Origin of the sequence: Parasphingopyxis marina (genome assembly GCF_014237875.1) — a bacterium.
GTDB lineage: Bacteria > Pseudomonadota > Alphaproteobacteria > Sphingomonadales > Sphingomonadaceae > Parasphingopyxis > Parasphingopyxis marina.
Window position 1 is genome coordinate 553,014 of sequence record NZ_JACJVJ010000001.1, and the last position, 111,379, is coordinate 664,392.

General features: G+C 63.4%; 109 protein-coding genes, 2 tRNA genes, 1 other RNA gene and 1 pseudogene (2 of these 113 only partly in view). 67 read left to right on the plus strand and 46 right to left on the minus strand.

The genetic code is table 11. The annotated features are described in order from the left end of the window. The 3 genes in view from H6P80_RS02795 to H6P80_RS02805 are tightly spaced (at most 17 nt apart) and all read left to right on the plus strand, a layout consistent with a single transcriptional unit that may run on beyond the window. Positions 1-929: the 3' portion of a mannose-1-phosphate guanylyltransferase/mannose-6-phosphate isomerase gene (locus H6P80_RS02795; protein WP_185799815.1), read on the plus strand. The gene continues 139 nt to the left of window position 1, outside the view; the window shows 929 of its 1,068 coding nt (coding positions 140-1,068); its start codon lies beyond the left edge, outside the window; its stop codon occupies positions 927-929. Further along, positions 926-1,894 carry an aldo/keto reductase gene (locus H6P80_RS02800; RefSeq protein ID WP_185799816.1) on the plus strand — a complete coding sequence of 323 codons (969 nt, stop codon included), beginning with the start codon at positions 926-928 and terminating at the stop codon, positions 1,892-1,894. Before H6P80_RS02795 ends, H6P80_RS02800 begins: the two co-directional genes overlap by 4 nt. Before the next feature lie 17 nt (positions 1,895-1,911). After that, positions 1,912-2,505, plus strand: a complete 594-nt coding sequence (locus H6P80_RS02805; protein ID WP_185799817.1) for an acyltransferase — start codon at positions 1,912-1,914, stop codon at positions 2,503-2,505. 12 nt (positions 2,506-2,517) lie between these two features. On the opposite strand, the gene H6P80_RS02810 is transcribed toward H6P80_RS02805, so the two are convergent. Both H6P80_RS02810 and H6P80_RS02815 read right to left on the minus strand, forming a co-directional pair. After that, entirely contained in the window at positions 2,518-3,651 is a 1,134-nt protein-coding gene (locus H6P80_RS02810; protein WP_185799818.1) for a GGDEF domain-containing protein, read from the minus strand. 93 nt (positions 3,652-3,744) lie between these two features. After that, entirely contained in the window at positions 3,745-5,136 is a 1,392-nt protein-coding gene (locus H6P80_RS02815; protein WP_185799819.1) for a helix-turn-helix domain-containing protein, read from the minus strand. Positions 5,137-5,345: 209 nt separating this feature from the next. On the opposite strand from H6P80_RS02815, the gene aceA reads away from it, so the two are divergent. The 4 genes from aceA to H6P80_RS02835 all read left to right on the plus strand — a co-directional run bounded on the left by aceA (position 5,346) and on the right by H6P80_RS02835 (position 9,623). Then, complete coding sequence (gene aceA / locus H6P80_RS02820) at positions 5,346-6,629, plus strand: isocitrate lyase (RefSeq protein ID WP_185799820.1); 1,284 nt, start codon at positions 5,346-5,348, stop codon at positions 6,627-6,629. Positions 6,630-6,884: 255 nt separating this feature from the next. Continuing rightward, positions 6,885-7,175 carry an excalibur calcium-binding domain-containing protein gene (locus H6P80_RS02825; protein WP_185799821.1) on the plus strand — a complete coding sequence of 97 codons (291 nt, stop codon included), beginning with the start codon at positions 6,885-6,887 and terminating at the stop codon, positions 7,173-7,175. A 133-nt stretch (positions 7,176-7,308) separates the two neighbouring features. Further along, the gene (locus H6P80_RS02830) at positions 7,309-9,276 is read left to right on the plus strand and encodes a PAS domain-containing sensor histidine kinase (RefSeq protein ID WP_185799822.1); all 1,968 of its coding nucleotides are present in this window, start codon (positions 7,309-7,311) and stop codon (positions 9,274-9,276) included. After that, a complete protein-coding gene (locus H6P80_RS02835; RefSeq protein WP_185799823.1) occupies positions 9,273-9,623 on the plus strand; it encodes a response regulator in 351 nt (116 codons plus the stop codon). Before H6P80_RS02830 ends, H6P80_RS02835 begins: the two co-directional genes overlap by 4 nt. 18 nt (positions 9,624-9,641) lie before the next feature. Here H6P80_RS02835 and H6P80_RS02840 read toward each other — a convergent pair whose 3' ends face one another. From H6P80_RS02840 to H6P80_RS02865, 6 genes are all read right to left on the minus strand, one after another. Beyond that, positions 9,642-10,232, minus strand: coding sequence for a DUF3501 family protein (locus H6P80_RS02840; RefSeq protein WP_185799824.1), 591 nt, complete (start codon positions 10,230-10,232; stop codon positions 9,642-9,644). Positions 10,233-10,241: 9 nt separating this feature from the next. Further along, positions 10,242-11,573 (minus strand): heterodisulfide reductase-related iron-sulfur binding cluster, encoded by a 1,332-nt coding sequence (locus tag H6P80_RS02845; RefSeq protein WP_185799825.1) that lies wholly within the window; start codon positions 11,571-11,573, stop codon positions 10,242-10,244. A 95-nt stretch (positions 11,574-11,668) separates the two neighbouring features. Further along, positions 11,669-12,094, minus strand: a complete 426-nt coding sequence (locus H6P80_RS02850) for a rubrerythrin family protein (RefSeq protein ID WP_185799826.1) — start codon at positions 12,092-12,094, stop codon at positions 11,669-11,671. A 187-nt stretch (positions 12,095-12,281) separates the two neighbouring features. After that, the gene (locus H6P80_RS02855) at positions 12,282-13,613 is read right to left on the minus strand and encodes an amidohydrolase (protein WP_185799827.1); all 1,332 of its coding nucleotides are present in this window, start codon (positions 13,611-13,613) and stop codon (positions 12,282-12,284) included. Positions 13,614-13,674: 61 nt separating this feature from the next. Next, positions 13,675-13,824: a hypothetical protein gene (locus H6P80_RS02860; protein ID WP_185799828.1), complete on the minus strand. Its 150-nt coding sequence runs from the start codon at positions 13,822-13,824 to the stop codon at positions 13,675-13,677. A gap of 81 nt (positions 13,825-13,905) precedes the next feature. Then, entirely contained in the window at positions 13,906-14,538 is a 633-nt protein-coding gene (locus H6P80_RS02865) for a DUF4893 domain-containing protein (RefSeq protein ID WP_221892863.1), read from the minus strand. Between the two features lie 88 nt (positions 14,539-14,626). Here H6P80_RS02865 and H6P80_RS02870 point away from each other — a divergent pair, with 88 nt between their 5' ends. Next, positions 14,627-16,216, plus strand: coding sequence for a tetratricopeptide repeat protein (locus tag H6P80_RS02870; RefSeq protein WP_185799830.1), 1,590 nt, complete (start codon positions 14,627-14,629; stop codon positions 16,214-16,216). A 16-nt stretch (positions 16,217-16,232) separates the two neighbouring features. Here H6P80_RS02870 and H6P80_RS02875 read toward each other — a convergent pair whose 3' ends face one another. Both H6P80_RS02875 and H6P80_RS02880 read right to left on the minus strand, forming a co-directional pair. Beyond that, positions 16,233-17,033, minus strand: a complete 801-nt coding sequence (locus tag H6P80_RS02875) for a 3-hydroxybutyrate dehydrogenase (RefSeq protein ID WP_185799831.1) — start codon at positions 17,031-17,033, stop codon at positions 16,233-16,235. A 37-nt stretch (positions 17,034-17,070) separates the two neighbouring features. Continuing rightward, on the minus strand, positions 17,071-18,207 hold the full coding sequence (locus tag H6P80_RS02880) for a DUF3734 domain-containing protein (RefSeq protein WP_185799832.1): 1,137 nt from the start codon (positions 18,205-18,207) through the stop codon (positions 17,071-17,073). 130 nt (positions 18,208-18,337) lie between these two features. On the opposite strand from H6P80_RS02880, the gene ypfJ reads away from it, so the two are divergent. Further along, complete coding sequence (gene ypfJ / locus H6P80_RS02885) at positions 18,338-19,252, plus strand: KPN_02809 family neutral zinc metallopeptidase (protein WP_185799833.1); 915 nt, start codon at positions 18,338-18,340, stop codon at positions 19,250-19,252. Here ypfJ and H6P80_RS02890 read toward each other — a convergent pair. Continuing rightward, a complete protein-coding gene (locus H6P80_RS02890) occupies positions 19,249-21,183 on the minus strand; it encodes a hypothetical protein (RefSeq protein ID WP_185799834.1) in 1,935 nt (644 codons plus the stop codon). The genes ypfJ and H6P80_RS02890 overlap by 4 nt on opposite strands. A gap of 128 nt (positions 21,184-21,311) precedes the next feature. Then, on the minus strand, positions 21,312-22,301 hold the full coding sequence (locus H6P80_RS02895) for an NADP-dependent oxidoreductase (RefSeq protein WP_185799835.1): 990 nt from the start codon (positions 22,299-22,301) through the stop codon (positions 21,312-21,314). A 180-nt stretch (positions 22,302-22,481) separates the two neighbouring features. On the opposite strand from H6P80_RS02895, the gene H6P80_RS02900 reads away from it, so the two are divergent. The 4 genes from H6P80_RS02900 (at position 22,482) to H6P80_RS02915 (ending at position 27,146) form a co-directional block, all read left to right on the plus strand. Beyond that, positions 22,482-22,557, plus strand: a tRNA-Ala gene (locus H6P80_RS02900). A 73-nt stretch (positions 22,558-22,630) separates the two neighbouring features. Further along, complete coding sequence (locus tag H6P80_RS02905; protein ID WP_185799836.1) at positions 22,631-23,683, plus strand: AraC family transcriptional regulator; 1,053 nt, start codon at positions 22,631-22,633, stop codon at positions 23,681-23,683. A gap of 124 nt (positions 23,684-23,807) precedes the next feature. Next, a complete protein-coding gene (locus tag H6P80_RS02910) occupies positions 23,808-24,740 on the plus strand; it encodes an alpha/beta fold hydrolase (RefSeq protein ID WP_185799837.1) in 933 nt (310 codons plus the stop codon). Positions 24,741-24,797: 57 nt separating this feature from the next. Continuing rightward, entirely contained in the window at positions 24,798-27,146 is a 2,349-nt protein-coding gene (locus H6P80_RS02915; protein ID WP_185799838.1) for a TonB-dependent receptor, read from the plus strand. Positions 27,147-27,213: 67 nt separating this feature from the next. On the opposite strand, the gene H6P80_RS02920 is transcribed toward H6P80_RS02915, so the two are convergent. Then, a complete protein-coding gene (locus H6P80_RS02920) occupies positions 27,214-28,569 on the minus strand; it encodes an amidohydrolase (protein WP_185799839.1) in 1,356 nt (451 codons plus the stop codon). Between the two features lie 83 nt (positions 28,570-28,652). Then, positions 28,653-28,775: an entericidin A/B family lipoprotein gene (locus H6P80_RS02925; protein WP_185799840.1), complete on the minus strand. Its 123-nt coding sequence runs from the start codon at positions 28,773-28,775 to the stop codon at positions 28,653-28,655. Positions 28,776-28,981: 206 nt separating this feature from the next. On the opposite strand from H6P80_RS02925, the gene H6P80_RS02930 reads away from it, so the two are divergent. The 3 genes from H6P80_RS02930 to H6P80_RS02940 all read left to right on the plus strand — a co-directional run bounded on the left by H6P80_RS02930 (position 28,982) and on the right by H6P80_RS02940 (position 32,667). Continuing rightward, positions 28,982-30,139 carry an NAD-dependent epimerase/dehydratase family protein gene (locus H6P80_RS02930; RefSeq protein WP_185799841.1) on the plus strand — a complete coding sequence of 386 codons (1,158 nt, stop codon included), beginning with the start codon at positions 28,982-28,984 and terminating at the stop codon, positions 30,137-30,139. An 85-nt stretch (positions 30,140-30,224) separates the two neighbouring features. Next, positions 30,225-31,559, plus strand: coding sequence for a cytochrome P450 (locus H6P80_RS02935; protein WP_185799842.1), 1,335 nt, complete (start codon positions 30,225-30,227; stop codon positions 31,557-31,559). Between the two features lie 91 nt (positions 31,560-31,650). Further along, positions 31,651-32,667, plus strand: a complete 1,017-nt coding sequence (locus H6P80_RS02940) for a polyprenyl synthetase family protein (RefSeq protein ID WP_185799843.1) — start codon at positions 31,651-31,653, stop codon at positions 32,665-32,667. An 18-nt stretch (positions 32,668-32,685) separates the two neighbouring features. Here the strand turns inward: H6P80_RS02940 and H6P80_RS02945 are convergent, their stop codons facing one another. Next, positions 32,686-33,459: an SDR family oxidoreductase gene (locus H6P80_RS02945; RefSeq protein WP_185799844.1), complete on the minus strand. Its 774-nt coding sequence runs from the start codon at positions 33,457-33,459 to the stop codon at positions 32,686-32,688. Beyond that, positions 33,459-33,791, minus strand: coding sequence for a nuclear transport factor 2 family protein (locus H6P80_RS02950; RefSeq protein ID WP_185799845.1), 333 nt, complete (start codon positions 33,789-33,791; stop codon positions 33,459-33,461). The genes H6P80_RS02945 and H6P80_RS02950 overlap by 1 nt, the downstream gene beginning before the upstream one ends. Positions 33,792-33,910: 119 nt before the next feature. Between H6P80_RS02950 and H6P80_RS02955 the strand changes: the two genes are divergently transcribed. Both H6P80_RS02955 and H6P80_RS02960 read left to right on the plus strand, forming a co-directional pair. Then, positions 33,911-34,231 (plus strand): winged helix-turn-helix transcriptional regulator, encoded by a 321-nt coding sequence (locus H6P80_RS02955; protein ID WP_221892864.1) that lies wholly within the window; start codon positions 33,911-33,913, stop codon positions 34,229-34,231. 138 nt (positions 34,232-34,369) lie between these two features. After that, positions 34,370-35,779 carry an MATE family efflux transporter gene (locus tag H6P80_RS02960; protein WP_185799847.1) on the plus strand — a complete coding sequence of 470 codons (1,410 nt, stop codon included), beginning with the start codon at positions 34,370-34,372 and terminating at the stop codon, positions 35,777-35,779. A gap of 22 nt (positions 35,780-35,801) precedes the next feature. Here H6P80_RS02960 and H6P80_RS02965 read toward each other — a convergent pair whose 3' ends face one another. Further along, entirely contained in the window at positions 35,802-36,263 is a 462-nt protein-coding gene (locus tag H6P80_RS02965; protein ID WP_185799848.1) for a DUF1330 domain-containing protein, read from the minus strand. Further along, complete coding sequence (locus H6P80_RS02970; protein WP_185799849.1) at positions 36,260-36,868, minus strand: DUF2239 family protein; 609 nt, start codon at positions 36,866-36,868, stop codon at positions 36,260-36,262. Before H6P80_RS02970 ends, H6P80_RS02965 begins: the two co-directional genes overlap by 4 nt. A 77-nt stretch (positions 36,869-36,945) precedes the next feature. On the opposite strand from H6P80_RS02970, the gene H6P80_RS02975 reads away from it, so the two are divergent. The 4 genes from H6P80_RS02975 (at position 36,946) to H6P80_RS02990 (ending at position 39,231) form a co-directional block, all read left to right on the plus strand. Next, the gene (locus H6P80_RS02975) at positions 36,946-37,287 is read left to right on the plus strand and encodes a GIY-YIG nuclease family protein (RefSeq protein WP_185799850.1); all 342 of its coding nucleotides are present in this window, start codon (positions 36,946-36,948) and stop codon (positions 37,285-37,287) included. 110 nt (positions 37,288-37,397) lie between these two features. Then, entirely contained in the window at positions 37,398-37,676 is a 279-nt protein-coding gene (locus tag H6P80_RS02980; protein WP_185799851.1) for an ETC complex I subunit, read from the plus strand. A gap of 61 nt (positions 37,677-37,737) precedes the next feature. Then, positions 37,738-38,466, plus strand: coding sequence for an SDR family oxidoreductase (locus H6P80_RS02985; RefSeq protein ID WP_185799852.1), 729 nt, complete (start codon positions 37,738-37,740; stop codon positions 38,464-38,466). A 78-nt stretch (positions 38,467-38,544) separates the two neighbouring features. Beyond that, the gene (locus tag H6P80_RS02990; RefSeq protein ID WP_185799853.1) at positions 38,545-39,231 is read left to right on the plus strand and encodes a hypothetical protein; all 687 of its coding nucleotides are present in this window, start codon (positions 38,545-38,547) and stop codon (positions 39,229-39,231) included. Here H6P80_RS02990 and H6P80_RS02995 read toward each other — a convergent pair. Next, the gene (locus H6P80_RS02995; RefSeq protein ID WP_185799854.1) at positions 39,228-39,890 is read right to left on the minus strand and encodes a 5-formyltetrahydrofolate cyclo-ligase; all 663 of its coding nucleotides are present in this window, start codon (positions 39,888-39,890) and stop codon (positions 39,228-39,230) included. The two genes, H6P80_RS02990 and H6P80_RS02995, sit on opposite strands and share 4 nt — an antisense overlap. 11 nt (positions 39,891-39,901) lie before the next feature. Further along, complete coding sequence (locus tag H6P80_RS03000) at positions 39,902-40,345, minus strand: Rrf2 family transcriptional regulator (RefSeq protein ID WP_185799855.1); 444 nt, start codon at positions 40,343-40,345, stop codon at positions 39,902-39,904. A 90-nt stretch (positions 40,346-40,435) separates the two neighbouring features. On the opposite strand from H6P80_RS03000, the gene H6P80_RS03005 reads away from it, so the two are divergent. The 3 genes from H6P80_RS03005 (at position 40,436) to H6P80_RS03015 (ending at position 42,089) form a co-directional block, all read left to right on the plus strand. After that, positions 40,436-40,936, plus strand: coding sequence for a group III truncated hemoglobin (locus H6P80_RS03005; protein ID WP_185799856.1), 501 nt, complete (start codon positions 40,436-40,438; stop codon positions 40,934-40,936). Then, positions 40,929-41,249 carry a DUF1971 domain-containing protein gene (locus H6P80_RS03010; protein WP_185799857.1) on the plus strand — a complete coding sequence of 107 codons (321 nt, stop codon included), beginning with the start codon at positions 40,929-40,931 and terminating at the stop codon, positions 41,247-41,249. Before H6P80_RS03005 ends, H6P80_RS03010 begins: the two co-directional genes overlap by 8 nt. Before the next feature lie 84 nt (positions 41,250-41,333). Then, complete coding sequence (locus tag H6P80_RS03015; protein WP_185799858.1) at positions 41,334-42,089, plus strand: DUF3592 domain-containing protein; 756 nt, start codon at positions 41,334-41,336, stop codon at positions 42,087-42,089. 97 nt (positions 42,090-42,186) lie between these two features. Here the strand turns inward: H6P80_RS03015 and H6P80_RS03020 are convergent, their stop codons facing one another. The 3 genes from H6P80_RS03020 to H6P80_RS03030 all read right to left on the minus strand — a co-directional run bounded on the left by H6P80_RS03020 (position 42,187) and on the right by H6P80_RS03030 (position 43,867). Next, a complete protein-coding gene (locus H6P80_RS03020; protein WP_185799859.1) occupies positions 42,187-42,729 on the minus strand; it encodes an NUDIX hydrolase in 543 nt (180 codons plus the stop codon). A gap of 89 nt (positions 42,730-42,818) precedes the next feature. After that, positions 42,819-43,328: a TPM domain-containing protein gene (locus tag H6P80_RS03025; protein ID WP_185799860.1), complete on the minus strand. Its 510-nt coding sequence runs from the start codon at positions 43,326-43,328 to the stop codon at positions 42,819-42,821. After that, positions 43,328-43,867, minus strand: a complete 540-nt coding sequence (locus H6P80_RS03030; protein WP_185799861.1) for a TPM domain-containing protein — start codon at positions 43,865-43,867, stop codon at positions 43,328-43,330. The genes H6P80_RS03025 and H6P80_RS03030 overlap by 1 nt, the downstream gene beginning before the upstream one ends. Before the next feature lie 163 nt (positions 43,868-44,030). On the opposite strand from H6P80_RS03030, the gene mscL reads away from it, so the two are divergent. Beyond that, positions 44,031-44,453 (plus strand): large conductance mechanosensitive channel protein MscL, encoded by a 423-nt coding sequence (gene mscL, locus H6P80_RS03035; protein ID WP_185799862.1) that lies wholly within the window; start codon positions 44,031-44,033, stop codon positions 44,451-44,453. A 144-nt stretch (positions 44,454-44,597) separates the two neighbouring features. After that, positions 44,598-44,879 (plus strand): hypothetical protein, encoded by a 282-nt coding sequence (locus H6P80_RS03040; protein ID WP_185799863.1) that lies wholly within the window; start codon positions 44,598-44,600, stop codon positions 44,877-44,879. A gap of 171 nt (positions 44,880-45,050) precedes the next feature. Here the strand turns inward: H6P80_RS03040 and ssrA are convergent. The 3 genes from ssrA to H6P80_RS03055 all read right to left on the minus strand — a co-directional run bounded on the left by ssrA (position 45,051) and on the right by H6P80_RS03055 (position 46,345). Then, positions 45,051-45,395, minus strand: a transfer-messenger RNA (tmRNA) gene (gene ssrA / locus H6P80_RS03045). A gap of 23 nt (positions 45,396-45,418) precedes the next feature. Further along, positions 45,419-45,859 carry a hypothetical protein gene (locus H6P80_RS03050; protein ID WP_185799864.1) on the minus strand — a complete coding sequence of 147 codons (441 nt, stop codon included), beginning with the start codon at positions 45,857-45,859 and terminating at the stop codon, positions 45,419-45,421. A 150-nt stretch (positions 45,860-46,009) separates the two neighbouring features. Continuing rightward, positions 46,010-46,345 carry a hypothetical protein gene (locus tag H6P80_RS03055; RefSeq protein ID WP_185799865.1) on the minus strand — a complete coding sequence of 112 codons (336 nt, stop codon included), beginning with the start codon at positions 46,343-46,345 and terminating at the stop codon, positions 46,010-46,012. A 104-nt stretch (positions 46,346-46,449) separates the two neighbouring features. Here H6P80_RS03055 and H6P80_RS03060 point away from each other — a divergent pair, with 104 nt between their 5' ends. From H6P80_RS03060 to H6P80_RS03070, 3 genes are all read left to right on the plus strand, one after another. Then, complete coding sequence (locus tag H6P80_RS03060) at positions 46,450-46,758, plus strand: type II toxin-antitoxin system RelE/ParE family toxin (protein ID WP_235973698.1); 309 nt, start codon at positions 46,450-46,452, stop codon at positions 46,756-46,758. Positions 46,759-46,769: 11 nt separating this feature from the next. Beyond that, entirely contained in the window at positions 46,770-47,057 is a 288-nt protein-coding gene (locus H6P80_RS03065) for an addiction module antidote protein (protein ID WP_185799866.1), read from the plus strand. A 251-nt stretch (positions 47,058-47,308) separates the two neighbouring features. Beyond that, positions 47,309-47,914, plus strand: coding sequence for a hypothetical protein (locus H6P80_RS03070; RefSeq protein ID WP_221892865.1), 606 nt, complete (start codon positions 47,309-47,311; stop codon positions 47,912-47,914). A gap of 57 nt (positions 47,915-47,971) precedes the next feature. On the opposite strand, the gene H6P80_RS03075 is transcribed toward H6P80_RS03070, so the two are convergent. Beyond that, a complete protein-coding gene (locus H6P80_RS03075; protein ID WP_185799868.1) occupies positions 47,972-49,147 on the minus strand; it encodes a hypothetical protein in 1,176 nt (391 codons plus the stop codon). Between the two features lie 209 nt (positions 49,148-49,356). On the opposite strand from H6P80_RS03075, the gene acnA reads away from it, so the two are divergent. Then, on the plus strand, positions 49,357-52,032 hold the full coding sequence (acnA, locus tag H6P80_RS03080; RefSeq protein ID WP_185799869.1) for an aconitate hydratase AcnA: 2,676 nt from the start codon (positions 49,357-49,359) through the stop codon (positions 52,030-52,032). Positions 52,033-52,102: 70 nt separating this feature from the next. On the opposite strand, the gene H6P80_RS03085 is transcribed toward acnA, so the two are convergent. The 3 genes from H6P80_RS03085 to H6P80_RS03095 all read right to left on the minus strand — a co-directional run bounded on the left by H6P80_RS03085 (position 52,103) and on the right by H6P80_RS03095 (position 56,603). Next, a complete protein-coding gene (locus H6P80_RS03085; RefSeq protein WP_185799870.1) occupies positions 52,103-54,046 on the minus strand; it encodes a beta-propeller domain-containing protein in 1,944 nt (647 codons plus the stop codon). 153 nt (positions 54,047-54,199) lie between these two features. Beyond that, positions 54,200-55,876, minus strand: a complete 1,677-nt coding sequence (locus tag H6P80_RS03090) for a M28 family metallopeptidase (protein ID WP_185799871.1) — start codon at positions 55,874-55,876, stop codon at positions 54,200-54,202. An 88-nt stretch (positions 55,877-55,964) separates the two neighbouring features. Beyond that, entirely contained in the window at positions 55,965-56,603 is a 639-nt protein-coding gene (locus H6P80_RS03095; protein WP_185799872.1) for a TetR/AcrR family transcriptional regulator, read from the minus strand. 172 nt (positions 56,604-56,775) lie between these two features. Here H6P80_RS03095 and H6P80_RS03100 point away from each other — a divergent pair, with 172 nt between their 5' ends. Beyond that, the gene (locus H6P80_RS03100; protein WP_185799873.1) at positions 56,776-58,302 is read left to right on the plus strand and encodes a DUF389 domain-containing protein; all 1,527 of its coding nucleotides are present in this window, start codon (positions 56,776-56,778) and stop codon (positions 58,300-58,302) included. 3 nt (positions 58,303-58,305) lie between these two features. Here the strand turns inward: H6P80_RS03100 and ygfZ are convergent, their stop codons facing one another. Next, positions 58,306-59,031: a CAF17-like 4Fe-4S cluster assembly/insertion protein YgfZ gene (gene ygfZ / locus H6P80_RS03105; RefSeq protein ID WP_185799874.1), complete on the minus strand. Its 726-nt coding sequence runs from the start codon at positions 59,029-59,031 to the stop codon at positions 58,306-58,308. A gap of 40 nt (positions 59,032-59,071) precedes the next feature. On the opposite strand from ygfZ, the gene pyrC reads away from it, so the two are divergent. Continuing rightward, on the plus strand, positions 59,072-60,103 hold the full coding sequence (pyrC, locus tag H6P80_RS03110; RefSeq protein ID WP_185799875.1) for a dihydroorotase: 1,032 nt from the start codon (positions 59,072-59,074) through the stop codon (positions 60,101-60,103). Between the two features lie 9 nt (positions 60,104-60,112). On the opposite strand, the gene rarD is transcribed toward pyrC, so the two are convergent. Then, positions 60,113-61,018 (minus strand): EamA family transporter RarD, encoded by a 906-nt coding sequence (rarD, locus tag H6P80_RS03115; protein ID WP_185799876.1) that lies wholly within the window; start codon positions 61,016-61,018, stop codon positions 60,113-60,115. Between the two features lie 86 nt (positions 61,019-61,104). Beyond that, positions 61,105-61,968 (minus strand): DUF1134 domain-containing protein, encoded by an 864-nt coding sequence (locus H6P80_RS03120; RefSeq protein ID WP_185799877.1) that lies wholly within the window; start codon positions 61,966-61,968, stop codon positions 61,105-61,107. Between the two features lie 210 nt (positions 61,969-62,178). Between H6P80_RS03120 and H6P80_RS03125 the strand changes: the two genes are divergently transcribed. Further along, positions 62,179-62,271: transfer RNA gene (locus tag H6P80_RS03125), tRNA-Ser, on the plus strand. Positions 62,272-62,673: 402 nt separating this feature from the next. Here H6P80_RS03125 and H6P80_RS03130 read toward each other — a convergent pair. Together H6P80_RS03130 and H6P80_RS03135 are read right to left on the minus strand one after the other, a co-directional pair. After that, positions 62,674-64,248, minus strand: a complete 1,575-nt coding sequence (locus tag H6P80_RS03130; protein ID WP_185799878.1) for a recombinase family protein — start codon at positions 64,246-64,248, stop codon at positions 62,674-62,676. Further along, positions 64,245-64,664, minus strand: a complete 420-nt coding sequence (locus tag H6P80_RS03135; RefSeq protein ID WP_185799879.1) for a DUF2924 domain-containing protein — start codon at positions 64,662-64,664, stop codon at positions 64,245-64,247. Before H6P80_RS03135 ends, H6P80_RS03130 begins: the two co-directional genes overlap by 4 nt. A 214-nt stretch (positions 64,665-64,878) precedes the next feature. Between H6P80_RS03135 and H6P80_RS03140 the strand changes: the two genes are divergently transcribed. From H6P80_RS03140 to H6P80_RS03155, 4 genes are all read left to right on the plus strand, one after another. Continuing rightward, complete coding sequence (locus H6P80_RS03140) at positions 64,879-66,102, plus strand: site-specific DNA-methyltransferase (protein WP_328804920.1); 1,224 nt, start codon at positions 64,879-64,881, stop codon at positions 66,100-66,102. Further along, the gene (locus H6P80_RS03145) at positions 66,099-66,644 is read left to right on the plus strand and encodes a DUF5681 domain-containing protein (protein WP_185799881.1); all 546 of its coding nucleotides are present in this window, start codon (positions 66,099-66,101) and stop codon (positions 66,642-66,644) included. Before H6P80_RS03140 ends, H6P80_RS03145 begins: the two co-directional genes overlap by 4 nt. Further along, on the plus strand, positions 66,641-67,207 hold the full coding sequence (locus H6P80_RS03150; protein WP_185799882.1) for a DUF5681 domain-containing protein: 567 nt from the start codon (positions 66,641-66,643) through the stop codon (positions 67,205-67,207). Before H6P80_RS03145 ends, H6P80_RS03150 begins: the two co-directional genes overlap by 4 nt. Before the next feature lie 568 nt (positions 67,208-67,775). Continuing rightward, entirely contained in the window at positions 67,776-68,387 is a 612-nt protein-coding gene (locus H6P80_RS03155) for a flavodoxin family protein (RefSeq protein ID WP_185800954.1), read from the plus strand. A gap of 92 nt (positions 68,388-68,479) precedes the next feature. Here the strand turns inward: H6P80_RS03155 and H6P80_RS03160 are convergent, their stop codons facing one another. The 3 genes from H6P80_RS03160 to H6P80_RS03170 are packed head-to-tail and all read right to left on the minus strand — an operon-like array spanning position 68,480 to position 70,074. Then, positions 68,480-68,977: a DUF305 domain-containing protein gene (locus tag H6P80_RS03160; RefSeq protein ID WP_185799883.1), complete on the minus strand. Its 498-nt coding sequence runs from the start codon at positions 68,975-68,977 to the stop codon at positions 68,480-68,482. Positions 68,978-69,019: 42 nt separating this feature from the next. After that, a complete protein-coding gene (locus tag H6P80_RS03165; RefSeq protein ID WP_185799884.1) occupies positions 69,020-69,877 on the minus strand; it encodes an SDR family oxidoreductase in 858 nt (285 codons plus the stop codon). 14 nt (positions 69,878-69,891) lie between these two features. Continuing rightward, positions 69,892-70,074 carry a DUF3008 family protein gene (locus H6P80_RS03170; protein WP_185799885.1) on the minus strand — a complete coding sequence of 61 codons (183 nt, stop codon included), beginning with the start codon at positions 70,072-70,074 and terminating at the stop codon, positions 69,892-69,894. 170 nt (positions 70,075-70,244) lie between these two features. On the opposite strand from H6P80_RS03170, the gene ku reads away from it, so the two are divergent. From ku to H6P80_RS03205, 7 genes and pseudogenes are all read left to right on the plus strand, one after another. Then, positions 70,245-71,075, plus strand: coding sequence for a non-homologous end joining protein Ku (ku, locus tag H6P80_RS03175; RefSeq protein WP_185799886.1), 831 nt, complete (start codon positions 70,245-70,247; stop codon positions 71,073-71,075). A 5-nt stretch (positions 71,076-71,080) separates the two neighbouring features. After that, complete coding sequence (ligD, locus tag H6P80_RS03180) at positions 71,081-73,582, plus strand: DNA ligase D (RefSeq protein WP_185799887.1); 2,502 nt, start codon at positions 71,081-71,083, stop codon at positions 73,580-73,582. Between the two features lie 135 nt (positions 73,583-73,717). Next, positions 73,718-73,873: a hypothetical protein gene (locus H6P80_RS03185; RefSeq protein WP_185799888.1), complete on the plus strand. Its 156-nt coding sequence runs from the start codon at positions 73,718-73,720 to the stop codon at positions 73,871-73,873. A gap of 133 nt (positions 73,874-74,006) precedes the next feature. Continuing rightward, entirely contained in the window at positions 74,007-74,603 is a 597-nt protein-coding gene (locus H6P80_RS03190) for a CinA family protein (RefSeq protein WP_185799889.1), read from the plus strand. Between the two features lie 12 nt (positions 74,604-74,615). Then, positions 74,616-75,140, plus strand: coding sequence for a hypothetical protein (locus H6P80_RS03195; protein WP_185799890.1), 525 nt, complete (start codon positions 74,616-74,618; stop codon positions 75,138-75,140). Then, positions 75,140-75,622 carry a DUF421 domain-containing protein gene (locus H6P80_RS03200; protein WP_185799891.1) on the plus strand — a complete coding sequence of 161 codons (483 nt, stop codon included), beginning with the start codon at positions 75,140-75,142 and terminating at the stop codon, positions 75,620-75,622. The genes H6P80_RS03195 and H6P80_RS03200 overlap by 1 nt, the downstream gene beginning before the upstream one ends. 94 nt (positions 75,623-75,716) lie before the next feature. Next, positions 75,717-76,046, plus strand: a pseudogene (locus H6P80_RS03205) (integrase); the annotation flags it as partial. A 453-nt stretch (positions 76,047-76,499) separates the two neighbouring features. Here H6P80_RS03205 and H6P80_RS03210 read toward each other — a convergent pair. Next, positions 76,500-76,823 carry a hypothetical protein gene (locus H6P80_RS03210; RefSeq protein ID WP_185799892.1) on the minus strand — a complete coding sequence of 108 codons (324 nt, stop codon included), beginning with the start codon at positions 76,821-76,823 and terminating at the stop codon, positions 76,500-76,502. Positions 76,824-77,110: 287 nt separating this feature from the next. Next, the gene (locus H6P80_RS03215) at positions 77,111-77,641 is read right to left on the minus strand and encodes a hypothetical protein (RefSeq protein ID WP_185799893.1); all 531 of its coding nucleotides are present in this window, start codon (positions 77,639-77,641) and stop codon (positions 77,111-77,113) included. A 795-nt stretch (positions 77,642-78,436) separates the two neighbouring features. Here H6P80_RS03215 and H6P80_RS03220 point away from each other — a divergent pair. The 9 genes from H6P80_RS03220 (at position 78,437) to H6P80_RS03260 (ending at position 85,903) form a co-directional block, all read left to right on the plus strand. Beyond that, positions 78,437-79,144, plus strand: coding sequence for an IS6 family transposase (locus H6P80_RS03220; RefSeq protein ID WP_185799894.1), 708 nt, complete (start codon positions 78,437-78,439; stop codon positions 79,142-79,144). Positions 79,145-79,166: 22 nt separating this feature from the next. Continuing rightward, entirely contained in the window at positions 79,167-79,349 is a 183-nt protein-coding gene (locus tag H6P80_RS03225) for a hypothetical protein (RefSeq protein ID WP_185799895.1), read from the plus strand. Next, entirely contained in the window at positions 79,339-79,584 is a 246-nt protein-coding gene (locus tag H6P80_RS03230) for a lipoyl domain-containing protein (RefSeq protein ID WP_185799896.1), read from the plus strand. The genes H6P80_RS03225 and H6P80_RS03230 overlap by 11 nt, the downstream gene beginning before the upstream one ends. A 1-nt stretch (position 79,585) precedes the next feature. Beyond that, positions 79,586-80,266: a 2-oxo acid dehydrogenase subunit E2 gene (locus H6P80_RS03235; RefSeq protein ID WP_185799897.1), complete on the plus strand. Its 681-nt coding sequence runs from the start codon at positions 79,586-79,588 to the stop codon at positions 80,264-80,266. Next, positions 80,263-81,321, plus strand: coding sequence for an MDR family NADP-dependent oxidoreductase (locus H6P80_RS03240; protein WP_185799898.1), 1,059 nt, complete (start codon positions 80,263-80,265; stop codon positions 81,319-81,321). Before H6P80_RS03235 ends, H6P80_RS03240 begins: the two co-directional genes overlap by 4 nt. After that, complete coding sequence (locus H6P80_RS03245) at positions 81,236-83,305, plus strand: oxidoreductase (protein ID WP_235973699.1); 2,070 nt, start codon at positions 81,236-81,238, stop codon at positions 83,303-83,305. The genes H6P80_RS03240 and H6P80_RS03245 overlap by 86 nt, the downstream gene beginning before the upstream one ends. 116 nt (positions 83,306-83,421) lie before the next feature. Next, positions 83,422-83,637: a transposase gene (locus H6P80_RS03250; RefSeq protein WP_185799899.1), complete on the plus strand. Its 216-nt coding sequence runs from the start codon at positions 83,422-83,424 to the stop codon at positions 83,635-83,637. Between the two features lie 27 nt (positions 83,638-83,664). After that, on the plus strand, positions 83,665-85,059 hold the full coding sequence (locus tag H6P80_RS03255) for an aromatic ring-hydroxylating oxygenase subunit alpha (protein ID WP_185799900.1): 1,395 nt from the start codon (positions 83,665-83,667) through the stop codon (positions 85,057-85,059). A 61-nt stretch (positions 85,060-85,120) separates the two neighbouring features. Further along, the gene (locus H6P80_RS03260; protein ID WP_185799901.1) at positions 85,121-85,903 is read left to right on the plus strand and encodes an SDR family NAD(P)-dependent oxidoreductase; all 783 of its coding nucleotides are present in this window, start codon (positions 85,121-85,123) and stop codon (positions 85,901-85,903) included. A 4-nt stretch (positions 85,904-85,907) separates the two neighbouring features. Here H6P80_RS03260 and H6P80_RS03265 read toward each other — a convergent pair whose 3' ends face one another. Further along, positions 85,908-86,663 carry a FadR/GntR family transcriptional regulator gene (locus H6P80_RS03265; protein WP_185799902.1) on the minus strand — a complete coding sequence of 252 codons (756 nt, stop codon included), beginning with the start codon at positions 86,661-86,663 and terminating at the stop codon, positions 85,908-85,910. Positions 86,664-86,793: 130 nt separating this feature from the next. On the opposite strand from H6P80_RS03265, the gene H6P80_RS03270 reads away from it, so the two are divergent. From H6P80_RS03270 to H6P80_RS03310, 9 genes are all read left to right on the plus strand, one after another. Beyond that, complete coding sequence (locus tag H6P80_RS03270; protein ID WP_185799903.1) at positions 86,794-87,894, plus strand: NADH:flavin oxidoreductase; 1,101 nt, start codon at positions 86,794-86,796, stop codon at positions 87,892-87,894. Positions 87,895-87,951: 57 nt separating this feature from the next. Then, positions 87,952-88,464 (plus strand): nuclear transport factor 2 family protein, encoded by a 513-nt coding sequence (locus H6P80_RS03275; protein WP_185799904.1) that lies wholly within the window; start codon positions 87,952-87,954, stop codon positions 88,462-88,464. Between the two features lie 126 nt (positions 88,465-88,590). After that, a complete protein-coding gene (locus H6P80_RS03280) occupies positions 88,591-89,133 on the plus strand; it encodes a nuclear transport factor 2 family protein (RefSeq protein WP_185799905.1) in 543 nt (180 codons plus the stop codon). Between the two features lie 11 nt (positions 89,134-89,144). Then, positions 89,145-90,884, plus strand: a complete 1,740-nt coding sequence (locus tag H6P80_RS03285; protein ID WP_328804924.1) for a class I adenylate-forming enzyme family protein — start codon at positions 89,145-89,147, stop codon at positions 90,882-90,884. Between the two features lie 396 nt (positions 90,885-91,280). Next, a complete protein-coding gene (locus H6P80_RS03290) occupies positions 91,281-91,676 on the plus strand; it encodes a hypothetical protein (protein WP_185799906.1) in 396 nt (131 codons plus the stop codon). A gap of 88 nt (positions 91,677-91,764) precedes the next feature. Then, the gene (locus tag H6P80_RS03295; protein WP_185799907.1) at positions 91,765-93,747 is read left to right on the plus strand and encodes a TonB-dependent receptor family protein; all 1,983 of its coding nucleotides are present in this window, start codon (positions 91,765-91,767) and stop codon (positions 93,745-93,747) included. Next, entirely contained in the window at positions 93,747-94,205 is a 459-nt protein-coding gene (locus H6P80_RS03300) for a copper chaperone PCu(A)C (protein WP_185799908.1), read from the plus strand. The genes H6P80_RS03295 and H6P80_RS03300 overlap by 1 nt, the downstream gene beginning before the upstream one ends. Continuing rightward, entirely contained in the window at positions 94,202-94,813 is a 612-nt protein-coding gene (locus H6P80_RS03305) for an SCO family protein (protein ID WP_185799909.1), read from the plus strand. Before H6P80_RS03300 ends, H6P80_RS03305 begins: the two co-directional genes overlap by 4 nt. Next, complete coding sequence (locus H6P80_RS03310; protein ID WP_185799910.1) at positions 94,806-96,152, plus strand: PepSY-associated TM helix domain-containing protein; 1,347 nt, start codon at positions 94,806-94,808, stop codon at positions 96,150-96,152. Before H6P80_RS03305 ends, H6P80_RS03310 begins: the two co-directional genes overlap by 8 nt. Here the strand turns inward: H6P80_RS03310 and H6P80_RS03315 are convergent. Continuing rightward, complete coding sequence (locus tag H6P80_RS03315) at positions 96,149-97,549, minus strand: aldehyde dehydrogenase (RefSeq protein ID WP_185799911.1); 1,401 nt, start codon at positions 97,547-97,549, stop codon at positions 96,149-96,151. The two genes, H6P80_RS03310 and H6P80_RS03315, sit on opposite strands and share 4 nt — an antisense overlap. A 338-nt stretch (positions 97,550-97,887) precedes the next feature. Here H6P80_RS03315 and H6P80_RS03320 point away from each other — a divergent pair, with 338 nt between their 5' ends. The 4 genes from H6P80_RS03320 to H6P80_RS03335 all read left to right on the plus strand — a co-directional run bounded on the left by H6P80_RS03320 (position 97,888) and on the right by H6P80_RS03335 (position 105,044). Then, entirely contained in the window at positions 97,888-98,406 is a 519-nt protein-coding gene (locus H6P80_RS03320) for an RNA polymerase sigma factor (protein WP_185799912.1), read from the plus strand. 29 nt (positions 98,407-98,435) lie between these two features. Next, on the plus strand, positions 98,436-99,371 hold the full coding sequence (locus H6P80_RS03325; RefSeq protein ID WP_185799913.1) for a FecR family protein: 936 nt from the start codon (positions 98,436-98,438) through the stop codon (positions 99,369-99,371). Between the two features lies 1 nt (position 99,372). Continuing rightward, the gene (locus H6P80_RS03330; RefSeq protein ID WP_328804926.1) at positions 99,373-101,715 is read left to right on the plus strand and encodes a TonB-dependent receptor; all 2,343 of its coding nucleotides are present in this window, start codon (positions 99,373-99,375) and stop codon (positions 101,713-101,715) included. A gap of 110 nt (positions 101,716-101,825) precedes the next feature. Continuing rightward, positions 101,826-105,044: an autotransporter outer membrane beta-barrel domain-containing protein gene (locus H6P80_RS03335; protein WP_185799914.1), complete on the plus strand. Its 3,219-nt coding sequence runs from the start codon at positions 101,826-101,828 to the stop codon at positions 105,042-105,044. A gap of 129 nt (positions 105,045-105,173) precedes the next feature. On the opposite strand, the gene H6P80_RS03340 is transcribed toward H6P80_RS03335, so the two are convergent. From H6P80_RS03340 to H6P80_RS03355, 4 genes are all read right to left on the minus strand, one after another. Further along, the gene (locus H6P80_RS03340; RefSeq protein ID WP_185799915.1) at positions 105,174-106,235 is read right to left on the minus strand and encodes an alpha/beta hydrolase; all 1,062 of its coding nucleotides are present in this window, start codon (positions 106,233-106,235) and stop codon (positions 105,174-105,176) included. Between the two features lie 72 nt (positions 106,236-106,307). Beyond that, complete coding sequence (locus H6P80_RS03345) at positions 106,308-107,354, minus strand: ABC transporter substrate-binding protein (RefSeq protein WP_185799916.1); 1,047 nt, start codon at positions 107,352-107,354, stop codon at positions 106,308-106,310. Between the two features lie 65 nt (positions 107,355-107,419). Then, a complete protein-coding gene (locus H6P80_RS03350; RefSeq protein WP_185799917.1) occupies positions 107,420-110,434 on the minus strand; it encodes a TonB-dependent receptor domain-containing protein in 3,015 nt (1,004 codons plus the stop codon). Positions 110,435-110,994: 560 nt separating this feature from the next. After that, positions 110,995-111,379, minus strand: partial view of an MFS transporter gene (locus tag H6P80_RS03355; RefSeq protein WP_185799918.1) — the end only. The gene runs 980 nt beyond the window's last position; only the last 385 of its 1,365 coding nucleotides appear in the window; its start codon lies beyond the right edge, outside the window; its stop codon occupies positions 110,995-110,997.

The following is a 111,379-nucleotide window of genomic DNA, read 5'->3' on the forward strand; positions in this document are numbered from 1 at the left end:
TCGGCGGCGCGCCGTTCGGTCCGGCGCTGCTTGTCGGCGGCGCCGCGCAGGCGGAAATGCTGCAGGGGCCGGCCGGCGACGACGCAAGGATCATCCTCGAACCCGAGGGCCGCAACACCGCGCCCGCCATTGCGCTCGCAGCGCTTGCGCTGCCCGCCGATATGCCGATGCTCGTCATGCCGTCCGATCACGCGATCGCCGATATTGCGGCGTTCGAGGCAGCGGTCGAACGGGCCGCCGCGCTGGCGGTGGACGGCTGGCTCGTGACCTTCGGCATCGCGCCGACAGGGCCGGAAACCGGCTATGGCTATATCCGCGAAGGCGAGTCGATCGGCGGCGCGACCGCGGATGGCGGCTTTCGCGTCGAACGCTTCGTCGAAAAGCCGGACCGCGCGACGGCGGAAAATTTTCTCGCCGAGGGCGGCTATTGCTGGAACGGCGGCATCTTCCTGTTCACGGCCGGGGCGTTTCTCGAGGCGCTGGATGTCCATGCGCCGGCCATCGCCGCCGCCGCCCGCGCCGCGATGGACGGCGCGCAAACCGATGGCGCGACGATCCGTCCCGCCGCCCAGGCCTTCGCCGACGCCCCGGCGATCTCGATCGACTATGCGGTGATGGAGAAGGCCGAGCGCGTCGCCGTCGTCCCCGTCGCGATGGGCTGGTCGGATATCGGCAGCTGGGACGCGCTCTATGATTTCGCCGCCAAGGATGATGCCGGCAACAGCCTGTCGGCCAACGTCCTCGCCATCGATACCGCTGGCAGTCTCGTCCGCAGCGATGGGCCGCTGGTCGCCGCGATCGGCGTGTCCGATCTCGTCGTCATCGCGACCGGCGATGCCATACTCGTCATGCCGCGCGGCGAAAGCCAGCGCGTGAAAGAAGCGATAGAAACACTGAAAAGCGATCCCGAGAGGAAGGACCTGTTATGAGCGAAGCACGCACGCCGGAACTCCGGAATTTGGGCGCCACCGGCATGAAGACGCCCAAGCTCGTGCTGGGTGGCAATGTCTTCGGCTGGGTGGCCAAGGGCGATATCGCCTTTTCTATCCTCGACGCCTTTGTGGGTGGCGGTGGGACGATGATCGACACCGCGGACGTCTACTCGGCCTGGATTCCGGGCCATAAGGGGGGCGAATCCGAAACCGTGATCGGCGAATGGCTGGCCCGGCGCGGCAAGCGCGACGATGTGCTGATCGCCACCAAGGTCGGAATGCTGCCGGGCGAAGGCGGCGAGGGGCTGAAGGCGAGCCGGATCGAGGCTGCGGTCGAAGCGTCGCTGAAGCGGCTGCAAACCGATTATATCGACCTTTATTTCGCGCATCGCGACGACGCCGAAACGCCGCTCGACGAAACGCTGCAGGCCTTCTCGAAGCTCGTCGCCGCCGGCAAGGTCCGCCATCTCGGCGCATCCAACTATGATGCCGCGCGGCTGGCCGAAGCGCTGGATATCAGCGCCGCCAACGATATTCCGGCTTATGGCGTGCTCCAGCCCGAATTCCACATGATGTGCCGCGACAGGTTCGAAGGCCCGTTGCAACAGCTCTGCATCGACAAGAATATCGGCGTCATTCCCTATTTCGGCCTCGCCTCGGGTTTTCTCACCGGCAAATATCGCAAGGACGGCGATGTAGAGGGATCGAACCGGGCGCACGCCGTGCCGCAATATATGAACGAGCGCGGCTATGGAGTGCTCGCCGCGATGGACGAGGTGGCCGCGGAGACCGGCGCGAGTCTCGCCCAGATCGCGCTCGCCTGGAACGCCGCCCAGCCCGGCATCACGGCACCGATCGCCAGCGCGACCAAGCGGGAGCAGCTCGAAGAGCTGATGGGCGTGATGGCGCTGGAGCTGAGCGCCGAACAGCTGGCGCGGCTCGACGCGGTTTCGGCGACCTGAAACGACCGGGGGCTGCCATGAAAATCGAGGACAAGGGCCGCGGAAACCGCGTCGTCGGCGCCGAGCTGGTGAAGGACAGCGCCAACATTACCGTCGTCTTCGAGCCGCAAGCCGAAAACTGCCGACTGGTCTTCAAGGACGATGTCGTGAGCAAGTCGCTCTTCGTCCGCTTCGCCGGCAAGGACCAGCGCGTAAAGTTCGAGGGGAACAGCCGCCTTCAGGGGCGGATCGGATTGAGCGGCGAACGGGCGTCGGTCGTCTTTCGCCGGGGCGCGCGATCCAACGGATCGTTTTTCTGTGCGCTGAAGGAGGCCGGCGACTCGATCGACATCGGCCGGCGATGCCTGATCGCCTCCTTTCGCGCCCGCACCTCGGACGAGCACAAGATCTTCGACATTGAAACCGGCGACCGGATCAACCCTTCCGGCAACATCAAGATCGGCGACGATGTCTGGATCGGCGAGGATGTGCTGCTGCTCAAGGGAACCGATATCGGCAACGGCTCGATCATCGGCGCGCGGTCGATCGTCAATTCGGCCTGTCCGGCAAATTCGCTGATCGTGGGGACGCCGGCGCGCGTCGTGCGATCGGGCGTGCGCTGGGAAGTGTGATCGGCGCGCCTGTCACGCGGCAAGCTTGACGCTCCGCCCGCCCTGTGCCTTGGCGCCGTAGAGCGCCTTGTCGGCCAGGCGCATGCCGCATTCCAGACCGTCGGTCCCGGCAATCGTCGATGCGCCGACGCTGACGCCGATGCGGGCACGGGTTCCCGCTGCGTCATAAGGAATTTCGGCGAGCATGCGGACGATCTCCTCGCCGCGCTGCTGTGCGGTCGGGGCATCGAGCGCCGGCGACAGCAGCACGAATTCGTCGCCGCCGATGCGCGCGACTTCGCAATCGTCGCCGGCAATGTGGAGCAGCCGGTCCGCCACCTGCTGCAACACATGATCGCCCGCGGCATGGCCGTGGCGGTCGTTGATCGGCTTGAACCGGTCGAGATCGAGAAAGAAAATCGTCATTTTCGCATTGGCCGGTTCCGCCCGCCGGCGGGCCTCGACGACGCCGATCAGGCCCGAACGGTTCCACAGGCCGGTCAGCTCGTCGTGCAGCGCGCGATATTCATTGGCCTCTTCGGCCTCCATCGTCGCGATCATCATCCGGTTGAGGCGCATCGAGGCGCGCGCCATGCTGAACAGGAAAAGCGGCGTCTGCACGGCGATGACGAGCAGGATCGGTTCGCCGGTCAGGCAGGCGGCACCGGCCATGGGCAACAGCACCGAGGATGTCGTGGCGATCACGAAGCGCGGCGCGACGAAATAGCGGATGCACATGCCGCCGGCGATCGAGGCGGTTACCGAGTTGACGGCGAAGGCCACCAGCCAGTCGCCGCTAAGCGTCGTGATCGCCGCGCCATAGCCGAGCGTCATCGCCCAGATGAAGGTGGTCAGGATGTAAAGATCGGTGCGTGTCGGTTTGCCGATGCGGGTGGCGCGGCGATCGAGGTTCAGCAAAATGACGCGCAGCACGATGGTGCCGGTTTCGATCGCGACCCAGATCGCGAAAGCGGTCCCGCCGTGCCGCCACCAGGCCGCGAAAGCCATCGACAGGGTGCAGAGCGCGGCGGCATAGAATATCGAGAGCGACCCGTAGAGCGACTGGATTTGCGCGGCCTGGATCGTCGGGCTGACCGGCTCGCCCGTACGCGTGAGCCAGCGCGTCAGCTTCCAGCGCGGCAGGCTGTATTCCATGGCGTCACGCAAATCGTTGCTCCCCCCGAGACCGTCTTTGGGGCCCGAGAGCGTAACTAGTTGCGATTGGTTAAAACATTCTTCGGCGGCGAGGTTAGCGGCGGGCTAATCGCCGGCAAAGGCGAAGGGCGTAATCGCGCGTTCGCGTTCGTTGACGAGCAAGGCGCGGCCGAGCGGCGGGGCGCTGCGCTGCGGGCAATCGGCGCGGGTGCACTGGCGGCAGCCGAGCCCGATCGGCGTCGCCCCGCTCCCGGACAGATCGATGCCGCGGGCGAGCGCCAGAGACCCGGCATGTTCGGCGGCCACGCCCAGCCCGATGGCGAATTCGGCGCGAATGCCGCCCGGCGTGCGCGAATGCGGCGTCACCGAGCGTGCGAAGGTCAGCCAGCGGCTGTCATCCTCCAGCTCGACCAGTTGGCGGTAGATATCGCCGGGCCGGTCGAAGGCGTGGTGGATCTGCCAGAGCGGGCAGCGCAGATTGGATTCGACGAGCGAGGCGTTGCTCGCGCCCGCATAGCGTTTCGAGCTGCGCCCAGCCCGGTCGATGCGGATCATGAAGAAGGGCAGGCCGCGCGCGCCGACCCGCTGCAAGGTCGTCAGCCGGTGGGCGATCTGCTCGAAGCCCGCGCCGAAACGCCGTTGCAGCAGTTCGAAATCATAGCCCGAATTCTCGCAGGCGCGCAGGAAGCGGGAATAGGGCATCATCACCGCGGCCGCGAAATAGCCGGCGAGATGGCGGTGGTAGAAGCGCGCCGACACCGTATCGGTAAAGCCCGCGCCGGCGACCAGCGCCTCGATTTCCGCCTTGGCCTCGATCTGGGCGAGCTGGAAGCCGGCCTGGAAGCTGCGCGAGGCGGGGTCCAGCATTTCGGAAAGCTGCAATTGCCGGGCATGGAGGTCCAGCCGGCGCAGCCGGTCCGGCATCACCTCGGCGGGCAGGATGCGGATGGTGAGCTGGTGCTTGGTCCTGAGCCGTTCGGCCATCGCGCCGTAGAGATCGCCCGCGCCCAGGCGCAGTTCGTCGGCCAGCGCCTCCGCCGCGGCATCGAGATCGGCATAATGATTTTTCCAGCGTTCGATCTCGCGGCGCACCGGCGCCACCGGATCGCGCCCCGTCGTCTCGGCGCCTGCTCCGCCCTGGGCCATCCGGTCGAAGGCGCGGGCAAAGGCTTCTGCGCCGCCAGGGGCGGCGGCCAGCCATTCCTGCAATTCGGCCCGGTCGATCTCGAGATCGGCGAACATCGGATCGGCGAGCCGGCGGCGCAGCCCGTCCTCGCCGCCGCCGGGCTCGTCGTCGGAAAGGGTGCGCGGATCGAAATCGAACCGGTCCGCCAGGCGCAGCAAAAGGGTTGCCGAGAGCGGGCGCTGATTGCGCTCGACAAGGTTGAGATAGCTCGGGCTGATATCCAGCATCTCGGCCATCGCCGCCTGGGTCAGCCCCGCCTGCCTGCGGAGCCGCTTGATCCGGTGTCCGGCGAAGAGCTTGCTGTCGGCCATGGCGCCTTTTCGGTTTCGCGGCATCGATTGTCAATAAATTTACAGAACGACAAAAAAATACACGGTTTGTAAGACCCGAACACTCTAATTCTTCACAGGAATCATGGGCGGGGCACCCCGAATCGGTTAGGAAGGCCCCAAGAACAGAGAGGGTGCCGTGGGACGCACAATCACTTCCCCGCAAATCATACTGTAAAGGATTAACTGCGATGACGACCTTCGAAGAGCTGATTCCCGCTGCTTCGGGCCGTTTCGACGGCATCGAACGCCCCTATTCCCCGGAAGACGTCCAGAAGCTGCGCGGATCGGTGAAAATCGATTATACGCTCGCGACCAAGGGCGCGAACCTGCTCTGGGACCTTCTCCGCAGCGAGGACTATATCAACGCGCTCGGCGCGATGTCCGGCAACCAGGCGATGCAGATGGTGCGCGCGGGGCTGAAAGCCATTTATCTTTCGGGCTGGCAGGTCGCCGCCGACGCCAACACCGCCGGCGCCATGTATCCCGATCAGTCGCTCTATCCGGCCAATGCCGGGCCCGAGCTCGCCAAGAAGATCAACAACGCGCTGCAGCGTGCCGACCAGATCGAGCATAGCGAAGGCGGCGCGCAGCGCGACTGGTTCGCGCCGATCGTCGCCGATGCGGAAGCCGGTTTCGGCGGGCCGCTCAACTGTTTCGAGATCATGAAGGCCTATATCGCCGCCGGCGTTGCGGGCGTGCATTATGAAGACCAGCTCGCGTCGGAAAAGAAGTGCGGCCATCTCGGCGGCAAGGTGCTGATCCCGACCCAGGCGCATATCCGCAATCTCGATAGCGCGCGTCTCGCCGCCGATGTTTGCGGCGTGCCGATGGTGATCTGCGCCCGTACGGATGCGGAAAGCGCGATGCTGATGACCTCGGACATCGACGAGCGCGATCATGAGTTCATGACCGGCGAACGTACGCCCGAGGGCTTTTTCCGCCTGAAACCGGGCACCGGCGTCGATCACTGCATCAAGCGCGGCCTCGCCTTTGCCGAGCATGCCGACCTGCTGTGGTGGGAAACCTCCAAGCCGAACCTCGACGATGCGCGCCGCTTTGCCGAAGCGATCAAGAAGGAATTCCCCAACAAGATGCTGGCCTATAACTGCTCGCCCAGCTTCAACTGGGAAGCCAATTTGGACAAGGACACGATCGCCCAATATCAGCGCGAGCTTGGCGCGATGGGCTACAAGTTCCAGTTCGTGACCCTGGCCGGTTTCCACCAGCTCAACCACGGCATGTTCGAGCTCGCCCGCGGCTACAAGGATCGCGGCATGGCGGCCTATTCGGAGCTCCAGCAGGCGGAATTTGCCTCGGAAGAGAATGGCTACACTGCGACGCGCCACCAGCGCGAAGTCGGCACTGGCTATTTTGACATGGTGTCGAACGCGATCACCGGCGGCACCAGCTCGACCACTGCGCTGGCGGAATCGACCGAGGCCGACCAGTTCGTCGCCGAAGCCGCCGAATGACAAGTTGACTAGGCGGGGGCAGGTGCCCCCGTCCTTTGTATAGAACCCTTGGGAGAGGGTGCCTTGCCAAGCTCAAAAAGGGCTTTTCCTGGGGAGGAGAAGAGACGCCGGTCCGGAGTAATCCGGGCCGGCGCTTTCCATTGGGGCGGGTCGTTTCGATCCGGAACGGCGCAAGCTCCCGTCAACCGACCTAAGCTTTGGGTAAGCAATCGCGGCTACACTCGCGCCTCGACGTTACGGTCGGAGGAAAATGGCATGTCCATTTCGATTTTCGTCGCGGCGCTGATGCTGCATCCGGGCGGGCTGGCGGCCGATGGCTGCCATAACGACCGGCGCAATGGCGGCCGACACTGCCACAATGGCGGATCGAGCGTCGCCCAGCCTTTCACGGGCACGCCCGGGCGCACCCAGGGCGGCGCCTTCGTCAATTGCGATGCCGCGCGGGCGGCGGGCGCAGCGCCGGTTCGGCGCGGCCAGCCCGGTTATGGCGCGCATCTCGATCGCGATGGCGACGGGATCGGCTGCGAGCCCTATCGCCGCCGCTAACCGTTTCGGCGCGGTGGGCGGGCAATTGCAAAGGGAGATAAGTTGCGCGCGGAAGATGCGATAAACGATTGTCCGGAAACCGAAAAGCGGTCACAATGTGGATTCGCTAGGGGGCGCAGGATGCACGGTCGCCATGGGTAAATATCTCCGGTTCCTTTCCGCCGGGGGCGAAATGGGCAGCAGGATAAGGGAGGCCGACTGGAGCGACAGCCCCTTCGGACCGCCCCAAGGCTGGCCCCAGTCTTTGCGCTCGACGCTGGGCATTTGCCTGCGATCGAGCATCCCCACCTGCATTTACTGGGGCGAGGAGTTGCGCCTGCTCTACAACGATGCCTGGTCTTTCATACCCGGGCCCCGCCACCCCGCCGCGCTGGGCAAGCCCGCGCGCGAGGTCTGGCCCGATATCTGGCATATTATCGAACCCCAGTTCCAATCGGTCTATGACAGCCGCGAGGGCTTCTCCACGACCGAACAGCTTCTCGAGATGCAGCGGTTCGGTCATGTCGAGGAAACCTATTGGGATTACAGCTTTACACCGATCATCGGCGAAGACGGCGATATCGTCGGCATTCTCAACCAGGGGCAGGAAGTCACGCAGGACGTGCTCCAGCGCCGCCGTGCCGAAATGCTTCTCGCCCTGGACAGGGCCGTGCGGCCCCTGACCGCGGCGGACGAGATACTCGATAGCGCGCTCGGGCTGCTGGCGACCGGAATCCCGGCGGAACGGATCGGCTATGGCGAAATCGACACCGAGGCCGATACGATCTCGGTGGCGCGCTGCTGGACCGACGGGTCGATGGCTCATGTTTCAGGCACGCATCCGCTTGCATTTTTCGGATCGGAGCTCGGCGGCCAGGCCCGGACCGGCGAAGTCGTGCGGATCGACGATATGGAAAGCGACCCGGCGACCGCCGAGCCGGGCGTCAGGGAGCGCTTCCGCGCGATCGGTCTGCGGTCCGGACTTGTCGTGCCGGCGGCGGGGCGGGCGGGTACCAAGGCCGCGATCTTCGCCCATGCCAGCCAGCCCCGCTCATGGCACGATCACCATGTCGAACTTCTCCAGGCGTTCGGCAAGCGGGTCAGGGAGGCGCTCTTCCGCGCCCGTATGGAGACCGAGCTTCAGGATTCCGAGCGGCGCTTTCGGCTGATTTTCGAACAGGCTCACGATATCATTTTCACCGCCACGATCGACCAGCGTATAACCGCCTGCAACCCGGCCGCCTGCGCGGCGCTGGAGCTGGAGGCGGAAGAGATTATCGGCCGCTCGATCGCCGATTTCATGCCCGAAAAGGATTTCCGGCGCACGCGGCAGATGCTGCGCCACAAGCTCGATAAGGGCGGGACGACCAATTATGACGTCACCGTTATCGGCGCTTCCGGCCGCGAGATGCACTGGGAGATCAATTCGACCCTGGCGACCGACAGCGAGGGCCATCTCATCGGGCTCCATGCCATTGCCCGTGATATCACCGAGCGGCGGGCTTTCGAAGAGCGTCAAAAACTGCTGATCAACGAGCTCAACCACCGAGTGAAGAATACCCTGGCGCTGGTTCAGGGCCTAGCGCTTCAGACCTTTCGCGAGGGCCGCGAGCCCGCCGACGCCCGCGCAGCGTTCGAGGAAAGGCTGGTCGCGCTCGCGGCGGCGCACGATCTCCTGACGCGGGAAAAATGGGAAGGCGCGACACTCGCGACGCTGATCGACGACAGCATGCGGGCGGTGAATCGCGGCAACGAACGGCGGGTCACGGCGTCGGGGGGCCATGTCCAGCTACCCCCTAAGGCGGCAGTGTCCCTCGCGATGGCGGTACACGAGCTTGCCACCAACGCCGCCAAATATGGCGCCCTTTCGAATCCGGACGGAACGGTGACGATCGGCTGGCATGTCGAGGGAGACCGGTTGCGTATCGACTGGCGCGAAAGCGGCGGACCGAAGGTCGAGAAGCCGACCCGCAAGGGCTTCGGCACGCGCATGATCGAACGGGCGCTGGCGGCCGATCTCGGCGGCGAAATCCGGCTCGATTTTGCCCCGGAGGGGCTGTGCTGTTCGATCGACGTGCCGTTGCCCGGCATGGACATGGATACCGCCGAGGCGGCTGAATGAGCGGCGCCAAATTCCTCGTCGTCGAAGATGAGGCGATCATCGCGATGAGCACCGAGGACATGTTGATCGCGCTCGGCCACGATCCCGCCTTCACCGCCGAAAATCTGGAACGCGCGCTGGAGATCGTGGCGGCGGGAGGCTTCGATGCGGCGTTGCTGGATATCAATCTCAACGGCGTCGAAAGCGGTCCGGTCGCCGATGCCCTGGCGGAGCGCGGAATCCCGCTGATCTTCACGACCGGCTATGGCGAAATCCGCGTGCCGGAAGGTCATCAAGCGGCCACCGTTCTGGAAAAACCCTATACCGCGCGGGATCTGGAAAACGCGATAGCCGGGCTCGGGCTCTAGCCCGCCGGGCGCTTCCGCTCAGCTGAAATCGCGGGAAAGCTCGGCTCGCATTTCCTCGCCGATGATCGCCGCATGGCCATAGTCGGGATGGTCGATCTGGAAGAAGATCTGGGTCCCCGTATCGCAAAAGGCATCCTTCTCGGCGTGCGTAAACGGGAAGTGGAGGAACAGGACCGAGCTCGTCTTGCCCCGGCTGTCGCGATCGACATCCTGTTCGGCCACGGCGGCGATCTTGCGGCCGTCGATGACGATCGCGATATGGTCGATCACGCCCGTCAGCTTGGCGAGCAGGGTATCGCGCCGCGCGGCATCCTCGATCTCGAACATCAGCGTGCAGGTCAGCTCGTCGCCGTTCGGGATCATCGGGTTATAGGCGGCCAGCTCGTCCTTCAGCTGTTCGGCGCCGCCCTTTTCGATGCGCAGCATTTCCTGCACCTGCAGCCACATCGTGTCCCAGCTTTCGAAATAGACGGTCGCGTGCGGGCCGACCGAAAGCCGCCGGTAGCGTTTGCGCAGGATATTCTCCTCGCGCTTCTCCTTGCGGATCTGCTCATAGTCTTCGAGGCTCAGAATATCCTCGGGCGTAATTTCCTGCGTGTCGCGGGGCATTTCTGTTCCTTAAAATCCGTAGGCTTTGGCCAGTATCTCGATGGGATGGCCGACCCGGTCGGGCGCGGCATCGCCATCGGCCATTTCCATCACCTGTTTCAGATGCGGCCCGGCGAGCGGGCATTCGGTGACGATATAGTCGGGATCGGCCTTTTTGAGGTTGCGGATCACCGGGCGGGCCATCTTCACGGCGATATCGAAATTGTCCTTCATGATTCCCCATTTGCCGCCATGGCCCGAGCAGCGCTCGACGATGCTCGGCTCTGCGCCGGGGATGTGCTTCAGCATCTCCATCGCCTGCGGGCCGATATTCTGCGCGCGGCTGTGGCAGGCGAAATGGATGCCGACCTTGCTCGCCATTTCGGGCACCGGGGCGAGCCCTTTGTCCTTGGCCAGCATCACGACATATTGGGAAAGGTCGTAGCTATGTTCGGCGAGCCGTTGCACCGCCGGATTGTCGGGCAGGATCAGCGGCCATTCGAATTTCAGCATAAGCGCGCAGGACGGGGTCAGCGCCACGATGTCATAGCCGCGGTCGATCAGTTCGCCGAATTCTTCCGCGACCTTCTCCGCGCTCTTTGCGACGCCTTCGAGATCGCCATTTTCCAGCAGCGGCATGCCGCAGCAATGGGGATGTTCGATGCGGCAGGACACGCCGTTATGGGCGAGCACCTTGAGCGCCGCCTCGCCCGGCGTCTGGTCGTTGAAATTGCCGTAGCAGGTCGCGTAGATCGCCGCCTTGCGGCCGAAATTCGGGGCTTCGCGGTTGGGCGCAGGAATCGCGGCGCCCGCCTTGTTGACGAGCGGCGTCTCTTCATATTCGGGCAGGAAGGCCTTGCGGTCGATGCCGCCCACCTTTTCCATCAGCGGGCGCGTGATCCCGTTGCCTTCCTTGGTCGCCCAATTGACGACCTCGGACATCATCGTGCCCAGCTTGCCGTTGCGATCGGTTTTGGCGAGCTGCTTGTCGGCAAGGCCGGTATTGCCCTTTTTATGGTCGATCGCGCGGGCGCGCAGCATCAGGTGCGGGAAATCGAGATCGAATTCGTGCGGCGGGACGTACGGGCATTTCACCATGAAGCACATGTCGCACAGAGTGCAGGCCTCGATAACGGGCGCGAACTCTTCGCTGGCGAGATCCTCGACCATTTCGGTCTCGCTCTCGTCGATCAGGTCGAACAGGCGCGGGAAGCTGTCGCACAGGTTGAAGCAGCGGCGGCAGCCATGGCAGATATCGAAGACGCGGCGCAGCTCGGCATCGAGCTTCTCCTCGTCGTAGAAATCCTCGTCCTGCCAGGCTATCGGATGGCGCGTCGGCGCCTCAAGGCTGCCCTCCTGCATCGCATGCTCCCCGTTTGTGGTCCGGGCCGTCAGGCCCCGGGATAAAGGAAAGGGGACCGGCGTGCCAGCCGATCCCCCTTGTCCGTCAGATTGCCTTAGGCTTCGGCTTTGAGTGTATCGAGCGTGCGCTGGAACTTGCCGGCATGGCTCTTCTCGGCCTTGGCGAGCGTCTCGAACCAGTCGGCGATCTCGTCGAAGCCTTCTTCGCGGGCGGTCTTCACCATGCCCGGATACATGTCGGTATATTCATGCGTCTCGCCGGCGATGGCGGCGCCGAGATTGAGCTCGGTATTGCCGATCGGTTCGCCGGTGGCCGGATCGCCGCATTCTTCGAGAAATTCGAGATGGCCGTGCGCATGGCCGGTCTCGCCCTCTGCGGTCGAGCGGAAGACGGCGGCGACATCGTTATGCCCTTCGACATCGGCCTTCTGGGCGAAATAGAGATAGCGGCGATTGGCCTGGCTTTCGCCGGCGAAGGCGTCTTTCAGATTCTGTTCGGTCTGGCTGCCCTTGAGTTCCATGTCCTGCTCTCCTTCGTGATCGGATCTGTGATCGAAACTGCCGCGCCCGGCGGACGGCCGGGCACTCGACGATATTCCTACGCATGTCGGACGAGTCGGGGAAACCGAAATTGCTGATCGGGGTGAGCGAGGAAAGCGATTAATCTTTTGAATTTAATTGAGAATTATTCTCAATAATTGCGCGCAATCACTCTTCGCCTGTCATTTCGTTACCCAATATCTCGAGCGCCGCCGTCACCAGCGCCTCGGTCGCGGTTGAGATCACCGCCTCGGCATCGGGCGCCCAGCGCGCGCTGTGGAGCGAGGGCAGCGAGATTTCGCCGCGCTGCGCCGCGTCCCACCGGCCCTGCGGAACGCCGCCGACCCAGAACAGGACGCTCTGGATATTGTCGCGGTCGGCGCGCCAGTAGCGGCTGAAATCTTCGCCGCCCATCACCGGTTCGCCCTCCAGCACGCGCTCCTCGCCGAACCGCGCGGTAAAGGCGGTGACGAGCTGGGTGGTAAGCGCGGGCGTGTTGAAGACCGCCGGCGTATATTCGTCGCGGCGGGTAACGGTCGGCCACTGGTCTTCGGGCAGACCCGCGACCATGCCCTCGGCGCGCGAAATCCGCTCGATGCCGGACAGCAGCTGCTCGCGCACCTCGTCGGTATAGCTGCGCACGGTGAGCAGCAGCCGGGCCTCGTCCGAAATGATATTGTGCTTCGTGCCCGCGTTGAACGCGCCGACCGTGACGACCGCGGCGTGTTGGGGATCGACCTCGCGGCTGACCAGGGTCTGCAGCGCGCCGACGATCCGCGCACCCAGCACGATAGGATCGCGCGTGGTGTGCGGATAGGCGCCGTGCCCGCCGACGCCGTGAACGGTCACATCGACGCTGTCGACATTGGCCATCGCCCAGCCGTTGACGACGCCGATCGTGCCCGCCGGGGCCGAGGCGCTGTCATGGAAGGCGATCGCGTAATCGGGTTTCGGAAAACGCTCATAGAGCCCGTCTTCGAGCATCATCCGCGCGCCGGCGCCGCGTTCCTCGGCGGGCTGGAGGATGGCGACCAGGGTGCCCGACCATTCACCGCGCCGTGCGGCGAGCTGCCGGATCGTGCCGACCCAGGCGGTCATATGCGTATCGTGGCCGCAGGCGTGCATGACGTGCGATTCGATGCCTTCGTCGGTGGTCGCGGTCACCTGCGAGGCGAAGGGCAGCCCGGTCGCCTCCTCTACCGGCAGCCCGTCCATATCGGCGCGCATCAGCAACACCGGGCCCGGGCCGTTCTCCAGCACCGCGACGACGCCGGTCCCGCCGACTTCGGTGGTGACGTCGAAACCGAGCGCGCGGGCTTCGGCGGCGAGCCGCGCCGCGGTCTCGACCTCCTGGAAGGACAGTTCGGGATGCTCGTGAAGATAGCGGTAAAGCTCCATCAACTCGGGCATCTCGGCGGCGACCGCGTCGCTCAGTTCGTCGGCATGGGCCGGCGTGGGCAGGGCGAAGAGCAAAGGCAGGGCGTAGATCAGGCGGCGCATCGGGGCATCTCCCATGGGGTTTTCCAGCTTTCCCCAATGGAAGGGCTTTTCGCCGCTGCCGTCAAGCGGGGGGCTGCTCCCGGTCGATCCGGTCCATTTCGAACTGGAGCCTGGTCCGGCGGCGCAGCTTGCCGGTCTTGCCCGGTTCGGTTTCGGCGACGCTGCCGTCGATGATGGACAGCTGCTTTACGGGCCGGGCGGACCGTCGCATTCCGCCGCATCGAGCGGGCCCTCGACTCCCGGAACCGCCATCTTCTCGCCCGTTCCCGCGTTCGCGACCCGGCGTTCGCGGCTATTCTACCGGCTGTATCTCCATCACATCGACCAGCGATTCGAAGCGCGGATAGGGAAATATGATCCGCCAGCGATCCTCGCCGATGCGTTCGAATATCCCGGCCATGTCGCGGCCGTCGTCGCGGCCATAGACATGGGCGCGGGTCTCGTCGCCGAGTTGCAGCACGCCGAGGAATATCATCCGCAGCCGGCTGTCGGGATAGAGCGTGCCGATCGGCCGCTGTGAGCCGTCGAGCTTCCGGAAGCGCAGCACATCGACATCCGCATCGGCCCGGCAGCGAAACCAGGGATAGGCGACATAGTTGAGCGACAGGGTCGCCTGCGATCCCAGCTTGATGAAGCGGCAGCGATATTCGCCGACCGGCGGGCGCGGATCGGCGAGCGCGGCATCCGGTTGCAGCAGCGCGCCTTCGGCCGCGACGTCGGCCGCGTGGCCGCTCGCCGACGCATCGGCAATGCCTTCGGTAAAGGATCGCCGCCCATGGGCGATGCGCCACCGGTCATGTTCGGTCGCGATCGCCCGCCAATAGGTCGGCAGTTCCTGTTCGGGATTGGCGCCGGCCGGGGTTCCGGTCACGCCTTCGGTATAGGCGCAGCCCGGCAGGGCGAGCGCCGCCACCAGGGCCGTCAACAGTGCCGTTTTCCCCACCATGGCATCACTTTAACCGACGCGATGGAGTTGGGATAGCCTTGGCGAACGCGCCGCGATAGGAAGGGGAATGTTGCCGCTGATCCTTCCGCTTCTTGTGCTGGTGCCGACCGCGGTTCCCGCCGAAAGCGCCTTGTCGGCGCCTGCCGTCGAAGCCTTGCCGCAGACCGGGACCGACGACCTGTCCGGCGAGCTTTCGCGGATCACCGACGCCGTGCTCGAAGCGAGCGAAAGCGAGGACGTCGCCGCCGCCCAGGCGGCCGCCACCGAGCTTCTTGCGCTTATCGACGGACAGATGGCGCCGGCGCTCGCGGTGGACGATCCGGAAGTCGTCGCGGCCTATCACGCGCTGCGCGGATGGGCGATGTGGGTGCTCGACCGAATCGAGGAAGCCGACCGCGAATTCGCGCTGATCGAGCCCAGCCAGGCGCGCGATGCCGGCTATCTCGATTTTCGGCACGATCTCGCGCTCGATCAGGAAGATTGGCCGAAGCTTCTCGAAATCCTCGAGACCGATGTCGCGGCGGGCGGCGATCCCGAAACGATGATCGTCAATCACTATACGATCGACGATCTCGAAGGCCTGCGCTATTTTCTCGGCTATTCCGCCGAGACCAACGGGCGGGTCGCGGAACTGCTGCTGACCTCCAATTGGGGCACGGACCGGCCGCCCGGCGATCGCGACTGGATCTATTCCTTCGCCTTTGTGCGCCGGGTAACGGCCGGCGACGAAGCGGGCGCGCGCGACGTGCTGAACCGGATGCGGGCGCCGGACTATATCGCGGAACTGCTGATCAATCCGGCTTATGCCGCATATCATGCCGAGATCGAGGCGCGGCACGGCACGGATCTCGGCGAGAGCGCCGAGCGGCTGCGCGCCGCGCTCGAATCGATGTGGGACGCGCGGAGCGGCGAGGCCCGCTACCTGCTGGACTATATGATCGCCTTGCGCGCGCTCGGGCGGCACCAGGAAATCGCGGACCGTTTCACACCGCTCGTCGATGCGGCACAGGCGGCGATGGCCGCGGGCGACAGCGAGCATTTCCTGCTCAACGCCGACGGCTTTTTCGTGGTCGATTATCTCGCCGAGGCGGAAATGTCTCTCGGGCGTAACGAAGCGGCGGAAGCGCGGATGGACCGGCTGCTGGAGCTCGGCATCGAGGAACATCCGGCGCTCATCAACCAGGGGATCAACGCGCTCGACCTCTATTTCCAGGAAGGCCGCTACGGCGAGGCGCTGGCCCGGGCGCGCTCGCTCGATGCGCTCGATGAAGGCATCGCTTCGCCCTATGGCCGCGCGTTCATCTGGGGCGCGGCCGCCTGCGCCGCGCATTTGCAGGGCGATGCGGACGAAGCGGCCCAGTGGCGGGCGCGGCTGACGGAGGATCCTGCGATCAACGCGCCGGTCGTGTTCGATACGCTCCTGTGCCTCGACGATCCCGATGCTGCGGCCGCCTTCGCCATCGAAATGCTGGCGGGAGACGATCCGGTCACCCTCTTGATGACCTTTCAGGAGTTGCGGCTGTGGCGGCCGATCGGCGCCTATGACGCGCTGCTCCAGGAGCGGCGGGACGCGGCGTTCGCGCGCCCCGATCTGCGCCGGGCGATCGCCGCCGCCGGTGGCATCCGCAGCTTCGCGCTCGCCGAATTCGGCGGCTAGGCGGCGCTTTCACCCGCTATTGCGCGGTCCAGCCGCCATCCATCGACAGGTTCGCGCCGGTGATCCCGGCCGCCGCGTCGCCGCACAGATAGACGGCGAGGCCCGCCACTTCTTCGGGCTGGACGAACTGCTTGGTCGGCTGGGCGGCGAGCAGCACGTCGTTCATCACCTGTTCGCGGGTCAGCCCGCGCGCCTTCATCGTGTCGGGGATCTGGTTCTCGACAAGCGGCGTCCAGACATAGCCGGGGCTGATCGCGTTCACCGTTACGCCCTGTTCGGCGGTTTCCAGCGCAACCGTCTTCACTAGGCCCGCGATGCCGTGCTTGGCGGCGACATAGGCGCTTTTGCCCGGGCTCGCGACGAGCGAATGGGCGGACGCTGTGCAGATGATCCGGCCCCAGCCCTTCTCCTTCATGCCGGGCACGACGGCGCGCATCAGGTGCCAGGCGGAGCTGAGATTGATGGCGATGATCGCGTCCCATTTCTCGATCGGGAAATCCTCGATCTTTGCGACATGCTGGATGCCGGCATTGGCGATGGCGATATCGGGCGATCCCATTTCCTCGGTGCAGCGCGCGACCATCGCCGCGATCTCGTCGGGCTTGGTCATGTCGGCGTCCGAATAGGCGGCTTTCGCGCCCGAGGCCTCGGCCAGCGCCCTGCGCTCGGCCTCGATCTCGTCGGGCTTGCCGAAGCCGTTGATCATGACGCTGGCACCCTCGGCGGCGAGCGCCTTGGCATAGGCGAGGCCGATGCCGGACGTGGAGCCGGTGACGATCGCGGTCTTGCCTGCAAGAGATTGGGAAACGGAGGTCATGGGGGAATTCGCTTTCTCTCGGTGCGGGGTGAGGGCGCTATCGGGGGGTAAGGTCGAAGGCGGCGGTCTTGCCGTCGACGATGTTGCGGGCAAGCACCTCGCCATGGCGGATGGTTTCGGCGACCGCCTTGCCGCCGGCCTGCCAATGTTCGTCCATCGTCCGGCGCGAAAATTCATAGTCGCGCGAACCGCCCTCCCAGGCGTTGCTGCGATAGATGAGATGGACGATGTTGACCGCCTTTTCCTGCGCCAGCGCGGCGAGCGCCGCGACGTCGGGATCCTCGCGCATCGCGGCGGGGAGCTTGGCCAGCACCGTGCGGATCGCCTCGTCCTGCGCGCGGCGTTCGAGGAAGCTCGTCGTCACCTGGCGGGTGCGGCTCGAATAGCGGATTTCCTTCTCGCGCGCCCAGACATCGGCGATCGTGCTCGGCCGCGCATCGGCGGCGGAAAAGAGGTCTACCTGGAAGACCAGCATGTCCTCCTCCTGCTCCTCCAGCACATATTGAAGCGGGGTGTTGGAGACCAGACCGCCGTCCCACCACAGGCAGCCGTCGATCTCGACCGGCGGCAGGCCCGGCGGCAGCGCGCCCGAAGCCATGATGTGGCGCGCGTCGATCCGCTCCTTGGCGGTATCGAAATAGCGGAAATTGCCGCTTTCGACATTCACCGCGCCGACCGAGAGGCGGATATGGCCGTTGTTGAGCAGGTCCCAGTCGACATGATCGTCGAGCGTGCTTTCCAGCGGCGAGGAATCGTAGAAGCTCAGCGCTTCGGGGCTGCCCGGCGGCGCGAAGGCGGGCGGCACGGGGCGCGGCGCGAAAAAGCCGGGCACGCCGTTCAGCGCCACGAAACCCGCCGACCATTCATGCACGGCCTCGCGGATCAGGTCGTCGGGCCAGACCGGGAAGCTGGGCAGCGCGCCGGTGAGCTTTTCCCAGAAATTGCGGAGCATGCGCGCGCGGCTGCCGACGGGATTGCCGGCGATGATCGCGGCGTTGATCGCGCCGATCGAAATGCCCGCCAGCCAGTTGGGTTCGATCCTGCTGTCGGCCAGCGCCTCGAACACCCCGGCCTGGAAAGATCCGAGCGCGCCGCCGCCCTGCAACACCAGCGCGGTTTGCGGCGGCAGGGGCAGGGGCGCCTGCGCGCGGAAAGGGGGATCTGCGTCGGCCATGATTGTGCAACGCACCATAGCGCATCGGGTTCATTCCGGCCAACCATGGTTTCGTGCAATCTTGTGCGCGCCAATTGCAACCTGCAGGGCCCCGGCGCATTATCTTGCTGGCATCAGGGAGAGAATCGCCATGCGCCTCGGCGGACGACGGACCAGCAGCAATATCGAACGGCAGACCGGCGGTGGCCGCGGCGGCGGCTTTCGCCTGCCCGGCGGGATGGGCGGCGGTGGCGGCCTGCCCTTGCCCTCCAGCGGGCGCGGCCAGCTCGGTTGCGGTTCGATCGCGTTCATCGTGATCATCTTCCTCGTCATGTCCTATATGGGCGGCGGCGTTGGCGGGCTCGGGCTGACGGACGGCAGCGGCGGCCCGGCGGGCGGCGGCGAAGTGACCCGCGGCGAACAGGCGATCCAGGACGAAACCGACCGGTTCGTCGCGCAGGTGCTCGCTTCGACCGAGGATCGCTGGGGCGAAATCTTCGCCGAACGCGGCGAGCGCTACCAGCCGGCGACCCTGGTCTTCTACGATAATCGCGGCAGCTCCGGCTGCGGCGCGGCGGATTCGGCGATGGGGCCTTTCTATTGCCCGGCCGACCAGAAAATCTATCTCGACACCGCCTTTTTCAACCAGATGCGCACCGATCTCGGCGCCGGCGGCGATTTCGCCCAGGCCTATGTCGTCGCGCATGAAGTCGGCCATCATATCCAGACGATCACCGGCATCTCGAGCCGCGTCCGCCAGCAGCAGCAGCGCGCGAGCCGCGAGGAGGGCAATGCGCTGCAGGTGCGGATGGAATTGCAGGCCGATTGCTATGCCGGCGTCTGGGCCAATCGCGAACGCGACGCGATGGAGCCCGGCGATTTCGAGGAAGGCATGCGCGCCGCCCAGGCGATCGGCGACGATACGCTCCAACAGGCCGCGCAGGGCTATACGGTGCCCGAAAGCTTTACCCATGGCACATCGGCGCAGCGCCAGCGCTGGCTGCGGCGCGGCATCGAAAGCGGCGATCCGGCGCAGTGCGATACCTTCAGGACGAACCGGCTCTAGCGGCCCGGTTTCGGCCTGGCGGCGGGGCGCGTGTAGAGGCGATTGATCGCGGCCTGCAGCAGGAAGCTCGCGGCGATGGCGGCGGCGCTCGCGGCGAGCGTCGCATAGCCGGCGATCGCGGCAAGGCAGGCAAGGCCGATCGGCGCCGGATCGAACGCGCAAAAATCGATCGCCACCCCCAGCAGGATCGCCGCGGCCGTGCCCAGGAAGCAAAGCGCGGCGGCAATCGCCTGGCTGCGCAGAAAGGCGCGGGTCACGGGCCCCTTGCCGTCCGCCCGCGCCAATATCGCGTTGAGCCTCGCTTCGCGCAGCCAACGGCTGACGCCGGCGAGCGCAAGCAGGGCAAAGGCGATGCCGGTGGCCGGCGGCCAGACCTGCCCGAACCGCTCCCAAAACTCCGAAAGGCTCGAAAAGGCCGCCGCCTCGACGATCCCGAACCAGGCCATCGCGCCGCCGGCGAACACCGCGACCGCCCCGGTGAGCAGGCTCAGGGCGACGATGATCAGGACGAACTGCGCGGCGGCCCGGGCATTGGCGGCGCGCGGCCGGTCGTCGCCGATGATCGCGTCCGGGCCGTCGATCAGCCAGTGCATGATCTCGCGCCGCTGGCGAATGCGCCGCGTATCGGCCGAACGCTCGCGCGATCGGAAATAGCGGATATGCGAAAGGCCGGGCAGGGCATCGTGCGTGGTGCCGTAATTTTCGAGCGCCGGCAGCACGCGTTCCAGCACCGGATCGCTGAACGAATCGATCTTGCCGCTGACCGGATCGTTGGCGCTGTTGAGGTTGATCCAGCGGCAATATCCGCGGAAGGGCGGCTTGCCGTCGATACAGTCGGTTGCCGAAGCAACGATGCGCGGCCAGATCGCCGCGAACTTGTCGAGCGGCGAACCATAGGTCAGCAGCCCGTGCAGCCCCTTGAACAGGCGCCGGCGGTTGACGACCTCGTCCGGCCCGAGCCAGGCCGGGCGGGCGGGCATCATCAGGTGAAGATCGCTTTCGTCCCGGCGCCCGACGCCCTCGCCTGACTTGAAGGGCGCGGGCAACGCGTTCCACTGCGCCTGGCTCAGATAGTTGGGCAGCGCATGGCCGATCTCGGTGATCCCGTTATAGGCGAGTACCGTGCCGAGGCTGTGCGCGGAGATATACCAGCGCGCATAGCCGCGCGTCGCCATGCCCACCATTTCGGCGACCATCCGGCGGCGGATCGGCACGCGGAGCGGCTGGCCGGGATCGCTCGCCAGGCTGTTGTTGGGCGCGGCGCGCCGCTCATAGGTGCGGACATCGCCGATATATTGGAAGATCAGGGTCGTCGACGGTGCATCGGCAAGAAAGCCGAGCAGCCGTTTGAGCAGCGCCCAGGAGAAGAGCGTGAACAGCGCGCACAGCCCGGCCAGCGAGAGTCGTGCCCGCACGCCGACCTCTACGAGAAAATTGCCGGCCGAGGAGCGCGGCATCGCTGTCAGCGGCCCCTTGCCGGGCTTCGCCTTGGCGTCCTCGTCGATTTCGCCCCGGCGCAGGTCCCCGGTCTCGACATGGCTGGTGCCGGTGGGGTCGAGCTCGCGAAAAATCGGCGCCGACCATTGGCCGAGCCCCCACCACCAGAAGGCGATCTTCTCGGACAGCGTCTCGCGGCCGCCCAGATCGGCCCACCAGACTTCATGGCATTCGATCTCGATATGGAAGGGCTCGCCGCCGGCCCGCTCCTTGGTCCGGGCGATCACCGACACGGTCATCGGCGCCAGCGCGTTCTCGCCATATTCGGTATCGCCGGGCGCGCGTTTCCATCCCGCCGTGCGATCGGTGACGGCGACTTCATAGGCGCCCGCGTCCTTGATCAGCTCGGCATATTCCCGAACCGAGGTGCGCAGATGCTCGAAACGCTCTTGTTGTCCTATGCCATGGACAAACAGCAGGCCGACCTTTTCCATCGCCTGTCTCCCGGCGCGGACAATGCCCCAGCCGGCAATTGCCGATCAAGCAAGGATTGGACCGCGATGAACCTGTTTTCCGGCCGGCGCCTGCGGCGCCCGAGCCGCGTTCGACGGTCTGGCTATCCCTAAAGCTTCACCAGCATCTTGCCCATATTGGCACCGGAAAACAGGCCGAGGAACGCGTCGACCTGGCTGTCGAGACCCTCGAATACCGTCTCTTCGCTCTTCAGCTTTCCGGCCATGAACATCGCGCCCATATCGGCCTGGAATTCGTCCATCCGGGCCATGAACTGGGTGACGATGAAGCCGCGCATCGTGATGCCCTTGCCGATCAGGTTCATGATATATTTGAAGCACATGGGGTCGGTGGAATTATAGCCGCCGATCATCCCGCATTCGGTGAAATGCGCGCCGGGATTGGCTGCCGCGAAGGCCGCGTCGAGATGGTCGCCCCCGACATTGTCGAAATAGACGTCGATGCCTTGGGGCGCAGCCTTCATCAGCGCCGCAGCGAGATCGCTTTCGGCCTTATAGTCGACAACGGCATCGGCGCCGAGCGACGTCACCCAGGCGCATTTTTCCGCGCCGCCGGCGGAGCCGACCACGGTCATGCCCTTGGCCTTGGCGATCTGCACGACGGTGGAACCGACCGCGCCGGCCGCAGCGGACACGAACACGGTGTCGCCCGCTTTGGCCTGGCCGATATCGAGCAATCCGAAATAGGCGGTCATCCCCGGCATGCCGAGCATGCCCAGCGCCAGCTGCGGCGGAATTTCGAGCGGCGGCAGCTTGATCGCCTCGGCGGCGGGCAGCACGGCCTCGTCGCGCCAGCCCAGCATATGCTGGACGAGCTGGCCCTCTTCGAAACCCTCGGCTTTGCTCTCCACGATTTCGCCGACCGCGCCGCCCTGCATCGGTTCGCCGATCGCGAAGGGCGGGACATAGCTTTTCACGTCGCGCATCCGCCCGCGCATATAGGGATCGACCGAAAGCCAGTCGTTGCGGACGCGGACCATGCCGTCGCCGAGCGGGGTCTGCTCGAAATCCTTGAGTTCGAAATTGTCCGGGGTCGGCATTGCTTCGGGGCGCGATTTCAGGTGCCAGGCGCGGGCCATGTCTTTCTCCTCGTCGGTGCGATCCGTTCGGCGAATCGGGTTTTGTTCTGCAACCGGTGATATCAGCAATGCGCGGAAAGCGCGCCCCCCGAAACGGGCCCGCACTCGGCCATTGCGCCTAGGGATATGCGCCGCTAAAGGGGGCGCCTTCGCCCGTCGGGGCGGAGCGAACGATGGTGCGGGGCTGTAGCTCAGTTGGGAGAGCGCTGCAATCGCACTGCAGAGGTCGGGGGTTCGAATCCCCCTAGCTCCACCATCGAATTCTTCCGGCAGCGTGCGATGGCGGCACCGGCAAGACAAGACGCCGCCTGCGTCCTATACAGCCCCGCATGACCGAGCCCGCCCAGAGCCTTGGCAGCGTGACCGTCGCCGCGGCGACGCTCCTGCCGTTGCGGGCGATCATCGAGGAAGCGGGGCTGCAACCGGGCGCGGTGCTGGCCGCCGCGCAGCTTCCGCCGACCCTGCTCGACCGGGGAAGCGGAGAGGCCGCCAGCCTGGCCGGCTATTTCCGCCTGTCCGAACAGATCGCGCTCGCCATCGGCGACGAGACGATCCATGTCTCGGTGCGGCCGCTGATGCTCGGCACCTCGGATTTCATCCGGGACCGGCTGCGCGGCGCGCAGACCGCGCGTGGCATGCTCGATATTCTCGCCGCCAGCTACAATGTCATCCATGGCGGCGCCTATAACCGGGTCGCTACGGCGCGCGACGAGCTCGTCTTCGCGATGGACGACGCCGACTTTCCCTATGCGCTGCCCAAGGACGATCCCTTCATCCTTTTCTCGCTCGAGGCGCTGCTCGTCTATGTCCATGTCCTGCTGCAATCGAGCAGTACGGGCGGCAAGCTGCTGCCGCTTAAGGCCGTGCGGACCCGGCGGGCAGCGGGCGGCGAAAGCCCGCTGGCGGCCTGGGGCGTGCCGGTGATCCATGGCGCGAAGCATTTCGCGCTCCATTATGACGGCGCGGCGGCGGACCGGCCGGTCGATCCCGCCGCCTGCCCGGTGCTCGGGTCCCGCACCATCTATGGCGGGATCGCGCGCACCCTCGATCGGATCGGCGCGCCGCTCGCCGAAGGCGATATCGTCGCCCGCACCGCGCAGGCGCTGCGCGATGGCCTGCACGACCAGCGCGACATCGCCCGGCATCTCGGCCTGAGCGTCGCTTCGCTGCGGCGCCGGCTCGGCGAACGCGGGAGGAATTTTCGCGACGTCCGCGCCGAAACCCTTCAGCGGGAAGCCGAGTTGCGGCTCGCGCGCGGGGACAGCGTCGCGGCGATCGCCGAGGATCTGGGATTCAGCGACGGGCGCAGTTTCGCGCGCGCCTTTCGCGGCTGGACGGGCCGTCCGCCGCACCGCAGCCGGAGTGATGCCGCCCGCCCCTGATCGATGGCGATGAGCGAAATTGTCCCATAGAAATTGATCGAACCCGTCATCGACCCGCGCGCTTGGCGGCGGCTAGGAAGAGGACGAGCCTGGCAGCGATAGCCGGGCCAACAGGGTTGAGAGAATGTCGAAAGCGATCCTTCCTTTTCTGGCGATAGCCGGCGCGATCGCGCTTCCCGCCTGCGCGCCGACGCCACAGTCGGCCGATGCGCCTGCGCCTGAGGTTCCCGCGGCCTTTTCCGCTTCCGAACACTATGTCGATATCGACGGCGCGCGCATCCGCGTGCGCGAGCAAGGGCCGGAAGGCGCGCCGGTGCTCGTCCTGCTCCACGGATTCACGATGAGCCTGGAAAGCTGGGACGGCTGGGCCGAGCGCCTCGACGATCGCTACCGCATCGTCCGCTACGACCTGCTCGGCCATGGAATGACCGGGCCGGACCCGCTCCATCGCTATGCTCCGGAAGAGCGCGTCCAAGTGCTGCGCGAATTGCTGAACGCGCTCGGCATCGAGCGGGCGAGCTTCGGGGGCAACAGTTTCGGCGGCCTCATCGCCTGGCGCTTCGCCGCCGAATATCCGGGGCGCGTCGACCGGCTGATCCTCGTCGATAGCGGTGCCTATTCGATCTACGGCGTCACCGACGAGCCGGTGCCGGTGCCCGATGCGATGCGCGCCTATCTGAGGAGCGTGCCGCAAGCCGCGTTCGACATGTCCCTGGCCCAGATCTTCGCCGATCCCTCGCGGCTTGCCCCGGGCCGCGCGCAGCAGATGCGCGCGATGATGACGCGGCCCGGAAACGGTGAGGCCTTTATCGGCCATCTCGAAGAATTCGTGCTGCCCGAACCGACGCAGGCGCTGGGCCGCGTCGCCGCGCCGACGCTGATCCTGTGGGGCGAGGCCGACGCCGTCATCCCGCTCGATCATGCCGCCCGGATCGCCGCCGCGATCCCCGATGCGCGGGTCATCACCTGGCCGGGGGTCGGCCATGCGCCGCAGGAAGAAATCCCGGCTGAAACCGCCGCCGCCGCCCGCGCCTTTCTCGACAACCGCCAGCCATAGCGATCCGTCATGACATTCAACGAAACCAAAAACGATACTGCCAACAGGGAGCCTATCATGAACCATAGCAGCCACAGCCGCGCCGTCCGCTATCTCGCCGGCATCGCGCTGGCGCCGCTCGCCCTTGCCCTGCCGGGCGCCGCCCAGGCCCAGACGGGCGCGCAAACCGCCGGGGAAAATGCGCCGATCATCGTCAGCGCCCGCCGCCGCGACGAATCGCTGATAGACGTGCCGCTCTCGGTCACCGCGATTTCGGGCGAGTCGCTGTCCCAGTCGGGCGCGCTCGACATCACCGAGATCGCCGAAAGCGTGCCCAACGTCACCTTCGAGGTTTCGCGTGGCACCAACACGACGCTCACCACCTTCATCCGCGGCGTCGGCCAGCAGGATCCGGTCGCCGGGTTCGAAAATGGCGTCGGCCTCTATGTCGACGATGTCTATTACAACCGGCCCCAGGCCGCAGTGCTCGATATCTTCGACGTCGAACGCGTCGAGGTGCTGCGCGGGCCGCAGGGCACGCTTTACGGCCGCAACACCATCGGCGGCGCGGTGAAATTCGTCACCCGGCGGCTGGCCGATAGCCCGACCGGCGAGGCGCGGTTCAACGCCGGCACCTATGGCCAGTTCGACGGCATCGGATCGGTCGCGCTGCCGATCGGCGACAGCGGCTTCTATATCGGCGGTTCGGCGGCCCTGCTGACCCGCAACGGTTTCGGCGAGAATATCAATCTCGGCATCGAGAATTACGACAAGGACGTGTTCGCCGCGCGCGGCACGCTGGAATATGCGCCAAACAGCGACATCTTCGTGCGCGTCACCGGCGACTATACCGACGACCGCTCGAACCCGCGCCAGGGCCATCGCCTGATTCCCGGGCTCGTCTCGGGCGCGCCGGTGCTCGACAATGTCTATGATACGCGTGCGGGCCTGCAAAATCCCGAACAGCGGGTCGAGGCCTGGGGTGTTTCGGGCACGATCGAGTTGCAGGTGTCGGACACGGTCCGCCTGCGCAACATCCTCGCCTATCGCGACGACCAGAGTTCGACGCCGATCGATTTCGACAGCCTCCCGGCGGCCGATCTCGATGTGCCGGCGATCTACGCCAACGACCAGTTTTCCGAGGAATTCCAGATCGTCTATGAAGACGATAATCTCGCCGGGCTGATCGGCTTCTACTATCTCGACGCCAGCGCCTTCACCAATTTCGACGTGATCCTGGCGACGACCGGGGCGGTGATCCCGCCGCCCAACGGCCCGCTCCCGGGTCTTACCGCCAAGACTTTGGGCGATGTCGATACCGAGACATGGTCGATCTTCGGCGATTTCACCTGGGACATCACCGATCAGTGGAGCCTGTCGGTCGGCGGCCGCTACACCCATGACGAGCGCCGGTCGCGGGTGCTGCGGACCTCGATGATCTTCGGCCCGTCGCCCGAATTCGGCGGCGACGGCATCGTCTTCGCGACGACCTCGGATTTCGACGGTTCGGCGACCTTCAAGGAATTCACGCCGCGCGCCTCGATCTCCTTCCAGCCGACCCCGGATCACAATATCTATCTGTCGTACAGCCGCGGCTTCAAGGGCGGCGGTTTCGATCCGCGCGGCCAGACCAGCCAGGCCCCGGATCTCGATGGCGACGGCGATATCGATGCCGCGGACATCTACGAGTTCATGTCGTTTGACCCGGAAATCGTCGACAGTTTCGAACTCGGCTATCACGGTTCGCTGGCCAATGGCGCGGTCACGGTGTCGCTCGCCGGCTTCTATGCCGACTATACCGACATCCAGATCCCGGGATCGGTCGGCGCGGATACCGATAATGACGGGGTCAACGACACCTTTATCGGCATTACGTCCAACGCCGGCGCGGCCACCATCTGGGGCGTCGAGTTCGAGGGCCGGGCGCGGGTCGGCCGCGATCTCGCGGCATCGGGCGACCGGCTCGGCTTCAACTGGGCGGCCGGCTATATCAACGCCGAATATGACGAGTTCATCGATGCTTTCGGTAACGATGTCGCCGACCAGCGGGTGTTCCAGAACACGCCGGAATGGACGCTGTCGGGCACACTCGATTACGGCATCCCGGCTTTCGGCGGCGAGCTCAATTTCCTCACCACCCTGAGCTATCGGAGCGAAACCAACCAGTTCGAGGTTCCGAGCGATCTCGATCAGTCCGCCTATGCGCTCTGGGATGCGAGCCTGGTCTGGACCTCGGACGACGATCACTGGCAGCTCGGCGTCCATGCCAAGAACATCACCGATCATCGCTATATCGTTTCGGGCTACAACTTCGTCGCGCCCAACGGCGCGGGCGGGTACGTGCCGACCCTCGGCCTCGAAGGTACGTTGACGGCGTTCTACGGCGATCCGTTCCGGACGTTCGTGAGCGCGCGCATGCGTTTCTAGCAAACCCGAAATCTCTGGAACGAACGGGGCCGGTCGCCAGCGATGGCGGCCGGCCTTTTCGCGTTCCTCAGTCGGCGGGAGTTTCCGTCCCCGGCGCGAGCAGGTCCAGCACCGCGATCACCATCGCCTCGGTGCCGAGCGTCACCGCCGGTTCGGGCGTGATGCGGAAGAAGGGGCTGTGGTGCGAAGGCACTGGCGGGCCGCCATTCTCGGCCGCGTCGATCACCTCCTGCGGGGTGCCGCCGACGCTGAAATAGACGCCGCGCACGCCGGTATCGGGCTGGACGAAATAGGCAAAGTCCTCCGCGCCCATGCCGGTCTGGGGCGCCGGCGGAAGGATCGTTTCGTCACCCAGCGCCGCGGCCATCGCGCTGTGCACACGCGCGGCGAGCGCCGCGTCGTTGATCGTCGGCGGGGTGGCTTCGTTCGACACCGTTACCTCGGGCAGCTGGTCCTCGGGCAGCCCGTTCATCCGGCCCACATTCTCGGCGATGCGGCGAATGCCGGCGAGCAGGGTCTCGCGCACCGTCTGGTCGTTCGAGCGAACCGTAAGCTGCATCTCCGCGCGGTCCGAAATGATGTTGTGCTTGATGCCGCCGTGAAAGGCGCCGACCGTCACCACGCCCGGCGAGAGCGGGGATATCTCGCGGCTTACCAGGGTCTGCAGCGCCATGATGATCTCCGCGCCCATGACGATCGGGTCCTTGCCCATATGCGGATAGGCGCCATGCGCCCCGACGCCGTGGATCACGATGTCGACGCTGTCCGAGGAGGAGGCGACAAGGCCGGGCTGCAACTCGATCCGCCCGGTCGGCGTATCGGCGGAGACATGGAAGGCGAGCGCATAATCGGGCCTCGGAAAGCGTTCGTAGAGCCCGTCTTCCATCATCGCGCGCGCGCCGCCGATCCGCTCCTCGGCGGGCTGGGCGATGAACACGATCGTGCCGTTCCACCGGTCGCGCAGCCGAACCAGCTGCCGCGCCGATCCGATCAGCGATGTGATATGCACGTCATGCCCGCAGGCATGCATGACCGGCGCCTCCACTCCGTCGATGCCGGTCTGGCGCGCGGTCGAGGCATAGGCGAGGCCGGAATCCTCCGCGAGCGGCAGCCCGTCCATATCGGCGCGGACGAGTATGGTCGGCCCTTCGCCATTTTCGAGCACGCCGACGACGCCGGTCCCGCCGACTCCTTCGGTGACTTCGATGCCGAGCGCGCGCAGCTGGCTCGCGATGATGCCGGCGGTGCGCGTTTCCCTGTAGCTGAGTTCGGGATTGCGGTGAAAATCGAGGAACAGCGCCTCGAGATTTTCGGCATAGTCCGCCTCGACGGCGGCGCCGAGATCGGCCCCGTTATCGGCGTCCTGCGCCATGGCAGGCGCAGCCAGCGCCGTCGCCGCGAGCAGCATCAGTTTCTTGATCATCGACAATCCCCTATTCCTGTTGCGCCCACGCTAATGCGCGGCGGCAGGCAAGGGAAGCGGGATTGCCGGTGATCGCCGCGGCGTTACTCGGCCGCGTCTTCCACGGTCTCGCCGGCGGACTGGACGTCCTCGCCGACGCCCGCAACGGTGTTGCAGGCGGCCAGCGTCAAGCCGGCGCACAATGCGAACAGGGTCATGATCTTCATGCGAACCTCCATCTGGCGCGCCGTCACGGCGCGCCTGCTAGGGGATCAGCGAGCGAGGGAGCGAAAAAGTTCCTTTGCTGCCGGCCTTTGCGGCCAGTCCCCGCTCCGGCGCGGCGAACAGGCGCGCGCTGAGGCTTTGCCTTTGCCGGAGCGTCCGCTAAACGCCTCGCACGGACAATTTCCCGTTACGGTGTGAAGACTTTTCCATGAAGATCATCATTTTGGGCGGCGACGGTTTCTGCGGCTGGCCCAACGCCCTCTATCTTTCGCAGCGCGGCCATGACGTGATCATCGTCGACAATCTTTCGCGGCGGAAGATCGATGTCGAGCTGGAGGTGGAGAGCCTGACGCCGATCCGCCCGATCGGCGAGCGGCTGGCGGTGTGGAAAGAGCTGACGGGAAAAGAGATCGGCTTTCACGATTTCACGGTCGGCGAGAATTATCACCGCCTGCTGACCCTGATCGAGGAGGAAAAGCCCGACGCGATCATCCATTTCGCCGAACAGCGTGCCGCGCCCTATTCGATGAAATCGAGCTGGCACAAGCGCTACACCGTCAACAACAACCTCAACGCCACCAACGACGTGCTCGCCGCGATCGTCGAATCCGGCCAGGACATCCATCTCGTCCATCTCGGCACGATGGGCGTCTATGGCTATGGCACGGCGGGGATGAAGATCCCCGAAGGCTATCTGAACGTGAAGGTGGATACCGCGCTGGGCGAAACCGAACAGGAAATTCTCTATCCGGCCAATCCCGGCTCGATCTATCATATGACGAAGACGCAGGATCAGCTCTTCTTCTTCTTCTACAACAAGAATGACGGCGTCCGGATCACCGATCTCCACCAGGGCATCGTCTGGGGCACCCAGACCGACGAGACGAAGCTGGACGAGCGGCTGATCAACCGGTTCGATTATGACGGCGACTATGGCACCGTGCTCAACCGCTTCATCATGCAGGCGGCGGTCGATTATCCAATGACCGTGCACGGCACCGGCGGCCAGACGCGCGCCTTCATCCATATCCAGGACACATGCCGCTGTATCGAACTGGCGCTCGGAAATCCGCCGCAGCAGGGCGAACGCGTCAACATCCTCAACCAGATGACCGAGACCCACCGGGTGCGCGATCTTGCGCAGATGATCGCCGAGCAGACCGGCGCCGAGATCGCCTATCTCGAAAATCCGCGCAACGAGGCCGACGAGAACGAGCTCCATGTCGCCAATGACCGGTTCCTGGGGCTCGGCCTCGATCCGGTCCATCTCGGCGAAGGGGTGATGGACGAGGTGCGCGATATCGCCGCAAAATATGCCGAACGCTGCGACAAGACGAAGATTCCCTGCGTTTCCAAATGGCGCTGATCCGGCCCCGTATCGGGCCGCCGCATTCCCCTTAACGTCAACGTCAGGCCCTGCTATTCTCCATTGAAAAGATGGAGGATGCCCGATGCTCGAACTCGCCCATGAGAAATACCGGCGTGCCGGCTGGAAAGGCCCGCGCAACCCGCCCCTCTATCCGGCGACCGACATCGTCGATCTCGTCGATTTCCAGGGTTTTTCCAAGGGTCAGCCGATCGAGGGTTATAAGCGGCTGCTCGAAGAAGCGCCGATCTACTGGCAGGACGAGCGGCAGGAGGAGGAGCCCGGATATTGGGCCTTCGCCCGCTATGCCGATATCAAGGAAATTTCCAAAAAGCCGGAGATATTTTCCAGCCAGAAGGGCGGGGTGAATATCTCCTATGGCGATCCGGCGAACATGCACCCTTTGCTCTCCACCGCCGCACTCGACAATATGATCGCGCTCGACGGCGAACCGCATGTCGAGCTGCGCCGCCAGCACATGCCCTTCTTCACGCCCGGCTATATCAAGCAGCTGAAGGAGAAGGTGGACGCGGAGGTCGCGCGGCTGATCGACCATCTCGCCACCAAGGCGCCGCACTGCAACCTCGTCGACGAATTTTCCTCGCAATTGCCGCTCTTCACCCTGGCCGAGCTGCTCGGCGTGGACCAGGCCGACCGGCCCCGGCTCGTCCAGTGGATGACCGACCTCGAAATGGCGACCTATTTCGGCGCGATCCGCGAAGGCTATCTGGAACCGACGCCCGAGATGTTTCAGGCCTATGAAGGCTGGGAAGAGCGGATCAAGGAATTCTTCGAATATGGCATGGCGGCGATCGAGGACCGGCGGAAAAATCCGCGCGAAGACCTGATGAGCGCGATCGCCAACGCCGTGGTCGAGGGCGATCCGATGCCCGACATGTATCTGAAGGGCGCGTGGGAGCTGATCTTCATCGCCGGCAACGATACGACGCGCAATTCGATCAGCGGCATGATGAAGCTTCTCACCGAAAACCCCGACCAGAAGGCCAAGCTGCTCGACAATATGGAGCTGCTGCCCAATGCCATCCAGGAGGCGGTGCGGCTGATCTCCCCGGTCATCCATATGAAGCGCACGGCGACCCAGGACACGGAGGTCGGCGGCCAGAAAATCGCCAAGGACGAAAAGCTGGTCATGTATTATGGCGCCGCCAATCGCGACCCCGCCATGTTCGAGGACCCGCACCGTTTCGATATCGAACGGTCGAACGCGGCCAACAATCTCGCCTTCGGTTTCGGCAAGCATGTGTGTCTGGGCCGGCAGATCGCGCTGATGCAGATCGAAAGCGCCTATCGCCAGCTACTCGCCCGCTTCCCCGATATGCATATGGACGGCGAGATGGTCTGCGCGCCCAACAATTTCGTCCACGCGATCACCGAAATGCCGGTGACGTTTAAAGGGTGATTGCCCGGCTCTTCCATCCGCCCGGGCGCCGTACCAGCCCGCACCCAAACCCTTGCCTTTCGCCCCGATTCCCCCCAGAGCCTGCGCTGTTATGACCGCCACTGTCACCCCCCTGCGCCCTGGCAAATCCGAACCCTCGCTCGATCCCGTGATCGCGCTGGTCGCCGCCGACATGAACAAGGTCAACGCCGTCATTCTCGGCCGGATGCAGTCGGATGTGCCGCTGATCCCCGAGCTTGCCGGGCATCTGATCGCGGGCGGCGGCAAGCGGATGCGGCCGATGCTGACCCTGGCCTGCGCCAAGCTGCTAGATTATCCGGGCGACCGGCATTGCAAGCTCGCGGCCTGTGTCGAGTTCATCCACACCGCGACGCTGCTGCATGACGATGTCGTCGACGTCTCGGACCAGCGGCGCGGCAAGAAGACCGCCAATATCATCTGGGGCAATCCGGCCAGCGTGCTGGTCGGCGATTTCCTCTTCTCGCGCTCCTTCGAGCTGATGGTCGAGGATGGATCACTCAAGGTTCTGAAAATCCTCTCCAACGCGTCCGCCGTGATCGCTGAGGGCGAGGTCAACCAGCTTACCGCCCAGCGCCGGATCGATACCGGCGAGGACCGTTATCTCGATATCATCGGCGCGAAGACCGCTGCGCTATTCGCGGCCGCCTGCCGCATCGCCGCTGTCGTCGCCGAGCGCGACGAGGAGGTCGAGGAAGCGCTGGACAGTTACGGCCGGAATCTCGGCATCGCCTTCCAGCTCGTCGACGACGCGATCGACTATGTCTCCGACGGGGAGACGATGGGCAAGGATGTCGGCGACGATTTCCGCGACGGCAAGGTAACGCTCCCGGTGATCCTCGCCCATGCGCGCGGCACCGACGAGGAAAAGCAGTTCTGGCGCGATGCGATTGAGGGCCGGCGGGTTGCCGACGAGGATCTCGCCCGGGCCAAGGATCTGCTCATCCATCATAACGCGATCGCCGACACCATGGCCCGCGCCCGCCATTACGGCCAGCGCGCCATCGATGCGCTGGGTCCGTTCCCGGCCGGGCAGGCCAAGGCGGCGCTCGTCGAAGCCGTCGAATTCGCGGTCGCGCGCGCCTACTAGCGCGTCCCTGCCGCGGTTTCAGGCGATCGGCACGGTCCCGCCGTCGATGACATATTCGGCGCCGGTGAGGTAAGCCGCCCGCGGCGAAGCCAGGAAGGCGATCAGATCGGCGACCTCTTCCGGGCGAGCGGGCCGCCCATAGGGAATGCCGCCGAGCGAATCCATCAACTGCCGGCGTGCGGTGTCCGTATCCGTGTCCGCTTCCTGCGCGAGTCGTCCTATCATGGCGGTTGCGGCGGATGTCTCGACCCAGCCCGGCGAGACCCGCATGACACGCACGCCCTTGGGGCTGACCTCCTTCGACAGCGCCTTGCTATAGTTCGACAGCGCCGCCTTGGCGGCGGCATAGCCGATCGTCGATTCGGGCAGCGGCACCTGCCGCTGGATCGAGGTGACGTGGATGACGAGCCCCGATCCGCGTTCGATCATCGCCGGCACCAGTTCGCGGTCGAGACGCACGGCGGACATCAGGTTGAGGTCGATCTCGCGCTGCCAATGCTCGTCGTCAAGCGCGGCGAATCCGCCCGCGGGGGCCGAGGAGCCGCCGACGACATGGACGAGGATGTCCGCCTGCCCCAACCTGTCGCGCACAGCATCGGCGATCGTCCGGCAACCTTCCGGCGTCGACGCATCGGCGCCGACGAACAGCTCGGTCTCGTCTCCCTGGTTACGCGCCGCGGCGAGCACCTTCGCACCCTGGGCGCGCAGTGCGCCGACGACTGCTTCGCCGATGCCCTGGGTGCCGCCGGTAACGAGCGCCCGCAGCCCCGAAAGCTCTTTCTCGCGGGCCATCACGATATCGCCAGGTTGGCGATGCGGCCATCGGGAGCGAGGCCGAAACGATAGCGCAACTCGGCCGGGCTGCCGGGAAAATTTCCGGCGACGGTGGCGGTTACGGTCGTGATGCCCTCGTTTCGGGCCGTTGCGAGCGGGGTCACGGTGACCTTGTACTTGGCGCTCGTCTCTTCCTTCCAACCGCGGATGGCATCGTGCCCGCTATAGGTATTGCCTTCGTCGCGGACTTCCGCGCCGGGCGCGAAACAGTCCATCAGCGTGTCGATATCGTGGCGGTTCTGCGCGTCGAAATAGCGATGGAGCGCGGCCGGCACAGCGGTGTCGTTCATCGAAAATCTCCCATTTCATTTGCCTGGGGACGATTTGATGCTACGCTTCGAAAATGGCAAGTACGGACAAAAAAGTAGGGTACTCACCCACAGGTAAGCTATCCGATGTCACGCCGGACATGGCGGCGAGCGGTGTCGAGGCGGCGTTCCGGATGCTCGAGGGCCGCTGGAAGATGGTGATCATCTTTCACCTGTTCGATCGTGGCGTGTTGCGCTTTTCGGAGCTTGAACGGGCCATCCCGAAAATATCGCAAAAGATGCTGATCCAGCAGCTGCGCGATCTGGAGCGGGACGGCGTGGTTCGGCGGACGGTTTATCCCGAGGTCCCGCCCAAGGTGGAATATGATCTCACCGAATGGGGCCAGGCGATGTGCCCGGCGCTCGACGCGCTGCTCGAATGGGCGGCGCAGCGCCCGGTTGGCGGCACCCCTTCGGATTAGGCGTCGCCCGGCCTGCCGGCCGACGGTGGCAAAGATGCAACGCCGCGACAATTCTGCCACGCTGCTCTTCGCGCCGCGCTTCCGGTCCGGTACACGCCATCCCCATGACCAAGGTGACTCGCCTCTAACCGTGCCGGCATGGACTCCAATCCTGCCCCCGAAGGCCTTGCGCGCAGGCGCACCGGCATCCGCGTGGAGATTCGCGCCACCCTGGCGCTCGCCTGGCCGCTAGTCCTCGGCAATCTCGCCCAGGCGTCGATCCACACTACCGAAGTCCTGATTCTCGGCCGCTACGATGTCGATGCGCTGGCCGCGGCCGCTCTCGGCGTGAACCTCTATTTCGCTTTCGCCATCTTCGCGATGGGGCTGGTCACCGCCGCTTCGCCGCTGATCGCCGCCGAATATGGCCGGCGCTGGAATTCGGTGCGCGATGTGCGCCGCACCGTGCGCCAGGCGCTATGGGCCTCGCTTGCCATCTGCCTGCCCTGCTGGCTGATCCTGTGGAATTCGGAAAGCCTGTTGCTGCTGCTGGGGCAGGAGCCGGCGTTGTCGCGCGATGCCGCGCATTTCATCCGGATCGCGATGTGGGGGCTGTTCCCGTTCCTCGTCTATATCGTGCTGCGCTATTATGTGACGGCGCTCGAAAGGCCGATCTGGGGGCTGCTCGTCACGGGCGTCGGCGTCGTCTTCAATGCGCTCGCCTGCTGGGCGCTGGTTTTCGGCGGGCTGGGCCTGCCGGAGCTCGGGCTGACGGGGGCGGGCATCGCCAATGTCCTTGCCAATAGCGTGCTGGCACTCGGCATGATCGCGGTCGTCTATGGTGTGCGCCGCTTCCGCCGCTACAAGTTGCTCGGCCATTTCTGGCGGGCGGATTGGCCGCGCCTTGCCGCGATCGTGAAGCTCGGCGTGCCGATCGCCGTGACGCTGGGCATGGAGATCACGGTGTTCAACGCCGCGGTGTTCCTGATGGGCCTGATCGGGCGGGATTCGCTTGCGGCCCATGCCATCGCCATCCAGGTCGCGAGTCTCGCCTTCATGCTGCCGCTCGGGCTTTCCCAGGCGGCAACGGTGCGTGTCGGCATCTTCCACGGACGGAAGGATGCCGAGGGCGTGGCGCGCGCGGGCCGGGTCGCGCTTGGCCTCGGGCTCGGCGCGGCCTTCTTCCTGTCATCGACGATGGTGTTGTTTCCCAACCAGCTGATCGGCCTCTTCATCGATCCCGCCGATCCGGCAATGGCCAACGTCTTCGCGCTTGCGCTGTCCTTCCTGTTCGTCGCCGCGATCTTCCAGCTGGTGGATGGCGCGCAGGCGGTGGGCGCGGGCGTGCTGCGCGGTGTGCAGGATACGCGCTGGCCGATGCTCTTCGCGGCGTTCGGCTATTGGGTGGTCGGGCTCGGCGTTGCCGTTTGGCTCGGCTTCCCGATGGGGCTGCAGGGCGTCGGCATATGGATCGGGCTGGCCTTTGGGCTGGCCGTCGTCGCCGTGCTGATGGTCGGCCGCTGGCTGATGCGCGCGCGGATCGGTCTGATCGACTATCAGCGCGCTTGATGGCTCGCCCGTTTGGGGCGGCCTAGGCCGATATCGTCAGATAGGCGGGCGTGTCCGTTTTCCGCTTCGCCGTTCGCTGGACGAGCGGCAGCAGGCGGCTGTCCTCGATGCCCGCGGTGCGATGGCCGAGCCCGTAGAGATAGGCTTCGTTCTTCGCCCAGCCCATAAAGGCGTCCACAGAGGCCTGGCGGATCAGCATCGCCGCATCCCAGCGCTCGCTCACGGGGCCGATTAGCCAGGGGCCGCCATCGCCCATGAACAGCATCTCGCCGCCGCTCGCCGCGAGGTGCGGCAGGGTGTGCGCGATATAGAGCTCATAGGCCTCGGCGCCGCTGATCGGCGTGTCGGGGGCGAGGTCGGGGTCGGCGCTATAGTCGGCTGTCTCGCGAAAGCGCAGCAGGTTCAGCATCGTCACCGGCCCCTCGATCCCGCGCAGGACAAAGGCGCGCCCGGTTTCGGGCGTCGGGTCGAAATAGGCGGTCATGGCGTTTCCTCTTCGTCGCTTTCCGGCGCCGCGAGCCGCAGCGCATAGGCCGCGACATCGCCGGGCCAGTCCTTCATCCGTTCGGCCAGCGCCGCGGCATCCCCCGCGAACAGCGCCCGTACCGCCTCCTCATAGCCGGGCAGGTCCCCGCCCAGGCTGGTCATCGCACGATAGGCGCGCTCCGCTCGCGCCTTGGCGGCGGCTCGGCCGCTGCGCTCGGCCTTGCGCGCTTCGTCAATCAGTCGGCGGACGATCTGGGAAGCGCTGCCCGATTGGGATTCGAGCCAGTCCCAGTGGCGCGGCAACAGCGTGACCTCGCGGCCGACCACGCCGAGCTTGGGGCGGCCTCGCCCGCGCGGTTTGGCGAGCTCCGGCGCCTCGCTCCCGCCGTCCGGTGTCGCCAGCCGCGCCAGCACGTCACTCTCGCTGCCGCGCAGGTCGAGATCGACGACCCGGCCGGTCGCGTCGTCGAAGACGAGCAGCGGATCCGCACCGCCCGCCGCCTGCGCCGCGCGTATCGCCAGCGCGACCTCGGCAAGCGGGCCCGAAGCGATTCGGCGCATCCCGGAAAAACCGGTGCAGGGGGTGGAAGCGGTCATCGTCATGATTCGATATTTACCCGGATAAAAAGCTTGCGTCAATATCACCCGGGTAATAATAGGCGCGCGGAAGGAGATCCGGCATGAACGGCACGGAACGCAAGGCCGCCATCGCGGCGTACAGGGAAAGGGAGATCGCGACCGGCGTCTTTGCGCTGCGCTTTGCGGGCGAGGCGCGGGTCTGGGTCGGCGGTGCGAAGGAGATCGCGGGAACCGAGAACCGGCTGCGCTTCAGCCTGCGGGGCGGCGCCTATCCCCGGCCCGCGCTCCAGCGGGCCTGGAATGCGTGGGGCGAAGCGGCCTTCGCCTTCGAGATTCTTGAGCTGCTGGAACTGGAAGAGGATGTTACCGATTTCGTGCGATCGGCGCGGCTGGCGAGCCGGTTGACCCATTGGCGGGAGGCGCTGGCGGCGGAGCCGATCTAGCCCGCCGCCCTTCTGTCCGAAACGAAAGGCGCAGGTTCCGCGCCATCGCATATTGACGCGGCACGCCGGACTGCGGCATTCGGGCTCCCGACCAACCAGGGAACCACGCCATGTCCGCCCGTATCTATCAGCGCATGAAAAATGCCATGCAGTCCGGCCGCGCCCGGGTCGGCCAGTGGACCCTGGAGTTCGAGCCGTCGGACGCGCAGCGCGCAGACCCGCTGATGGGCTGGGCCGGGTCTTCGGATACGCGGCGGCAGGTGCGGCTGACCTTCCCCTCGCTCGACGCGGCGAAACTCTACGCCGACAAGCAGGGGATCGACTATCATGTGATCCCTGGGCCCGAACGCACGCTCAAAATCCAGAGCTACGCCGACAATTTCAAATAGTGCCCCGCGCCGCGGTATTCCGCGCCGTCCCCGATATCTCCCGACATAAAGGCGAAGAGCGATGCAGCGGCTTGAAGGCAGGATAGTGATCGTTACCGGCGCGAGCTCGGGCATCGGGGAAGCGGTCGCGATCGCCTTTGCCGAAGTCGGCGCGAAGGTCGTGCTGGCCGCCCGACGGCAGGATCGGCTCGACGCGCTTGCCCAGCGGATCGCGCAGGCCGGCGGCGAAGCGCTGGCGGTCGCCACCGACGTGACCGACGAAGCGGCGGTCGAGCGTCTCTTTGCAACCGCGGTCGAAAAGTTCGGCCGCGTCGATGTCCTCATCAACAATGCGGGCATCGCGGATTCCACGGCGTGCGAGGATCTGGCGCTCGAGCGCTGGCAGCAGGTGCTCGATACCAATCTCACTTCGGCATTCCTGTGCAGCCGGGCCGCCTTCCGGTTGATGAAGCCGCAGGGGCGCGGGCGGATCATCAATGTCGGCAGCATTTCGGCGCGCGTGCCGCGGCCCGAAAGCCCGGCCTATACGGCCTCGAAATTCGGGCTGGACGGACTCACCCGCTCGCTCGCGGTCGACGGGCGGGATCATGGTATCGCCGTTTCGATCTACCATCCGGGCATCGTGAACACCGAACTCGGCCCCAATATGGGCAAGGCGCCGGCCGAGCGAACGTCGGACCCGCGCGATACCGCCGAGATCATCCTCCACATGGCGAGCGTCCCCGATCACATGAATTTCTACGAGGCGCTGATGGTCCAGCTGGCGGTGCCGTTTCTCGGGCGCGGCTAGCGCGGCGCGGGGTCCGCCCAAGCCATTGATATTCCGGCCAGTGCCCGCAATAACCGGATTTCAAACAGGGGGGATTTCATGAAAAAGCATTTTCTGGCGGCGGCGGCGCTCGCGGCATTGACGGCCTGTGGCGGGGGGGAACAAGCGGCGACGACCGAGGCGGAGGCGCCGGAAACCGAAGCGCCCGAAATGCTCGCCAATGGCGCGCCGGCGTTCGGCAGCGTGGCGGCCGAGGATATCGAGCGCGACGAAACCGCCAGCAATCGCCGCGAAATCGCCTATCTTTCCGATGGCAGCGTTGCCGATATCGCCGCTTTCTACCGCGCCTATTTTGGCGATACGGGGTATGAGATCTACGAAGGCGGCGCCAATTTCCGCGCCGAAGACCGCGATTATGGCGGCTATGTGCAATTGTTCGACGAGGGCGAGCGCATGATGGTCCATGTCAGTCCCAATGTCGGCAGCGGCAGCTACGACCTGTCGGAAAATCTCGGCGACGGCTTTCCCGTCTATCCCGGGGTTCCGGAGACAGACTACGATGTCAATCCGCGCCCGAGCGGCTCACGCCTTGTGATCTTCCGGGTCGCCGCGGACCCGCTCGACATCCTCGATTTCTACCGCGAGGCGGCCCGCGAAGCCGGGTTCGAGGAACATAATATCAGCCTCGCCGCGCGCAGCGAAGGCGAACGCGTGAAGGTCGGTATTTACAATACCGGCGAGCGGCGCCGGGTGGTGGCGACGGTGACGGATCTGAACGGAGGCTAGTCCCCTGCGGACGCCGCCAGCTCGACGCCCTGCTCGGTGACGATCAGGTCCATCGGAATGTCATGGGCTTGCGGATGGATGGTCGGGATGGCGGCCGACCGGTAGCCGACGCCGACGACGCGGGGATGCCGCGGCATGGCTGCCAGCGTTCGATCGAAAAAGCCGCCGCCATAGCCGAGCCGATAGCCTGGGGGATCGAAGCCGACGACCGGCGCGATCACCATGTCGGGCATCACTTCGGCGCCCTCTGCCGGGATCGGAATGTTCCACACGCCCCGCGCGAGCGGCGTGCCTGCCCGCCATTCGCGAAAGACGAGCGGCTGGCCCTTGGCGATCACGACCGGCAGCGCGATGCGCAGCCCGGCGCTGCCGAGCGCCTTCATCAGCGGGCGCAGGTCCGGTTCGCCGCGGAACGGCCAATAGCCGCTGACGATGGTGCTATCGACGATTTGCAAGCGGAGATGCTCGGCGATCCGCGTCCCCAGCCGCTCGCGCTCGTCGGCGGGTATCGCCATGCGCGCCTCGATCAGCCGGGCGCGCTCGGCTTTGCGCCAGGCGGCGATATCGGCGGGCTTTGCGGTGCCGGCATAGGCCGGGTCGATCTCGTGCATCGAACAGGCGGGCGAGGCAAAGGGCCGGGGGGCGTCGGAATCCTGCATGGGGCCTGTCCTCAGGCGGCGGCCGGCAAGGCCAGCCGATCCATGAACTTCCGCCGGTCGCGCACCAGGTCCGCGAGGGTGAAGCGGTCGAGTTGCGCGAGGAACGCCTCGAGCGCGGAAACGAGCGCGCCCTTCAGCCCGCACACCCCGTCGATCGCGCAGCCGCCGGGGCCATCGGGTTTCAGGCATTGCACGAAGCCATCGAGATTTTCGAGCGCGCGAACGGCGGCGCCGATATTGATGTCCTTGGCGGGGCGGGCGAGCTCCAGCCCACCGGCGCGCCCGCGCGTCGCCGCGACCAGGCCGAGCGCCTGAAGCCGCTGCGCGATCTTGGCCATATGGTTGCGCGACACGCCGTAGCGGCGGGCGATGCTGTCGACCGACATCCGCTCGCCGCTCGCCGCCAGCGCCATCAGGATGCGCAGGCCGTAATCGGTATGGAGGTTGAGCTGCATAAATTAGGTATATGATATATTGCTTTTAACGACAAGCGCTATATATGGGTCGTTAATAGGTATTTCGAATACGCAATAAGGCGCCCGATGATGACACGCACGGCCGACAATCGCCTTTCCTCCAGCGCCGCGCCGCGTCCCCATGCGGTCGAGGCCCGAGCGCGCAAGCGGGCCGAGGCCGAAGCCTCGGGCATCACCGCCGACTATATCGCCGCGTTGGTCGATGCCTTTTACGCGCGCATCCGGAAGGACGATCTGCTCGGTCCGATCTTCGCCCGGCGGGTGACCGACTGGCCCCACCATCTCGACCGGATGAACCGCTTCTGGCGGTCGGTCCTCCACAATAGCGGCGAATTTTCGGGCAACCCGATGCTCAAGCATATCGCCATTCCCGGCCTCGAGGAGCGGCATTTCGCCCATTGGCTCGAGCTGTTCTACGCCACCTTGCGCGATCTGGAGCCGGGTAGCGCGGCGACCCGGCTGGTCGGCGAGCGGGCGCGGATGATCGCTGACAGCCTGTTGACGGGCATCGCCACCCATCGCGACGGCCTGTCCGGCGCGCGCGCGGGGCGGGACCTGCCGCATGTCTAGCGCCGCAGCGCCGCCCGATCCGCTCATCGCCGATCGCGGACCGCCGCTTCCCGCCGGCGCGCAAAGCCATCGCGCGATCGGCCCGTTCGATGCCGAGAGCATTCCCGCCGGGCTGTTCAGACTGCACCGGCTGAAAGCGGGCGCCTGGGGGATCGTCACGATCCGCGCGGGCGGCATCCGTTTCGTGTGGGATGATGCGGAGGGCGGCGCGCGCGATCTTACCGCCCCGGCCTCGATCCTCGTCCCACCCGAAGTGCCGCATCACCTGGAAAAAGCCGGGTCGGTGGAGCTCGCCATCGCCTTCTGGTCCTAGGCGCCGGACGCGGCTGCGGGCGCCTCTAACGGGTCGGCGCATTGCCAGTTGACGAAAAGCGCGAACGGGCGCAGCCGTCGCAACATGGGGGAGCTGGACACATCGATGCCGCTCTGGGCGAGGCTGCTCTGCTACGGGCTGGGCCTAGCCCTGATCGCGGGCTCGATCGCCTATTTTGCCTGGGGCAGCCAGCGCGCGTCCGCGGCTTCCGATTGGCCCAGCGCCGACGGCCGCATCCTTTCCTCCTATATCGAAGAGCAGGAAAGCCGCGACGAGGACAACGAGGTGATCATCACCTTCTATCCCCGGGTCACCTACCGTTATTTCGTCGCCGGCAACGGCTTCAGCAGCGATGCGATCCGGCTGATCGCGGATCAGGGCTATGCCGATTCCTACGATGCCGAGGATTTCCTGAGCGATTATCCCGAGGGCGCGGCGGTGGAGGTGTTCTACGATCCCGAAAATCCGGGGGATTCCGCGCTGGTACTGGAAAGCCCGCCCTGGTGGATCTTCGCGGTCACGCTGATGGGCGGGGTCTGGATTTTCGCGGGCTGGTTCTTCGGCCCGCGCCGGTCGAAGGCCCGGGGTCCGTCCATGGCTGCCCCGGCATCCGCGGAGACGCCGGGCCGATGCCGCTCCTGCGGCGCGCCGGTCGAACGGCCGCCGCTGGAAGACCCCGCGATTATCCGCCGCGCATCCCGGCGCGGCGGCCCGCCCTGCCCGCGCTGCGGCGAAGCCAGGCCGCTGCAATCGCGACGCGCCGAACTCTCGCGCCTCCTCTTCTGGATCGTCTTCGCCGCGATCTGGGCCGTCGGCCTGTGGCTGCTGTTCTTCGCCTGATTCCGGGGAATGCCGGTCGGTCTGACATATGGTTTTCACGCCAGAACATCCATTCGCCGCAGAGCACCGCGAATTCCTCGATCGACGCCTGGGATGCCTAACGGGGCATAAGGCCCGCCCCCAATAACACCAATATTCGCACGTCGATCACGCAACCCTCACCGCGCCTAGCTTCCACGAAATCCGCGATTCCGCTCAGCGCCACGCGGTGGACGGTGATATTCTCATGGGCGGTGCCGCCGCCTTCGCCGACCTTTTCGAGGTCGGTCGCCCTGAGCAGCGTGAAGGTCTCGCTGATCATGCCGGGTGAGGAGCTGAACCGGCCCAGGCTTTCCCAGGTCGCGGCGCAATAGCCGGTTTCCTCTTCCAGTTCGCGCGCGGCGGCGGCCTCGGGCGCTTCGCCGTCCTGCTCGTCGCCGATCAGCCCGGCCGGCAGTTCGAGGCAGTCTGCGCCCAGCGGCACGCGATACTGCTCGACAAGGATGACATGAGGATCGGCGGGTGCGCCGTCATCGCCTTCGTCGATGGCGAGGATCACCGCCGCCTCGATGCCCCGCACGCGGCTGACGAATTCCCAGCGCCCCTGCGTCTTGGCGGCGATATATCGGCCCTGCCAGCGGGTAACGGTTTCTTCGGTCATCCCCTATCCTTCGGGCCCGATGGCGATGCCGGTCAACCCCCCAAGGCTTGCGGAGAGGGCGGCAGAACCGGCGCCCGCAGCGATAGCGGCTATTCCGCGGACGCCAGCCGCGCTTCGACGGCGTCCAGCGCGGCGCGGATGCCGCCGGGCATGTCGTTATCGTCGAAATGGGCGGTGATCAGCGCCTCGGCTTCGGTGCGGAAGGCGGGATCGAGCCAAGGTTCGGCGCCCGGTGCGGGAACGAGGCCGAGTTCCTCGTCGGCCATCGCGATCAGCAGCAGCGCGCCGCTCTGGCCGATGCCGCGCTCGGTGATATAGGCCTGCGCGACCTCGTCGACCGGGCGGCCGTCCAGGGTCAGCATCGTCGCGACGCGCAGCTCATGCCCGGTGGCGGCGTGCAGCGCGGCGAGCCGCTCGCCCAGTTCCGCCTGAAGGGCCTCGTCGAACAGGGCCGTATCGTCGATATAGGTGGCGGGCGGATAGGGCTGGGCGACCTGCTCGGCCGCCTCGCCGCTATCCGTTTCGCTTCCGCCGCACGCGCCGAGCGCCAGCAGCATCGCCAGGGCGATCGCCGCCGCTGGGCGTGTGCGGATTGCCATTATTCGGCCACCGGTTCGGCGGCAGCTTCGGGAGCGTCCTCGGTGACGGCATCCCCGGCTGCGCCCAGCTGCGCGACGAGGAAATCGACGCCGGCCGCGAAGCCGCCCGCCAGATCGTCATTGTCGAAGCCGTCGATCATCGCCTGTTCGGCCATCGCCGCTTCCTCGGGATCGATTTCCGCGCCGACGATCGCCAGCGCTTCGTCTTCGCCCGCGATCAGGATCAGCGCATCGGCGCCGCGTTCGGCCAGCATCGCGCTGGCGGCTTCCTCGATATCCTGGCCCTCGGTGGTGCGGATCGCGACGACGAGGGCGATTTTGCCGGTCTCGTCGAACAAGGTGCCGAGCCGTTCGCCGACCGGGCCGATCTCGCCTTCGTCGACAAAGCCGGCTTCGTCGATGAAAAAGGCATCGGGCCGCGCGGCTTCGGTTTCGGTGGTTTCCGTGGCTTCGGTTTCGTCGGCAGCGGTGGTGCCGCCGCCACAGGCGGCAAGGCCCAGCGACAGCGCAATCGCTGCGATCGTGGTCGTTCTCTTCATCGATATCCCCTTTGGTCTCCGTCGGCGCCGCGCCCCGACGGGGCCGCGGCGTCGGGGCGATCCATCGCATATTTCCCCGCGACAGGGAACCGCTCGCTTGGCGCGGGCGCGCGGCTGTGGCATCGATTGGCGAACGCAGGCAGTGGTTTAGGAGGGTAGCAGCATGTTCGCAGAGTTTCGGGACTTTATCGCGCGCGGCAATGTGATCGACCTTGCGGTCGCGGTGATCATCGGCGGCGCCTTCGCCACGATCACCACCTCGCTGACCGAGGATGTGATCATGCCGGTCGTCGGCTGGATCTTCGGCGGCGTCGATTTCTCGACATGGTTCATCCGGCTGGGCGCGATCCCCGCCGATTATGCCGGATCGCCCGAAGATTATGCCGCGCTGAAGGAAGCGGGCGTGGCGATGATCGGCATCGGCCAGTTCATCACTGTGGTCATCAATTTCATCATCCTCGCCTTCGTGATCTTCCTGCTGGTGCGCCAGGCGAACAGGATCGTCAAAAAGGCCGAGGACGCCCCGGCCGGGCCCAGCGAGATCGAGCTGCTGACCGAAATCCGCGACGCGCTCAAGAAGAGCTAGGCCGCACGCCGGCGCGCGGCGGGCCGATGCGGCCCGTCGCACCTATCGCCTCGGTTCGCCGCAAAGACGGAACTCCCGTCCGTCCCGCCCATTGGTGGCACGGATCGCGGCCCCGTAAGCGCCGCCTATTGCAGGGAAATTACCATGAAGAAGCTGATTTTCACCGCCGCTGCCGCCTCCGCCGCGCTGGGCCTCGCCGCTTGCCAGAGCGAGCAGGCCGACGCCGTCGAGGATGCCGCGGAGGACCAGGCCGAGATGATCGACGAAATGGCCGACGAAGCGCCGACCGAGGCCCAGGAAGAGGCGCTGGAGAGCCGCGCCGACATGGTCGAGGAACAGGGCGAGGAAGCCGCCAACCGGATGGACGATGACGGCGAAATCGCGCCCAGCGAAACCGGCATCGGAGACACGCAGGACGGCATGTAGCCCTCCTTCCGAAAATGCCTCCCATGGCATTGGCGGCGTCGCGGAAACACTCGTCCGCGGCGCCGCTTCTTTTGGTGGGGGTGTGGGCCGGTGCGGCGCCTGAGGCGCAGCCGAAGGTCTGACTATCCGGAAAGTGGGGGGCTTCTGTTGCCCGGCGCCCCCCGGGCCGCTGGTTTCCGCTTCTGGTGCCCGGTGCGGTCCAACCGCGCTTTTGTCTTAGTAACTTAGACCGTTAGGCCTTGGGTTACGCAGCAATCGCAAGAGCTTCGTTATCGTTGGCTCTTATGAGTTGTGAACGGTTTTACGGCGCATTCAGGCCGGGCGAAAGTTGCCGTCTTTCAACACACGTCGATCCTGGTTCGGCCCCGTCTTAAACCGCGAAATTTCGCGATTTATGGTGGAGCCGCCGGGTACTGCCCCCGGGTCCGCTGTGCCTATTGCACGGCACCGTTTATCGCCATAGCCGGCCGAAACCGGCAGCCCCTATATAGGGGCTCGCACGTTAATGGGAAGTGGACGGGGAGAGGCGCGCAGGTCTTTCAGAAAATCTCGTTTTCCGCCTCCTGTGCGAAGGGTTGCCCCATCTCCACGGTCTGCGCCTTTCGGAACAGCCCGCCGCCGCTGAGCGCGAAGGGCATTACGGCATCTCGCGCATAGCCTTCCGCCCGAAGCTGGACGAGCACCGCGTCGGTCCGCCCGCCGTCGTCCGGCTTGCGCACGGCGACGTTCGCGGAAATCGCCGAGGCAATCGCTTCGCCCCGCCCGGCCATGCCCTTCAGCTTCTCCTGCAGCGAGGCGATGACGGCGGCCGATTCAGGATGTTCGTCTCCGTCGTGCACGGCGAGCGCCGTAATCTCGCCCTGCGGGGAAATGTAATGCGCGAAGGGAAAGAACTCGCCGTTCCTCGCGAGCAGCGCCTCTGCCATGTCGAGGCCGGCGGCGTAGAGGGCGTCGAGCTGTTCCTGATTCACGGCCGTCATTTGTCTCTCCCAAAATCACCGCCCGAAGGTTACACAAGTTACACGCCCTTATGGCGAAAAACTTTCGCTCGTTTCCTCGCGCCCAAGGTCACACCAGGTTGACACCGGTTGACACAGGCCGGGCTATTCGCTGCCTCGTTCACCGCCCCCTCATTGCCCCGGGATCGGCGGCATCGCCATCACCTCGACCGCCTCGCCGGGGAAGATCGCGAAGTGCGGATGCGCTTCGAACATCGCCGCCGCCGCCTCGTGCGTCTCCGCCTCCACGATCACATAGCCGGTCAGCGCGTTGGCATGCGGCGCGACCCCGCCTCCGGACACGCGCAGCGTCTTGCCGAGCGGGCCGCCCGTATCGACGATCGCACCGGCATGCCCGGCCATCCAGTCGCCCCAGGCCTTCATGCCCCGGCCGATCGTCTCCTCGTCGGGCGGCGAAGCGCCGGCCTTTGCGGGGGAGCCGGTATAGACGGCCATGAATTTCGGCATCGCGATTCTCCTTGCTGGCGGCGCGACCGGTTTACCGCATCCCGGGGCCTGTAGGACAGCAAATAGGATTCGCCGCCGCCTCCCGCTGGACAATGCGCGCCCGTTTGTCTATTATAATAGACATGAACCGGATCGAGCAGACCGAGGCATTCGAAAACTGGCTCGACGGGCTTGGCGACCGCACGGCGCAAAAGGCGATCGCGCGGCACATCGTCAAGATGGAAGGCGGGCTGTTCGGCGATGCCAAGCTGCTCGAAGGCAAGGTGTGGGAGGCACGCATCCATCACGGCCCCGGCTACCGGCTCTATTATGCCCGCAAGGGCGACAGGATTTACCTGCTGCTGTGCGGCGGCACGAAGCGGAGGCAGCAGAAGGATATAGAAAGGGCGGTCGCGCTGGCCGCACAGATATAGAAGGACCGATCATGCCACTCGCCACAAAACCGTTCGATGCGGCCCGCTATCTCGACGGGCCGGAGGATTATGCCGAGCTGCTCGACGATGCGCTCGCCACCGGCCATCGCGGCTATATCGCCGCCGCGCTCGGCACGATCGCCCGCGCCTATGGCGTCGATCGCCTCGCCGCCGATACCGGCCTCAACCGCGCAACCCTCTACGCCGCCTTCCGCGACGACGGCAACCCGACGCTCGATACGGTGCTGCGCGTGCTGGCGCAGGTGAAGGTGGGCCTGGGGGCGAAGCGGGCGGCGTGATCGCCTGTGCGGTGATGCGGCAGCTCGGCGGCTAAAGGATTTTCCGCGCGCAGACCGAGTACGCCTGGCATCGGATGTGCTGCCGCTGTTTCCGGAGGGTCGGGTGGGGCGGAATAGATTAATGGCCGAACGAAAGCCGCTTTGTTCAAAGGTGAGTAAAGTTGTATAGTTGCATATAATGTCGTCACCAAAACTGGATTCGACAGTGATTTATTTTTAGAAGTTTCAATTTGATCAGGTCTACGAGAATGATGTCGAAGCGCCATGCACTTGATGACATATTGAATTCAGAATTTCGATGGCCCACTAAAGGCGACGTCCCCTTTGTTGAAGCGACTGATTCGCTGAACAATGCCATTCTAGCCGAGGACGATCTATCTCGTCTCGTGCTGATGACCGATGGTTACAAAAAGGCAGCGGATTTAATGGTCGCGCATACGACCGAACATGCGGTCGATCTGGATTTTCTCGTTTTTCCGGTGTTGTTTAATTATCGACATTTCATAGAGCTTTCGCTGAAGTATCAATTAGCCACCCACGGCCGCTTCGTTGGGGTTGAAGCAAATTGGAACTCCCATGACCTAGGACACCTCTGGTCGAGTTTCCGGGAGATGTTGGAAAGATATGGTAATCCGGATCCGGATGACGCCGACCCGGTTGTCGAAGATATAGTTCTCGAGTTCGCGAAGATCGATCCTGCGTCCTATTCCTATCGCTATCCGTATGATCGTAATGGTCATCCAATTCCGCTGAAATATGGTGCGATGAACCTTAAACATCTATCCGATGTGATGAACGGCGTTGATGGCTACTTCAATGGATGTGATGGTTTTCTGAGTTCTATGAATGAGCGCTAGGCTTTGACATGCACCTTAATGAAGCGATCTTCATAGCCGAGCGTTCGCGGGCCATACTCAATTGAGAGCTTCGATCGCCTGCGGCAATTCGCTCAAACGCCGTACGATCCGTTTTCTGTGCCATGGACAGGCTTGGCTCACCGTTTCGCAGAAACGGGCATCGCTTCGCCACAAGGATGCATGAGGCAAATAAACTAGGTGCATTAAGTCGCCGCCGTCGCTTTCTTTAGGGTGAGGGCCATTTCTATGGATGCCGAGATTTTGAGTTAGATAGCGTGTTAGAGTGCTGCCAAAGGTTCGGTAGAAGGCCGTCTCCTTATGTAGGCCTCGGTCAATTGCTTCTTGAAACGCCTTTTCATTCCAGCCCGTGGTTTCCGCTTCACGTTTTGATACCTCAATCATCGTTAAGGCGAGCTGGGAACCAAAGTCGGCAATAGCGCTTGTCGCAAAAGAGCGATGTTCCGACCGAACCAAAGTTTCGACATGGGTTCGCATTCGTTCGATCGTCGGCACTAATTTTTCGCCAAATGAGCGCATTGCAAATGGCAGGCTTGCATCGCCGCCATATTGTTCAAAATAGGCGGTCAGGAAATTAGTTGGCTTTTGAACCTCTGCGTAAAATAGCTTGTCGAGTTCCGGATAAGGAATCCTTTTTTCTAGGGCATCTGCTAAGTAATTTGTAAAAAATTTTTCAGAAAGCGGGTAATGGCCTGCCAATTTGCTTGCATAATCTCTTGAGAATTGAGCGATTATTTTTGGTCTAATTTTCTTTTTAGCATATCTCCGTGTTTTGCGATTCAGAGTGCCTTTCGTCTTTTGAATCTCCTCATCCAATTTCTCCTCAACGATATCATCTAACCCTTCAAACATACTTTTTGTCGTAGGAAACCACCTATTTTCGCCAGACAGGAATTCATAGTTTAGACATTTTTCTTCCGAGGCTCGCTTCACTTCTTCGCTAACGATCACGCTGGGGTGCATAAATGCATGGTTGCCGCATAAATCTTCTACTACACGTGCTTTTTCTATAGTTATTTCTTTATTTTTCTCCGAATACTGCAAAAGTTCGGATAATATTGGAAAAGAATAAGCAAATATTGCTCTTTTATTTATCTTAAAATTTAGGAGTGCATTGAATATATTCAGTACATCCTCGCCACGATTCCAAAGTCTAGCTTCTGCGATTTTGGAATAATCCTGCGTATCCAAATAAACGATAGGCACATCTTGCACGGCTCGATCCTGCAAATTTCCCTATTGAGGCACTCAGCATATCGACGTTCGGATAGCAGGATTGTCTGCGCCAATCACCTTCCCCCGCGCGCGGCTCTCCGCTAAACCGCACCTCGACTCACACCTGCGCTTTTCCGCCGGACGATGCCCCCCTCGGCTTCCCCCGTCCGCCGCGCAAAGCGCCACCGCGATCAGGGGACTAGACGCATATGACGACCACCGGCCACGACACGCTTGCCACCCGTTCCACCCTCTCCGTCGAGGGGCGCGAGGTGCATTATTATTCGCTGGCGAAAGCCGCCGAGAAATTGGGCGACGTGTCGCGGTTGCCCTTCTCGATGAAGGTGCTCTTGGAAAACCTGCTGCGCTTCGAGGACGGCAATACCGTCACCACCGACGATGTGCAGGCCTGTGCCGACTGGCTGAAGGAACGCAAGATCAGCCGGGAGATCCAGTATCGCCCGGCGCGCGTGCTGATGCAGGATTTCACCGGGGTTCCCGCGGTCGTCGATCTCGCCGCGATGCGCGATGCGATGACGCAGCTCGGCGCGGATCCGGAGCGGATCAACCCGCAGGTGCCCGTCCATCTCGTCATCGATCACTCGGTGATGGTCGACGAATTCGGCACGCCGCAGGCGTTCGAGGATAATGTCGCGCTCGAATATCAGCGCAATATGGAACGCTATGAGTTCCTGAAATGGGGCGCGGGCGCGTTCGATAATTTCAAGGTGGTGCCGCCGGGCACCGGCATCTGCCACCAGGTGAATCTCGAAAATCTCGCGCGCGGCGTGTGGAGCAGCCAGGACGCGGACGGCAACCTGATCGCCTATCCCGATACGCTGGTCGGCACGGACAGCCATACGACGATGGTCAACGGGCTCGGCGTGCTGGGCTGGGGCGTCGGCGGGATCGAGGCCGAGGCCGCGATGCTGGGCCAGCCGGTCTCCATGCTGATCCCCGAAGTGGTCGGCTTCCACCTCACCGGCGGGCTCGCCGAGGGCGTGACCGCGACCGATCTCGTGCTGACGGTCGTCCAGATGCTGCGCGAAAAGGGCGTGGTCGGGCGGTTCGTGGAATTTTACGGACCCGGCCTGAAATCGCTGACCCTGGCCGACCGGGCGACGATCGCGAACATGGCGCCCGAATATGGCGCGACCTGCGGCTTCTTCCCGATCGACGAGAAGACGACCGACTATATGCGCCTGACGGGCCGCGAGGAATGGCAGATCGCGATGACCGAGGCCTATTGCCGCGAGCAGGGCCTGTGGCATTCGGTGGAGGACGCAGACCCGCTGTTCACCGATACCTTGGAGCTGGACATGGGCGCGGTGGTGCCGAGCCTCGCCGGGCCGAAACGGCCGCAGGACAAGGTGATCCTTCCCGAGGTCGACGAGCTGTTCAACCGCGAGATGCAGAGCGTCTATGGCCGCGATGCGAAGCGCGTGCCGGTGGACGGGCTGGACCATGATATCGGCGATGGCGATGTCGTGATCGCGGCGATCACCAGCTGCACCAACACCTCCAACCCCGCGGTGATGGCGGCGGCCGGCCTGGTCGCGCGCAAGGCCCGCGAAAAGGGGCTGACGGTGAAGCCCTGGGTGAAGACGAGCCTCGCGCCGGGAAGCCAGGTGGTGACCGACTATCTGGACAAGGCCGGGCTGACCGAGGATCTGAATGCCATGGGCTTCGATCTGGTCGGCTATGGCTGCACGACCTGTATCGGCAATTCGGGCCCGCTGGCCGCGCCGATCTCGAAAGCCGTGAACGAGAATGATCTGGTCGCGGCGAGCGTGCTCTCCGGCAACCGCAATTTCGAAGGGCGCGTGAGCCAGGATGTGCGCGCGAACTTCCTCGCTTCGCCGCCGCTCGTGGTCGCCTATGCGCTGAAGGGCACGGTGACCGAGGATATCACGACCACGGCCTTGGGGCAGGGCAGCGACGGGGCGGACGTGTTCCTCGCCGATGTCTGGCCCAGCAACGCGGAAGTCGCCGATACGATCGCGGCGCATGTGAACCGCGACATGTTCGAAAGCCGCTACGCCAATGTCTTCGATGGGGACGAAATGTGGCGCGCCATCGATGTCGAGCCGAGCGCGACCTATACCTGGCGCAGCGGATCGACCTATGTGCAGAATCCGCCCTATTTCGAGGGCATGACGATGGAACCCGAGGCGATCGAGGATATCGTCGACGCCAATATGCTGGCGCTGTTCGGCCAGTCGATCACCACCGATCACATCTCGCCCGCGGGCGCGATCAAGGCGGATTCGCCGGCCGGGAAATATCTGCAAGATCATCAGGTCAACCGCGCGGACTTCAACAGCTACGGCTCGCGCCGCGGCAATCACGAAGTCATGATGCGCGGCACCTTCGCCAACATCCGCATCAAGAACCAGATGCTCGAAAATGTCGAAGGCGGCTTCACCAAATATATCCCGACCGGCGAAACGATGCCGATCTACGACGCCGCGATGATCTACAAGCAGGCGGGCACGCCGCTGGTCGTCGTCGCCGGCAAGGAATATGGCACCGGCTCCTCCCGCGACTGGGCCGCCAAGGGCACCAACCTGTTGGGCGTAAAGGCGGTTATCGTCGAAAGCTTCGAGCGCATTCACCGTTCGAACCTGGTCGGCATGGGCGTGCTGCCGCTGCAATTCGCGGAAGGCGTCACGCGCGAAACGCTGGGGCTGGACGGCAGCGAAACCTTCACGATCCGCGGCGTTGCGAGCCTGGAGCCGCGCCAGACGGTCGAGGTCAGCCTGACCCGCGCCAATGGCGAGACCGCGACCTTCGAAACGCTCTGCCGGATCGATACCGCCAACGAGATGGAGTATTTCCGCCACGGCGGCATCCTCCACTATGTGCTGAGAAACCTCGCGGCCTAGTTCGCGGGAGAGAGCGCGAAAAAAAGGGCGGGGCAGCCAATGCGGCGCCCCGCCCTTTTGCGTCTGCGCGCTATTCCGCTTCGGCGGCGGGCGGCGGCGGGGCGAAATCGAGCCGGCCGATTTCGGTCATCGCGCCGTCCTCGATCCGCCCCTCGACCATTTCGTAGCCGAGCAGCGCAAAGGCGCGGCCGCGCAGGAAGATCGGCCGGGCATTGCCATACCAGTCGGTGCAGGATGCGACGCAATTGTCGGGTCGGTCGCTTTCTGCCTGGGAAGCGAGTTCGCCGGCCGCGCCCAGCGCCCCGTCCTCGCGCCGGAGGAACAGCATCGCCGCCGCGCGGCCGAAGGCGCGGCCATATTCGTCGGTCCCTGCGCGCGCGATCGGCAGGCCGAGCGTCCCCGAAGCGCCGCCCGGCGAACCGGGATCGGGCCGGAAGAAATAGGCATGGCTGCGCGCCTCGCCCTGCGCGGCGGCAGGCATCGCGAAAACGTCGCCGAGCGCGGGTAGCCCGCCCCCGAGGCCGATCGTCGTGAAGCCGAGATCGCCCTCGCGTCCGCTACCGACGATCAGCGCGTCGGCGCCGATCGCCTCGATCCGTTCGACATTATAGTCGATGTGGAACTCGCCGATCGCGCCGCCGTCGAGCGGCACGACCCGCACCGTACCGTGATCGTCTGGATTGTAGCCGGTCACATGGCCGTGGCCGTAGACCAGGGCGTTGCCGACAAAGCGGTTCTCGATGGAATCCGAATTGACCTCGAGATGGCGGTAATAGCGCTGGCGCGCTTCCTCGCTGCCATTGCCGAAAGCGTCGAGCGGCAGCTGGAGCAGCGAGACCGTGTTGGCCGGTGCCTCGGGCAGCCACATCGCGCGGCTGCCGGAACCGGCGCGGACGAGTATGTCGAGCCGCCCGGCCTCGCGGTCCTCGTGGAAGGAGAACTGGTCGAGCGGAACGCCGCGCGCACCGATCGCCGAGGGCCGGCTCGCGTCGAGCGGCAGGCGGTAGATGTGCGAGAAGCTGCGCGGCTCGTCGCTATAGTCGTTGCCCGTTACCCAGAGATAGACGGCATCGCGCGTCACATAGAATTCGCGCGAGCGGCCGCCGATGACGCCGATCGCCGAACAGTCGAACGCGTCGTCGGTGAGGTCGCAGCTCGTGACGCTGTGCATCGCCGAAACATCGGACCAGCTTGCCGCGCCGCGCCGAACGGCGGCGGTCGCATATACCTGGCGCGGCCCGACCAGCGGTACGAAGGCGGCCGAGTCGTCCTCCGTGCCGCGCCATGCCTTGATGGCGGGGAAGGCGTCGCTCAGCGTCTCGGCCCCGTAAAGCCGGATCGGGGCGTAGAAGACGAGCCGGTTGCCGATCAGGCGCGAGGCATAGTTGCTGCTCGAATAATAATCGGACGAGCGCAACTGGTGCGCGTCCTCGAAGGTCAGATGGCCGTCGTCGGAGAGGCGGAAGCGGTTCACCTCGGTGCCGCCGCGCCGATAGCTGTAGCCGATGACGATGACGCGATTGTCCGCGATCAGCATCTCGTCATACCAGGATCCGCGGCCATCGGCGCCGGGCGGGAAGGCGTCGATCCGGTCGATCGCGCGCATTCCGCCGTCGGCGATCGATATCGTGAACAGCCGGCCGCGGCGCAATATGACGAGGATGTCGCCGCGAACCTTGACGATGCCGCCCTCGTCGACGCCGGCTTCCTGGTTGTTGGTGATCGATTCATCCGCGACCGCGGGCGGCGAAACATTGCCGGGCGAAGAGGAGGAAGGCGGCGCAGGGGGCGGGGGCGGCGGTGGAGGCGGCGGGGGCGTAAAGCGCTGGACGCGGTCGAAAAAGGCCTGCAATTCCCGTTCCGAACGGAATGCCTCAAGCCCGCGGTCCGCCGATGCGCCTTCGCGCTGATACGCATGGGCGGCCGGTGTCCATGCAAGGCCGGCCATCGCCGCAAGCAGCACCATGGAGAGCCGGCTGAGCAGGCGCAAATGCCTGCGCGATAATATGAGCATTTCGTACCCCTCCAGACCCGGGAGCGTTATGGGTCGGTTCGGTCGCCGGCGTCAACGCATTGTCGTCAGGCGAGAAAACCGCCTTGGGGCGTATCTGGAGGACCGGGGCGGGCGGCCGATATCCCTTGGCAGAGCGCGGTTGCGCCGCACTGCTCAATCGCGCGCCGCGGCGCTTTCTTCACGGATCTCGCGAAATTCGGAAGCCGCTTTCCAGCCCGGCCAGCGTTCCGAATTCGCAAGGTCGCGGGCGATATCGAAGACGAGATCGATATCCTGCACCGCGCCGTCGAGATTCCAGGCCTCGCTCCAGCGGTCGCAGGGCTGGTGGTAGCAGTGCGCCGTGAAATCCCGCACCCAGGCTTCGCCGGCCTCGCGCCCGCCCTCGACGAGATCGGCGCCCCCGCCCAGACCCATGATCAGGAGCGTGGGCACGCCGCGCTTGGCGAAGGAGAAATGGTCGGCGCGGTAGAAAAGGCCGCGCTCGGGCGAACTGTCGGGCGTCACCGTACGGCCCTGCGCGGCTGCGGCGTCCGCGAGATCGTCCTCCAGCGTATTCTGGCCCTCGCCGATCAGGATGACGTCGCGGGCAAGCCCGGCGGTCTGCAGCACATCGACGGTAAGATTGGCGACGGTCGTTTCGTGCGGGAAAAGCGGGTTCAGCGCATAATATTCCGAACCCAGCAGCCCCCGCTCCTCGGCCGTCCAGACAGCGAAGACGAGGCTGCGGGCGGGGGGCGGGCCGGCGCGGAAGGCGCGGGCGATCTCGAACAGCGCAGCGATGCCGATCGCATCGTCGTTCGCGCCGCGGCGGATAGTGTCGCCGGTTTCGTCGGGCGCGCCGATGCCATAGGCGTCCCAATGCGCGCCCAGCATGACCGTTTCTTCCGGTCGCTGGCTCCCCGGCAGGCGGGCCAGCACGTTGCGGCTGCCGACGGTTTCATGCTCGACGGGGAAAGCGGCGGAGAAGGTCATGCCGCCCAGCGGAATAGCCGTGAACTCACGGGTACGTGCGCGGGCGCGTTCCGCCCGATAGTCGAGACCTGCCCGGGCGAAGAGATCGGCCGCCGCATCGCCGCTGATCCAGCCGCGAAGCTGAAGGCTCGACAGGTTTTCGGGCGCGCGGACGATATCGTAGGCGCCGGCGCCCGGCGCTGTCACCGTGCCCCAGCCATAGCCGGCGCCCGGCGTATCGTGGATGACGAGCGCGCCGACGGCGCCGCGGCGTGCCGCTTCTTCGAACTTGTAGGACCAGCGGCCATAATAGGTCATCGCCTGGCCGCCGAAGAGGCCGGCGACGTCCTCGCCCTCGCCCGCCTCGAAATCGGGATCGTTGACGATGAAGACCGCCACCTTGCCGGTGAGGTCGGCCGTACCGAAATCGTCCCAGTCGCGTTCGGGCGCGGTCACGCCGTAACCGACGAACACCATCTCGGCATTGTCGATGGCGACGCGGTCTGCCGGCTGGAGGGTCGAGAGATAGATATCCTCGTTAAACGTCCAGGGCACGATCTCGCCATGGTCGGTGATGGCGAGCGTCTCGGGTTCGCCCAGCTGGGTGTGGAGCAGGTCGACGCGCTGGATCCACCCGCCGCTTTCTCCCGCCGGCTCCAGCCCCAATGCCTCGAAGCGGCCGATGAGATAGCCGATGGTGACGTCCTCGCCGCGCGTGCCCGGTGCCCGCCCTTCGAACGTGTCGGAGGCGAGCGTCCGCACCGTTTCCTCGATCTGACCGGCATTTATCGGCGTATCGGGATCTCCCTGCGCGGCGGCGGCCGTCGCTGCGAAGAGCAGCGGAAGGGCAAGCAGGGTGGCAAGTCTGTGGAAACGCATCGAAAATCCTCCGGGGGCGGCGCACCCTTGTGCACCATCACCCGGCGGAAGGGCAACCGGCGCGCCCGGCCCGCGCGCCCGCCGCAGGTCAGGACGCGATGCGCAGCGGCTCCATTTCCTTGGGCGCGACGGCGTCGGCTTCCCCGAATCCCTCGAAGATCGCGTCGATCACATAGCGCAGATTTTCAGGCGTCGCGCCGCGATAGCGCACCATGAGCACGGGATCGCAGAAGGGCGCGAGCATCAGGTTCACGAGCGTCATCAACCGGTCGACTTTCATGCCCTTGAATTCTCCCGCGCCGATCGCCTCGGCGAGGATCATCGCCATATAATGGTCGGCAAGATCGACATAGCTCATCACGACGTCGCGATGTTCGTCGCCGAGGATCATGCAGCTGTTGAAATAGTCGGGATCTTCCTCGAAGCGCGCCTTTTTGACGATCAGCCGACGCGCGAAGAACTGGTACAGTTTCTCACGCGGTTCGAGATCGCTGGCGACAACCTCCTCCATTATCTCGTTCAGTTCGCGAAACCAGCGTTCGGCGAACGCTTCCCATAATGCCTCCTTGGAGGGGAAGAAGCGGTAGACGTTCGACTGGCTCATCCCGCAGGCATTGGCGATGTCGGTGATCGTGATCTGCACCGGACCGCGCTCGCGGACGAGCTCTTCGGCGGCGGCGAGCAATTTCTCGGCCGCGGCTTCATGATCGGTTTGCGGGCGGGCCATAACTCTTCTCCTCGGCTTCATCGATTCGATACGGGCGTATTAATTCTCTGACACGGTTTTATAATAATCAATAATAGTTATCAATTATTATTTCGAGAGTGGATTTCGTGCCCCGGCATTCGGGAATTGCCCGGGCCCTTCCGCCCTCCTATGCGGGGAAGGAGAGCGATGCATGGCTGAAACCGAACCCTCGAAACCCGTGATGGCCGATCCGCTGAGCGGGTCCTACCGGCTGCTGCGGCGCTGGTGGCGCAAGCTGTGCAACGAGATCGACCAGCCCGCTGTGATCGCGAAGGTGCGCGCCGAATCCGGCTGGACGCCCCGCTATGCCTTTATGACCGCAATGTCCGCGGGGATCGCGATATTGGGCCTGCTGCTGTCTTCGCCGGCCGTGATCATCGGCGCGATGCTGCTTTCCCCGCTCATGGGCCCGATCATGGGCGCGGGCTTCGCGCTTGCCATCGGCGATATCGCCTGGCTGCGCGAATCGGCCAAGGCGCTGGCGCTCGGCGTTGCCATCGCCGTGCTGTTTTGCGCGTTGATCGTCATGATCTCCCCGATCCAGACGATCACCGCGGAGATCGCCGCGCGCACCCGCCCCAATCTCTTCGATCTCGCCGTTGCGCTGTTCTCGGCCCTGGCCGGCGCCTATGCGATGGTTCGCGGGCGCGAAGGGACGATCGTCGGCGTCGCCATCGCGACCGCGTTGATGCCGCCGCTGGCGGTGGTCGGCTTCGGCCTCGCCATTGCCAACTGGACGGTGTTCGGCGGCGCGCTCGTCCTGTTCTTCACCAACCTGATGACGATTGCGCTGACGGCGGCGGTGATGGCGCGGCTCTACGGATTCCGCACGCATCTTTCCTCGAAACAGTCGCTGGCGCAGTCGATCATCATCGCGGTGATCTTTGTGGGGTTGGCCATCCCGCTCGGCTTCTCGCTGCGCCAGATTGCCTGGGAAGCCAATACCACCAGCCAGGCCCAGGGCCTGGTGCGGGACCAGTTCGCCGATGCGCGGGTTTCCCAACTGGATCTCGATTTCGATTCCGATCCGATCCAGGTCACTGCGTCGGTGCTGACGCCGGAGATCGTCGACGATGCCGAGGCGCAGGTGGCGCGGTCGCTCGAACGCCAGCTGGGCCGGCCCTTCGCCGTCACGATCCGCCAATATAGGGTCGGTACCGCCAGCGACGCCGCCGAAACGGCGCAGATCGCCGTCGCCAGGATGCAGGAACAGGCCGAGGCCGCGGAACGCGAAGTGACCGAGGTTCGCCAGAGCTTCGCGCTGCTTGCCGGCGTCACGCCGGGCGATGTGACCGTCGATCGCAGTCTGCGCCGCGCCGTCGTCCGGGCCCGACCGCTGCCGGGTGCCGGGCTCGAAACCTATCGCGCGCTGGAGGCTCGGCTCGGCGCGCAACGCTCCGAATGGATGCTGGAACTCGTGCCGCCGGCAACGCGCCTGCCGGCAATCGCAATGGAGGAAGGGGCGCCGAGCGAAGCCGGAAGCGAACGGCTCCAGCTCGCCATCTGGGCGGCCAAACGGGTCGGCGCGCCGCTGGGCGTTGCAGGAAGCGACGGCGATGCGGAGGCGGTTATCGCGCTGCTGCACGAGGCAGGTATTGCCGCGACGCGCCGGGCGGGGGGCGCGGGATCCGGTACCGTCGCGCTCACCTGGCTCGCGCCCGATAGCGATACCCAATAGGCTTCAGGCGGTCGCGGCGGCCAGCCAGTCGGGAAGCGCGATACCCGACAAATCCTCGACCCGGCGATGCTCGACCGACAGGCCCATGTCCGGATAGGCGATGCGCTGGCGCTTTTCGTCGGCCTGATCGAGGGGCACGACGACGAGGCGGCGGTTCACCTTGTTGCGATAGTGCATCCGCGCGGTGTTTTCCTGGCCGACATAGCAGCCCTTTTTGAAGTCGACGCCGTTTAGCTCCCCGGCATTGCATTCGAGCCAGAGCGTCTTGTCGCTGCCGAGTTCGGCGATGCCCTCGGTGACGCCAAACGCCAGGCGGTGCACGCGCCACGCGGCGGAAGCATCGCCGGCGGTCTCGGCGGGAGCGAGCCAGCGATGGCCGAGCGCGGCAAGCCGCGGATCGGTCGGTCGATCGCTCTCGTCGGGCGACCAGTGGACGGCGAGCGCATCCTCGCGTTCGATCGCGATCGGGCGGCGCAGGCGGTAGACGGAGAGACGCTTGGAGAGATCCTCGGCGGCTGCGGCCTCGCAATCGACGAGGATGTCCTCGCCGTCAGCCCAGAGCAGGAAATCGAACAGCGCCTTGCCCTGCGCCGTCAGCAGGCCGGCCCATTGCGGCGCGCCGGGCACGACCTTGGCCACGTCCTGCGAGACCAGGCCCTGGAGGAAGCCGGACACGTCTTCGCCGGAAATCCGGATCAGGGCGCGGTCGGAAAGATGCGTATCTGCCATGGGCTTCAATTAGGGATCGGGCCGTGCCAAAGGAAGTCGCGTGAGCGATATTCTGAAAATCCGCCGCCCCGACGACTGGCATCTTCACCTCCGCGATGGCGCGATGCTGGAGGCGGTTGTCGGCTATACGGCGCGCCAGTTCGCCCGCGCCATCGTGATGCCCAATCTCGCCGATCCGGTAACCACCGTCTCGGCGGCGATCGCCTATCGGGACCGGATCCTGCTGGCGCTTCCCGAAGGCCGGGATTTCATGCCGCTGATGACGGCCTATCTGACCGACACGATCGACCCCGAGGAGCTGGCGCGCGGCCATGCGCGCGGCGTGTTCACGGCGGCGAAGCTCTATCCGGCGAACGCGACGACCAACTCGGACAAGGGCGTGACCGATATCGCGCATATCCATGGCGCGCTGGAACGGATGCAGGCGATCGGCATGCCGCTTCTGATCCATGGCGAAGTGACCGACGATACCGACATTTTCGATCGCGAAGCGGTGTTCATCGAACGGACGCTGGAGCCGCTGGTACGCGATTTTCCGGCGCTGAAGATCGTGCTCGAACATATAACCACGGCCGAGGCCGCGCAGTTTATCGCCGGGGCCGGGCCCAATCTCGCCGCGACGATCACCCCGCATCATATCCATATCAACCGCAATGCGATCTTCGAACGCGGCATCCGCCCGCACGCCTATTGCCTGCCCGTCGCCAAGCGGGAGCATCACCGGCTGGCGGTGCGCAAGGCGGCGGTGTCGGGCTCGCCCAAATTCTTCCTCGGTACCGATAGCGCGCCGCATGCCCGCGAAACGAAGGAGGCATCCTGCGGTTGCGCGGGCATCTTCAACGCGCCGTTCGCGCTCGAAAGCTATGTCGCGGCGTTCGACGAGGACGGGGCGCTGGACAGGTTCGAGGCGTTCGCATCGGAACACGGCCCGCGCTTTTACGGCCTGCCGCTCAACGAGGCGACGCTGACCCTGCGGCGCGAACCGGTCGACGTGCCGGAACGATTATCGGCTGCCGGCGCCGATATCGTGCCCTTCCATGCCGGCGAAACGCTCGGCTGGCGGCTGGACTAGAGGGCCCGATCAGGCAGCAACGTCCCGAGGCACCGGCCGCGTCGGCCTTGCGCTGTCGAGGCTATAAAGGATCAGCCCCGCCCAGATGAACCCGAAGCAGATCAGCTGCGCCGCGCTCAGCGCTTCGCCATAGATGAAGACGCCGATCACGAATTGCAGGCTGGGGCCGACATATTGGAGCAGGCCGAGCGTTACGAGGCGCAGGCGCCGGGCGGCGAAGCCGAACATCATCAGCGGCACCGCCGTCACCACCGCGCCGAAGACGAGCAGGAAGGTGGACAATCCGTCCGCGCCGAAATTGCCCGTGCCCTGGCTGCCGACCCAGAAGATCCAGCCGAGCGAAGGCAGCAGCAGGATCAGCGTTTCGACCGTGAGCCCCTCGATCGAGCCGACCGGGGTCATCTTCCTGATCAAGCCGTAAAAGCCGAAGGAAACCGCAACCGTCAGGCTGATCCACAATGTCGTCGCCGCGTCATAGGCAAGTACCGCGACGCCCAGCGCGGCGAACGCGACGGCGAGCCCCTGCCAACGGGAAAGCCGTTCCTTGAGGATCGCCATGCCGAGGGTGACGCTGACCAGCGGATTGAGAAAATAGCCGAGGCTCGCGGCGAGGATATGCTCGGTCGTGACTGCGTAGATGAAGGTCAGCCAGTTGATCGCGATAAAAGCCGAGGAGGCGGCGAGAGCGCCCAATATCCGGGGATTGCGAAAAATGCCCAAAAAGGAACCGACCTGGCGGCGGAAGGCGATGACGACCACCAGCAGCAGCGGCGTCCAGACGATCCGATGGGCGACGATTTCCATCGGTCCGATATGCGCCATCTGCTTGAAATAGAGCGGGATAACGCCCCAGATCAGATAGGCGCCGAGCCCCGCGACGAGGCCGAGACGCAGCTGGCGTTCCTGGTCTTCCATGGCGCTGCGCTAAGCCGAACCGGCTCGCCGCGCCACCCGGAAATTATTGTCGAAGCCGAAGCTGGGCTTGCTGGCTTGCAGGCCGGCTAGAAGGGCAGCCAGCGGCGGTTGCGGCTGAAATTCATATAGCCGACATTGGCGCCGAGCCTGAGGCCCGCGCCGAGACGGATCGGGATCAGAACCTTGTCGCCCGAGCGCAGATAGCTCGCCGTCAGGCCGCCGACGAAATAGGCATCGCCCTCCACCGCGGGGAAGCGGCGGAACAGCTCTTCGGTATCGTAGAGATTGTAAACGAGCACGAAGGTCGAGGCGCCGTTCGCGCCGACGTCGAAGCCCACCGAGGGGCCGGTCCAATAGACCGGCTGCTGGCCTTCGACCGCGTGGAACAGCGTACCCGATCCATAGCGCAGTCCGAAGATAAAGGCGCCGCCCGCCTCGCGGCCGACGATATAGCCATTGGGTTCGCCCTGATCGGCGAGGATGTTCTCGATCATCCGCGCCAGCCCTTCGGCGCCGTCCCCGAACAGGCCGCCGGCCGCTGCCATCAGGTCGTCCTGCTGATAGGTGGCCTGGCCCGCCTGCTGCGCGGTCGGGTTTGCGCCCTCGATATTGCCCGGGGTATCGCCCTGGGCGGTCGCCGTGCCGTCGTCATAACCCGTTTCATAGCCGGGGGTATCGGGCACATAGCCCGGATCGGCGTAGATTTCGGGATCGGTGGTCACGGTGGTGTCGGGCTCGGTCGCATATGCGGGATCGAAGCCGGCATCATAGCCGCGATCGGCGCCGGGCGCGTAATCGCCGGTGTCGGTCGTCATGCCCCCGCTGCCATAATCGCTTTCCTGCATCGCGGCGTCGGGGTCGACGGTGTCGATCTGCGCCGATGCGGGCGACAGCGCGGCGCCGGCCAGGCCGATTGCGGCGGCAAGGGATATCAGTTGCTTTTTAAACATGGCGCAGTCCCCCCGGGAAAGCTGAGGAAACGGGAAACTACGCCCGCGCCGCACGCGCGCGCAATCGAACAGGGGACGAGCCGAGTCGATAGCGCGCCGAAGCGAGTCGCAACCGCCCTGTCCGGGCCCCGGGCAGGCCCGTATGCGCCCCTTCAAAGGAATGTTGATCGCGTAACCCGGCCCCGCTATACGCGCCCTTCGGCTGAGCCAGGACACGTGGGTGAGTGGCTGAAACCACCGGTTTGCTAAACCGGCATACGGAGATTATCCGTATCGAGGGTTCGAATCCCTCCGTGTCCGCCAGCCAGTCGACCAACTGGTCTCTGATTTACAGGGACGGTCGCAAGCCGCCGACCTTGCGGCGATATTTCAGCCCAATCCGGTTCTCGCGCAGATTCTCCGGCGTCGTATTGGCGTAAACAGGAAGCAATTTGCGCGCCGGTCTCTGCGGCGATAGCCGGCAGTACGGTTTCCCTGTTCTGCGGGAATTAACAGGGAAAAACCTGCATTATGCAGGCGAAAACAGGCTTTTCGGCATCAGATCGGCCAACCTTGCCCCGATTTCCCGCGCGATTACAGATGCTTGCCGCCGTAAAATCCGCAATTCCCTGCCAGGGCCAATAACAGGTAATTTTCGGCACATAACAGGGAGTTTTTCGCCTGTAACAGGGGGAATTGCGCCGATAACAGGTGGCGTGGTCCGGCCTATCCGAACGCGGCGAACATCGCTCGCTGCTCGTCCCATCGAACCGGTATCTCGCCCTGCATCAACCGTTCAAGCTGAAGGCCCGGCGGTTGGCGTCCGTCGAGGATCGCGCGCTGGAGATCGGGCGCGAGAAAGGCAAGGCGGAGGAGGCGGCGCAGGTAGAGCGAGTCCGGTGCCGCGTCCAGCAGCGGCATGCCGCGACCGTTCCAGTCGACCAGCGCATGGGCGCGCCTGAGCGCCTTGATCAGTACCGGATCGCGGCGCGACTGTCTGGCGGTATCCCCGACGACCCAGGAACGTCCGCCGCGCACTTGCATGCGGCAGGGCAGGGTGATGCGCACGCTGCCACCATGGCGCTCGGCACTCTCTCCGGGCGCCAGGCGCTCGCGAACCGAACCGAGCTTTCCAGCCGGCAGATCAATCTCGATCGACCGCGCCAGAATCGTCGCCCGCCCGATGCAGCCGATCGGATCATCCTCGGCAGGGGCAAGCCGCCGCGCCACCTCGCGAAGCTTCGCCTCGATCGCCGGTGCCGAGACACGGCGGATCGTGTCACCGTCCCGGGGTGCCCGCTGCCCCTGCTGCAAGGGTGCCGAGACATAGTAACGATAGCGCCTGCCATTGGCGCCGCGTGCAAACGCCGGAGACATCGAATGTCCATCGGCATCGAACAGCCGCCCCTTGAGCGGTGCCGCGGAGCAGTCATCCTTGCGGGCGAGATGGGCATGCGCGTTGGTATCGAGCCGGCACTGCACGGCGTCGAACAGGTCTTCATCGACAATCGGTCCATGGTTGCCGGGATAGGCCTTGCCCTTGTGGGTGATCATGCCGCGGTAGAGCGGGTTGCGCAGCAGATGAAACAGCGCGCCGCGACCAAACGGATGTCCGCCGATGCGCTTGCCCTTTCTCGTGATCCGTTGCTTGGACCGGATGCCCCTCGCATCGAGCCGATCCTTGAGCGCATGGACGGAGCCGATCTCGAGATAGGCGCGAAAGATGATCCGTACCGTCTCGGCTTCGGCGGTGTTGACGACGAGGGTGCGGCTGTCGTCCTCGGGCGGGTCGTAGCCAAGCGGCACGGTGCCGCCCATCCACATGCCCTTCTTCTTCGAAGCCGCGATCTTGTCCCGAATGCGCTCGCCGGTGACCTCACGCTCGAACTGCGCGAACGACAGGAGGACATTGAGGGTGAGGCGTCCCATGCTGGTCGTGGTGTTGAATGCCTGGGTGATGCTGACGAAGCTGACAGCCTGGCGATCGAACAGCTCGACCATGCGCGCGAAATCGGGAAGCGAGCGGGTGAGGCGGTCGATCTTGTAGACGACGATGGTGTCGACCTTGCCCGCCTCGATATCGGCGAGCAGAGTCTTGAGTGCGGGTCGCTCCATCGACCCGCCGGAATAGCCGCCGTCGTCATAGCGGGCGGGCAGCAGCTTCCAGCCTTCATGCGCCTGACTCTTCACATAGGCTTCGCAGGCCTCGCGCTGGGCGTCGAGGCTGTTGAACTCCTGTTCGAGACCTTCCTCGCTGCTTTTGCGGGTGTAGATAGCGCAGCGGATCGTCTTGCGGCTCATGGTGCCTTCTCCCTGAGACCGAAAAAGCGCGGTCCGTTCCAGCGCGTACCTGCGATGGCGGTGGCGGCGGCCGAGAGGCTCGCATAGGTCTTGCCATCCCAACAGAACCCCTCTTCTTCGACGATGACCTCGACGACGGCCCCCTTCCATTCGCGCCTCAGCTTCGTGCCGATGCCGAGCGACCGTCCCTCGGCCTCGGGCGCCCCGGTGCGGCGGAGCAGCTTGCGGGTATGAGGATCGAGACCGCCTTCCGCGTCGGCCTGGATCCGCCAGGCGAGCATCAGCCGCAGGACCTTGAGCGATCGGAGTGGCGGAGGAGGGCCGAAACGCCTTTGCCATTCCTCGCGCAGCGCTTCGAGCGGCATCCGGTCGAGCCTGTCCAGCACCGGGCCGGCCACCTGGGTCTCGTCGATCATGCTGATCTCCTCAATATGGCGGAAAACTGCCGCCTCACCAAGGAAAGCCCGCATCGCGGGCGCCGGACTCTGGTTGCTCTGGTCGGGCAAAAAGTCCAGTGGAAAACCGGGCTTTGCGGGCACCTTATGTTCGTGCTATGTTGATGATATGGACTCAAGCGCCGGGGAGGCGATTCGTAAATCCTCGAACTCTCTCGAGGTCATATATCGGGCAGTGGATGCCCTGGTTCCTGACAAGAGGAACGCGCGCACCCATTCGAAGCGCCAGGTCGCGCAGATCGTCGCCTCGATCCGCGAGTTCGGGTTCACCAACCCGATTCTCATCGATCCCGACAATCTGATCATCGCCGGGCATGGCCGGCTGCTTGCGGCCAAAAAGATCGGCATGGACGAGGTGCCGGCAATCACGCTCGACGGGCTTAGCGATGCCCAGAAGCGGGCGCTGCGGATTGCCGATAACAAGATCGCGCTTAATGCCGGATGGGATGTCGATCTCCTGAAGGTCGAGCTTGCCGAGATCGCGGCGCTCGATGTCGACATGGATCTCGAGCTCACCGGGTTCTCAACCGGCGAACTCGACCTGATCCTCGGCGATGGGCCCGATCCCGATGACGAGATCATTCCTGCAGCTCCGGCCGAGCCGACGACGAGGCCGGGCGATATCTGGCAACTCGGCAACCATCGCATCGGTTGCGGTGACGGCCGCGACGTCGACTTTCTGCGCAGGGTGATAGGTGAGGACGCAGCGATCGACGCCGCGTTCCTCGATCCGCCCTATAATGTGAAGATCAACGGCCACGCCAATGCGAAGGGCCGGCACCGCGAGTTCGCCATGGCCTCGGGCGAGATGGACGAGAGCGAGTTCCGCACCTTTCTCGCCGAGACACTGGGCGCCTGCGCCAAGGTATCGCGCGACGGCGCGGTCCACTTCGTGTGCATGGACTGGCGGCACATGAACGATGTCCCGGCGGTTGCCGGCGACATCTATGGCGATCTTCTCAACCTGTGCGTCTGGAACAAGTCCAATGCGGGTATGGGGTCGCTCTACCGATCGAAGCACGAGATGGTGTTCGTCTACAAGGTCGGCACCGCATCGCACTTCAATGCGGTCGAGCTTGGGAAACACGGGCGCAACCGCACCAATGTCTGGGACTATGCTTCGGTGAACTCGCTCAGGGGATCGCGGCGCGAGGACCTGGTGCTCCACCCGACCGTGAAACCGACCGCGCTGGTTGCCGATGCCATTTGCGACGTGACCCGGCGCGGCGAGTTGGTGCTCGACATCTTCCTCGGCTCCGGCACGACGCTCATTGCCGCCGAGCGCACCGGGCGCCGGTTCCGCGGTATCGATATCGATGCTGCCTATGTCGATGTTGCGATCGAGCGCTGGAAGGCGATGACCGGCGGCGAGCCCGAGCTGGCCGGGCGCGCCGGATGAGCGAGGAGTCCAAGCGGGTCAACGGCCGGTTCGCCAAGGGCCATAGCGGCAATCCGAACGGGCGGCCGCAAAAGGCTGCCGAAAGAGCGTCCGCGTTCGACGTCATCGTCGACAAGACCCTGACCATCACGCAGGGCGGCAAACCGCGCGAGGTGACGGTCGACGAGGCGCTCCAGCACAGGACCTACCAGGACGCCATTGCCGGGGGCCGGATGGCGCGGCGCACGATCCTGAAAATGATCGCCAAGCGCGAGAAAGCCGCGGCGGCGAGCCGACCGAAGCGAAACAATCCGGTCGAGGTGCTGATCGAGGCGGTCGATCCGCGCAACGCCGACGAGGCGATGATAATCCTGGGGATCGTCGATCGTGACCCGCGCTGGGATGAGCCCGATGACGCGCATCTCCTGCTGGAGCCATGGGCAGTAAATGCCGCGCTTGCCCGACGCGCAGTGCGCGAACTGACCGATCGTCAGCGCGAGGATATCAGGCGCTGCACGCGCGACGCCAAAACGCTCAAATGGCCGGCGAGGCTTGAAGCATGAGCGATCGCGACGCGTCGGACGAATATGAGGTCGGCTACGGTAAGGCGCCGGTCGCGACACGGTTCAGGAAAGGGCAGAGCGGCAATCCCAACGGAAGGCCGCGTGGCTCGAAAAAGCAGCGGCCCTATGACGGCGTTCTGGGGCAGATGGTGACCGTGCGAGAGGATGGGCGAGAGAGAAAAGTGACGGCGGCCGAGGCGTTCCTGCTGCATATGACCAAGAAGGGCCTCGAAGGTGATGGGCCAGCCGCTCGCGAGGCCATGGCAGCGATCGAGGCAGCTAGGGCGTCACGCGTCGCGAGCGGCGACGAGAAAATGCGACTGGTATGGAGACCGGTGGCACCGGGGGCGGTCGACAGCGTGCTTGAACCGCTGAAGATGGCGGCCAAGCTTGATCGATATCGTGCGACAGCGCGGATGGCGCTCGAGCCCTGGTTGGTCGAGGCGGCACTTGCACGGCTTGGTGATCGTAAGCTCGATCGCCATGCGCAGGAGGTGGTGGTGAAGGCTACGCGGACGCCGCTAAAGGTAAAATGGCCGGAGTGGTGGGAAGTACTGCCATAAGGTCCGCTTTGCGCCCTCAATTCGGTCATTCGAAGGTGACACGACTTTCGTCCACAGCGGACTGGCCGCTTCCAGTTTTGATACCTACATTCCGCAGGCCCGAAACGGGCTGATCGCGATTTCCTATACGCAATCGCGCGATTGCATCTCAGCGTTTTCGTTGCACTATCAATCGCCTTTTCGACATCAAGTTCGGAACCCCTTCCCAATAAAGACGTCTCTTGTAGGCTGGATGTCCAGCACCTCAGGAGATGTACCATGCCCGACAAAAAGAAGCCTCAACGCGAGCGCGACGAGCAACAACAGCAGCAGGAAGCCGATGAACGTCGCGCCGAGCGCCAGCAAGCCGACAAGAAATCCGAGCAGCAGCGCTAGGGTCGAATTACGAGCGGGCCGGAGCGACAAGCTCCGGCCCGCTCGTTATAGGGCACCCTGCTTCGTAGCCGATCTCGGTTATTCGAGATGGTTTGCGGTCCCTTCAAAAGGGTCCGTTCCGTTAATTCTCAAAGCATTTCAATCGTGAGGGCCCTACGAAGCTTTGCAAGAATACCAATAGGAATGAATGATCATGACCGGCTTGAATGCCATCGCTCTCAATGCTTCGCTTAAAGAAAGTTCCGATGAAGACTCCTCGACAGATGCCATGATCGCATTGCTCAAGGAGAAATTCGATAAACACGACGTCGAAGTCACGGAGACGATCCGGCTGGCAGATTACAATCTCAAGCCGGGCGTTACATCCGACGAGGGAAAAGGCGATTCCTGGCCGAGTATCCGCGAAAAGATCCTCGATCACGATATACTCGTATTCGGAACGCCCATCTGGATGGGGCAGATGTCCAGTATTGCCAAGCGAGCATTGGAACGAATGGATGCTTTTCTCAGCGAAACCGATGATCAAGGGCGAATGCCCAGCTATTCGAAGGTCGCCGCTTTGGCGATCGTGGGCAACGAGGATGGGGCGCACAACGTATCGGCTAGCTTGTTCCAGGCATTGAACGACACCGGTTGGTCCATTCCAGCCGTGGCCGCTTGCTATTGGGTTGGTGAGGCAATGGGCTCAACCGATTTCAAGGAATTTACGGCGCCGCCCAAAAAGGTGGACGACACAGCCGCGATGGTGGCAGCGAACGCCGCCCATCTTGCGAGGCTTCTGTCGTCCGAGCCTTATCCTGGCTAAATCATGGGACACTCTTTCAACCAAATGCTGAATATAGGTGCAGCGAAGAGCCGCAGACGTGCATTTGTGCAGGAAGCACAGGGAAAATCCGGTTAGGATTCCGGGACGGGACGCGCCTGCGCCTCAGCTTCGGTCGTTGCCTCGCCGTTCGCGGCAATGTCGTCGATCAGCCATTTCATCTCGTCGATTTCGCGGCGCTGGGCGCGGATGATGCCGTCGGCGAGTTCGAGCACGCGGACATCCTTTATCTTAGCTCGCTCGCTGGTCAGGATCGCAATCGAGTGATGCGGGATCATCGCCTTCATATACGCCGCATCGTTGACCGTATCCTGGCTGCGCACGAGATAGAGCGAGCCCGCGAACAGCACGGCGGCGCCGGCGAAGATGGCGATGTTGACCCTGGTCCGCTTGTACATGCCCCACATGAAGGTGAGCATCACCACCGCCATCATCGCGCCCATGTAGAGCGCCATCCACATCCGCGTCTGGCTGAACAGGACGTGCTCGAGCGCGTAGGTGTTGAGGTACATCAGGCCGAACATGATCACGGTCGATGTCGCGATCATCGCGGCGAAGCGGGCGTAGGTCATATGATCTTCCCGGAGGTCGAGTTTTTTACTGGAAATGCCTGCTCATCCTCCCACTATGGATCCGCCATTGGGATGAAGCACCTGGCCCGACATGTAACTCGCATCCTCGCAGGCGAGGAACAGGAAGGCGGGGGCGACCTCATTGGGCTGGCCGGGACGCCCCATTGGCGTTCCTTTGCCGAAATCGGGAATTTTCTCCTCGGGCTGGCCGCCGGAAGGATTGAGCGGCGTCCAGATCGGTCCTGGTGCGACGGCGTTCACGCGGATGCCGTCGTCGATAAGGTTCTCAGACAATGATCGCGTGAAAGCCGTGATGGCGCCCTTGGTGGCACTATAGTCCAGCAGGATCGGCTGGCCCTCATACATGGTGATCGAGGTGCAATTGACGATCGCGGCGCCTTTTCTGAGGTGCGGACGCGCGGCCTGGGTCATGAAAAACATGCCGAAGATGTTGGTCTGGAAGGTGCGACGGAGCTGGCCCTCGCTGATATCCTCGATTTCTCTGTCCCAATGCTGTTCGCCGGCATTGTTGACGAGAATGTCCAGCTTGCCGAATGTCTCGATGACCTTGGCGACGGCCTGCTCGCAGAAACCCTTGTCGCCGATATCGCCGGCAATGGTAATTGCGGTACGGCCCTCGGCTTCGACGATCTTCCTGGTCTTCGCTGCGTCGTCATGCTCACACAAATACAGGATGGCGATATCGGCGCCTTCACGCGCGAACAGGGCGGCCGTAGCACGGCCGATACCGCTATCGGCTCCGGTGATCAGGGCGATCTTGCCATCAAGCCGGCCAGAGCCCGGATAGCGCGGTTCCCATTCAGGTTTGGGCTCGAGTTCGCTTTCATGGCCCGGAAGCTCGTCTTCATGGACCATTTCGACGTTATCGGTATCGGCCATCGTTGAATCTCCATTCAGTCTTTGTGTTCGGGTTTTCCCTTTCGTTTTCCCTTTGCGAAATCTTCGAGTTCGTCTTCGCTCATCGAATCGTACATTTCTTTCGATGCACCCTTGAGTTCGCTTTTGGGCATGTCACCGCGCTTGGCGGACAGTGCAGCACCGGCAGCCTTTTGCTGGGCTTTGGATTGGGCAGGCATGGCTTTCTCCTCTCAGGAACCAACACCGGTCGGGACTACCTGTTCCAAATGACGTCCCGATCGGAGCGTTTTGACGACGAACCGTGCCCTTGCTTCGGCAATTCACCGTCTGTGCCAGCGGGAACCAAAGGCCCCTGACGCTGGTTCTTTCGAGTGAAAGGAACGCCCCGATGCCGCACGCATACTGGAAAGGCCAGATACGTCTCGCGCTCGTTTCGATTCCCGTCGAAATCTACACGGCGACCAAATCGGGCGCGAAAATTTCCTTCCGCCAGATTCACGAGCCCTCGGGCAAGCCGATCAAGTATGAAAAGGTCGCCCCCGGCGTCGGCCCCGTCGATACCGACGAGATCATGAAGGGCTATGAGTTCGAAAAAGGCAATTACGTCCTGCTCGAACAGGACGAGATCGACGCGGTGAAGCTCGAGAGCAAGAAGACGCTCGAGCTGACCCAGTTCGTCGACGCGCACGAGATCAGCCCGCTCTATTACGAGAAACCCTATTATGTCGTGCCGCAGGACGAGCTCGCCGAGGAGGCGTTCGTCGTGCTGCGCGAGGCGCTGCGCAAGACGAAAAAGGTCGGGCTCGGCCAGCTCGCGCTGCGCGGCCGGGAATATGTCGTCAGCCTCAAACCCTGTGGTAACGGGCTGCTGCTCGAAACCCTGCGCTATGCCGACGAAGTGCGCGAGGGCGAGAGCTTCTTCGACGATATCGGCGAGGAGAAGCCCGACAAGGAACTGCTCGATCTCGCGGAGACGCTGATCGAGAAGAAGACCGCGCCCTTCGATGCCGGCGAGTTCGAGGACCGCTATGTCGACGCGCTGAAGCGGCTGATCGCCAAGAAGCGCAAGGCCAAGGGTAAGACGATCCTCGAAGACGTCGAGGACGTCGAGATCGGCGAGGGCGGCAACGTCATCGACCTGATGGCCGCGCTCAAGAAATCGGTCGGCGGCAAAGCTAAGACCTCCTCTTCGTCCAGCCGCAAGCGGAAGAGCGCCTGAGAGAGATGGCCGCCGATCTCCTCGCCGAATATAACCGCAAGCGCGATTTCGCGAAGACCGCCGAGCCTGCGGGGAAGATCGGAAAAGGCGAGGGCGATCTCTTCATCGTCCAGAAGCACGATGCGACGCGGCTCCATTACGATTTCCGGCTCGAGGTCGACGGAGTCATGAAGAGCTGGGCAGTCACCAAGGGCCCGAGCCTCGATCCCGACGACAAGCGCCTCGCCGTGCGGACCGAGGATCATCCGATGTCCTATGCCGAGTTCGAGGGGACGATCCCCAAGGGCGAATATGGCGGCGGCACGGTAATGCTCTGGGACAAGGGCAGATGGGCGCCGGTCGAAGGGAAGAGCGCCAAGGATATCGACAAGGGCCATCTCCATTTCGTCCTCGACGGCGAGCGAATGAAGGGCGAGTGGCTGCTCGTCCGGATGCGCAAGAAGCCGGGCGAGAAGCGCGAGAACTGGCTGCTGCGCAAGCTCGACGACCGCTATGCGGGGGCCAGCGACGAACTGACCGGGCGCGAGGTGACGAGCGTCAAGACCGGTCGCTCGATGGCCGAGATCGCCGCCGACAAGGCCGGTAAGACCTCGCTCGAAGGCAAGAAGGGCAAGGCCTTCGACAAGGCGATGGCCGAGGCCGAGAGCGCGGCGGCAAAGGCTAAAAAGCGGACGAGGAAAAAATCGCCCCGGCGCACGGTGAAGCTTCCCGAATTCCGCAAGCCCCAGCTCGCGACGCTCGTCGATGCCGTGCCGGCCGGCAACAACTGGCTCCACGAGATCAAATATGACGGCTATCGCGCGCTGGTCGCGGCGGCCGGCGGCAAGGCGAAGATCTATACGCGTTCGGGGCTCGACTGGACCGCCAAGTTCCCCGACGTCGCCGAGGCCTTCGCCGCGTTCGACCTTCCCGGCGCACTGATCGATGGCGAGATCGTCGCGCTCGACGCCAAGGGTAATCCCGATTTCTCGACCTTGCAGAAGCGGCTTAAGGAGGGCGGCGACGGCTTCGTGCTTTTCGCATTCGACCTGCTCGAACTCGACGGCGAAAGCGTCGCCGACCGGCCGCTGATCGAGCGCAAAGAGCGGCTCGCGGCGCTGATCGGCGAGGAAGAGGGTGCCGTCCGCTTCAGCGATCACATCATCGGCGCCGGCGAGAAACTCTACAAGACCATGTGCGACGCCGGGCAGGAGGGCATCATCGCCAAACAGGCCGACGCGCCCTATCGCGGCCGCCGCACGACGGGCTGGGTCAAGGTCAAATGCACGCGCCGCCAGGAATTCGTGATTGTCGGCTGGAGTGAATCCTCGGCCAAGGGCCGCCCTTTCTCCTCGCTTCTGCTGGGGCAGAATATCGAAGGCGAATTATGCTATCGCGGCAAGGTCGGGACGGGCTTCGATCGCGACATGCTCGAGGATATGGCCGCCAGACTAGGGCGGATCGAACGCAAGACACCACCCGTCGAGGTGCCGAAGGCCGAGGCGCGCGGCGCGCACTGGGTGACGCCGAAGCTCGTCGCCGAGGTCGCGTTCGCCGAACTGACCGCCGACGACCGCGTCCGCCATGCGAGCTTTATCGGCTTGCGCAGCGACAAGGAGGCCGAAGAGGTGACACCCGAAAAAGCGAAACCCGTGCCCGAGCGCAAACCTGCGAGCGGCGTGAAAATCACCCATCCCGATCGCGTGATCTTCCCCGACGCCAAGGCGACCAAGGGCGATCTCGCTGCCTATTACGAAACCGTCGGCGCGCCGATGCTCGAATGGCTGGCCGACCGGCCCGTGAGCCTCGTCCGTTGCCCGCAGGGCCGCGCCAAGAAATGCTTCTTCCAGAAGCACGATTCGGGAAGCTTCGGCGAACATGTCCACCATGTGCCGATCGAGGAGAAGACCGGCGACGTCGAAGACTATCTCTACGTCTCGGACGTTTCGGGCATCCTCGCCTGCGTCCAGATGGGGACGATCGAATTTCACGGCTGGGGCTCGCGTATCGACGCGCTCGAAAAGCCCGACCGGCTGGTCTTCGATCTCGATCCCGACGAGGGGCTCGATTTCGGCGACGTGAAAAAGGCCGCGCTCGACATCCGCAAGACGCTCGAGGAGATCGGGCTCGTCAGCTTTGCGATGCTCTCGGGCGGCAAGGGCGTCCATGTCGTCGTGCCGATCAGACCCGAAGCGGAGTGGGGGACGGTCAAGGATTTTACCAGCCGCTTCGCCCGCGCTCTCGCCGCGCAGCAGCCCGACCGCTTCACCGCGACGATGTCGAAGGAGAAGCGCAAGGGGAAGATCTTTATCGACTGGCTGAGGAACCAGCGCGGCTCGACCTCGGTCATGCCCTATTCGGCACGCGCCCGCGAAGGCGCGCCGGTGGCGGCGCCGCTGACCTGGGAGGAGCTGGCCGAGGTGAAGAACGCCAGAACCTTCTCGATTTCAGATGGGGAACTACTGCAGAAGCGTTCTGTTCAAATGACAGGTTGGGGCTGGCACTCGCAAGTTCTTGCTAGCGTCTGAAGTTGAAGTTTCCCCGCTTGATAGCCGTGAAAGCCAGTCTGTGTTACACGGTGGCTATCAGCGCCGACTCATGTCGCGGGCATGGCGCTGGCCGACAGACTAGGGGGCTGCCGCTTGTTAGCAGGAGGCTCTCTGATGAGTTCGACTAAACCTTTGGATTCCGATTACGCCTATAGGCGTTGGAAGAAAGAAGTCGCACAGGCTCAGCAGGCCGGCGACAGGCGTGCGAAGGCTGCGCATAATGAATTAGCGGAGCGATACGCCGAAAAGATAGACAAAGAGAAGACCTGAGCGCGGTTCTCTGCGGCCAGAGCCGTTCCGCCAAGCCGTCTCCCATCGAATATACCAGAGTCCGCGACTCTGATCGCAACCAATTGAGGTTGCCCGCGTTGTTGGCGGAGACCGATGAATAAGGCTCTCGACGATGTCCGTTGAATCTCAAACCAAGCGGCCAGGATGGCGCAAACCGTCGAATGCCGCTACAAAAGTTGCCAGTCCAGATGGGAGCCTGGGCAACGGAAGTCTTTCCATTGCACTGCCTGATGAACTCGAAAATACCATTAGGGAATGTCTCGCGCAGATAAGCCATCGCAATTTGTCTGTTGCTGTTGCGGAGAGTTGCACGGGAGGGCTGTTGGCGTCGTTTCTTACGGATATCGAAGGAATGAGTCATGTCTTCGACCGGGGCTTCGTGGTTTATACCGACGATGCCAAGCGCGAGATGCTGAATGTGCCCGGATCCTTGCTTCAGGACTGCGGCGCCGTTTCAAAACCCATAGCAATTGCGATGGCTGAGGGCGTATTGGAAAAGTCACACGCCGATATAGCTCTCGCCATTACCGGCTTTGCCGGAGCGGCGGGCGAGGGCGCTGAAGAAGGTCTGGTGCATTGCGCCAGCGCTTTCCGGGGCGGGACAACACTACATCGCGAAGCGCATTTCGGCCCCGAGGGACGCGATTCCATCCGGCTCAGCTGCATAAGATCTGCCGTGGATCTGCTTCACAAGCACATGCTGGAATAGGTGCAATCACATATGCATCCGATTCCGCCCGACGGATTATCCTCCGAGACACACGGTACGATTGGCCGTTTCTCGCACCACGCCAACTGGCTTTCGCTCCTCCTCCTGGGAGCGCTCATCGGCATAGCCTTGAGCGGATGGTTAGGCGGCGGCTCCGACGAGATCTATTCCGCAAATACCCGCATAGCACATTTGAGAATCTCCGCTCCTGCGATCATTCGGAATGGGGAATTTCTCGAAACGACCGTTTCCATCCACGCGCGCGAGCGCATTGCCGAGCCGGCAATTCGTCTCGATCCGTCGCTATGGCGTGATATTACGATAAACACCGTATTCCCCGAGCCGGCCGAACAGGAATATGCAAGCGATCAGGTGGTCTTCAGCTATGGTTCCCTCGAGCCGGGCGACGAACTTTCGATCAAGCTCGACGGCCAGATCAATCCCTCCCTCTTCGCCGGTACAAATGGCGCGATCGCGCTCTACGATGGCGAGCGCGAAATCGCGACAATCCCACTTTCGATACGGGTGCTTCCCTGATGGATATCGTTATTCGCGCCACGATAATGTTCATTGTCCTCTATGCCTTATTGCGGCTGCTGGGAAAGCGCGAGCTGTCGCAACTCACTCCATTTGAACTCGTCGTGATCGTGGTCATGGGGGACCTTGTCCAGCAAGGTGTGACGCACAACGATTTCAGCCTCACCGGGTCCGCACTGGCAATTTTCACCTTTGCGTTCTGGGCAGTGCTGTTGAGTTGGATAATATTCCTGTTTCCGCGCGCTCGGAAAATTCTTGAAGGCGAACCTCGCATCATTGTCCAGGACGGCTGTCTCCTGGAAGACAGTCTCAAGCGCGACAGATTGACCCGGGCGGAGGTTGAATCGGAAATGCGTCTCGCCGGCATCGCTTCGATAGACAAGGTCGCCTGGGCAGTTCTTGAGCCGCAGGGAAAGATCAGCTTTATCGAGCAGGACGCTGTCTCGCCTTCCAGGCAGGAGGACGAGAGTCAGTTTTCGTAGAAGTTAAATCGGAAGCGGGTTATCAGTTTTCGGCCCAAATAACATTGACCCCTTCGTTCTTTCCTATGGCCAATCCCGGCCACGGAGAATGAACATGGGCTACTCACGATATGATCCTGTGATGCAGGGGCGCACAGCTTGGAATGCTGGCAAGACTGTCGGGACAAAGCGAACGCTGACCCAGAAACAGATTTGGGCAATCCGCTTCTTCCTCGATCGAGAGGGGCGCATGCGAGATCGGGCACTTTTCGATCTCGCAATCGACAGCAAGTTACGCGGCTGCGATCTGGTCAAGATCAAGATCGGCGACATCGTTGCTGGCGAGGACATTCGAAATCGCTCCACCGTCATTCAGCAGAAGACCGGCAGGCCCGTGCAGTTCGAATTGACGGCGGACGTACGTGCGAGTCTTTTGTCTTGGTTGGTCAAAATTATATAGTCGTCGGCAAGCCCGTCGGATGCCAGCTTCTTGGCCTTGGGCAGCTCTGCCTTCAATTTAGATAGGGTCAGATTAGCCCCGGGCTTGCTCATAAATTTGCATTGTATGGTCGACTTCTGAACCGCATTGCCGGGGCGGCCCCAACGTCCGATGAAGGCAGTGTCGCGTCCTCCATCATTCGAGCCGAGGAAGGTCTGAAGCGGTCTCTTAAGGACTTCGGAGGCGATCGCTGCTGCCACGTCTTGGAACGCTTTCCAGCCAAGCTGACTTAAGTCGTAACTCACTTCTTCAGCTGCCTCCGTTCATGCGCCTCATGTCACGGTAGCTGGCAATCCGCTCCTCGGCGATACTGGACTTCGCAATTGCCTGAAACACGCCAAGTTTGGCTTCTTTCGAGACCATGTCTTTTGTAGTGAGAAGCTTAAGAGATCTTGGCTCTTAGATTGATTTAGAAATCCAGTCTTTTGCTTCGTCGCAAGGATTCGCCACGATGTGGACCCGAAAGCGGAACGACCGCAAGCGGCCCAATCTCAGTCGTCGGCCTTTGCGCACGAGCTTCCGAATGACCGACTGCCAACCACGAATGTGAGGTATCCGATGCACGGCTGGGTCACGCCGTCTGATCAACTCCGCGCGGCTGATCTGCGTGAGCTCCTCCCAGTCCTGCTCGAAGAGGTACAGCGCATTGCCATATTCGAGGTTCTCGAGCGCCACGAGCCTGTCGCCAAACCGCGCACCAAAATAGCGAGCGAACTTGCCCATCCCCAGGATAAATCCGTCATGACCGAGCCGCCCGCACAGCTCGCTCGGCTACCAGCCGCCGGCACCGGAAACCATCTTGCCTCGCCCTGCTGGCCTGCCCTACGCTACGCTCCGGGCCGCCCAGCAGGGCGACCTCAACCGCCGGAACTCTAACTTAGCCGGTGGACCACCCTGATGGGGCAAGTCAAATTTGTCCACGCCGCCTAGTAAACTGTCACCGTAATTCCATCATTTCGGTATTCGTGAAATGATCGCAGCCGTGTCAAAATACCAACTAATGACTTGCATTATGGTGTCGACGAACAGGCATCTGTCATGGGCTCGATAGCCTCTGCAGCGCCTCTCAGCGAAAATTCGATAGTTCTATTTTCCCCATCTGCATACATGAAACTAACACTCACTGTGTCATATTCTTGAGCAAGATCCATCATATCGCTGATATCACTGAATCGGTTTTGTAGGATGCTGGAATTTCTTGCAGGAATCCAATCGCCATCACGAATTAACTGACCATCGAAATTAAGGCGTACCGATACACGACTATTTTCGGTATGTATAAGCAAAGGCCTGTCATCTCCTCGCAAAAACATCGCTACAAAAAGTCCCCTATTATTACATAAGAAACCAAAAGCTTGGTTATTTTCATCATTAAATATAGCCGCAGAAGCGGATACAGCATCTACTTCGTTGCGCTGATAACGTGAATACTCCCAACGATTTGTTCCATTAGAAAAGGCATATTCATTCAGAAAAATGCCAAAAAATATTAACAACTTTATAGTAAAAATTGCTATCTTATTGAATTGCAGTATGGACATCTATTGCTTATCCAAAAAACATTGTTTTGAGAGACTTTTATTTTGCCGGTACTAAGCCAGACTGGACGTCTGCAATTTGGACATTTTTCAAAACTGATAAGTATAAATGGGCCTATTGTAGTAATTATTTTAATATAAGCAAAAAATCCGTAAGAAGGAAAAAATAATACTGACGTCAATGTAATTGATAAATATATCCATAAACGAATCTGTCTTATCCACCGCCTTTTCGAATATGTTAGCATCCGTTTTCTACAATCATTCCGGTTGTTGTTGTTACCTCGCCTACGCTGACGTTCCCAGTAGGACCTGAAAAGCCACGCCCTGCGGACCCGCGGTAGGTAATATGCCCCGAATCGAGGTCTACACCGGTGCCTGCGCCTGCCACGGCTGCAGATATCGAGGCATTGACTTCCCGTGTCGTGTTAGTGCCTGCAGGCATTGCCCCATTGTCAATCGAAATACTTGCTGAACCTTCGCCGCCGAAACCGAATCCCTCGCCAAAATATGCGCTCCATGCCAAACCGTAGGCTCGGGCCTCTATTCCTGCACCTCCCCTCGCGTTCAGCCCAAGTCCGCCACCTGCGTCAACACCAACTCGAATCCTGCCGCGACTCCCGACCATTGCTCGCCAAGCCGAGCATCTCGCGTTCTGCGCGACTTCAACCGCAGCCTCTCCTGCTTCCCTGAAAATATCGCGAGCGTTCGTAAGATCATTCTGAAGCTGCGCAACTTGGATAGATCGGCACTGTCAAAGGGATGGCGGTCAGGTGATCAGATTGCTAGCCGGAGCAAATGAGCAAGGCTGACAATCCATTCCGTTACTTCCATTCATCGCCGGAAATCATCCGCATGGTTGTGATGCTTTACGTGCGGTACCCGCTGTCGTTGCGGAACGTGGAAGACCTGCTCTTTGAGCGCGGTTACGACCTGTGCCACGAAACGGTTCGGCTATGGTGGAACAGGTTCGGCCCGATGTTTGCGGCTGATATTCGGCGGCAGCGGGTCAGCCGGATGAAGGGCTTCCGACAATGGCGGTGGCACCTCGACGAGATGTACGTAAAGCTCAACGGCGAGATGGTCTATCTGTGGCGCGCCGTTGATCACGAAGGCGAAGTCCTGGAAAGCTACGTCACGAAGAAGCGGGACAAATCCGCAGCCTTGGTGTTCATGAAGAAGGCGTTGAAGCGCCACGGCAAGGCCGAGACAATCGTCACAGACGGATTGAAATCCTATCCTGCAGCAATGCGAGACCTGGGCAATGAGGACCGCCGCGAGATGGCGAGGTGGCTCAACAACCGGGTGGAGAATTCACATCTTCCATTCCGACGACGAGAGCGAGCGATGCTGAGATTTCGGCAAATGAAGTCGCTGCAGAAATTCGCTTCCGTCCACGCTTCGATTCACAACCATTTCAATTCCGAACGCCACCTCATCGACAGAGAAACCTACAAAGCCCGCCGCTCTGCCGCATTGGCAGAGTGGCAAATCCTTGCGGCATAAGTTTAGCAGGGTCTCGCCCGAATTGCGCACAACGGAGACGAGTTGCCATCCGACTGACAGCACCCTCAAGGCCGCGCCGGTCAGGATTAGCCATCCCGATGTGCCGATCCCTTTCGCGCGCAATCTCGAAGATGCTCTCCTGCCCAATGCCGACAAGATCGAGGCGGCAATCACGAAGATGATGGAGCTGCCGAATGGCGGATAGCGTACCCCTTGTCGTGCCGGACGGCCTCTGGGAGGAAGACGACGCCGAAGCTGTGGTTTCCGCTTGGCTCTACGAGGAAGGCGATTGCGTGACCGAGGGTCGTGTGATTTGCGAACTCATGGTCGAGAAGGTTTCGTTCGATATTGAAGCTCCTGCCTCTGGCATCCTCAAGATCGTTGCAAAGAAGGAAGTTTCGGTCAGTCGAGGTGATCTCCTCGCCCAAATCGAGGCCTGACATGGACAAGGAAAGCGGCGAGCCGTTTGCCGGAGTCCGGAGGGTCATTGCCGGGAAGATGCTCGAGAGCCTCTTGAGTTCGGCACAGCTCAGCTATCATACGACCTTGTGTGCCGAAAACCTGGTCGCGGCCCGCAAGGGCTGGCTCGCCCGCGGCGCCGAGGTGGGAATCGAGGACTTGATCCTGTCCTGCATCGTTGAAGCGCTTGGCCACTTTCCTCAGTTCAACGGCACCGTGCGCGGCGACCGTATATTCAGACGCGATGTGATCGACGCCTGCGTCGCCATCGACCTGCCGACGGGTCTCGTCGCTCCGGCGCTGTGGGATATCGGCAGCAAGTCGGTGCCCGAGATCGCCGCAGCGCGGCGCGAACTGCTTGACCGGGCCCGGGCCGGCAAGCTCTCGGTCAAGGAAATGACCGGCGGAACGATAACGGTGAGCAATCTCGGCCTTACTCGGGTCGAACATTTCACGCCGATATTGAATGCCGGCCAGATCGCCATTGTCGGGCTTGGCCGCATTGCCGCCAAGGCTTGGGTCGATGACGACGGATCGCTGGTGGCCAAGCGGGCGATGGGGCTTTCGCTGACCACCGATCATCGTGTGGTCGACGGCGGCGATAGCGGGGCGTTTCTCTCGAAGATCGCCGATCTCATCGAGCGTGCTGGGGAGCCGTCATGAGCAGCATGGGAAATCTGCAGGTGAAGGTCGCCATCCCCCGATCGGAACAGCTGTCTCTGCGCAACTTCGTGTTCGGCGAAACCGAGATTCCGACGGCCGAGAAAGGTGCGATCGTCGTCCGAAATCAGTATTTTACGGTCGATCCTGGCATTGCCCAGCGCCTTATCCATGGCGGTGATTATCTGACGCCGCTGGAGGCTGGCACCGTCGTGCCAAGCTTTAATGTCGGCAGGGTCACCGAATCCGGTTCCAGCGATTTCGCCGTCGGCGACGCAGTGGTACATTATGGTGGTTGGGAGCAGTACAGCGCGATCGACGTGGCCGGTCGCACTCCGGATATTTTCTCGCTGCGCAAGATTGAGGCCGAGGATGTTCCCCTCAGCCATCATCTCGGGATTCTGGGAAATAAGGGATTTTCGGCCTTTCTCGGTATCGAGCATCTCGGCGAAGTCCAGGCCGGGGAGACGGTGATCGTGTCGGCTGCAGCTGGCGCCGTAGGCGGCTATGCAGGGCAATGGGCGCGGCTGCTCGGCGCGCGGGTAATCGGCCTTACCCGGACGCCGAAGAAGGCCACCTATATCCGTTCTGAACTGCAATTCGACGCGGCACTGAATTGTCGGGCCGCCGACTTTGAAGACGGGCTCGATGGCGTGGCACCGGACGGTATCGACGTATATTTCGACAATGTGGGCGGACCTCTGCAATCCTCGATAATGGATCGCATGCGTAGGGGCGGACGGTTCCTGATCTGCGGCATGATCTCCGAATATACAGCACAAGAGCCCGTGCCGGGCCCCAATCTTTTCGTCACGGTGCGCCGCAACTTCAGAATTCAGGGATTTCTTGCCACATATTACAAGAACCTATTCCCCGATTTCCTCACGCGGGCGACAGCACTCGTGGCTAACGACGCACTTGGTGTTCGCGAGCAGATCGTGGACGGCCTGCGCCAGGCACCGGCTGCACTTCTTGGTCTATTTGACGGCCAGAACGTCGGTCAATGCATCGTGGAAGATGCGTCCGACCCGGGGACTGCAGCGGGCGCGAGCGTATGAAGGGCCAAGCACAATGAATTATACGCATGTCGACAAGCCGATCCGCATAGGCAAGAGCTTGGAGGTCAAGAACAGAGTCGTACGTCCCGCTCATGCCACGAATTTCGGCAATGGCGTTATGAACGAGCGCCTGATCAACTATCACGCTGCTCGCGCGGCCGGTGGCGTCGCGCTTTCGATCATCGAGATTCTGTCCGTTCATCCATCGAGCCCCGGAACGCTGCGCATTTACGAAGACGGGATGGAGGAGGGCTATCGCGCACTCGTCGAGGCTGTGCGTCCGCACGGGATGAAAATCTTCCAGCAGCTCTGGCATGCCGGCCATGCAGCACCGCGTGCCGATGGCGGCCCGCCCTGGTCCGCTTCCGACGTCGTAAATCCGCGCGTCAATGTCGTTCCGATTCCGATGACCAAGGCGATGATCGATGAAATTGTTGACGCATACGCCAATACTGCCGCCCTGATGGAGCAATGGGGCATGGACGGCATCGACCTGCACGCCGCGCATAGCTATCTGCCCCACCAATTTCTTTCGCCGAACACCAATTTGCGCGAGGACGATTATGGCGGTTCGCTCGAAAACCGCTGTCGCTTCACGATTGAAATACTGGAAGCCATTCGCGCGCGCGTGTCGCCCGATTTCGTGGTGGGCGTGCGCGTTGCGCCCGACGAAACCAAGGGCGGGGTCGGGCCGGACGAGCTTACCAAGGTTGTGGCCTTGCTCGAGGAGCGCAACCTCATTGACTATGTCAACATATCGATGGGCAGCTATCAGGCATTTGCCAAGATCATTGGCGGCATGCATGAACCCGCGGGCTATGAGCTCGCAACGAGCGTTCCGGTGGCGAAAAGCACGACGCTACCGACGATGGTTATCGGCCGGTTCCGGACGCTTGAAGAGGCGGACCAAGTGATCCGTTCGGGTGATGCCGACATGGTGGGCATGGTACGCGCGACCATCGCCGATCCGGACCTCGTCAAGAAAAGCCTGGACGGCAATTCGGAAGGCGTTCGCCCGTGCATCGGTTGCAATCAGGCCTGTGCCGCTCGCCCACTCGGCGTCGTTGGCTGCGCGGTCAATCCGGCCACAGGTTTCGAAGACACGCTAAGCGAAAACCTTCTGGCGAGAGTGCAGACGGCAAGACGGATATTGGTCGTCGGCGCTGGCCCGGCCGGTCTCGAGGCAGCCCGCGTTGCCGCGCTTCGCGGTCACGAGGTCGTCCTTGCTGAGGCGCAGCCCGATCTCGGCGGATCACTCAAATTTGCGGCCATGGCCCCGGCGCGTCAGGGATTCGCCGACATCCTCTTTTGGCTTGAGCAGGAGGTGTACAGGCTCGGCGTCGAAGTCCGGCTCAGCACCTATCTTGGCATTGAGGATGTTCGAGAAATTGGCGCCGACAAGGTGATCGTCGCAACCGGCGCGATGCCCCGCTATGACGGGATTCAAGCCTGCAATCCCGGTGAGCCGATCGAAGGTTTCGATCTGGCCCATGTAGTGACGAGCCTGGATCTGTTCTCGATGCCGGCGCAGGAGGTCATGCATGCGGTAGTGGTCGACGATCTCGGACATTACGAAGCGGCGGCGGCGGCGGAGCTTCTGGTCAGCCGTGGCACGACCGTCGAATTCGTTACGCGCCATGCGGCCTTTGCACCTCTTTCGGAGGCGGCGCACATGACCGAACCCGCCTTGGCCCGGCTTCAGCGCGGCGATTTCACAGTACACACCCGGACCCGCGTTAAGGAAATCACCCACGAACATGTGATCGTGTCGCCGGCGCATGACTATCTGTTCTCCAACGCGCCTCCAGAAAGGCGGCTGCGCGCCGACAAGGTGGTATTCGTTTCGGCCAACCGATCCAATCGGGAACTATACGACGAGCTGTGCGACCTCGGAATGGATGTCGAGGTAATCGGCGATGCCTTTGCACCGCGCTTTCTGGAAAGCGCAATGCGTGAGGGCCGTATGGCCGGAGCCAATTGCTGAGTTGCCTTTTCGAATGCTTCCGAAATCGCCGCCGGAATCGGATTTTCCTTGACGAAACGGCCTAAAATCGGAATCATATGAATCATAAGCATAATTAAAGGGCGAGGAAGATCGGCATGATCAAGGCACTTCATCCTTTGTTGGGCGGCGTCTACGAACTGCGCGATGATGGCATGGTCCAAGTAGAACAGGATGGCCGGCAAGGGATTTTCAGGCCGGATGGCGAATGGATCTCCGGCGAATTGAAATGGGCTGATCAGCATTATTGTTTTTGGCTGTCCAATAAATGCAGCCAGACGGCTCCGCTCCGCAATCCGCTGATCGGGAATTAGCGGCCTATCCGATAACGGGAGACGATCATGTCTGAAGTTCAAAACATCTGTAAGCGGTATAACAGTTTTCTTGAGGCGCTGCCGCCGTCGACACTAGAAAAGTTACCCGAACTCGGTGTTGATAACCGGCTGTCACCAGGATCGATGGATGTTTCGACTGACGAGATTATCTCCCGTGAAGCCCATGAACGCGAGAAGGAGCATATCTGGACCAAGGCCTGGCAGATGGCTTGCCGCGAAGAGCAGATCCCGGAAATCGGTGATCAGTATGTCTATGACATTTGCGACAAGAGCTACATCGTGGTCCGATCTGCGGAGAACGAGTTTCGCGCTTTCGTCAACTCCTGTCCGCATCGAGGGCGGCAACTGCGCGAATATAACGGCAACGCAGCCCAGATCCGCTGCGGTTTCCATGCCCTGACTTGGTCATTGGAAGGTGAGATCAAGCACCTCCCCTGTCTCAACGAGTTCACAAGACGCGGGAAGGATGATTGGCGGCTGCCGCAAATCAAAACCGGCACCTGGGGCGGCTTTGTCTTCATCAATCCCGACCCAGAGGCCGAGAGCCTAGAATCCTATCTCGGCGAACTTCCCGAGCACTTCAAGCGCTGGAAGCTCGAAGACCGCTACATTGTCGCGCATGTCCAAAAGATCTGTCCGACCAACTGGAAGGTGGCGCAAGAGGCTTTTATGGAGTCGTTCCACGTCACGACGACTCATCCTCAGGCTACGCTCGTGCAGAACAATCTCGATGTGAAGGGGGACGTATTCGGCAACTTTTCTCGGCAAATGTCGCTGCTTGCGACGCCGAGCCCTCAAAAGCGAGGCGATGTCAGCAATCAGGAGGTCGTCGATGCGGCGCTGAACCTCTTGCCCGAGGAAGAGAAGCTCCTCGAAGTGCCCGATGGCGTGCCCGCTCGGGAATTCATGGCTGAAGCGCAGCGCGAGCGCCTGCGGGTGACGCTCGGTGATCAGGTGGACGAACTCGAGCAGACTGAACTCGTCGACATCTTCTATTATACGGTCTTTCCCAACTTCCATCCTTGGGGAGCGTTCAACGAGTTAACCTACCGCTTCCGGCCGAATGGAGACGATCACCGCACGTCGATTATGGAAGTCTATTATCTACAGACCTTCAAGGAGGGCGAACGGCCGGCTCCCAATCCCACCACCCATCTCTCGATCGATCAATGGTTTAGCGAGGCGCCGGAGCTGGGCAATCTGGCCTGGGTGTTTGACCAGGACGTGCTGAACTTCCCCGCCATGCAGCGCGGGCTTGAAAGTTCCGCAACAGGCAAGATTGTCCTGACCGAATATCAGGAAATCAAAATTCGCCATTTCTACGAACTCTATCGCAAATGGCTCGGCTACGACGCCGCCGCTGCCGGCGCTGCAAGCCGGCCCCGCCTGGTGGCAGGTTGAGACCGCTCGCGGATCGGCGGATCGCGCAAGCGGGCTCGCGGACCTTAAAAATCGGAACTCGATGATGTTTTCGGCATTCGATCTCAGCGGCAAGGTCGCACTTGTTACCGGCGGCAATTCCGGCCTGGGCCTCGGCATGGCGCATGCACTCGCCGAGGCCGGAGCTGCGGTGGCGATCTGGGGCGTCAACGGATCACGCAACAGGGACGCCTTAGCGGACTTAGGAAAAGCGGGCCATAAGGTGCTCGTCCAGAAAGTTGACGTAAGCGATGAGGCGGCCGTCGAGGCGGGTGTCGCCGAAATTCTGAGCCGCTTCGGCCGGCTCGACAGCGCCGTCGCCAATGCCGGTATCTCCCAGCTGCCGCAACCCTTTCACGCGCTCGAAACGGAAAACTACCGACGCACCCTGGCGGTCAATCTCGACGGTGTGATCTGGACGTTCCGTGCGGCCTGTCGGCATATGGTCGAACGCGCCAAGGGCGGCGATCCCGGCGGTTCGCTGCTCGGCATTTCCTCGCTCACCGCGATCGAGGGGGCGGCGATGCACGAAGCCTATGCCGCCAGCAAAGGCGGCGTGAGGGCGCTTATGAAGGGATTGGCTGTCGAATATGCGCGTTACGGGGTTAGAGCCAATTCACTGCATCCCGGATGGTTTCGCACCAATATGGCCGATGAATTCTACGATAGCGAACCGTTCGCTGCGAAAATCCTGCCGCGGATTCCGGCACGACGCCCCGGCACCGGTGCCGATCTTGGCGGCATCGCCGTCTATCTGGCATCCGACGCTTCGAGCTATCACTCGGGCGACGAGATCGTGATCGATGGCGGCTATTCGGTCTTTTAGCCGATCACCGCCACTGGACCGGTTCGTTGAAGATCGCCGGCACACGGGTTCGGTGAAACTCGATTAGACTTTTCATATGGTCGTAACTCAACTGCGCGGCATTGTCGCTGTCCCGAGCGATCACGGCGTCGGCGATAAGCCGGTGGTCGTTTCGGCAATGGGGCAGAATGCCCGACGCATCCGAGTGGGTAACAATATGCTCGTTGAACAACGCGCCCAGAGCCTCGGTCAGCAGGGCAAGCACGGGATTGCCGTTGAGCCGGTTGAGCGTCGTGTGGAACTGTGCCGCGTTTCGGGTCGATTCGGTCGCAGTCTGGCCATCGCATTCCGAAACTTCCAGCACTTCTTGAAGCTCTTTCGCGATCTCATCGCGATTGCCATTACGAGCGGCGCGGCGGGCAACCAGAGGCGCAAGGATTAATAGGGCGTCCGAAACATCTTCATAGGTGGCCCCGAGCATGCGGAAGAAGAGGCTAAGCGTCCGTGCCAATCCCGTCGCGCTGGCCTCCCCGACAATAGGCCCCCCCGAAACGCCGGGTTTTATCGCGATCAGTCCTTGCACCTCAAGCAGTCTCAACGCCTCGCGCAGCGAACCGCGGCCGACCTGGAACTGCTCCTGCATGAGCTGCTCTCTGGGGAGCATGTCGCCGGTCGAATAGCCGCCTTCGGTAATGAAGGTGACGATGTCGCGAGCGACCATTTCCGAAGCCTTGAGGCTCCTCTTGGACAAGGGTTTATGATTAGGCTTCATCATGGTCATGGTTACGGCTCCGTCCCGCGACTGTCTATGCCAAGAAGGCTTTTCCGACAACATTATAGGCCGCGAGGCCATAATATTCTTTACAATCATGCATATCATTATAAGATATAAGAAAGATCTGAGAGGGCGCATGGCTGATTTTCGACTGCTTTTCGAGCCGTTCAGCAACGGAAAACTCAATCTTCGCAACCGGATCGTAATGGCGCCGATGACGCGCTACGCGTCGGCCGATGGGATTCCCACGAAGGAGGTGGCGGACTACTATCGACGCCGAGCCGAAGGTGAAGTGGGTCTGGTCATTACTGAGGGCGTCGGGATTGACCGACGCTCAGCAAGCCGCGATCCCAGCGTCCCGAACTTCTTCGGTCGGCGCGCTCTTGAAAACTGGCGAAAGGTCGTCGCTGCCGTCCACTCCTGCGGCGCAGAGATCGCACCGCAGCTTTGGCATGTCGGCGCTTCTCCGCCCAAGGATCCGGATTGGGACGAGCCTGTACGCGAAAGTCCGTCCGGCATATTTGGTGAGGGAATAGAACGCGGTCAGGCGATGGACGAGGCGGCGATCGCCGGAACGATAGAGGCTTATGCATCGGCGGCGGAAGAAACGAAGCGTATGGGCTGCGGTGCTGTGGAGCTTCACGGCGCCCACGGTTATCTGATCGACCAGTTTTTCTGGGAGGTGACCAACCGGAGAAACGACCCCTATGGAGGCTCCTCGATAGCGGAACGGTCGCGGTTTGCTGTCGAAACCGTTAAAGCCATCCGCAGCCGTGTGGGCGAAAATTTCCCGATTATCTTTCGCCTGTCGCAATGGAAGATACCCGATTACGCGGCGAAAAACGCGCAAACCCCGCAGGAGCTTGAACAATGGCTGGCACCGCTCGCGGATGCGGGCGTCGATATTTTCCATTGTTCGCAGCGCCGCTTTTGGGAGCCGGAGTTCGAGGGTTCTCCCTTGAATCTTGCCGGATGGGCGAAGAAGGTGACCGGCTGTCCGACAATCACGGTCGGCTCGGTTGGGCTGTCGGAGGCCTTCCTGGATCCGGATGCGCGACCCGAAATCGCGACCGCGCCGCTGGATGATCTGCTGGCCCGTCTCGAGCGCGAAGAATTCGATCTTGTGGCCATCGGTCGCGCCCTGATCAGCGATCCGCAATGGGCCCGTAAGGTAAAGGCCGGCCAAACCAACCTGCTCATTCCCTACAACGCCGCTGATCTGCAGCGGCTTTACTGATCCAGGGCGAAAGCTGGCGTCCTAAAAGTACCTAGCTGAACGGGAGGAGGAACCGGGATGGATATTGAAGAAATAAGCGACCGCCTGGAAATACGCCAAGTGCTGCTTCGCTATTGCCGGGGAGTCGACCGGGGTATCGCCTCGCTCATTGTAGGCGCCTATCACGAAGACGCCATCGACACGCATGGCGCGTTCACAGGCAGCGCCGAGGAATTCGCGGCGCTGTGTATCGAGAATTTCGACAAGCCAAACCTGTCGGCTCAACATCACCTCACCAATTCTATCATCGAACTGAATGGTGATCGTGCCGCGGTTGAAACCTATTTTCTCGCATGGCGGCCGCAGCTCGGCGAGAAAACCGGCGATCCGGAGCTCGTCCAGATCGGCGGCCGTTACCTGGACCGCTTCGAGAAACGCAATGGCAGCTGGAAGATCAGTCAACGAAATGTGGTGTTTGACTGGGTTCAGGCGCCGGTTCCGATCTCCGAGCTGGACGAAACGCACGGCTATCCGAAGGGCGCGCGGCGCGAAGCCGATCTTTCCGCCGCGCTGTTGTTAGACGAGACTTGAGCCTTGCGGATCGGAAGGGAACAGCATTTTTGATCCCTGATTTCCCAGCCAAATATGATTGACAGAGGTGTCGATGAAACTATTATAAAGATATGCATGAATAAGGGTACACAATAGGAGCGGAACATGTCAGACCGAGGGGCTTCTCTGGAAGAAAGAATCGACAGGCTCGAATCTATCGAGGAAATACAGCAACTTAAGAACACCTACCATCTTTACATTAATGACTGTCGTTTCGATGAGTTCGGTTCACTTTTCACCGAGGATGCGGTCGTTGACATGGGCTATATGGGTGGAGAGAGCGATTCTTGGCGAGGCCGGAAGCATATCGCGGAGCAATTTAAGCACATCCCCGAAGTCCTGAACCAGATCAAGCAGTTCATCCATTGCCACACTGTCGAAGTCGACGGCGATCGCGCTACCGGCTGGGCCTTGCTCGAGGCGCGCTATGGCAGCGGCGAGCAAAGCTATAACGTCGCCGCCAAATATGAGGACGCTTATCGGCGCGTCGACGGCAAGTGGTTGTTCGAAGCGGTATATGTCCGCTTCTACTTCACCGTGCCGATGGGACAGAGCTGGTGCGACGAGAAGCGGCATTTCCTTATCCGGCGCCCCGATTTCGGACAGGGTCCTATACAGACGGATCTCAAGCCCAATCCACCTGTCTAGGGTGTCCCATTGTGTCGAACGATCTTCCGGGCGGCTGGCCGCAAATCAGCATCGCCGAAGCCAATAGCAGGCTGACGGGACCAGGCGCGCCATTCGAGATTGTCGAAGCAGTTATTTGCGACCAGCCCATGCGGGTATGGAAGCATGCGCCAGCCACGCTCGCGCATGTTTTCGAGGCCGGCATTCGTCATGGCGACAAATGCTTCCTCGTCTTCGAGGACGAACGGATCACGTTCGACGCTTTCGGCAAGGCAACCGTTGCCTTAGCGCGAGCGCTGGAAATAGGAGGTGTCGGCCCGGGAGATCGTGTCGCCATCGTGATGCGCAATCTTCCCGAATGGCCGGTCGCGTTCTACGCAGCCGCTCTTGCGGGCGCGATAGCGGTGCCAATCAATGCCATGTGGTCTGCCGACGAATTGGTTTACGGTCTGGTCGATTGTGGAGCGAAAGCGGCGATTATAGACAGCGAACGGCTCGACAGATTGGCGGGCCGGTTGAGTGAATGCGAGCGTCTTGTTCGGGTGATCGTAGCGCGCAGTTCGGAGCCACGGTTCGCCTCCGACGCCGAACGACTCGAGGATATTATCGGCGGAACGGACCAGTGGGCGGATCTTTGCCCGCAGCCGCGGCCCGATGTCCAACTTGTCCCGGACGACGATGCGACCATTTTTTACACGTCTGGCACCACGGGCAATCCCAAGGGCGCCGTTGGCAGTCACCGGGCGATGACATCCTCTATCATCTCCATGGCCCAATCGGCCGCCCGATCGGCGCTGCGCCGTGGCGAGCCTGTTCCCGAACCTGATCCCCAAGCACCGCAGAAGAGCTTCTTGCTGGTAATCCCGATGTTCCATGTCACCGGTAGCCATTCTTTCTTGCAGGCGGCTCTTTTCCATGGGTCGAAGATTGTGTTGATGAGACGATGGGATCCGGCCGAAGGCGCACGCCTCATTGCTCGAGAGAGGATCAGCTCGGCGGGCGGTGTCCCATCGATTGCCTGGCAGTTGCTCGAACACGAGCGGATAAATGGCGGCGACCTTTCATCGTTGGAGGCACTCGTTTATGGCGGTGCGCCTTCGTCACCCGACTTGGTCAGGAGCATTACAGACTGTATTCCGGCAGTGACGCTGGCGACAGGTTGGGGTATGACAGAAACGTCTGGAACCTGCACCCATCACCAGGCCGAAGATTACGTTGCGCATCCGGATAGCTGCGGCCAGATTATCCCTATTTGCGACATGCAGATCGTCGATCTCCAGACTGGCCGCCCGGTCCCGGCCGGCGAGACCGGCGAGCTTTGCGTTCGCGGTGCGACAATCGTGCGCGGTTATTGGAACAAGCCGGAAGAAACCGAACGGTCTTTCGTCGAGGGATGGCTGCGAACCGGTGATCTGGCCCGGGTCGATGAGGAAGGTTTCTGTTATATCGTGGATCGGGCGAAAGACGTGATCATTCGGGGCGGCGAGAATATCTACTGCGTGGAAGTAGAAAACATTCTCTACGAACACCCGGACATTATAGACGCCGCGTTAGTCGGCCTGCCCGACAGGGTATTGGGCGAGATTCCTGCTGCTGTTGTGCAGGTCCGAAAGGGAAGCGAGCAGAATGAAAAGGAAATTAGGAGCTTCGTGAAAGCTCGGCTTGCGCAATTCAAGGTACCGGAAAAGGTCGCGTTTTTAGACGAAGCCCTCCCGCGTAACTCCAATGGCAAGATACTCAAGCGCCAGCTTTCTGTCTTCTTTGAAAAATGAACCGCCTCACGTGTGACTCTCCAGTTGCATGAACTAGCCCCGGGGCCTTGCTCCGGGGCGTTTTTTGTTTTGAACGTTCTATTCGTGGGAAGGACCGGGAAGAGGCGGCCTTTTACGAGTGTCTTACGTTCATCTCTTAACGCTGGTGCGAAACTGGCCGAATTGCGTCGCACAGAGACAGATTGCTGTTGGACTGACAGCACCGCCAGCCGTTTCAGAAACCCCAAAATTCCGCTAAAGCCCGGGAAGTCCGGCTTCCGATCTTTCGGATAGCGACCTGATTCATCCGGCGTCCATTTTTTTGGCCGGTAGCCGCCCGGCTGGATTGCGCGCGTACATCTCGGTTACGCCACTCCGATATTGCATCCGTCCAGAAATGAGATAGACGCCCGCGACATGCACCGGGGCTCCGCATTTCGCTATCTCGTCGCGCTGTTCGTCGCGATGGCGCTGCTTTCGAAGATAGCGGTGCCGGCGGGATGGATGCCGGTCAACGACGATGGCGTTACCCGGATAACGCTCTGCACAGGCTATGGCATCGCCGATGCCTGGATAGACGAAAACGGAAACCTGCATCGCGAAAATCCGCAGGAGGGCGGCCATGATCGTGGCGACCAGCCCTGTTCGTTCGCCGCCGCCGCAACGCCTTTTGACGGCGGCCCGGCCACGCCTGAGCTGGCGGCGCCGGTGGCGGACGGGTTCCCCGATCCGCTCGACCGGTCAACCCTGATTCCCGGCCGCGGCCTGGCGGCGCCGCCGCCGCCCGCTACCGGGCCACCTCTTCTCGCCTGAATCCCCCTAACCGCCGCTTCGCGCGGCAACGGTTCAACGCGCGTCCCGCCTGACCATGGCACGGGACGCGAGGTTCAGAAGAGAAGACATGACGAAATCCACGACGCTGCTCGGCAGCGCTTCGGCGCTTGCCGCGCTATTCGTCCAGACGCCCGCCTGGGCCGAGGACGCCCATCCCGATATCCTCGTCACTGGCGAAAGGCTGCGGGAAGCGGCCGATACCATCGCCGAAACCCCCGGCGGAGCTGATCTCGTCACCGCAGAGGATTACGAGAACCGCGCCGCCGTCTCGTTGCGCGATGCGCTGGCTTTCACGCCCGGCATTTATGCCCAGCCGCGTTTCGGACAGGAGGTTCGCCTGTCGATCCGCGGATCGGGCATCAGCCGCGGTTTCCATATGCGTGGGCTCACGCTGCTCCAGGATGGCATCCCGCTAAATCTTGCCGACGATAATGGCGATTTCCAGGAGCTGGACCCGACGATCCTCGAGCATATCGCGGTCTATCGCGGCGGCAATGCGCTGCGCTTCGGCGGCTCGACCTTGGGCGGCGCGATCAACGGCGTCACCCCGACCGGCCGGACGGCACCGGGTATCGGCCTGAGGCTCGACGGCGGCAGTTTTAATACGATCCGGGGCGTCGCCTCCTATGGCTATGCCGACGAGCGCGGCGATGCATGGGTGGCGGTCGCCGCCGATCATTCGGACGGCGAGCGCGATCATGCGACGCGCGACGCGATCCGCTTCAACGGCAATATCGGCTATCGCCTGTCCGAGGGGGTAGAAACGCGCTTCTATGCCTCGGCGCAGTCGCTGCGGCAGGAACTGCCCGGCGCGCTGGCCCTTGCCGATGCCCTCAACGCGCCGCGCTCCGGCAATTTCGTCAACGATCAGGCTCGCGACATCGATTCGCTTCGCCTCCAGAATCGGACGAGCTTCGATTTTACCGATGGATCGCTCGAGATCGGGGCGTTCCTCAACACCAAGCAACTCTACCACCCGATCTTCCAGGTCGTGGACCAGACCTCCAACGACTATGGCGCTTTCGCCCGCGTCCATTGGGCGAGCGGTCCATTTGCACTCACCGTGGGCGGCGATGCCCGTTTCGGGGCGGTCGATTCCCGGCGCTGGGTCAATATCGACGGGGGGCGGGGCGCGGCGACATTCCGCGCCGACCAGGACGCGCAGACACTCAGCCTATACGGCGAGGCGCGCTTTTCGATCACGCCGTCGCTGACGATCATTGCTGGCGGCATCTACAGCCATGGCGAGCGCGAGCAGATACAAACCTTTCCCGCGACCGCCCTTGGCGCCGCTGATTTCGACGAATTCTCTCCGAAGATGGGACTGCTTTTCGAGCCGGTCGAAGGCGTGCAGATCTACGCCAATGCCAATCGCTCGCACGAATTTCCCGGTTTCATCGAGCTTGCCCAGATTGCCAGCTTCGTGCCGCTCGATCCGCAGACGGCCTGGACATTCGAAATCGGTACGCGCGGCCGGATCGGTATCGCCGGCTGGGACGTCAGCATATACCGCGCCGATCTCGACAACGAACTGCTGCAGTTCACGGTGGGCCCGGACATCCCGGCATCGACCTTCAACGCCGACGATACGATCCATCGTGGGATCGAGGCCGGCCTCGATCTCGATTTCGCACCATGGGCCAGGCTACGCCAGATCTACCAATATACCGACTTCCGGTTCGACGGGAACGCACTCTATGGCGACAACCGGCTGCCGGTGATTCCCAAACATCTCTACCGGGCAGAACTCCGGCTCGGAACCGAAAGCCTGAACGTCGCTCCCGCCATGGAATGGGTCCCCGACGGGGCCTGGGCCGATTATGCCAACGTCCAACGCGTCGACGGCTATGCGATGATCGGCCTCACCGCCGCGGCCGGGATCGCCGGGAAAGTGTCGCTGTTCCTCGACGTCCGCAACCTGACCAACGCGCATGGCGTCGGCGACATTTCGGCCGTGATCGACACGCGCGCGCTGCTGCCCTTCCAGCAGGCAATCTTTTATCCGATCGAACGCCGCTCGGTGTTCGGCGGCGTCAGGGCGCGTTTCTGATGCGCGGGCGGAACATGCGCATCGCGCTGGGCTTGGCGGGGCTGATCGGTCTCGCCGGCTGTTCGCAATCGGCCCGGGAACCCGGCGATTTCGCGATCGAGGACGCCTGGGCGCGCGCGGCGGCGGAAGATGCGCCGGTAAGCGCGGGCTATGCGCGGATCGAAAATCGCGGCGGCGACGACCGGCTGGTTTCGGCCTCAACCCCCGTCGCGGCCGAGGCGCAAATCCACAGCGTGACGATGGAAGACGGCGTCATGCGGATGCGCGAGACGGAAGGCGGGCTTTCGCTTCCGGGAGGCGAGACGGTCGAGCTGCGGCCCGGAGGCTATCACATCATGTTGATGCAGCCGAATAGGGCCCTGGCCGAGGGCGAGCATATCCCGATCACGCTGACTTTCGAACGCGCCGCGCCAGTGACCGTCGACTTCATCATTCGGCCGATAGGTGCCGACCGATGAGCGGGGAACGCAACAGGGGCCTTCGCCGCGGACTGATCCTGTGTGCAGCCCTGCTTGCCGGGTTGCTGGGCTATCTGTGTCTGCCCCCGTACGAGCAGCCGGAGACGGTACTCGACGAGAGCATCGCCTCGATCGGCGGCCCATTCGAGCTTCTCGGCACGGACGGCGATGCCTTCGGCAGCGCGGAACTGCGGGGCCGGCCCTTCGCGATTTTCTTCGGCTTTACGCATTGCCCCGATGTCTGCCCGACGACGCTCAGCCGCCTGGCGAGCCTGCGGCAGGAAATGGGCGAAGGCGGCGATGCCTTCGACATCGTCTTCGTCACCGTCGATCCTGCCCGCGACACGCCCGGGGATATGGCGCGCTATCTCTCGCTGTTTCACACGCCGATCATCGGCCTGACCGGGAGCGAGGCGCAGATCGAGGCCGTGAAGGAGGAATTCGGGATTTATGCCGAACAAGTGCCGCTCGGAAACGGCGCCTACACTGTCGATCACACGGCAACGGTGTTCCTCATGGACGAAGAGGGGAATTTCTTCTCCGCGCTCGACGTTCACGACCGCAACGAGGACGCGATCGCCCGTCTGCGTCGCCTGATCGATGGGTAGGGCGGCGAGTCTACCCGCCCGCCGCAACGCGGTTTGGCGCTGGCACTTTTTCGCCGGGCTGATCGTGCTTCCGGCGATGGCCTGGCTCGCCGTCACCGGCGCGCTCTATCTTTACAAGCCCGAGATCGAGCGTTGGCTTTACGGAGACTGGATCGTCCTCGAACAGCCAGGTGTCGGACCATCGAAAACGCTCGAGGAACTCGTCGGCGATGCCGGCTATCAGACGCGCGGCCGCGTCGTATCGATCGCCAGCGGTGCACAAGAGGGCGAAAGTCTGCGTGTAACCGTAGAAACCGAAAACGGCCGCCGTCTTGCCTTTGTCGACCCGCGAGACGGCGTCGTGCTCGGGACGACGATCGACGGCGGCGCCATGGAGACGGTGAAGACGCTCCACAGCCTCATCATTGCCGGGCCTATCGGGAATGCCGTGATCGAGATCGTGGCAGGCTGGGCAATCGTTCTCGTCGTCACCGGCTTCTGGCTGTGGTGGCCGCGCGGAAACGGCCCGGCGCTTGCCCTACGCGGGCCGCCGCGCGCACGGCGGTTCTGGCGCGATCTCCACGCTTCGCTGGGCGCGATGGCGGGGCTCGGCATCGTCTTCCTGGCGATAACCGGCATGAGCTGGTCGGGCGTCTGGGGCAGCGGCATGCAGAGGGCGATCGCCCATTACGATATCGGCCGGCCCCGGGCGCCCGGTCCCTCGCCCTGGAGCCACGAAGATCATGCAAGACCGGAGCAGGGCGAACGACGCGAACAGCTCCCATGGCCGCAACAGGCCGCGCCGATGCCGCGCAATCGCGTACCGCATTCCCTTGCCGATATCGGACCCGATCATGTTCTCGCCATTGCTGAGGGCCGGGGGATAGGCATGCCGTGGACAATCAGCCTGCCATCCGTTCCCGATGCGCCGTATCTCGTGACACCGCAGATTACCGACGCGGCAGATTCGCGTGCCATCTATATCGATGCCCATACCGGCGACGTGCTGCAGGATGTCGGGGCAGCCGATTACGGCTTTGCCGCCAGGGCCTTCGAATGGGGCATATATACCCATCAGGGCCGGCAATATGGCGAGCCCAACCGGCTGGTCATGTTGGCGATATGCGTTTGCGTTCTGCTCCTCGCGACCAGCGCTCCGGTGATGTGGTGGATGCGCGGACGAAAAGGCCGGCCCGGCACACCGCCGCCCTCGTTCCCGCCATCTGCGCAGCGAGGCCTGTGGCTTGCAATGGCGGTGCCGGGAGTCCTCTTTCCGCTCACGGGGCTGACGATGCTCGCCGCGCTGGCGATTGGGCGGCTGCTCCCGGATCGGTCCCGCGGCGACTGGGTCGGCTGCTAGATCGGAAAGTGGCCGGGTTCGGTTTCGATCGTGATCCAGCGCAGTTCGGTAAAGGCGTCGATGCCGGCCTTGCCGCCGAACCGCCCGTAGCCCGAGGCCTTCATCCCGCCGAACGGCATCTGCGCTTCGTCGTGAACGGTGGGGCCGTTGACATGGCAGATGCCGGACTGGATTTGCCGGGCGACGTTCAGGCCGCGCGCCGTGTCTCGCGTGAAAACCGCAGCGGACAGGCCATATTCGGTATCGTTGGCGAGCTCGATCGCATGCGCTTCGTCGCGCGCGCGCGCGATGCCGACGACCGGCCCGAAGCTCTCGTCGCGGAAGAGTTTCATCTCCTGCGTCACCTTGTCGATGACATGAGCGGGCATCAGCACCTCGTGCGTCGTCTCGCCGCCAGTCAGCTGCTCTGCGCCCATCGCGAGAGCATCCTCGATCAGGCTGCGGCAATGCGCGACCGTCTTCGCGTCAACGACGGCGCCGAGCGGAGTCGTACCCTCGCGGGGATCGCCGACCGCCATCGTGTCGACCTTTGCCGCGAACCTGGCCGCAAAGGCATCGGCGACCGCTTCGACGACGATGATCCGCTCCGTCGACATGCAGATCTGGCCCTGGTTCATGAACGCGCCAAAGGCGGCGGCCTTCACCGCCTCGTCGAGATCGGCGTCCTCGAGCACGATCATCGGCGCCTTGCCGCCCAGTTCCAGCAGCACCGGCTTCAGATGCTCCGCCGCGCGCTTCGCGATTATCTTGCCCACCGCGGTAGAGCCGGTGAAGTTGATGCGTTTGACTTCGGGCGCATCGATCAACGCGCCGACGACATCTGCGGCATCGGCCGGGGCGTTGGTGACGGCGTTGACCGTTCCTTCGGGGAAGCCGGCCTCGGCAAAGGCCTGGATGATCAGTTCATGAGTGCGCGGGCATTGTTCGCTCGCCTTGAGGATCACGCTGTTGCCGCAGGCAAGCGGCACGGCGATCGCGCGTACGCCCAGAATGATGGGCGCGTTCCATGGCGCAATGCCCAGCATCACGCCGACCGGTTCGCGCAATGCCATCGCGAGACAGCCCGGCTTGTCGGACGGAATGACCTCGCCGCCGATCTGCGTGGTGATGGCGGCGGCTTCGCGGATCATCCCTGCGGCAAGACCGAGATTGAACATCGCCCAACCGGCGGTCGCGCCGATTTCTCCCATCATCGCCTCGACGAAATCATCCTTGCGCGCCTCGAGCGCGTCGGCCGCTTTCATCAGCACCGCGCGCCGCGCATTGGGGCCCAGTTTCGACCAGGCGGCAAATCCCGCCTGGGCGCGCGCCGCGATAGCGGGAATGTCGCCGGGTTGCATGGCCGTGGCGGTGGAAGCGATTTCGCCGGTCATCGGATTGATCCGCTCGAACTGCATGATCTCTCGTCCTTCTGTTTTGCGGTGCCTGTCTGGCGTTCGGGGCTTCTTGTTACGGCGTGGCGCGTGACGCAAGGCCTCGCTGACCCGGCCGATCCCCGCACGCCGCTGGTCGGATACGGACAAGGCGGAGCGCGCGGCCGTCAGGCCGATTGTCTGTCGGCGATGGCCATCAGTAACTCGACCGGCTTTTCTCTTGATCGTCATGGGGGTTAGTAGCCGTGTATTTTCGGGTTCCCATAGCGATCAAGTAATGCGAAGGGGCGGTCTCCTCGGTTCTTGGGCCGGGTCGCCAGTCCATTTCCTCGATGATATTTGGTTGGTTCCGCGATACGGAAATGAAACAGGGCCTTGAAGCCGTCTATCTCGCCGAACGCGACGCCTTGCTGCGTTTTTTGCGTGCGCGCGGCGCGGGCGCGGGCGCGGAGGACCTGCTGCAGGAATTGTGGATTCGGATCGACCGGGCCGCATCGGGGCCGATTGCCGATCCGCGATCCTATCTGTTCCGCGCGGCGAACAATCTGATGCTCGATCGGCTACGCTCTTCCGGGCGCCGTCAGGAGCGCGAGCGCGAATGGACACGGCTGAGCCAGGATGAGGAGCACGGGGCGTCCGACGCGCCGTCGGCCGAACGAAGGATCGCTTCGCGGCAGACGCTCGAGGCGGCGCGCGACGCCCTCGACGCCCTTGGAGAGCGCACCGCGGCGATATTCCGCCGCCACCGGCTGGATGGCATCGGCCAGCGGCAGATCGCGGCGGAAATGGGCCTGAGCCTCAGCGCGGTCGAGAAGCATCTGCAAAAGGCCTATCGCGCGATGATCGCATTCAGGAGGGATCTCGATGCGGATATTGAGTGACGATTCCGTCTTGGTCATGAAGGAAGACTATGCCCGAAGGATTTGACCAGGCCGAAAGCGATGCGATCACGTGGATCATCCGGATGCGGGACCCCGCATTTTCGGAGTGGGACGGGTTCACCCTGTGGCTCGAGGCGGACCCTCGGCACGCGGACATATACGATCGTCTTTCCCTGCTCGATGAAGACGCTGCCGGTCTGGTGGCGGATGGAGACCGCCAGCGTCCGCTTGCCGAGCCGGCGGCGGTGCGCCCGATCGCGCGCCGCTCGGTTCTCGGCTGGGGCATGGCGGCGGCGGCGTTTGCGGCCTTTGGCGGCTTCTGGCTCGTCGGCCCCGAACCGGGGCCGGAACTCCAGATAGCGATGACCGAATCCGGTGTGCGGCGAACCGTGGAACTGGCCGATGGCAGCACCATCCTCATGAATGGCGGCACGCGGCTCGCCTATGCGCCGGACGCGCGTTTTGCCCGGCTCGAACAGGGCGAGGCGCTGTTTTCGGTCGAACATGATGCCGCCCGGCCCTTCCGCGTGGAAGCCGCCGGCACCGAGCTTGTCGATATGGGCACGGCCTTCAACGTGACGGTAAACGGCGAGAATCTGACGGTCGCGGTCTCAGAAGGCGCGGTGGTGGTTGCGCCCGACGCGGCCGCGTTGCGGCTGGAAGCCGGTGACGGCGTGGAAATCACCGAAGGCGTGGTGCGCCGGCGGCGCGTCGATGTCGCCGATGTCGCGAGCTGGCGCGAGGGACGACTGGTCTATGCCGATGCCCCGCTCTCCGCGGTGGCTGACGATCTCTCGCGCAACCTGGGTATCGAGGTGCGGGCCGCCCCGTCGGTCGCCGCCTCGTCCTTCAGCGGCGTCATCCGGCTCGACCAACCGCCCGCCCGCCTTTTGCCGGTCGTGGGCAGGCTGACGGGAACCGAAGCCCGGCGCCAGGGGGCCGGCTGGATATTGACGCGAGGCTAGCGTGAACAGGCTCGCCGCTTTTCTGGGCGTCGCCCTGCTGTCGCTGCACCCGGGGCAAGCGATGGCCACCGACCGGATGATCGACGTCCCTGCCGGGGATCTCGGCTTCGCGATCCGCATACTTTCGCGCCAGGCCGATCTCAGCATCGGGCTCGGCGATCGTCGCCTGGCCGGCCTCGATACGCGCAGGGTACGCGGGCGGATGACGGCGGAGGAGGCCCTCGTCCGGCTCTTGGAAGGGACGAACGCACGGGCAATTCGCGTCGGCGCCACGGCATGGCGCATCGTTCCCGCCCACCCTGCCAGGCCAGCTGCTCCCGCGGTTCCGGTAACGCCGCCGCCGGTCCTGGCCCCGCCGGTCCCGATCATCGTCACCGCCAGCAAACGCAATGTCGAGCTTGGCGATTATGCGGGCGACGTGACGGTTCTGGACGGGGACCGTTTCGGCTTCGGCGCGGGTGGCGTCGGAACCGACGCGATCGTCGATCAGCTCGCCGCCGTCAGTTCGACCCATGCCGGCTCGGGACGAAACAAACTATTCATTCGCGGCATCGCGGATTCCAGTTTTCTCGGGCCTACCCAGGCGACCGTCGGCCAATATCTCGGTGACACGCGGCTCAACTATAATATGCCCGATCCCGATCTCAGGCTCTACGATATCGAGCGCGTCGAAATCCTCGCCGGACCGCAAGGCACGCTCCACGGGGCGGGGTCGCTTGGCGGGATCATCCGGATCGTCCGCAATCCTCCGCGCCTCGGCGATTTCGAAGGCACCGCGGCGATGGGCGGGTCCTGGACCCAGCATGGCGATTTCGGTGGCGATTTCGGGGCCATGCTCAATATCCCGCTCGTTCGCGACGAAATGGCGATCCGCCTCGTCGGCTATGGCGGCCTCGACGGCGGCTATATCGACGACCGGCAGCGCGGTCTCGAAGACATCAACGATGTCGAGACCTATGGCGGACGGGCCAGCATACGCTTCGCCGCCAGCGATACCGTCACGATAGATGTCGGGGGCGCCGTTCAGTCGATCGACGCGCATGACAGCCAATATGCCGACCGCAACGCACCGCCGCTGACTCGGGACAGTCCCTTCGCCCAGGGCTATTCGAACGACTTTGCGATGGCCGATTTGGCCGTCAGCGGCGAGTGGGGCGATATTCGCTTCGTCTCTTCCACCGGCATCGTCCGCCAGACGCTGGACGAGCGGTTCGACGCTTCGCCGAGCGACGACGAACCCCTGGCGTTCGACCAGGCGAGCGAGGCGTTGCTGGTATCGACCGAGAACCGCATCTCGCAAGATCGGGGCGACGGCTTCGGCTGGCTCGCCGGGATGGGGCTCGCGCACAACCAGGTGCGTGTCACCCGGCTCTTCGGTCCGCCCGGCGATCCCATGTCCGCCACCGGGGTCGAGAACAGCATCGACGAATTCACGCTGTTCGCCGAGGCTTCGGCCCAGCCGCTGGACGGGCTTCTGCTAACGGCGGGGGCTCGCGTCACGCACGCCCGGCTGCGCGGACTGGGCCTCGACATCCCGGTGGCTTTTGCCACCCGCGACGCTTCGGCCGACCGCAGCGAAACGACGTTTTTGCCGTCGGCGTCGGCGTTGCTCGAACTCGCGCCCCGTCATCGCCTTTTCGTGCGGTTCCAGCAGGGTTTCCGACCCGGCGGGCTCGCGGTACGCGACGAGTTCGTCCAGCGTTTCGAGAATGACCGCGTTTCGACCATCGAGGCCGGCTGGCGCTATGGCGAATTTGGCGGCAGCCCGTTCGCGATCGCCGCGACTCTCGCCCATACCCGGTGGAAGGACATCCAGGCCGACATTGTCGACGGGACGGGGTTTCCGACCACGGCCAATATCGGGGATGGTCGCATCTACACGCTCGACGTCCAGGCGAGCTGGCAACCGAGCCCAGCGCTCACACTCGATTTCGGGCTGTTCGTGAACGATAGCGAGGTCACCAATCCGCTTCCCGCGCTCCTGCTATCGCGCTCGGCCCCGCTTCCCAACGTTGCCGATATCGGTGCGGTCGCCGGAGTCCGTTATGAAAGCGCGCTCGGCGGCGACCTGCGGCTGAACCTTTCCGCTCTCGGCCGCTATGTGGGCGAATCCCGGCTCGGTATCGGGCCAATGCTCGGCGAACCCCAAGGCGATTTCGCCGAAGCCGACCTACACGTGCGGATCGGCAACGAACGGAGCGGCGTTTCTTTGTCGGCGACCAATATTTTCGACGCGGTCGGCAACCGTTTCGCGCTCGGCACGCCTTTCACGCTGGGCCGCGACCGGCAGGATACGCCCCTCCGGCCGCGTACGCTCAGACTGGGTTTCGATACGCGCTTCTGATCCGCGGAATTTTTTCCCAATAGCGCTGCGGGTGCGATCCTTCGGCACCGTCTTCCTTTTCGACAGGGGAGCCCGCTCAGCGGTCTCCATCATGAGAAGGAAACTTGTCCATGCGTAAATTGCTTTGTTGCACCTGCCTGACTCCGGTCGCCATCCTTGCCGCCCCCGTCCATGCCGAAACCGTGATCGACACGACGGTAACGACCCCGGTGCGAACTTCGACGGTGGACGAGGGAGCGCCCGACGACATCCGGATCGGCACAAATGGCAAACTTACGCCCAATGGCGGCAACGCCATCACGCTCGACAGCAACAACGATGTCGTCGTCCAGGGTGCGGTGGTGATCGAGGACGCGAACAACGCCACCGGCATCGTGATCACCGGCAACCGGACCGGTACCGTCTCCAACCGCGGCAAGATCACGATCAACGAGGATTATGAAGTCGAGGACGAGGATGACGACGGCGACGACGACGGCCCCTTCGCCGAGGGCGAGAACCGGTTCGGCATCCGCCTCGCAGAGACCGCGACATTGCACGGCACGGTGGCCAATAGCGGTACCATCGGCATCGAAGGCAATCGATCCGCAGGCATCGCGCTAGACGGCCTGCTCGATGGTTCGCTCTCGCACACCGGAACCATCACGGTGGTGGGCGACGACAGCCAGGGGATCCGGACGGCGGATGTCACAGGCAATATCACCGCCGCCGGAGGCATCGCCGTGCAGGGCGAAAACGCCATCGCGCTCGACGTCGCCGGGGATGTCGGCGGTCGGCTGCTGATCCAAAACAGCATTGTCGCTACCGGCTATCGCTATATTTCTCCGCCCAAGGATACCGACGATCTGGACGAGGACGATCTCCTCCAGGGCGGACCGGCCGTGCGGATCGCCGGCAATGTCGGCGGCGGGATACTGATCGACCGCCGACCGCCGGTGGATGCCGATACCGAGGACGATGAGGATAATGACGGGGACGGACTGCCCGATATCGGCGAAAAGACGGCCGATATCGTTTCCTATGGCGCAGCGCCCGGGGTCCTGATCGGTTCGGAGACCGACGATATCGCGATCGGCGCGGTAGCGGGCGGATCGGGGCGCGGGCTCGTCATTCGCGGCGGCGTTGCGGGCCTGGGCACCTATGAAGATGTCGCGGCGCAAGGATTGGTAATCGGCGGCCTTGGCGGCGACGTATCGATAGCCGGCGGCCTGGGCATCAGCGGCACGGTGCGCGCCATCGCGCTCGGCGCCGAAGCGACCGCCTTGCAACTCGGCGCTGGCGTCACAACCGGTGATATCGCCAATTCGGGGCGCATCGCGGCCTCCGGTGGCGGCGTAGCGGGCGAAGCGGTTCGCGCCATCGCGATCGAACAGGGCGCCAGCCTCTCCGAAATTTCCAATTCGGGAACGATCGAAGCAGGGGCCAACGGCAAGGCCGATGCCTATGCCATCCAGGACCGTTCGGGAACGCTGGACAGGGTGCTGAACGACGGAAGCATCGTCGCGCGGGGCAGCACCTCTGGCGATAGCGTTGCGATCGACCTGAGCGCCAATGCCGGAGGCGCCCTCGTTCGCCAGTCCGCGCGGGAGGAAAACGGGCGCGCCCGGCTGATCGAAGGCGATGTTCGCTTTGGCGGCGGTGCCGACCGTTTCGAAATAGCGGGCGGCACGGTTGCCGGGAATACGACCATGGGCGCCGGCAATGACGCGCTGACGCTCTCGGGAGAGTCCCTCTACACCGGCAATGCCGATCTGGGCGCCGGCGACGATATGGTGTCGGTTGCGGGAAAATCGCGCTTTACCGGCAATATCGCCTTCGGTTCGGGTGCCAATGGGCTGACCCTGGCGGGGGACGCGGTCTTTCGCGGGGCGATCAGCCATGCCGGGACGCTGGATGTGTCGGTGCAGGGCGGCACACTCGACGTCACCAACACAGGCGCGGTGGCGCTCAACTCGCTCACCGTCGGCTCGGGCGGCACGATCGCCGCGACGATCGATACGGCGAACGATAGCAACACGCTGTACGATGTTGCCGGCACCGCCCAGTTCGCCGACGATTCGGTACTGGCCATCCGGTTGACGGGCGCAGGCGCTTCGGAGGGCGATTTCGTCGTCGTTCGCGCCGGGACGCTGGTCGGCGGCGATGCGCTGGCCGGCGAGACGCCGGATTTGCCGTTTCTCTTCGATGGCGAAATTCTGGTCGACCAGGCCAATGGCGAGGTCAGCGTCAGCATCGCGCGCAAATCGGTAGAAGCACTGGAACTCAACGGTTCCCAGGCGCGCGCCTTCGACGCCGTGTTCGATGCGCTCGACAATGATGCCGAAGTCGCCGCCGCCTTCCTTGCCATTACGGACGGGGATGCATTTCGCCAATCGCTTCGGCAGATGCTGCCGGATCATGCCGGCGGCACCTTCGAATCGGCAAGCCAGGCCTCGCGGGCGACGGCGCGCTATCTCGACGATCCGTCGGCACCGTTCGCCGACATGGGCGGCTGGGGCTATTGGGTCCAGCAGGTCGCCTGGGGCACGTCCTCGGATTATGGCGATACCGCCGCCTATGACGTGAGCGGCTGGGGCGTGAACACGGGCGCCGAATTCATGCTTGGGCCCCACGCCGCGATCGGTGGCTCGCTATCCTATATGCTCGGCAAGATCGACGACGAGGGTACGGCGAACGGCGTGGACTCCGACCATTTCGAGGCGGCGCTTTTCCTGCGCGGCCAATGGGGCGGATGGCGGGCCAATGCCCGCGCTTCCGCCGCGCATATCGAGTTCGACGGCACCCGGCGCTTTACAGGTTCGGCCGATGGCGAGGCCATCGAACGGACGGCAAGCGGAAGCTGGAATGGCCGTCTCTATTCGGCGTCGGGCGGCGTAAGCTATGAGTTCGGATCGGGCCGGTTGCGGCTGCGTCCGGGGGTATCGCTCGACTATTACCGCTTGCGCGAAGGCGGATATGCCGAAACCGGCGGCGGAGAGGCATTCAACCTCACGGTCGACAGCCGCACGAGCGACGAACTCGCGGCGACGGCACGGCTCGCCGTGGGGCTCCAGTTCGGCGACGAGGATCGGCGGTCGGATTGGTTCCTCGTCGAGGCCGACGGCGGCCGCCGCCAGATCCTGGGCGGAACGATCGCCAGCACCACCGCCCGTTTCGAAGGCGGTGAGGATTTCACCCTCATTCCCGAGCAACGCACCGATGGCTGGATCGGCGCGCTGCGTCTTGTCGGCGGCAATGGCGGCTTTTCGCTCGGCGGCGAGGTTAATGCCGAGGAGCAGCAGGGGCGTTTCGCCTATGGCGCGCGCGCGACCTTGCGGATCGGATTTTGAGCTAACGCCTTGCCCCCCGCGGTGCCCTTGCGACGGCCTTCCGCCGCAAGGGCACCATCGGCAGCGTTTGGCCCCGGCGTCCGCCGGAAAAATGGCCGGTTTCTCGATGCTTCCCCTGAAGGGCGCTCATTACTCGCCGCTTCGCGTCTCCGCGCGGCCGTCGAGATGGTGGCGTTCGAGGAAGCGCATCAGCAGGTCGGCGACCTCGACATTGTTGAGATCGGCGAAGGGCAGATGCGTGTTGCCGTGGAGCCCGGCCTCGGCAAGCTCGAGAATTTCCGCCTGGCCGCCGATGCTGTTGATCAGCTCCACGAAGCGCCGGTTGACCGGCAGCGCGGCCTGCGGCCCCCTGGGTTGCGAGAGATTGTCGCCCCAGACGAAGATCAGCGGAATCTCGGCAAGCCGCTCGAACTGTTCGCGCGGGACATAGACCGGGCCATAGGGGCCGGGCGCCTCGCCGGTGTCTTCGTCGTCGGGGAAGACATAGCCGACATTTTCATAGGCGACGATCGCGCTGACCTGATCGCTTTCGATGGCCGTGAGCAGCGCGCGCAGCCCGGCGGCGGAATTGGTGACGAGAACGACCGGACCGGTGCGCTCCAGCGCTTCCGCGGCGGCATGGGCTTGCAGGCGCGCATTGTCGACCGTGTCGAATTCCTCATAGCGCGCGCGCATCGCCTGATCCCAGGCCTCGGCGTCTTCGGTCGGGAATTGCACGCCGGGATACCAGTCGGGATAGCTCGGCCCGAAACGCCAGGCGAAAAAGTTGATCTGGTCCTGCCCTTCGCGCGGCGCCGTTTGCACGGCCTCGCAGGGCATGTTCGCGCGGCCCACACGGGGGCCGTCCCACAGATAGACCGGGAATCCGCGGCGCAGGAATATGCTCTGAAAGCCCTCGCCCCCGTCCCAGCGGTTCTGCCAGGCAGCGGTGCTCGAGCTGTGCCACAAAAAGAGGCCGACCTCGCGGGGCTCGGGGGGGATCTGAAATTCGACGAATCCGTGATCGCACAGGGTGGTGCGTCCCGCTTCCCCGATCGCCGACCCGCCCGCGGCAAAGGAACCCTGCCGCTCGATCAGGATCGGCGGCCGCGCTTCTCCGGCGCCGTCCTGCGGCATGCCGGGCTCGGCATGCGCGCCAGCCGCGCCGAGCAGGGCGAAGACGGCCGCCAGGGATGATACGCCAACTTTCATTATGATATTCTCCAGACGATAAAGCCGGTCGTCGCCCGGATGCGCGACGACCGGCCGTTTTTCCTGTCGCTTCTATTCCACCCAGTCGGGCAATTGCCCGCGCTCGCGAAGAAGCGCGCGGGCCTCTTCGACGACACTGGTGTCGATCAGCGTGGCGAGTTCCTCGCGGCTGCGCGGCTCCCGTCCGGTCTGCGGGGCGAGCCACGCTTCCTCGGCCGTGAGCGTATCGAGCAAGCCGTCCGCGACCTGGCCGGGGAAGCTGTGATGGCCGTAGGAGGCCTCGATAAGCTCCCGGTCATAGCCGTTCATTTCCGAAGCCCGCGTGATCGCCAGGCTCGGATCCCGGCGGACCTCGTCGGTCGCCAGGATCATGGCGGCGATGAACTCGACGATCTGCGCGCGTTTTTCGGGGTCGGCGAGATTTTCCGCCGTGGTGTTGAGATTGTAGTTTTCCCACATCCCCGGATCCGCATCGAAGACGATCGCATCGTCGCCGAGCGCCCGGGTGGCGATTTCCATTTCAGGTTCCCAGATCGTGAAGGCGTCGGCATCGCCATTGATGATCGGATCGGAGATTCCCACCTGGCGGAGCTGCGAAAGGATCGTCACCTCGTCCTCGCTAATCCCCGTCATCGCGAGCACATTGTGGAGGTAGAAGCCCGCCGACGTCGGATACATTGTCGCGATCCGTTTGCCGCGCAGATCTTCGAGACTGGCAATGCCCGAGGAGCGCCGGGCGAGAATCCGGTAATGGCCCTGCGCCACCGTGAAAATGATCCGCAGATTGGGATGGGAAACCGAATTGCGCAGGGCCTGGGTTTCGGCATGGCCCGCGACATCCGTCGGCCGGATCGGGCCGCCCCAATGTTCAGGGAAGAGCAGGGGGATGCCGCCATATTGCACCTCCAGATCGCCCGGATAGTAATTGCGCAGCGCCACATAGACCGGCCCCAGTTCCACCGCCTGGATCAGGCCGGAGATGCGCAACGGTTGGGTCAGACCCAGCGGTTCGGCGGTGTCCTGCGCAGCAGCGGGAGCCGCGGTGGAAAGCGCTATGCTGGCCAGCAAGCCGCCGGCGAGCCCCCGCAGCGTCGTGAAATGGCCTTTGTTCTTCGGCATCGAATCTCTCCTCTTTTGGCCCGTCAGGCCGGGCAGCGAATGACGATCGTCGTGACGGTTTGCGATCAGTATCTTACGCGGACGCCCATCCGGTACCGCCGCCCGAGCGTATCGAAAAAGGCCGGATTGGTCGGATAGCTCGACTGGACCACGCTGCCCGTGGAGCCCGGTGCAATCGGCGGATCGGTGTCGAGCAGATTGTCGACGATGCCGAAGAGATCGACCTCCACGCCGCTGTTGAAATCAAGCTGATAGTTCAGCCCGAGCGTCAGGTAGAAACGCGAATCCACCCGGTTGCGATTGATCGAATTCGGCAGAGTAGGATCGTAACCGGGGTCCTCGGGGCCGATGAAGGTCTTGTTGAGGGCGCCCGGGCCGATATAGCGCCCTTGCAGCGTGCCGGTGAACGGCCCGTGATCGTAGGTGACCGTGCCGTTGAGGATCCATTTCGGCGACGGGTTGAAGTCGCCGAGCGGCGCGGCAGGCCCGCTTTGTCCGGCGAAATCGACCGGCGCGGTGCCCTGCGCGGCCTGGATGATCATGTCGTAGAGATAGGTGCCCAGCAACCGGTAGTTGAGCCGGGCCTCTCCGATTTCGAGCGTGTAATCGAGCTCGATGTCGAAGCCGCGGGTGGTGAAGGATCCGACGTTGATCTGCCGGGCATCGACGAACGAGATGTCGGTGTTGTTCGGTACCGCGGGATTGAAGGTTATCCGGTCGCAGAAGACGTTGAAGTTGAAGCAGGTGTCGACAATCTGCTGGCCGGCCGGCGTGGTGACGGCGTCGTTGATCTCGATCTCGTACCAGTCGACCGAGAAGCGCAGGTTGGATGCCGGAGAGACGACGATGCCTATCGTCGTGGTGTCGGCCGTTTCCGGCGTCAGCGCGAAATTGCCGCCCGACAGGATCGGCGTCGAATCGAACGCGCCGCCGTCATAGGGGTTCATCACGCGGCCGCGCGTCGTCGCCGGATCGGTTGGGATCTGCTGCTGGAAGAGTTCACGGAAACCCGCGGCGCGGATGTCCCGGGACCGCGTGGCCCGAAAGCGGAGCCAGTCATTGGCATCGAAAATGGCGCCCAGCTTCCAGCTCGTCGTGCCGACCGTTCGGGAATCCCCCGTCGCACCGTCCGTGCTCTCCGTACTCGTATAGCGGACGGCGGCGTTGAGCTCGAACAGCTCGCCGAATTCGGAATTTTCGAATATCGGCATGTTGATTTCGCCAAAGCCCTCGATGACGCTCAGCTCGCCCGAATAGTCGAGGCCGAAGCTGCCGGCGAAATCGTCATAATAGGGCAGGTTGCCATGCGTCACATCGCCGGTGTCGGCGCGATATTCGGCGCCGAATGCCGCCGCCCACGGCCCCGCGCCGATCCCGTCGAACAGCTCGCCCTGGAAGGTCGCCGCGACGACATGCTGTTCGTAGCGAAAATCCTCCATCGCGGTGCGATAGGCATATTCGATCGCTTCGGGCGACATGTTGCCCGTGCCGAAGATGTTGAGGGGAACGCAGCCTTCCGCATCGGGATTGCCGAGCAGCACCGCGCGGCAGACCGGATCGCCCGTTACCGGGTCCGCCACCGCATCGGTGGCGAACAGGAAGAAGCTGTTGACGCGGTTATGGGTCAGCGACTGGTGCCGCGTGTTCCGGCCATATTGATAATAGACGTCCCAGGTCCAGTTACCGAGGCCGAGATCGCCATTGAGCCCGGCCAGGATCCGGAAGGTCGAGGCGTTCGCCGTGTTGAGGCTGGTGATCTCGTCGTCCATGTCCTCGGCAAGCGAGAAGGGGTTGGCGCCCACCAGGGCCTGCACTTCCGGGGTGAGGAACACATTGTCGGGATAGAAGGGGAAAGTCGAAGCCGGGCCCGCCGCAATGGAAAGCGCCACCGCTTCGCGCTCGCCATAAGAGGCTTCCAGCGTTGCCCGGATCGAATCGCTCAGATCGTAGCGCGCGGCGCCGAACACGGCGAAGCGCTCGATCGGCGTTTGCAGTGCCGCCCGGTTGTAGAGCGACGGGCCGTCACCGCCCGAGCGCGGTCCGAGCGCCGTGACCTGGGAATAGAGGCCGGGATCGAACGGGATCAGCATCGTGCCGGCATCGTTGAACCGCATGTTGCGGGCGGCGTCCGAAGCCGGGGCGCGGTCCCTGATCACGCCATTCTGGTGATAATAGGCGAGCTTGGAATCGCGGCCCAATATGAAGTTGGGCTGGCCATAGGTCGGCGAGCCGGGAATATTGTAGCCGGACAGGACGCCGTTGACGACGACCCGGTTGTTGGAGAACACGTCCCAGCTTTCCGCGCACCAGGCGCGCTCCAGCCCGCAACCGTCCACGCCCTCGTTGCGCTGATATTCGCCGCTGACGACGACATGGCCGCGCCCGCCGGCAAAGTCCGTCCCGGCTGCGATCGCGCCGTGATAGGATTCGCCGTCGCCGCGATCGGTGATGCCGAAATCCAGCTGGCCCCGGACGCCGTCGAACTCGCGATCGAGGATGATATTGACCACGCCTGCGATCGCGTCCGAGCCATAGGCCGCGGATGCGCCGCCGGTCACTGTCTCGACCCTGGAAATCAGCGCCGAGGGAATGAGGTTCACATCGACCGCGCCGCTGTCCGAGGTCGGCACGAAGCGCCGGGAATCGACCAGGGTCAGCGTGCGTGTGCCATAATAAGGATTGAGGCCGCGCAGATTGGCATAATTGGCGCCGATATTGGAGCTGGCGCGGCTGCCCACGCCCGGGCCGGCATTGGTGTCCGACTGGAACGCGGCGTTCTGGGGAATGGAGTTCAGCACTTCGCCGACATTGACCCGGCCCAGATTCTCGATCTGCTGAGCGGAGATCACGGTATTGGGTACCTGCTCCTCGAAGCCGTTCCGCTGGATGCGCGTGCCGGTGACGATGATTGCCTGATTGGACTGGGTTTGCGGCGCCCCGCTGTCGGACGAGGTTTGGCCGGAGGTCTGTTGCCCCCATGCCGGCGATGCGAGCGTCGCGGCGATCGCCATCGCCGCGGAGGTCGCCAGAATGCGATAAGCTCGTGTGTCTATGCGTCGTCCGGTTTCGGTCCTGTTCATTGCAGTCTCCCCTGGGGTTATTTTCCGATTGCAGTCGCCTTCGCTGTCATTGGCAGTCTTCGAGCCAGGAGGGGGGAGCGGAGATTGTAGCTGGAATCCGGCTATCGCCCGGGCGCTGGTCGCGCCGGGTGGCGGTTGTGCCGTGTGAGCGTGCCAGGACGTCACCGTGCAGATTGCGGCCGAGAATCGCCATAACCCCTCCCTTCGCCGCGCACGACTTTTTCGTCGCTTCATGCGGGATCGGACCTGCCGCCATTCTTGGCAGCTTGCGCATCCGTACAAGACGGGTTTAGCCGTGTAAAGAATTATATGTTTATTGAAATCAAGGCTTATTCGTGCGGCGGTCCGCTATCGCCCGTTACGGCATAAGCAACTCTAAATTAACAATTTAATGACCAAAGGGCTCTTGAGGTACAGCTAACAATCTTCCGCAAAGCAGAATTTTTGTTTCAAATAACCTTTAAATCATAGACGATTGCGCCCGGCGCATCCGTCCTTCGCACGGCTCGGCGTCGTCCGGTTTGCCGATCGCTTCCCTGCCGCCGCGTCTGCCGTCGATTCTATCGCGCTGGCGGAGCGCCGCTATCTTCCTCGGGGCGCGGCGCCAGCCCGAATATCGCGATGAAGCCGGTCGCCAGGCCGGCGATCAGCAGCGGCGCGGCCACCGAAGCGTAGATGACGGCCGGGCTCCATTGCGCCGCCAGCATCGCGCCCGCGAAGCCGGGGCCGACGATCGACGTGATCCGTCCCAGGCCCCCGGCCAGGCCGATCCCGGTCGATCGCATCGCGGTCGGATAGCTGGACGCGACGAACGCGTTCAGGCCCGCGACCGACCCCACGACGAGCAGGCCGAAACAGATGCCGGCGATCCAGCCCAGGGCGTGGAACCGTTCGACGACCACCAGCGAAGACATGGCGAGGAAGGACAGGACGAGTGTGATCGTC

What these genes read in the sequence shown, in the direction of transcription:
- H6P80_RS03050 (WP_185799864.1), bottom strand. Translation starts at nt 45,859, where the DNA reads ATGACGGCCGTGAATCAGGAACAGCTCGACGCCCTCTACGCCGCCGGC.
- H6P80_RS03210 (WP_185799892.1), bottom strand. Translation starts at nt 76,823, where the DNA reads ATGGGCAAGTTCGCTCGCTATTTTGGTGCGCGGTTTGGCGACAGGCTC.
- H6P80_RS03095 (WP_185799872.1), bottom strand. Translation starts at nt 56,603, where the DNA reads ATGGCCCGCCCGCAAACCGATCATGAAGCCGCGGCCGAGAAATTGCTC.
- H6P80_RS02945 (WP_185799844.1), bottom strand. Translation starts at nt 33,459, where the DNA reads ATGGCCCGCGAGAAAGAGCTTTCGGGGCTGCGGGCGCTCGTTACCGGC.
- H6P80_RS02800 (WP_185799816.1), top strand. Translation starts at nt 926, where the DNA reads ATGAGCGAAGCACGCACGCCGGAACTCCGGAATTTGGGCGCCACCGGC.
- rarD (WP_185799876.1), bottom strand. Translation starts at nt 61,018, where the DNA reads ATGGAAGACCAGGAACGCCAGCTGCGTCTCGGCCTCGTCGCGGGGCTC.
- H6P80_RS03005 (WP_185799856.1), top strand. Translation starts at nt 40,436, where the DNA reads ATGACACGCACGGCCGACAATCGCCTTTCCTCCAGCGCCGCGCCGCGT.
- H6P80_RS03010 (WP_185799857.1), top strand. Translation starts at nt 40,929, where the DNA reads ATGTCTAGCGCCGCAGCGCCGCCCGATCCGCTCATCGCCGATCGCGGA.
- H6P80_RS03310 (WP_185799910.1), top strand. Translation starts at nt 94,806, where the DNA reads ATGGGTAGGGCGGCGAGTCTACCCGCCCGCCGCAACGCGGTTTGGCGC.
- H6P80_RS03155 (WP_185800954.1), top strand. Translation starts at nt 67,776, where the DNA reads ATGACCGGCTTGAATGCCATCGCTCTCAATGCTTCGCTTAAAGAAAGT.
- H6P80_RS02815 (WP_185799819.1), bottom strand. Translation starts at nt 5,136, where the DNA reads ATGGCCGACAGCAAGCTCTTCGCCGGACACCGGATCAAGCGGCTCCGC.
- H6P80_RS03015 (WP_185799858.1), top strand. Translation starts at nt 41,334, where the DNA reads ATGGGGGAGCTGGACACATCGATGCCGCTCTGGGCGAGGCTGCTCTGC.
- H6P80_RS02840 (WP_185799824.1), bottom strand. Translation starts at nt 10,232, where the DNA reads ATGCCCCGCGACACGCAGGAAATTACGCCCGAGGATATTCTGAGCCTC.
- H6P80_RS03325 (WP_185799913.1), top strand. Translation starts at nt 98,436, where the DNA reads ATGCCCGAAGGATTTGACCAGGCCGAAAGCGATGCGATCACGTGGATC.
- H6P80_RS03340 (WP_185799915.1), bottom strand. Translation starts at nt 106,235, where the DNA reads ATGAAAGTTGGCGTATCATCCCTGGCGGCCGTCTTCGCCCTGCTCGGC.
- H6P80_RS03020 (WP_185799859.1), bottom strand. Translation starts at nt 42,729, where the DNA reads ATGACCGAAGAAACCGTTACCCGCTGGCAGGGCCGATATATCGCCGCC.
- H6P80_RS02850 (WP_185799826.1), bottom strand. Translation starts at nt 12,094, where the DNA reads ATGGAACTCAAGGGCAGCCAGACCGAACAGAATCTGAAAGACGCCTTC.
- H6P80_RS03295 (WP_185799907.1), top strand. Translation starts at nt 91,765, where the DNA reads ATGACGAAATCCACGACGCTGCTCGGCAGCGCTTCGGCGCTTGCCGCG.
- H6P80_RS03000 (WP_185799855.1), bottom strand. Translation starts at nt 40,345, where the DNA reads ATGCAGCTCAACCTCCATACCGATTACGGCCTGCGCATCCTGATGGCG.
- H6P80_RS03055 (WP_185799865.1), bottom strand. Translation starts at nt 46,345, where the DNA reads ATGCCGAAATTCATGGCCGTCTATACCGGCTCCCCCGCAAAGGCCGGC.
- H6P80_RS03235 (WP_185799897.1), top strand. Translation starts at nt 79,586, where the DNA reads ATGGACAAGGAAAGCGGCGAGCCGTTTGCCGGAGTCCGGAGGGTCATT.
- H6P80_RS03185 (WP_185799888.1), top strand. Translation starts at nt 73,718, where the DNA reads ATGAGTTCGACTAAACCTTTGGATTCCGATTACGCCTATAGGCGTTGG.
- H6P80_RS03135 (WP_185799879.1), bottom strand. Translation starts at nt 64,664, where the DNA reads ATGATCGACGAGACCCAGGTGGCCGGCCCGGTGCTGGACAGGCTCGAC.
- H6P80_RS02860 (WP_185799828.1), bottom strand. Translation starts at nt 13,824, where the DNA reads ATGCGACGGTCCGCCCGGCCCGTAAAGCAGCTGTCCATCATCGACGGC.
- H6P80_RS03265 (WP_185799902.1), bottom strand. Translation starts at nt 86,663, where the DNA reads ATGACCATGATGAAGCCTAATCATAAACCCTTGTCCAAGAGGAGCCTC.
- H6P80_RS02825 (WP_185799821.1), top strand. Translation starts at nt 6,885, where the DNA reads ATGTCCATTTCGATTTTCGTCGCGGCGCTGATGCTGCATCCGGGCGGG.
- H6P80_RS03170 (WP_185799885.1), bottom strand. Translation starts at nt 70,074, where the DNA reads ATGCCTGCCCAATCCAAAGCCCAGCAAAAGGCTGCCGGTGCTGCACTG.
- H6P80_RS02985 (WP_185799852.1), top strand. Translation starts at nt 37,738, where the DNA reads ATGCAGCGGCTTGAAGGCAGGATAGTGATCGTTACCGGCGCGAGCTCG.
- H6P80_RS02910 (WP_185799837.1), top strand. Translation starts at nt 23,808, where the DNA reads ATGTCGAAAGCGATCCTTCCTTTTCTGGCGATAGCCGGCGCGATCGCG.
- H6P80_RS03240 (WP_185799898.1), top strand. Translation starts at nt 80,263, where the DNA reads ATGAGCAGCATGGGAAATCTGCAGGTGAAGGTCGCCATCCCCCGATCG.
- H6P80_RS02995 (WP_185799854.1), bottom strand. Translation starts at nt 39,890, where the DNA reads ATGCAGGATTCCGACGCCCCCCGGCCCTTTGCCTCGCCCGCCTGTTCG.
- H6P80_RS03280 (WP_185799905.1), top strand. Translation starts at nt 88,591, where the DNA reads ATGTCAGACCGAGGGGCTTCTCTGGAAGAAAGAATCGACAGGCTCGAA.
- H6P80_RS03305 (WP_185799909.1), top strand. Translation starts at nt 94,202, where the DNA reads ATGAGCGGGGAACGCAACAGGGGCCTTCGCCGCGGACTGATCCTGTGT.
- H6P80_RS02960 (WP_185799847.1), top strand. Translation starts at nt 34,370, where the DNA reads ATGGACTCCAATCCTGCCCCCGAAGGCCTTGCGCGCAGGCGCACCGGC.
- H6P80_RS03160 (WP_185799883.1), bottom strand. Translation starts at nt 68,977, where the DNA reads ATGACCTACGCCCGCTTCGCCGCGATGATCGCGACATCGACCGTGATC.
- ypfJ (WP_185799833.1), top strand. Translation starts at nt 18,338, where the DNA reads ATGCGCCTCGGCGGACGACGGACCAGCAGCAATATCGAACGGCAGACC.
- H6P80_RS03350 (WP_185799917.1), bottom strand. Translation starts at nt 110,434, where the DNA reads ATGAACAGGACCGAAACCGGACGACGCATAGACACACGAGCTTATCGC.
- aceA (WP_185799820.1), top strand. Translation starts at nt 5,346, where the DNA reads ATGACGACCTTCGAAGAGCTGATTCCCGCTGCTTCGGGCCGTTTCGAC.
- H6P80_RS03150 (WP_185799882.1), top strand. Translation starts at nt 66,641, where the DNA reads ATGAGCGATCGCGACGCGTCGGACGAATATGAGGTCGGCTACGGTAAG.
- H6P80_RS02890 (WP_185799834.1), bottom strand. Translation starts at nt 21,183, where the DNA reads ATGGAAAAGGTCGGCCTGCTGTTTGTCCATGGCATAGGACAACAAGAG.
- H6P80_RS03220 (WP_185799894.1), top strand. Translation starts at nt 78,437, where the DNA reads ATGAGCAAGGCTGACAATCCATTCCGTTACTTCCATTCATCGCCGGAA.
- H6P80_RS03320 (WP_185799912.1), top strand. Translation starts at nt 97,888, where the DNA reads ATGAAACAGGGCCTTGAAGCCGTCTATCTCGCCGAACGCGACGCCTTG.
- H6P80_RS02950 (WP_185799845.1), bottom strand. Translation starts at nt 33,791, where the DNA reads ATGAACGACACCGCTGTGCCGGCCGCGCTCCATCGCTATTTCGACGCG.
- ygfZ (WP_185799874.1), bottom strand. Translation starts at nt 59,031, where the DNA reads ATGGCAGATACGCATCTTTCCGACCGCGCCCTGATCCGGATTTCCGGC.
- H6P80_RS03130 (WP_185799878.1), bottom strand. Translation starts at nt 64,248, where the DNA reads ATGAGCCGCAAGACGATCCGCTGCGCTATCTACACCCGCAAAAGCAGC.
- H6P80_RS03190 (WP_185799889.1), top strand. Translation starts at nt 74,007, where the DNA reads ATGTCCGTTGAATCTCAAACCAAGCGGCCAGGATGGCGCAAACCGTCG.
- H6P80_RS02845 (WP_185799825.1), bottom strand. Translation starts at nt 11,573, where the DNA reads ATGCAGGAGGGCAGCCTTGAGGCGCCGACGCGCCATCCGATAGCCTGG.
- H6P80_RS02935 (WP_185799842.1), top strand. Translation starts at nt 30,225, where the DNA reads ATGCTCGAACTCGCCCATGAGAAATACCGGCGTGCCGGCTGGAAAGGC.
- H6P80_RS03345 (WP_185799916.1), bottom strand. Translation starts at nt 107,354, where the DNA reads ATGCCGAAGAACAAAGGCCATTTCACGACGCTGCGGGGGCTCGCCGGC.
- H6P80_RS03200 (WP_185799891.1), top strand. Translation starts at nt 75,140, where the DNA reads ATGGATATCGTTATTCGCGCCACGATAATGTTCATTGTCCTCTATGCC.
- H6P80_RS02975 (WP_185799850.1), top strand. Translation starts at nt 36,946, where the DNA reads ATGAACGGCACGGAACGCAAGGCCGCCATCGCGGCGTACAGGGAAAGG.
- H6P80_RS03315 (WP_185799911.1), bottom strand. Translation starts at nt 97,549, where the DNA reads ATGCAGTTCGAGCGGATCAATCCGATGACCGGCGAAATCGCTTCCACC.
- H6P80_RS03090 (WP_185799871.1), bottom strand. Translation starts at nt 55,876, where the DNA reads ATGCGTTTCCACAGACTTGCCACCCTGCTTGCCCTTCCGCTGCTCTTC.
- H6P80_RS03065 (WP_185799866.1), top strand. Translation starts at nt 46,770, where the DNA reads ATGCCACTCGCCACAAAACCGTTCGATGCGGCCCGCTATCTCGACGGG.
- H6P80_RS03145 (WP_185799881.1), top strand. Translation starts at nt 66,099, where the DNA reads ATGAGCGAGGAGTCCAAGCGGGTCAACGGCCGGTTCGCCAAGGGCCAT.
- H6P80_RS03290 (WP_185799906.1), top strand. Translation starts at nt 91,281, where the DNA reads ATGCACCGGGGCTCCGCATTTCGCTATCTCGTCGCGCTGTTCGTCGCG.
- H6P80_RS02930 (WP_185799841.1), top strand. Translation starts at nt 28,982, where the DNA reads ATGAAGATCATCATTTTGGGCGGCGACGGTTTCTGCGGCTGGCCCAAC.
- H6P80_RS02870 (WP_185799830.1), top strand. Translation starts at nt 14,627, where the DNA reads ATGTTGCCGCTGATCCTTCCGCTTCTTGTGCTGGTGCCGACCGCGGTT.
- H6P80_RS02830 (WP_185799822.1), top strand. Translation starts at nt 7,309, where the DNA reads ATGGGTAAATATCTCCGGTTCCTTTCCGCCGGGGGCGAAATGGGCAGC.
- H6P80_RS02970 (WP_185799849.1), bottom strand. Translation starts at nt 36,868, where the DNA reads ATGACGATGACCGCTTCCACCCCCTGCACCGGTTTTTCCGGGATGCGC.
- H6P80_RS02895 (WP_185799835.1), bottom strand. Translation starts at nt 22,301, where the DNA reads ATGGCCCGCGCCTGGCACCTGAAATCGCGCCCCGAAGCAATGCCGACC.
- H6P80_RS02915 (WP_185799838.1), top strand. Translation starts at nt 24,798, where the DNA reads ATGAACCATAGCAGCCACAGCCGCGCCGTCCGCTATCTCGCCGGCATC.
- H6P80_RS02955 (WP_221892864.1), top strand. Translation starts at nt 33,911, where the DNA reads ATGGCGGCGAGCGGTGTCGAGGCGGCGTTCCGGATGCTCGAGGGCCGC.
- acnA (WP_185799869.1), top strand. Translation starts at nt 49,357, where the DNA reads ATGACGACCACCGGCCACGACACGCTTGCCACCCGTTCCACCCTCTCC.
- mscL (WP_185799862.1), top strand. Translation starts at nt 44,031, where the DNA reads ATGTTCGCAGAGTTTCGGGACTTTATCGCGCGCGGCAATGTGATCGAC.
- H6P80_RS03335 (WP_185799914.1), top strand. Translation starts at nt 101,826, where the DNA reads ATGCGTAAATTGCTTTGTTGCACCTGCCTGACTCCGGTCGCCATCCTT.
- H6P80_RS03230 (WP_185799896.1), top strand. Translation starts at nt 79,339, where the DNA reads ATGGCGGATAGCGTACCCCTTGTCGTGCCGGACGGCCTCTGGGAGGAA.
- H6P80_RS03250 (WP_185799899.1), top strand. Translation starts at nt 83,422, where the DNA reads ATGATCAAGGCACTTCATCCTTTGTTGGGCGGCGTCTACGAACTGCGC.
- H6P80_RS03300 (WP_185799908.1), top strand. Translation starts at nt 93,747, where the DNA reads ATGCGCGGGCGGAACATGCGCATCGCGCTGGGCTTGGCGGGGCTGATC.
- H6P80_RS02920 (WP_185799839.1), bottom strand. Translation starts at nt 28,569, where the DNA reads ATGATCAAGAAACTGATGCTGCTCGCGGCGACGGCGCTGGCTGCGCCT.
- H6P80_RS02990 (WP_185799853.1), top strand. Translation starts at nt 38,545, where the DNA reads ATGAAAAAGCATTTTCTGGCGGCGGCGGCGCTCGCGGCATTGACGGCC.
- H6P80_RS02980 (WP_185799851.1), top strand. Translation starts at nt 37,398, where the DNA reads ATGTCCGCCCGTATCTATCAGCGCATGAAAAATGCCATGCAGTCCGGC.
- H6P80_RS02925 (WP_185799840.1), bottom strand. Translation starts at nt 28,775, where the DNA reads ATGAAGATCATGACCCTGTTCGCATTGTGCGCCGGCTTGACGCTGGCC.
- H6P80_RS03120 (WP_185799877.1), bottom strand. Translation starts at nt 61,968, where the DNA reads ATGTTTAAAAAGCAACTGATATCCCTTGCCGCCGCAATCGGCCTGGCC.
- H6P80_RS02880 (WP_185799832.1), bottom strand. Translation starts at nt 18,207, where the DNA reads ATGGCCGACGCAGATCCCCCTTTCCGCGCGCAGGCGCCCCTGCCCCTG.
- H6P80_RS03165 (WP_185799884.1), bottom strand. Translation starts at nt 69,877, where the DNA reads ATGGCCGATACCGATAACGTCGAAATGGTCCATGAAGACGAGCTTCCG.
- H6P80_RS02835 (WP_185799823.1), top strand. Translation starts at nt 9,273, where the DNA reads ATGAGCGGCGCCAAATTCCTCGTCGTCGAAGATGAGGCGATCATCGCG.
- H6P80_RS03270 (WP_185799903.1), top strand. Translation starts at nt 86,794, where the DNA reads ATGGCTGATTTTCGACTGCTTTTCGAGCCGTTCAGCAACGGAAAACTC.
- ligD (WP_185799887.1), top strand. Translation starts at nt 71,081, where the DNA reads ATGGCCGCCGATCTCCTCGCCGAATATAACCGCAAGCGCGATTTCGCG.
- H6P80_RS02805 (WP_185799817.1), top strand. Translation starts at nt 1,912, where the DNA reads ATGAAAATCGAGGACAAGGGCCGCGGAAACCGCGTCGTCGGCGCCGAG.
- H6P80_RS03040 (WP_185799863.1), top strand. Translation starts at nt 44,598, where the DNA reads ATGAAGAAGCTGATTTTCACCGCCGCTGCCGCCTCCGCCGCGCTGGGC.
- H6P80_RS02940 (WP_185799843.1), top strand. Translation starts at nt 31,651, where the DNA reads ATGACCGCCACTGTCACCCCCCTGCGCCCTGGCAAATCCGAACCCTCG.
- H6P80_RS03255 (WP_185799900.1), top strand. Translation starts at nt 83,665, where the DNA reads ATGTCTGAAGTTCAAAACATCTGTAAGCGGTATAACAGTTTTCTTGAG.
- H6P80_RS03070 (WP_221892865.1), top strand. Translation starts at nt 47,309, where the DNA reads ATGTCGAAGCGCCATGCACTTGATGACATATTGAATTCAGAATTTCGA.
- H6P80_RS02875 (WP_185799831.1), bottom strand. Translation starts at nt 17,033, where the DNA reads ATGACCTCCGTTTCCCAATCTCTTGCAGGCAAGACCGCGATCGTCACC.
- H6P80_RS02855 (WP_185799827.1), bottom strand. Translation starts at nt 13,613, where the DNA reads ATGCGCCGCCTGATCTACGCCCTGCCTTTGCTCTTCGCCCTGCCCACG.
- H6P80_RS02905 (WP_185799836.1), top strand. Translation starts at nt 22,631, where the DNA reads ATGACCGAGCCCGCCCAGAGCCTTGGCAGCGTGACCGTCGCCGCGGCG.
- H6P80_RS03085 (WP_185799870.1), bottom strand. Translation starts at nt 54,046, where the DNA reads ATGCTCATATTATCGCGCAGGCATTTGCGCCTGCTCAGCCGGCTCTCC.
- H6P80_RS03030 (WP_185799861.1), bottom strand. Translation starts at nt 43,867, where the DNA reads ATGAAGAGAACGACCACGATCGCAGCGATTGCGCTGTCGCTGGGCCTT.
- H6P80_RS03275 (WP_185799904.1), top strand. Translation starts at nt 87,952, where the DNA reads ATGGATATTGAAGAAATAAGCGACCGCCTGGAAATACGCCAAGTGCTG.
- H6P80_RS03025 (WP_185799860.1), bottom strand. Translation starts at nt 43,328, where the DNA reads ATGGCAATCCGCACACGCCCAGCGGCGGCGATCGCCCTGGCGATGCTG.
- H6P80_RS03195 (WP_185799890.1), top strand. Translation starts at nt 74,616, where the DNA reads ATGCATCCGATTCCGCCCGACGGATTATCCTCCGAGACACACGGTACG.
- H6P80_RS03260 (WP_185799901.1), top strand. Translation starts at nt 85,121, where the DNA reads ATGATGTTTTCGGCATTCGATCTCAGCGGCAAGGTCGCACTTGTTACC.
- ku (WP_185799886.1), top strand. Translation starts at nt 70,245, where the DNA reads ATGCCGCACGCATACTGGAAAGGCCAGATACGTCTCGCGCTCGTTTCG.
- H6P80_RS03215 (WP_185799893.1), bottom strand. Translation starts at nt 77,641, where the DNA reads ATGTCCATACTGCAATTCAATAAGATAGCAATTTTTACTATAAAGTTG.
- H6P80_RS02965 (WP_185799848.1), bottom strand. Translation starts at nt 36,263, where the DNA reads ATGACCGCCTATTTCGACCCGACGCCCGAAACCGGGCGCGCCTTTGTC.
- H6P80_RS03100 (WP_185799873.1), top strand. Translation starts at nt 56,776, where the DNA reads ATGGCTGAAACCGAACCCTCGAAACCCGTGATGGCCGATCCGCTGAGC.